This is a genomic window from Mesorhizobium sp. M6A.T.Cr.TU.016.01.1.1 (assembly GCF_003952585.1).
In the GTDB taxonomy this organism is placed as follows: Bacteria; Pseudomonadota; Alphaproteobacteria; order Rhizobiales; family Rhizobiaceae; genus Mesorhizobium; species Mesorhizobium mediterraneum.
Genome location: NZ_CP034452.1, coordinates 6,637,064 through 6,747,221, shown reverse-complemented (window position 1 = coordinate 6,747,221; position 110,158 = coordinate 6,637,064). Strand labels below are relative to the sequence as shown.

Annotated in this window: 118 protein-coding genes and 2 tRNA genes (2 of these 120 cut by a window edge); 67 read left to right on the top strand and 53 right to left on the bottom strand. The window is 63.0% G+C overall.

The features are described 5' to 3' along the window. From pip to EJ075_RS32780, 4 genes are all read left to right on the top strand, one after another. Window positions 1-450 carry the 3' portion of a prolyl aminopeptidase gene (gene pip, locus EJ075_RS32800; protein WP_126107159.1) on the top strand. The gene continues 507 nt to the left of window position 1, outside the view, so only the last 450 of its 957 coding nucleotides appear in the window; its start codon lies beyond the left edge, outside the window; the stop codon is at window positions 448-450. 211 nt (window positions 451-661) lie between these two features. Next, on the top strand, window positions 662-2,278 hold the full coding sequence (gene cimA / locus EJ075_RS32790) for a citramalate synthase (protein ID WP_126107157.1): 1,617 nt from the start codon (window positions 662-664) through the stop codon (window positions 2,276-2,278). 83 nt (window positions 2,279-2,361) lie between these two features. Next, a complete protein-coding gene (gene rarD / locus EJ075_RS32785; RefSeq protein ID WP_095483165.1) occupies window positions 2,362-3,282 on the top strand; it encodes an EamA family transporter RarD in 921 nt (306 codons plus the stop codon). Between the two features lie 11 nt (window positions 3,283-3,293). After that, complete coding sequence (locus EJ075_RS32780; RefSeq protein ID WP_095483166.1) at window positions 3,294-3,980, top strand: glutathione S-transferase family protein; 687 nt, start codon at window positions 3,294-3,296, stop codon at window positions 3,978-3,980. Window positions 3,981-3,989: 9 nt separating this feature from the next. Here EJ075_RS32780 and EJ075_RS32775 read toward each other — a convergent pair whose 3' ends face one another. Next, window positions 3,990-4,991 carry a transporter gene (locus EJ075_RS32775; protein ID WP_095483167.1) on the bottom strand — a complete coding sequence of 334 codons (1,002 nt, stop codon included), beginning with the start codon at window positions 4,989-4,991 and terminating at the stop codon, window positions 3,990-3,992. A gap of 213 nt (window positions 4,992-5,204) precedes the next feature. Here EJ075_RS32775 and EJ075_RS32770 point away from each other — a divergent pair, with 213 nt between their 5' ends. Beyond that, window positions 5,205-6,524, top strand: coding sequence for a sorbosone dehydrogenase family protein (locus EJ075_RS32770; protein WP_126107156.1), 1,320 nt, complete (start codon window positions 5,205-5,207; stop codon window positions 6,522-6,524). A gap of 151 nt (window positions 6,525-6,675) precedes the next feature. Here the strand turns inward: EJ075_RS32770 and EJ075_RS32760 are convergent, their stop codons facing one another. Beyond that, complete coding sequence (locus EJ075_RS32760) at window positions 6,676-7,287, bottom strand: TIGR00730 family Rossman fold protein (protein WP_095483169.1); 612 nt, start codon at window positions 7,285-7,287, stop codon at window positions 6,676-6,678. A gap of 129 nt (window positions 7,288-7,416) precedes the next feature. On the opposite strand from EJ075_RS32760, the gene EJ075_RS32755 reads away from it, so the two are divergent. The 4 genes from EJ075_RS32755 (at window position 7,417) to EJ075_RS32740 (ending at window position 11,569) form a co-directional block, all read left to right on the top strand. Beyond that, on the top strand, window positions 7,417-8,817 hold the full coding sequence (locus tag EJ075_RS32755; protein WP_126107154.1) for a LysM peptidoglycan-binding domain-containing protein: 1,401 nt from the start codon (window positions 7,417-7,419) through the stop codon (window positions 8,815-8,817). Window positions 8,818-8,880: 63 nt separating this feature from the next. Then, entirely contained in the window at window positions 8,881-9,207 is a 327-nt protein-coding gene (locus tag EJ075_RS32750) for a metalloregulator ArsR/SmtB family transcription factor (protein ID WP_095483171.1), read from the top strand. A 21-nt stretch (window positions 9,208-9,228) separates the two neighbouring features. Then, on the top strand, window positions 9,229-11,115 hold the full coding sequence (locus EJ075_RS32745; RefSeq protein WP_126107153.1) for an ABC transporter ATP-binding protein/permease: 1,887 nt from the start codon (window positions 9,229-9,231) through the stop codon (window positions 11,113-11,115). A 106-nt stretch (window positions 11,116-11,221) separates the two neighbouring features. Then, window positions 11,222-11,569, top strand: coding sequence for an antibiotic biosynthesis monooxygenase (locus EJ075_RS32740; RefSeq protein WP_126107152.1), 348 nt, complete (start codon window positions 11,222-11,224; stop codon window positions 11,567-11,569). A gap of 3 nt (window positions 11,570-11,572) precedes the next feature. Here the strand turns inward: EJ075_RS32740 and EJ075_RS32735 are convergent, their stop codons facing one another. Further along, window positions 11,573-12,445 carry an SMP-30/gluconolactonase/LRE family protein gene (locus EJ075_RS32735; protein ID WP_126107151.1) on the bottom strand — a complete coding sequence of 291 codons (873 nt, stop codon included), beginning with the start codon at window positions 12,443-12,445 and terminating at the stop codon, window positions 11,573-11,575. A gap of 248 nt (window positions 12,446-12,693) precedes the next feature. Between EJ075_RS32735 and EJ075_RS32730 the strand changes: the two genes are divergently transcribed. The 3 genes from EJ075_RS32730 to EJ075_RS32720 all read left to right on the top strand — a co-directional run bounded on the left by EJ075_RS32730 (window position 12,694) and on the right by EJ075_RS32720 (window position 14,741). Next, window positions 12,694-13,392 carry a phosphatidylserine decarboxylase gene (locus tag EJ075_RS32730; RefSeq protein WP_126107150.1) on the top strand — a complete coding sequence of 233 codons (699 nt, stop codon included), beginning with the start codon at window positions 12,694-12,696 and terminating at the stop codon, window positions 13,390-13,392. A gap of 3 nt (window positions 13,393-13,395) precedes the next feature. Further along, window positions 13,396-14,211, top strand: coding sequence for a CDP-diacylglycerol--serine O-phosphatidyltransferase (pssA, locus tag EJ075_RS32725; protein ID WP_095483176.1), 816 nt, complete (start codon window positions 13,396-13,398; stop codon window positions 14,209-14,211). Between the two features lie 266 nt (window positions 14,212-14,477). Further along, on the top strand, window positions 14,478-14,741 hold the full coding sequence (locus EJ075_RS32720) for a hypothetical protein (RefSeq protein ID WP_126107149.1): 264 nt from the start codon (window positions 14,478-14,480) through the stop codon (window positions 14,739-14,741). A gap of 4 nt (window positions 14,742-14,745) precedes the next feature. Here the strand turns inward: EJ075_RS32720 and EJ075_RS32715 are convergent, their stop codons facing one another. Beyond that, complete coding sequence (locus EJ075_RS32715; RefSeq protein WP_126107148.1) at window positions 14,746-16,968, bottom strand: AMP-binding protein; 2,223 nt, start codon at window positions 16,966-16,968, stop codon at window positions 14,746-14,748. Between the two features lie 373 nt (window positions 16,969-17,341). Here EJ075_RS32715 and EJ075_RS32710 point away from each other — a divergent pair, with 373 nt between their 5' ends. Further along, the gene (locus EJ075_RS32710) at window positions 17,342-19,015 is read left to right on the top strand and encodes a tetratricopeptide repeat protein (RefSeq protein WP_126107147.1); all 1,674 of its coding nucleotides are present in this window, start codon (window positions 17,342-17,344) and stop codon (window positions 19,013-19,015) included. Between the two features lie 86 nt (window positions 19,016-19,101). On the opposite strand, the gene EJ075_RS32705 is transcribed toward EJ075_RS32710, so the two are convergent. Then, window positions 19,102-19,509: a 4-oxalocrotonate tautomerase family protein gene (locus EJ075_RS32705; protein ID WP_126107146.1), complete on the bottom strand. Its 408-nt coding sequence runs from the start codon at window positions 19,507-19,509 to the stop codon at window positions 19,102-19,104. A 105-nt stretch (window positions 19,510-19,614) separates the two neighbouring features. Here EJ075_RS32705 and EJ075_RS32700 point away from each other — a divergent pair, with 105 nt between their 5' ends. Next, window positions 19,615-20,478, top strand: a complete 864-nt coding sequence (locus EJ075_RS32700) for a LysR substrate-binding domain-containing protein (protein ID WP_126107145.1) — start codon at window positions 19,615-19,617, stop codon at window positions 20,476-20,478. 130 nt (window positions 20,479-20,608) lie between these two features. Here the strand turns inward: EJ075_RS32700 and EJ075_RS32695 are convergent, their stop codons facing one another. After that, window positions 20,609-21,514, bottom strand: coding sequence for a DMT family transporter (locus EJ075_RS32695; protein WP_095483181.1), 906 nt, complete (start codon window positions 21,512-21,514; stop codon window positions 20,609-20,611). 616 nt (window positions 21,515-22,130) lie between these two features. Here EJ075_RS32695 and EJ075_RS32685 point away from each other — a divergent pair. Then, the gene (locus tag EJ075_RS32685) at window positions 22,131-22,637 is read left to right on the top strand and encodes an OsmC family protein (protein ID WP_095483182.1); all 507 of its coding nucleotides are present in this window, start codon (window positions 22,131-22,133) and stop codon (window positions 22,635-22,637) included. Window positions 22,638-22,652: 15 nt separating this feature from the next. On the opposite strand, the gene EJ075_RS32680 is transcribed toward EJ075_RS32685, so the two are convergent. The 14 genes from EJ075_RS32680 to EJ075_RS32605 all read right to left on the bottom strand — a co-directional run bounded on the left by EJ075_RS32680 (window position 22,653) and on the right by EJ075_RS32605 (window position 36,947). Next, the gene (locus EJ075_RS32680; RefSeq protein WP_095483183.1) at window positions 22,653-22,859 is read right to left on the bottom strand and encodes a hypothetical protein; all 207 of its coding nucleotides are present in this window, start codon (window positions 22,857-22,859) and stop codon (window positions 22,653-22,655) included. 126 nt (window positions 22,860-22,985) lie between these two features. Further along, complete coding sequence (locus EJ075_RS32675; protein ID WP_126107144.1) at window positions 22,986-23,615, bottom strand: hypothetical protein; 630 nt, start codon at window positions 23,613-23,615, stop codon at window positions 22,986-22,988. Window positions 23,616-23,697: 82 nt separating this feature from the next. Continuing rightward, window positions 23,698-24,450: an SDR family NAD(P)-dependent oxidoreductase gene (locus tag EJ075_RS32670; protein WP_095483295.1), complete on the bottom strand. Its 753-nt coding sequence runs from the start codon at window positions 24,448-24,450 to the stop codon at window positions 23,698-23,700. 220 nt (window positions 24,451-24,670) lie between these two features. Next, window positions 24,671-26,140, bottom strand: a complete 1,470-nt coding sequence (gene purF / locus EJ075_RS32660) for an amidophosphoribosyltransferase (RefSeq protein ID WP_126107143.1) — start codon at window positions 26,138-26,140, stop codon at window positions 24,671-24,673. A gap of 79 nt (window positions 26,141-26,219) precedes the next feature. Continuing rightward, window positions 26,220-26,888 (bottom strand): CvpA family protein, encoded by a 669-nt coding sequence (locus EJ075_RS32655; protein WP_095483186.1) that lies wholly within the window; start codon window positions 26,886-26,888, stop codon window positions 26,220-26,222. Between the two features lie 27 nt (window positions 26,889-26,915). After that, window positions 26,916-28,319: a DNA repair protein RadA gene (gene radA, locus EJ075_RS32650; protein WP_126107142.1), complete on the bottom strand. Its 1,404-nt coding sequence runs from the start codon at window positions 28,317-28,319 to the stop codon at window positions 26,916-26,918. A 250-nt stretch (window positions 28,320-28,569) separates the two neighbouring features. Next, entirely contained in the window at window positions 28,570-30,060 is a 1,491-nt protein-coding gene (locus EJ075_RS32640) for a replicative DNA helicase (RefSeq protein ID WP_095483188.1), read from the bottom strand. 264 nt (window positions 30,061-30,324) lie between these two features. Further along, window positions 30,325-31,296 (bottom strand): small ribosomal subunit Rsm22 family protein, encoded by a 972-nt coding sequence (locus EJ075_RS32635; protein ID WP_126107141.1) that lies wholly within the window; start codon window positions 31,294-31,296, stop codon window positions 30,325-30,327. A 3-nt stretch (window positions 31,297-31,299) separates the two neighbouring features. Then, the gene (locus EJ075_RS32630; RefSeq protein ID WP_095483296.1) at window positions 31,300-31,623 is read right to left on the bottom strand and encodes a YnfA family protein; all 324 of its coding nucleotides are present in this window, start codon (window positions 31,621-31,623) and stop codon (window positions 31,300-31,302) included. Window positions 31,624-31,708: 85 nt separating this feature from the next. Beyond that, window positions 31,709-32,998 (bottom strand): cyclopropane-fatty-acyl-phospholipid synthase family protein, encoded by a 1,290-nt coding sequence (locus EJ075_RS32625; protein WP_126107140.1) that lies wholly within the window; start codon window positions 32,996-32,998, stop codon window positions 31,709-31,711. A gap of 177 nt (window positions 32,999-33,175) precedes the next feature. Further along, the gene (gene rplI, locus EJ075_RS32620; protein WP_095483191.1) at window positions 33,176-33,760 is read right to left on the bottom strand and encodes a 50S ribosomal protein L9; all 585 of its coding nucleotides are present in this window, start codon (window positions 33,758-33,760) and stop codon (window positions 33,176-33,178) included. A 213-nt stretch (window positions 33,761-33,973) separates the two neighbouring features. Next, window positions 33,974-34,222: a 30S ribosomal protein S18 gene (gene rpsR, locus EJ075_RS32615; RefSeq protein WP_006203718.1), complete on the bottom strand. Its 249-nt coding sequence runs from the start codon at window positions 34,220-34,222 to the stop codon at window positions 33,974-33,976. After that, window positions 34,222-34,716 carry a 30S ribosomal protein S6 gene (gene rpsF, locus EJ075_RS32610; RefSeq protein ID WP_029354402.1) on the bottom strand — a complete coding sequence of 165 codons (495 nt, stop codon included), beginning with the start codon at window positions 34,714-34,716 and terminating at the stop codon, window positions 34,222-34,224. Before rpsF ends, rpsR begins: the two co-directional genes overlap by 1 nt. 305 nt (window positions 34,717-35,021) lie before the next feature. Further along, complete coding sequence (locus EJ075_RS32605; protein ID WP_126107139.1) at window positions 35,022-36,947, bottom strand: LTA synthase family protein; 1,926 nt, start codon at window positions 36,945-36,947, stop codon at window positions 35,022-35,024. A 267-nt stretch (window positions 36,948-37,214) separates the two neighbouring features. Here EJ075_RS32605 and fabD point away from each other — a divergent pair, with 267 nt between their 5' ends. The 7 genes from fabD to gmk all read left to right on the top strand — a co-directional run bounded on the left by fabD (window position 37,215) and on the right by gmk (window position 43,753). Next, complete coding sequence (fabD, locus tag EJ075_RS32600) at window positions 37,215-38,156, top strand: ACP S-malonyltransferase (RefSeq protein ID WP_126107138.1); 942 nt, start codon at window positions 37,215-37,217, stop codon at window positions 38,154-38,156. Window positions 38,157-38,215: 59 nt separating this feature from the next. Next, the gene (gene fabG, locus EJ075_RS32595; RefSeq protein ID WP_095483194.1) at window positions 38,216-38,953 is read left to right on the top strand and encodes a 3-oxoacyl-[acyl-carrier-protein] reductase; all 738 of its coding nucleotides are present in this window, start codon (window positions 38,216-38,218) and stop codon (window positions 38,951-38,953) included. 189 nt (window positions 38,954-39,142) lie between these two features. After that, window positions 39,143-39,379: an acyl carrier protein gene (locus tag EJ075_RS32590; RefSeq protein ID WP_006203723.1), complete on the top strand. Its 237-nt coding sequence runs from the start codon at window positions 39,143-39,145 to the stop codon at window positions 39,377-39,379. Between the two features lie 34 nt (window positions 39,380-39,413). Further along, window positions 39,414-40,676 carry a beta-ketoacyl-ACP synthase II gene (gene fabF / locus EJ075_RS32585; RefSeq protein ID WP_126107137.1) on the top strand — a complete coding sequence of 421 codons (1,263 nt, stop codon included), beginning with the start codon at window positions 39,414-39,416 and terminating at the stop codon, window positions 40,674-40,676. A 102-nt stretch (window positions 40,677-40,778) separates the two neighbouring features. Further along, on the top strand, window positions 40,779-42,005 hold the full coding sequence (gene mltG / locus EJ075_RS32580) for an endolytic transglycosylase MltG (protein ID WP_126107136.1): 1,227 nt from the start codon (window positions 40,779-40,781) through the stop codon (window positions 42,003-42,005). Window positions 42,006-42,182: 177 nt separating this feature from the next. Continuing rightward, on the top strand, window positions 42,183-43,073 hold the full coding sequence (locus EJ075_RS32575; protein ID WP_126107135.1) for a YicC/YloC family endoribonuclease: 891 nt from the start codon (window positions 42,183-42,185) through the stop codon (window positions 43,071-43,073). 5 nt (window positions 43,074-43,078) lie between these two features. Beyond that, window positions 43,079-43,753, top strand: coding sequence for a guanylate kinase (gene gmk, locus EJ075_RS32570; RefSeq protein ID WP_164547246.1), 675 nt, complete (start codon window positions 43,079-43,081; stop codon window positions 43,751-43,753). A gap of 34 nt (window positions 43,754-43,787) precedes the next feature. Here gmk and rsmA read toward each other — a convergent pair whose 3' ends face one another. The 7 genes from rsmA to EJ075_RS32535 form a co-directional block, all read right to left on the bottom strand. Beyond that, a complete protein-coding gene (rsmA, locus tag EJ075_RS32565) occupies window positions 43,788-44,627 on the bottom strand; it encodes a 16S rRNA (adenine(1518)-N(6)/adenine(1519)-N(6))-dimethyltransferase RsmA (RefSeq protein ID WP_126107134.1) in 840 nt (279 codons plus the stop codon). A gap of 22 nt (window positions 44,628-44,649) precedes the next feature. Further along, window positions 44,650-45,678 carry a 4-hydroxythreonine-4-phosphate dehydrogenase PdxA gene (gene pdxA / locus EJ075_RS32560; protein WP_126107133.1) on the bottom strand — a complete coding sequence of 343 codons (1,029 nt, stop codon included), beginning with the start codon at window positions 45,676-45,678 and terminating at the stop codon, window positions 44,650-44,652. Between the two features lie 12 nt (window positions 45,679-45,690). Next, window positions 45,691-46,626: a peptidylprolyl isomerase gene (locus tag EJ075_RS32555; RefSeq protein ID WP_164547245.1), complete on the bottom strand. Its 936-nt coding sequence runs from the start codon at window positions 46,624-46,626 to the stop codon at window positions 45,691-45,693. Between the two features lie 250 nt (window positions 46,627-46,876). Next, window positions 46,877-49,300, bottom strand: coding sequence for an LPS-assembly protein LptD (locus tag EJ075_RS32550; RefSeq protein ID WP_164547244.1), 2,424 nt, complete (start codon window positions 49,298-49,300; stop codon window positions 46,877-46,879). After that, window positions 49,300-50,382, bottom strand: coding sequence for an LPS export ABC transporter permease LptG (gene lptG, locus EJ075_RS32545; protein ID WP_126107130.1), 1,083 nt, complete (start codon window positions 50,380-50,382; stop codon window positions 49,300-49,302). The genes EJ075_RS32550 and lptG overlap by 1 nt, the downstream gene beginning before the upstream one ends. Window positions 50,383-50,398: 16 nt before the next feature. Continuing rightward, window positions 50,399-51,601, bottom strand: a complete 1,203-nt coding sequence (lptF, locus tag EJ075_RS32540; protein ID WP_126107129.1) for an LPS export ABC transporter permease LptF — start codon at window positions 51,599-51,601, stop codon at window positions 50,399-50,401. Then, the gene (locus EJ075_RS32535) at window positions 51,598-51,915 is read right to left on the bottom strand and encodes a hypothetical protein (RefSeq protein WP_126107128.1); all 318 of its coding nucleotides are present in this window, start codon (window positions 51,913-51,915) and stop codon (window positions 51,598-51,600) included. The genes lptF and EJ075_RS32535 overlap by 4 nt, the downstream gene beginning before the upstream one ends. A gap of 28 nt (window positions 51,916-51,943) precedes the next feature. Between EJ075_RS32535 and EJ075_RS32530 the strand changes: the two genes are divergently transcribed. The 3 genes from EJ075_RS32530 to EJ075_RS32520 all read left to right on the top strand — a co-directional run bounded on the left by EJ075_RS32530 (window position 51,944) and on the right by EJ075_RS32520 (window position 55,201). After that, entirely contained in the window at window positions 51,944-53,119 is a 1,176-nt protein-coding gene (locus tag EJ075_RS32530) for an NAD(P)/FAD-dependent oxidoreductase (protein ID WP_126107127.1), read from the top strand. 101 nt (window positions 53,120-53,220) lie between these two features. Further along, entirely contained in the window at window positions 53,221-54,732 is a 1,512-nt protein-coding gene (locus EJ075_RS32525; RefSeq protein ID WP_126107542.1) for a leucyl aminopeptidase, read from the top strand. 19 nt (window positions 54,733-54,751) lie between these two features. Next, entirely contained in the window at window positions 54,752-55,201 is a 450-nt protein-coding gene (locus tag EJ075_RS32520) for a DNA polymerase III subunit chi (RefSeq protein WP_126107126.1), read from the top strand. A 129-nt stretch (window positions 55,202-55,330) separates the two neighbouring features. Here the strand turns inward: EJ075_RS32520 and EJ075_RS32515 are convergent, their stop codons facing one another. After that, the gene (locus EJ075_RS32515) at window positions 55,331-56,053 is read right to left on the bottom strand and encodes a haloacid dehalogenase type II (protein ID WP_126107125.1); all 723 of its coding nucleotides are present in this window, start codon (window positions 56,051-56,053) and stop codon (window positions 55,331-55,333) included. Window positions 56,054-56,322: 269 nt separating this feature from the next. Between EJ075_RS32515 and EJ075_RS32510 the strand changes: the two genes are divergently transcribed. The 11 genes from EJ075_RS32510 to EJ075_RS32460 all read left to right on the top strand — a co-directional run bounded on the left by EJ075_RS32510 (window position 56,323) and on the right by EJ075_RS32460 (window position 67,877). Continuing rightward, the gene (locus tag EJ075_RS32510; RefSeq protein ID WP_164547243.1) at window positions 56,323-57,819 is read left to right on the top strand and encodes an SLC13 family permease; all 1,497 of its coding nucleotides are present in this window, start codon (window positions 56,323-56,325) and stop codon (window positions 57,817-57,819) included. A gap of 32 nt (window positions 57,820-57,851) precedes the next feature. Next, complete coding sequence (locus EJ075_RS32505) at window positions 57,852-59,096, top strand: glycerate kinase (protein ID WP_126107123.1); 1,245 nt, start codon at window positions 57,852-57,854, stop codon at window positions 59,094-59,096. A 277-nt stretch (window positions 59,097-59,373) separates the two neighbouring features. Then, complete coding sequence (locus EJ075_RS32500) at window positions 59,374-60,105, top strand: FadR/GntR family transcriptional regulator (RefSeq protein WP_126107122.1); 732 nt, start codon at window positions 59,374-59,376, stop codon at window positions 60,103-60,105. Beyond that, entirely contained in the window at window positions 60,102-61,277 is a 1,176-nt protein-coding gene (locus tag EJ075_RS32495) for a PLP-dependent transferase (protein ID WP_126107121.1), read from the top strand. Before EJ075_RS32500 ends, EJ075_RS32495 begins: the two co-directional genes overlap by 4 nt. A 27-nt stretch (window positions 61,278-61,304) precedes the next feature. Further along, window positions 61,305-62,564: a sugar ABC transporter substrate-binding protein gene (locus tag EJ075_RS32490; protein WP_126107120.1), complete on the top strand. Its 1,260-nt coding sequence runs from the start codon at window positions 61,305-61,307 to the stop codon at window positions 62,562-62,564. A gap of 104 nt (window positions 62,565-62,668) precedes the next feature. Next, window positions 62,669-63,604: a sugar ABC transporter permease gene (locus tag EJ075_RS32485; protein WP_126107119.1), complete on the top strand. Its 936-nt coding sequence runs from the start codon at window positions 62,669-62,671 to the stop codon at window positions 63,602-63,604. A gap of 19 nt (window positions 63,605-63,623) precedes the next feature. Further along, a complete protein-coding gene (locus tag EJ075_RS32480; protein ID WP_126107118.1) occupies window positions 63,624-64,457 on the top strand; it encodes a carbohydrate ABC transporter permease in 834 nt (277 codons plus the stop codon). A 10-nt stretch (window positions 64,458-64,467) separates the two neighbouring features. After that, entirely contained in the window at window positions 64,468-65,568 is a 1,101-nt protein-coding gene (gene ugpC / locus EJ075_RS32475) for a sn-glycerol-3-phosphate ABC transporter ATP-binding protein UgpC (protein WP_126107117.1), read from the top strand. A 260-nt stretch (window positions 65,569-65,828) separates the two neighbouring features. Then, window positions 65,829-66,443, top strand: a complete 615-nt coding sequence (locus EJ075_RS32470) for a hypothetical protein (protein WP_126107116.1) — start codon at window positions 65,829-65,831, stop codon at window positions 66,441-66,443. Between the two features lie 3 nt (window positions 66,444-66,446). Next, window positions 66,447-67,292 (top strand): 23S rRNA (adenine(2030)-N(6))-methyltransferase RlmJ, encoded by an 846-nt coding sequence (locus tag EJ075_RS32465; protein WP_126107115.1) that lies wholly within the window; start codon window positions 66,447-66,449, stop codon window positions 67,290-67,292. 132 nt (window positions 67,293-67,424) lie between these two features. Then, complete coding sequence (locus EJ075_RS32460; protein WP_126107114.1) at window positions 67,425-67,877, top strand: hypothetical protein; 453 nt, start codon at window positions 67,425-67,427, stop codon at window positions 67,875-67,877. Here the strand turns inward: EJ075_RS32460 and EJ075_RS32455 are convergent. After that, window positions 67,847-68,188 (bottom strand): transcriptional regulator, encoded by a 342-nt coding sequence (locus EJ075_RS32455; protein ID WP_164547242.1) that lies wholly within the window; start codon window positions 68,186-68,188, stop codon window positions 67,847-67,849. The genes EJ075_RS32460 and EJ075_RS32455 overlap by 31 nt on opposite strands. A 261-nt stretch (window positions 68,189-68,449) precedes the next feature. Between EJ075_RS32455 and EJ075_RS32450 the strand changes: the two genes are divergently transcribed. The 4 genes from EJ075_RS32450 (at window position 68,450) to EJ075_RS32435 (ending at window position 70,800) form a co-directional block, all read left to right on the top strand. Further along, complete coding sequence (locus EJ075_RS32450) at window positions 68,450-68,635, top strand: hypothetical protein (protein ID WP_126107113.1); 186 nt, start codon at window positions 68,450-68,452, stop codon at window positions 68,633-68,635. Window positions 68,636-68,751: 116 nt separating this feature from the next. After that, window positions 68,752-69,231 (top strand): histone, encoded by a 480-nt coding sequence (locus EJ075_RS32445; RefSeq protein ID WP_126107112.1) that lies wholly within the window; start codon window positions 68,752-68,754, stop codon window positions 69,229-69,231. A 335-nt stretch (window positions 69,232-69,566) separates the two neighbouring features. Then, window positions 69,567-70,163, top strand: a complete 597-nt coding sequence (locus EJ075_RS32440) for a glutathione S-transferase (RefSeq protein ID WP_095483306.1) — start codon at window positions 69,567-69,569, stop codon at window positions 70,161-70,163. 25 nt (window positions 70,164-70,188) lie between these two features. Then, window positions 70,189-70,800 (top strand): Pr6Pr family membrane protein, encoded by a 612-nt coding sequence (locus EJ075_RS32435; RefSeq protein ID WP_206437523.1) that lies wholly within the window; start codon window positions 70,189-70,191, stop codon window positions 70,798-70,800. Window positions 70,801-70,896: 96 nt separating this feature from the next. Here the strand turns inward: EJ075_RS32435 and EJ075_RS32430 are convergent, their stop codons facing one another. Then, the gene (locus EJ075_RS32430) at window positions 70,897-71,547 is read right to left on the bottom strand and encodes an outer membrane protein (RefSeq protein WP_126107111.1); all 651 of its coding nucleotides are present in this window, start codon (window positions 71,545-71,547) and stop codon (window positions 70,897-70,899) included. 406 nt (window positions 71,548-71,953) lie between these two features. Between EJ075_RS32430 and EJ075_RS32425 the strand changes: the two genes are divergently transcribed. The 5 genes from EJ075_RS32425 to EJ075_RS32405 all read left to right on the top strand — a co-directional run bounded on the left by EJ075_RS32425 (window position 71,954) and on the right by EJ075_RS32405 (window position 76,260). After that, the gene (locus tag EJ075_RS32425) at window positions 71,954-72,730 is read left to right on the top strand and encodes an SDR family oxidoreductase (protein WP_126107110.1); all 777 of its coding nucleotides are present in this window, start codon (window positions 71,954-71,956) and stop codon (window positions 72,728-72,730) included. Then, complete coding sequence (uvrC, locus tag EJ075_RS32420; RefSeq protein WP_126107109.1) at window positions 72,727-74,817, top strand: excinuclease ABC subunit UvrC; 2,091 nt, start codon at window positions 72,727-72,729, stop codon at window positions 74,815-74,817. The genes EJ075_RS32425 and uvrC overlap by 4 nt, the downstream gene beginning before the upstream one ends. A 97-nt stretch (window positions 74,818-74,914) precedes the next feature. Beyond that, window positions 74,915-75,511: a CDP-diacylglycerol--glycerol-3-phosphate 3-phosphatidyltransferase gene (gene pgsA, locus EJ075_RS32415; RefSeq protein WP_126107108.1), complete on the top strand. Its 597-nt coding sequence runs from the start codon at window positions 74,915-74,917 to the stop codon at window positions 75,509-75,511. Between the two features lies 1 nt (window position 75,512). After that, window positions 75,513-75,770, top strand: coding sequence for a molybdopterin converting factor subunit 1 (gene moaD, locus EJ075_RS32410; RefSeq protein ID WP_126107107.1), 258 nt, complete (start codon window positions 75,513-75,515; stop codon window positions 75,768-75,770). Between the two features lies 1 nt (window position 75,771). Beyond that, window positions 75,772-76,260, top strand: a complete 489-nt coding sequence (locus EJ075_RS32405) for a molybdenum cofactor biosynthesis protein MoaE (RefSeq protein WP_095483223.1) — start codon at window positions 75,772-75,774, stop codon at window positions 76,258-76,260. Window positions 76,261-76,294: 34 nt separating this feature from the next. Here EJ075_RS32405 and EJ075_RS32400 read toward each other — a convergent pair whose 3' ends face one another. From EJ075_RS32400 to EJ075_RS32385, 4 genes are read right to left on the bottom strand one after another with little or no spacing between them, the layout of a single operon-like run. Further along, window positions 76,295-76,792 (bottom strand): DoxX family protein, encoded by a 498-nt coding sequence (locus tag EJ075_RS32400; RefSeq protein WP_095483224.1) that lies wholly within the window; start codon window positions 76,790-76,792, stop codon window positions 76,295-76,297. 2 nt (window positions 76,793-76,794) lie between these two features. Then, the gene (locus tag EJ075_RS32395; protein WP_126107106.1) at window positions 76,795-77,595 is read right to left on the bottom strand and encodes a DNA-binding domain-containing protein; all 801 of its coding nucleotides are present in this window, start codon (window positions 77,593-77,595) and stop codon (window positions 76,795-76,797) included. Beyond that, the gene (locus EJ075_RS32390; RefSeq protein ID WP_126107105.1) at window positions 77,582-78,505 is read right to left on the bottom strand and encodes a DUF692 domain-containing protein; all 924 of its coding nucleotides are present in this window, start codon (window positions 78,503-78,505) and stop codon (window positions 77,582-77,584) included. The genes EJ075_RS32395 and EJ075_RS32390 overlap by 14 nt, the downstream gene beginning before the upstream one ends. A 33-nt stretch (window positions 78,506-78,538) precedes the next feature. Next, complete coding sequence (locus EJ075_RS32385) at window positions 78,539-78,862, bottom strand: DUF2282 domain-containing protein (RefSeq protein ID WP_095483227.1); 324 nt, start codon at window positions 78,860-78,862, stop codon at window positions 78,539-78,541. Window positions 78,863-79,145: 283 nt separating this feature from the next. On the opposite strand from EJ075_RS32385, the gene EJ075_RS32380 reads away from it, so the two are divergent. Next, window positions 79,146-79,907, top strand: coding sequence for a YbaY family lipoprotein (locus tag EJ075_RS32380; protein WP_126107104.1), 762 nt, complete (start codon window positions 79,146-79,148; stop codon window positions 79,905-79,907). Between the two features lie 146 nt (window positions 79,908-80,053). On the opposite strand, the gene ndk is transcribed toward EJ075_RS32380, so the two are convergent. The 3 genes from ndk to EJ075_RS32365 form a co-directional block, all read right to left on the bottom strand. After that, window positions 80,054-80,476, bottom strand: coding sequence for a nucleoside-diphosphate kinase (gene ndk, locus EJ075_RS32375; RefSeq protein ID WP_126107103.1), 423 nt, complete (start codon window positions 80,474-80,476; stop codon window positions 80,054-80,056). Window positions 80,477-80,578: 102 nt separating this feature from the next. Next, window positions 80,579-81,214, bottom strand: a complete 636-nt coding sequence (gene bluB / locus EJ075_RS32370; protein ID WP_095483229.1) for a 5,6-dimethylbenzimidazole synthase — start codon at window positions 81,212-81,214, stop codon at window positions 80,579-80,581. Window positions 81,215-81,346: 132 nt separating this feature from the next. Next, entirely contained in the window at window positions 81,347-82,039 is a 693-nt protein-coding gene (locus tag EJ075_RS32365; RefSeq protein WP_126107102.1) for a glutathione S-transferase family protein, read from the bottom strand. Between the two features lie 171 nt (window positions 82,040-82,210). Here EJ075_RS32365 and EJ075_RS32360 point away from each other — a divergent pair, with 171 nt between their 5' ends. Continuing rightward, entirely contained in the window at window positions 82,211-82,723 is a 513-nt protein-coding gene (locus tag EJ075_RS32360) for a DinB family protein (RefSeq protein WP_126107101.1), read from the top strand. A 101-nt stretch (window positions 82,724-82,824) separates the two neighbouring features. Here the strand turns inward: EJ075_RS32360 and EJ075_RS32355 are convergent, their stop codons facing one another. The 3 genes from EJ075_RS32355 to EJ075_RS33330 all read right to left on the bottom strand — a co-directional run bounded on the left by EJ075_RS32355 (window position 82,825) and on the right by EJ075_RS33330 (window position 85,636). Then, on the bottom strand, window positions 82,825-83,127 hold the full coding sequence (locus tag EJ075_RS32355) for a DUF982 domain-containing protein (RefSeq protein ID WP_095483233.1): 303 nt from the start codon (window positions 83,125-83,127) through the stop codon (window positions 82,825-82,827). A 157-nt stretch (window positions 83,128-83,284) separates the two neighbouring features. Next, a complete protein-coding gene (locus EJ075_RS32350; RefSeq protein WP_126107100.1) occupies window positions 83,285-85,366 on the bottom strand; it encodes an ATP-dependent helicase in 2,082 nt (693 codons plus the stop codon). 99 nt (window positions 85,367-85,465) lie between these two features. Next, window positions 85,466-85,636: a hypothetical protein gene (locus EJ075_RS33330; RefSeq protein WP_164547241.1), complete on the bottom strand. Its 171-nt coding sequence runs from the start codon at window positions 85,634-85,636 to the stop codon at window positions 85,466-85,468. A 130-nt stretch (window positions 85,637-85,766) separates the two neighbouring features. Here EJ075_RS33330 and EJ075_RS33325 point away from each other — a divergent pair, with 130 nt between their 5' ends. The 5 genes from EJ075_RS33325 (at window position 85,767) to EJ075_RS32330 (ending at window position 91,767) form a co-directional block, all read left to right on the top strand. Next, window positions 85,767-85,940, top strand: coding sequence for a hypothetical protein (locus EJ075_RS33325; protein WP_164547240.1), 174 nt, complete (start codon window positions 85,767-85,769; stop codon window positions 85,938-85,940). Window positions 85,941-86,333: 393 nt separating this feature from the next. Beyond that, entirely contained in the window at window positions 86,334-88,211 is a 1,878-nt protein-coding gene (locus EJ075_RS32345; RefSeq protein WP_126107099.1) for an ABC-F family ATP-binding cassette domain-containing protein, read from the top strand. Between the two features lie 48 nt (window positions 88,212-88,259). Further along, complete coding sequence (locus EJ075_RS32340; protein ID WP_126107098.1) at window positions 88,260-90,368, top strand: molybdopterin oxidoreductase family protein; 2,109 nt, start codon at window positions 88,260-88,262, stop codon at window positions 90,366-90,368. Window positions 90,369-90,420: 52 nt separating this feature from the next. Beyond that, window positions 90,421-91,125, top strand: coding sequence for a DUF2270 domain-containing protein (locus EJ075_RS32335; RefSeq protein ID WP_348627352.1), 705 nt, complete (start codon window positions 90,421-90,423; stop codon window positions 91,123-91,125). A gap of 369 nt (window positions 91,126-91,494) precedes the next feature. Continuing rightward, on the top strand, window positions 91,495-91,767 hold the full coding sequence (locus EJ075_RS32330) for a DUF680 domain-containing protein (RefSeq protein WP_126107096.1): 273 nt from the start codon (window positions 91,495-91,497) through the stop codon (window positions 91,765-91,767). 186 nt (window positions 91,768-91,953) lie between these two features. Here EJ075_RS32330 and EJ075_RS32325 read toward each other — a convergent pair whose 3' ends face one another. From EJ075_RS32325 to purM, 5 genes are all read right to left on the bottom strand, one after another. Then, window positions 91,954-92,469 carry a histidine phosphatase family protein gene (locus EJ075_RS32325; protein WP_126107539.1) on the bottom strand — a complete coding sequence of 172 codons (516 nt, stop codon included), beginning with the start codon at window positions 92,467-92,469 and terminating at the stop codon, window positions 91,954-91,956. 71 nt (window positions 92,470-92,540) lie between these two features. Then, a complete protein-coding gene (locus tag EJ075_RS32320) occupies window positions 92,541-92,834 on the bottom strand; it encodes a type II toxin-antitoxin system RelE/ParE family toxin (RefSeq protein ID WP_126107095.1) in 294 nt (97 codons plus the stop codon). Then, window positions 92,827-93,117 carry a type II toxin-antitoxin system ParD family antitoxin gene (locus EJ075_RS32315; RefSeq protein ID WP_126107094.1) on the bottom strand — a complete coding sequence of 97 codons (291 nt, stop codon included), beginning with the start codon at window positions 93,115-93,117 and terminating at the stop codon, window positions 92,827-92,829. Before EJ075_RS32315 ends, EJ075_RS32320 begins: the two co-directional genes overlap by 8 nt. A gap of 58 nt (window positions 93,118-93,175) precedes the next feature. Further along, on the bottom strand, window positions 93,176-93,886 hold the full coding sequence (gene purN / locus EJ075_RS32310) for a phosphoribosylglycinamide formyltransferase (RefSeq protein ID WP_095483243.1): 711 nt from the start codon (window positions 93,884-93,886) through the stop codon (window positions 93,176-93,178). Further along, a complete protein-coding gene (gene purM / locus EJ075_RS32305; protein ID WP_095483244.1) occupies window positions 93,883-94,947 on the bottom strand; it encodes a phosphoribosylformylglycinamidine cyclo-ligase in 1,065 nt (354 codons plus the stop codon). Before purM ends, purN begins: the two co-directional genes overlap by 4 nt. Window positions 94,948-95,569: 622 nt before the next feature. On the opposite strand from purM, the gene EJ075_RS32300 reads away from it, so the two are divergent. From EJ075_RS32300 to hdaA, 3 genes are read left to right on the top strand one after another with little or no spacing between them, the layout of a single operon-like run. Further along, window positions 95,570-96,127 (top strand): CDP-alcohol phosphatidyltransferase family protein, encoded by a 558-nt coding sequence (locus EJ075_RS32300; RefSeq protein WP_095483311.1) that lies wholly within the window; start codon window positions 95,570-95,572, stop codon window positions 96,125-96,127. Continuing rightward, window positions 96,099-97,298, top strand: a complete 1,200-nt coding sequence (locus tag EJ075_RS32295; RefSeq protein WP_095483246.1) for an AI-2E family transporter — start codon at window positions 96,099-96,101, stop codon at window positions 97,296-97,298. Before EJ075_RS32300 ends, EJ075_RS32295 begins: the two co-directional genes overlap by 29 nt. 5 nt (window positions 97,299-97,303) lie before the next feature. Further along, window positions 97,304-98,008, top strand: a complete 705-nt coding sequence (gene hdaA / locus EJ075_RS32290; protein ID WP_095483247.1) for a DnaA regulatory inactivator HdaA — start codon at window positions 97,304-97,306, stop codon at window positions 98,006-98,008. Here hdaA and EJ075_RS32285 read toward each other — a convergent pair. Beyond that, the gene (locus EJ075_RS32285) at window positions 98,005-98,469 is read right to left on the bottom strand and encodes a hypothetical protein (RefSeq protein ID WP_095483248.1); all 465 of its coding nucleotides are present in this window, start codon (window positions 98,467-98,469) and stop codon (window positions 98,005-98,007) included. The genes hdaA and EJ075_RS32285 overlap by 4 nt on opposite strands. Window positions 98,470-98,882: 413 nt before the next feature. Between EJ075_RS32285 and EJ075_RS32280 the strand changes: the two genes are divergently transcribed. Both EJ075_RS32280 and EJ075_RS32275 read left to right on the top strand, forming a co-directional pair. Continuing rightward, the gene (locus tag EJ075_RS32280) at window positions 98,883-99,140 is read left to right on the top strand and encodes a type II toxin-antitoxin system prevent-host-death family antitoxin (RefSeq protein WP_126107093.1); all 258 of its coding nucleotides are present in this window, start codon (window positions 98,883-98,885) and stop codon (window positions 99,138-99,140) included. Continuing rightward, a complete protein-coding gene (locus tag EJ075_RS32275) occupies window positions 99,137-99,520 on the top strand; it encodes a type II toxin-antitoxin system VapC family toxin (protein WP_126107092.1) in 384 nt (127 codons plus the stop codon). Before EJ075_RS32280 ends, EJ075_RS32275 begins: the two co-directional genes overlap by 4 nt. A gap of 268 nt (window positions 99,521-99,788) precedes the next feature. Here the strand turns inward: EJ075_RS32275 and EJ075_RS34095 are convergent, their stop codons facing one another. Both EJ075_RS34095 and EJ075_RS32265 read right to left on the bottom strand, forming a co-directional pair. Further along, window positions 99,789-99,917: a hypothetical protein gene (locus EJ075_RS34095; RefSeq protein ID WP_280953346.1), complete on the bottom strand. Its 129-nt coding sequence runs from the start codon at window positions 99,915-99,917 to the stop codon at window positions 99,789-99,791. A 51-nt stretch (window positions 99,918-99,968) separates the two neighbouring features. Continuing rightward, window positions 99,969-100,970, bottom strand: a complete 1,002-nt coding sequence (locus EJ075_RS32265) for a GlxA family transcriptional regulator (protein ID WP_126107090.1) — start codon at window positions 100,968-100,970, stop codon at window positions 99,969-99,971. A gap of 129 nt (window positions 100,971-101,099) precedes the next feature. Here EJ075_RS32265 and EJ075_RS32260 point away from each other — a divergent pair, with 129 nt between their 5' ends. Then, window positions 101,100-101,927: an alpha/beta hydrolase gene (locus EJ075_RS32260; RefSeq protein ID WP_126107089.1), complete on the top strand. Its 828-nt coding sequence runs from the start codon at window positions 101,100-101,102 to the stop codon at window positions 101,925-101,927. Window positions 101,928-102,058: 131 nt separating this feature from the next. Here the strand turns inward: EJ075_RS32260 and EJ075_RS32255 are convergent. From EJ075_RS32255 to EJ075_RS32245, 3 genes are all read right to left on the bottom strand, one after another. Continuing rightward, window positions 102,059-102,135 (bottom strand) — tRNA-Pro (locus tag EJ075_RS32255). 166 nt (window positions 102,136-102,301) lie between these two features. Next, complete coding sequence (locus EJ075_RS32250) at window positions 102,302-103,489, bottom strand: metal transporter (RefSeq protein WP_095489322.1); 1,188 nt, start codon at window positions 103,487-103,489, stop codon at window positions 102,302-102,304. Beyond that, on the bottom strand, window positions 103,486-104,619 hold the full coding sequence (locus tag EJ075_RS32245) for a multicopper oxidase domain-containing protein (RefSeq protein WP_095489321.1): 1,134 nt from the start codon (window positions 104,617-104,619) through the stop codon (window positions 103,486-103,488). The genes EJ075_RS32250 and EJ075_RS32245 overlap by 4 nt, the downstream gene beginning before the upstream one ends. 299 nt (window positions 104,620-104,918) lie before the next feature. Here EJ075_RS32245 and EJ075_RS32240 point away from each other — a divergent pair, with 299 nt between their 5' ends. The 7 genes from EJ075_RS32240 to EJ075_RS32210 all read left to right on the top strand — a co-directional run bounded on the left by EJ075_RS32240 (window position 104,919) and on the right by EJ075_RS32210 (window position 108,318). Then, a complete protein-coding gene (locus EJ075_RS32240) occupies window positions 104,919-105,224 on the top strand; it encodes an ETC complex I subunit (RefSeq protein WP_015318428.1) in 306 nt (101 codons plus the stop codon). 49 nt (window positions 105,225-105,273) lie between these two features. Then, window positions 105,274-105,350: transfer RNA gene (locus tag EJ075_RS32235), tRNA-Arg, on the top strand. Window positions 105,351-105,719: 369 nt separating this feature from the next. Then, entirely contained in the window at window positions 105,720-106,259 is a 540-nt protein-coding gene (locus EJ075_RS32230) for an SgcJ/EcaC family oxidoreductase (protein ID WP_095489320.1), read from the top strand. A gap of 371 nt (window positions 106,260-106,630) precedes the next feature. After that, window positions 106,631-106,915: a DUF982 domain-containing protein gene (locus EJ075_RS32225; protein ID WP_095489319.1), complete on the top strand. Its 285-nt coding sequence runs from the start codon at window positions 106,631-106,633 to the stop codon at window positions 106,913-106,915. A gap of 130 nt (window positions 106,916-107,045) precedes the next feature. Continuing rightward, a complete protein-coding gene (locus EJ075_RS32220; protein ID WP_095489318.1) occupies window positions 107,046-107,255 on the top strand; it encodes a hypothetical protein in 210 nt (69 codons plus the stop codon). Between the two features lie 487 nt (window positions 107,256-107,742). After that, window positions 107,743-108,042, top strand: coding sequence for a DUF1236 domain-containing protein (locus EJ075_RS32215; protein WP_126107088.1), 300 nt, complete (start codon window positions 107,743-107,745; stop codon window positions 108,040-108,042). 75 nt (window positions 108,043-108,117) lie between these two features. After that, complete coding sequence (locus tag EJ075_RS32210; RefSeq protein WP_095489328.1) at window positions 108,118-108,318, top strand: hypothetical protein; 201 nt, start codon at window positions 108,118-108,120, stop codon at window positions 108,316-108,318. A gap of 58 nt (window positions 108,319-108,376) precedes the next feature. Here the strand turns inward: EJ075_RS32210 and EJ075_RS33320 are convergent, their stop codons facing one another. After that, a complete protein-coding gene (locus EJ075_RS33320) occupies window positions 108,377-108,541 on the bottom strand; it encodes a hypothetical protein (RefSeq protein WP_164547239.1) in 165 nt (54 codons plus the stop codon). A 463-nt stretch (window positions 108,542-109,004) separates the two neighbouring features. Between EJ075_RS33320 and EJ075_RS32200 the strand changes: the two genes are divergently transcribed. Then, window positions 109,005-109,214, top strand: a complete 210-nt coding sequence (locus EJ075_RS32200) for a hypothetical protein (protein ID WP_126107086.1) — start codon at window positions 109,005-109,007, stop codon at window positions 109,212-109,214. 292 nt (window positions 109,215-109,506) lie between these two features. Here EJ075_RS32200 and EJ075_RS32195 read toward each other — a convergent pair whose 3' ends face one another. Continuing rightward, window positions 109,507-109,743 carry a hypothetical protein gene (locus EJ075_RS32195; protein WP_126107085.1) on the bottom strand — a complete coding sequence of 79 codons (237 nt, stop codon included), beginning with the start codon at window positions 109,741-109,743 and terminating at the stop codon, window positions 109,507-109,509. A gap of 266 nt (window positions 109,744-110,009) precedes the next feature. Between EJ075_RS32195 and EJ075_RS32190 the strand changes: the two genes are divergently transcribed. Continuing rightward, window positions 110,010-110,158 carry the 5' portion of a hypothetical protein gene (locus EJ075_RS32190; protein WP_126107084.1) on the top strand. 142 nt of this gene lie beyond the right edge of the window, so only the first 149 of its 291 coding nucleotides appear in the window; it begins with the start codon at window positions 110,010-110,012; the stop codon falls past the right edge of the window.

Below are 110,158 nucleotides of genomic sequence, written 5' to 3'. Positions count from 1 at the left end.
ATCCCCGAGGCCGAGCGCGGCGACATGATGGCCGCCTATCGCAAGCGGCTGGTCGGCAGCGACCGCAAGGCACAGGTCGAGGCGGCCCGCGCCTGGAGCCTGTGGGAAGGCGAGACGATCACGCTATTGCCCGAGCCTGAAACCAGCGCCCCGTTTGGCGAAGACGACTACGCAGTCGCCTTTGCCCGCATCGAGAACCACTATTTCGTCAATGCCGGCTGGCTGGAGGAAGGGCAGCTGCTGCGCGATGCGTTCAAGCTGAAGGACATCCCCGGCACCATCATCCACGGCCGCTATGACATGCCGTGCCCGGCGCGCTATGCGTGGGCGCTGCACAAGGCGTGGCCGAAGGCGGATTTCCACCTGATCGAGGGCGCCGGCCATGCATATTCGGAGCCGGGCATCCTCGACCGGCTGATCCGGGCGACGGACCGGTTTGCGGGGAAATGATGATGGCTATTCGTGCTCTACGGCGCCCCCCTCTGCCCTGCCGGGCATCTCCCCCACTTGGGGGGAGATCGGCAGCTTCGGCCTTGCCGCTTGTCCTGCAACCTCGAAGGTTTGCGAAAGCAGACGGGACAGCCAATCTCCCCACCCGTGGGGGAGATGTCCGGCAGGACAGAGGGGGGCGCGACGGATCGCGGCCTTTCGGGCTATTGCCATGAAAAAACAACGCCTCTATCTCTTCGACACCACTCTGCGCGACGGCCAGCAGACGCCCGGCATCGACTTTTCCGTCGAGGACAAGATCGCCATCGCCAAGCTGCTCGACGAGTTCGGCATCGACTATGTCGAGGGCGGCTATCCTGGCGCCAACCCGACCGACACCGCCTTCTTTGCCGAGCACCGCACGACTAGCGCCAAATTCGTCGCCTTCGGCATGACCAAGCGGGCAGGGGTGTCGGCTTCGAACGATCCCGGGCTTGCCGCACTGGTTCAGTCGAAATCGGACGCCATCTGCTTTGTCGCCAAGAGCTGGGACTACCATGTCCGCGTCGCGCTGGGGTGCACCAACGAAGAAAACCTCGAGGCGATCAAGGCCTCGGTCGAGGCGGCGGTTGCTGCCGGGAAGGAAGCGCTGGTCGACTGCGAGCATTTCTTCGACGGCTTCAAGGCCAATCCCGATTATGCGCTGGCCTGCGCCAGGACCGCTTACGACGCCGGCGCGCGCTGGGTGGTGCTGTGTGACACCAACGGCGGCACGCAGCCCTCGGAAGTGCGCGCCATCGTCGAGGAGGTCATCGCCTCAGGCATTCCCGGAGACCATCTCGGCATCCATGCCCATGACGACACTGGCCAGGCGGTGGCGAATTCGCTGGCTGCCGTCGAGGCCGGCGTGCGCCAGATCCAGGGCACGCTGAACGGCATCGGCGAGCGCTGCGGCAACGCCAATCTGATCTCGATTGTGCCGACCCTGGCGCTGAAGCCAGCCTTTTCCAGCCGCTTCGAGACAGGCATTTCGGCCGAAGCATTGGCTGGGATATCGCGCCTATCCCGCGCCTTTGACGAATTGCTGAACCGTGCGCCGGAAGCGCAGGCGCCCTATGTCGGCGCTTCCGCCTTCGCCACCAAGGCCGGCATCCATGCCTCGGCGCTGGCCAAGGAGCCGGCCACCTACGAGCATGTGCCTCCGGAAGCGGTCGGCAACCGCCGCCGCGTCATGGTCTCGGACCAGGGCGGCAGGGCCAATTTCCTCGCCGAGCTGAAGCGGCGCGGCATCGACATGCCCCGGGACGACCACCGGCTCGATGCGCTGATATCAGTGGTCAAGGAGCGTGAGGCCGAGGGCTATGCCTATGAAGGCGCCGATGCCAGCTTCGAGCTTCTGGCGCGCAAGATGCTGCACGGCCTGCCGGAATTCTTCAGCGTCACCTCGTTCCGCTGCATGGTCGAGCGCCGGTTCGACGCCAACGGCCAGCTGAAGACGGTCTCCGAGGCGATCGTCAAGGTGATGGTCGACGGCGAGGAAAAAATGTCGGTGGCGGAAGGGCACGGCCCGGTCAACGCGCTCGATATCGCGCTGCGCAAGGATCTCGGAAAATTCCAGGACGAGATCGCCGACCTCGAGCTTGCGGACTTCAAGGTGCGTATCCTCAATGGCGGCACCGAGGCGATCACCCGCGTGCTGGTTGAATCGCATGACGGCACCGGCGCCCGCTGGTGGACGGTCGGCGTCTCAGAAAACATTATCGACGCCTCGTTCCAGGCGCTGATGGATTCGATCGTCTACAAGCTGATGAAGAACCGCGAGATGGCCGGGCTGGTCGCGGCGGAGTAAGATTGAACCATCAGCGAAAGTCCATTGATCCATCAGAACTTTGCGATGGTCTTGGCACGGCGGCTGGCGCATAGCGTTGGGCCATGGCCACGCAAGCAATTCAGCTCGAAGCAGACTCAAAGGCCCGGCGTGGCTTTCTGCTGGCGCTGGGCGCCTATCTCCTGTGGGGGTTGCTGCCTTTCTACATGAAGGCGGTCGCGCATCTACCGCTGGCCGAAGTCATCGCGCACCGCATCGTCTGGTCTGTGCCGATCGCTGCGGCCGTTTTGATCTGGGCCGGCCGCACGGCGGACTTCAAGGCCGCAATCCGTTCGCCGCGCATCATTTCGATGGCGGCGCTGACGGCCGCGTTGATTTCAGTCAACTGGGGTATCTACGTCTGGGCGATCGCGGTCGACCGCACCATCGAGACCGCGCTAGGCTACTACATCAACCCGCTTGTCAGCGTCGTCGTCGGTGCGCTGCTGCTCGGCGAACGGCTTGATCGGCTGCAAATCGCGGCGGTGGTGCTGGCGGCGATCGCGGTCGCAGTGCTGACGATCGACGCCGGCAAGCTACCCTGGGTATCACTGGTGCTGGCGTTTTCCTTTGCCGCCTATGCCTTCTTCCGCAAGACGCTGCCAATCGGTCCGAGCCAGGGCTTTCTGCTCGAAGTGCTGTTGCTGTCGGTGCCGGCGCTCAGCTACATCATCTTCCTCATCGTCACCGGGCAGGACCATTTCGTCTCCAGTTCCCTGGACGATACGGCGCTGCTGATCGGCTGCGGCCCGGTCACCGCCATACCGTTGCTGCTGTTTGCCTTCGGGGCCAAGCTGCTGCGTCTCTCCACCATCGGCATCATGCAGTATATCGCGCCGACCATTGTGTTCCTGATCGCCGTGCTGATTTTCGGCGAACCCTTCGGCAGCACCCAGGCCATCGCCTTCGGCCTGATCTGGACGGCGCTGGCGATCTATTCCTGGTCGATGTTCCGCGGTCGCGAGATCCGGCCGGCAGTGCGTTAGGGGGATTTTCGATGTACTTGCTGCACATAGCAAACAAGAATTATTCCTCGTGGTCGCTGCGTCCCTGGGTGCTGATGCGGACATTGGACGTCTCCTTCGAGGAGCGGCTGACACCGTTTCCGACCGGATCGAGCTGGAGCCTCTACCGGCCGTTCTCGCCCAGCGGCCGCGTACCTTGCCTGATCGACGACGGCTGGGCGGTTTGGGATTCGCTCGCCATCGCCGAATATCTGGCCGAGCGCCACGCCGGCGTCTGGCCTGCCGACGCGAAGGCGCGAGCCTGGGCGCGGTCGGCTGCGGCCGAAATGCATTCGAGCTTCACCGCCTTGCGCGGCTCCTGTCCGATGAACTGCGGTGTCCGCATCGCGCCGGTGCCGATCTCCGATGAGCTGAAGCACGACCTCTTCCGTCTCGGCGATCTCTGGGACGAAGGGCTGCGCCGCTTCGGCGGACCGTTCCTGGCTGGCGATCGCTTCACCGCCGTTGACGCCTTCTTTGCCCCGGTGGCGTTTAGGGTTCAGTCCTACGGACTGTCTTTCGAGGGCGCAGCTGCCGCCTATCCGGCGCGATTGCTTGCTCAACCGGCGATGCGCGAATGGTACGCGGCAGCCCTTGCCGAGACGTGGCGCGAGCCGAACCACGAAGCGGAGGTGCGCGCCGCCGGCACTGTCATCGAGGACTTTCGCGCAACCTTGTAACGGTTGCCGCTACATCCCGCGCCCCAGCCGCCTGACGAACAGGTAGACGACCGCCGCGACTGCCAGCGATATCGCCGACACCACCCAAAAACCCATCGGCGTGTCGACCAGCGGCAGGCCGCCGACATTCATGCCGAACAGGCTTGAGATGATTGTCATCGGCAACAGCACCGCCGTCATCACCGACAGCATGTAGAGCAACTGGTTCGACTGCGTCGTCAGCTTGGCCATCAGCTCGTCCTGCAAGAGCCGGGCGCGGGCCTGCAATTGCTCGCCGTCATGATGCAATGTGTGGGCGCGGTGCGAAAGCCGCGCCGCCATGTCGTTGATTGTGTCGGGCAAATCGTTGCGATGCGAATGGTCGAGATGACGGAACAGGCTGGTCAGCGCCGCCATCTGCCGGTGGATCACCACCAATTGCCGGCGTGCATCGACCAGAGCCTGCCGCTCACTGTGCCATGCATCGCAGACGATGCGGTCCTCGATGCCGTCGAGCGCATCGCCAAGGCTACCGAGCTCCGTCGCCATGCCGTCGAGCGACTGGCCCATGACAGCCTCGATGAGTTCGGCAGGAGAGCGGAACTTGCGCGAGCCGTTGTCAATCGCCTTGCGGACATTGTCGACCGACCGGAGCGGCTGCTTGCGGCCGCCGATCAGCATCGTGTCGTTGAAAGCGAAGCGGAAATGGCCGAGCCCACGTGCCTCGGCTGAATAGTCGTGGCGCAGGTCCGGCAGATCGCCGTAGAGCCAGTCGCCCTCAAGGTCGATATGGCAGCCATGGCCGGCCGACAGGAAGGCATCGCGCACCGGCGGCGGCAAAGCCGGCTCGGCGGCGATCTCGTGGCGGGCGCGCATGTCGGAAAGCTGATAGCTGCGCCATGTCCAGTGTGCGGCGGCCGGGTCTTTGGTTCGCACGCCTTCGGCGGTGAAGCGATAGATGAAGAACAGCCCATGCTCGTCGGGCAGGTACGGCGACAGGTCGGTGCCTTCCGGGTTGAGGGCGATGTTCATGGTCGCTTGGCCAGCTTTTTGAAAACGCCGCGCGGCAGCGGCCGGTGATTCCTAGCACGGGTGCTCCCGGTTTCGTGTGACGGTTTCTTGGCACTTTGACCGTCATCCGAGGCGCGCCTACGAACGCCGCTGTTTGGAGGCAATTTGGAATAATACGCCGTTGACTGGCGTTTACACAAAGAGCACGACGCAAATCCATGCGGAGGACGTCCGATGCATGCCGGCTTCCTACGAAGCGTAGTCATAGCGGTATTGGGAGCCGTGATGGCGAGCTGCGCCGGCTTTCCAGTGCAGAAAACGGGGGCAGTAACCGGCTATGGCCCCAACCCCACTTTACCGAAGCCAAGACCGACGCTGATCCCGACCGTCAACATCGCCGAGGCGAAAGGCTGGCAGGAGGATGGTATGCCGACCCCGGCGAAGGGGCTGACGGTGAGCGCCTTCGCCACCGGCCTTGACCATCCGCGCTGGCTGCATGTGCTTCCGAACGGCGACGTGCTGGTTGCCGAAACCAACGCCCCTGCCAAGCATGACGAAGGCTTCAGCCTTAGAAAGGTCTTCATGGATCTGGCTATGAAGCGGGCCGGCGCCGCGACCAAAAGCGCCAACCGCATCACCCTCCTGCGCGACACCAATGGCGACGGCGTTGCGGATGTGCGCAGGACGTTCGCGGAAGGCCTCAATTCACCCTTCGGTATGACGCTGTCCAAAGGCAAGCTCTACATCGCGAATACCGATGCGCTCGTCGCTTTCCCCTACTTCAATGGCCAGACCCGAGTCACCACGCCGCCGGAAAAGATCATCGACTTGCCGGCCGGAGACCTCAACCATCATTGGACCAAGGACGTGATCGCAAGTCCGGATGGACGCAAGCTCTATGCCACCGTCGGGTCCAACAGTAACGTTGGAGAAAACGGCATGGCCGCGGAGAAGAACCGCGCCGCCGTCCTTGAAGTGGATTTGTCCACCCGCCGCACCCGGGTCTTCGCCTCGGGCCTGCGCAACCCGAACGGGCTCTCCTGGAATCCTGAAACTGGCGAGCTTTGGGTCGCCGTGAACGAGCGTGACGAGATCGGCGACGATCTCGTGCCGGATTACATGACCTCGGTTCGTGACGGCGCGTTCTACGGCTGGCCTTACAGCTACTACGGACAGAACGTCGACGAACGCGTCAAGCCGCAGCGCCCCGATCTCGTGGCGAGGGCGGTCAAGCCCGACTATGCCCTGGGTTCGCATACCGCCTCGCTGGGACTGACTTTTTCCAAAGGCGCGTCGCTCGGTCCGGCCTACGGCAACGGCGCCTTCGTCGGCCAGCACGGCTCGTGGAACAGAAGCGTGCACAGCGGCTACAAGGTGATCTTCGTGCCGTTCCGCGGTGGTAAACCGAGCGGTCCCCCGAAGGATGTGCTCACTGGCTTCATTGGGCATGATGGCAAGGCGATGGGCCGTCCGGTCGGCGTTGCTATTGATCAGACCGGCGCACTGCTCGTCGCCGACGATGTCGGCAATGTCATCTGGCGGGTAGGGCAGTAGGGCAGTAGGACAGTAGGACAGTAGGACAGTAGGGCAGTAGGGCAGTAGGGCAGTAGGGCAGTAGGGCAGTAGGGCAGTAGGGCAGTAGGGCAGCGCCTCATGAGCGCGGCATGCACTACATACTGCCCTACTCCCTTACTGCCTTACTCCCCTAAAGCTTGTCGATTACCGACTGCACACCCTCGGTCGGCGCATCGACCGACGATCCAGCGACCATGATGGCGGCGACGATTGCTTCGGGGTCGTCAACCACCAGCGGCTTGACCCGCTGCGCGGTGTGGATGAAGCCTTCGGCCATCATATGGTCGAGCAGCGCCAGCATCGGGTCCCAGAATCCCCCAACATTGCCGAAGACGATCGGCTTGCGATGATGGCCGAGCTGCGCCCAGGTCATGATCTCGATAATTTCCTCGACCGTGCCGATGCCGCCCGGCAGCGCCACAAAGGCGTCGGATTTCTCGAACATGGCGTGTTTGCGCTCGTGCATATTATCGGTGATCACGAGCTCGTCGAGCCGGTCAAGCGCGGTTTCGGTGGCCTCCCTGTTGATCAGGAAGCGCGGAATGATGCCCGTCACCTTGCCGCCGGCTCGCAATGCGCCTTCGGCAACGGCTCCCATGATGCCCCTGGTGCCGCCGCCATAGATCAGACGCAGGCCGGACTTGGCAATCGAGCGCCCGAGCAGGTGCCCGGCCTTGGCATAGGTCTGATCGCGGCCCGGCGATGAGCCGCAATAGACGCAGACGGATCGAATCGTGTTCATGAGATGATTGGTGATTGGGTCTTTATTCGTGGTCAAGCCCGGGGCGGGCTTTTTCTTGTCTGCCCGTTTTTCTTGTCGGTATGGGCAAAACAGGCTAGACCGGCATTAGGTGGCTAAGGGCAGGGAAATATGGCAATTAATCCATTGAAGGCGTTTTTGTTCGCCGCCGGCGGCTCCGTCGCCGCGGCGGGAACCGCCTATGTGTCGGGCGCGCTCGATCCGTATCTCAATCGCACGCCACCGGCGGAAGTGGTATCGCTGACGCCGCCGGTCCAGAAGCCGGCCGAGCCAGGGACCGATGGGCCGCCTCCGCCCGCGCCGGCCACAGATGCGATGGCACCGGCAGCGCCGGCCACGGCCGATGCGATCGCGCCGACCTTCGATATCGTTCGGGTTGAAATCAAAGGCTCTATCGTCGTCGCCGGCAATGCCGCACCCAACGCCAAGGTCGAGATCCTCAACGGTTCGACGGTTCTCGGCTCGACCGTCGCCGGCGCCGATGGCGCTTTCGCCATCGTTCTCGACGATCCGCTGAAACCCGGCGATTACACGATCGCGCTGCGGTCAATGACCGGCAATGTCGTGACCCCCTCTGTGCAGACAGCCGTCGTCTCGATCCCCCAGAGTCCTGCTGGCCAGGTGCTGGCGATGATCGAAGAACCCGGCAAGCCCTCCGAATTGCTCACCGTTCCTGCACCCGAGAAGAAGCCTGAATCGCCTGCCGGCGACAAGGCGGCCGCTCCGGCTGCCGAGGACCCCGCTGCCGCGGCACCGGCCCCAGCCGCACCGGCCACTGTCGATGCCGCCCCCGCCGCTCCGGAAGTGCCGGTCGCACCCGCAACGCCAGCCGCAGGGCCCAAGATCGTCGTCGAAGCGATCGAGATCGACGGCAGCAAGATCTTCGTCGCCGGACTCGCCGATCCCGGCCGCAAGGTACGCGCCTATGCCAACGATATCTTGCTCGGCGACGCGAAGACATCACCCGACGGCCATTTCCTGGTCGAGGCGACGCGCAACATTCCGGTCGGCACCTACACCATCCGTGTCGACGCGCTCGATGCCGATGGGATCAAGGTGGTGGCCCGTGCCGCCGTGCCGTTCGAGCGCGAGCCGGGCGAGTCGGTCGCCGCCGTTGCGAAGCCGGCCGCGCCTGCAACCGACCCCGCCACGCCGCCTGCGGCCGCTGACGCGACGACGCCTGCGGCTCCTGCTGCCGAGGCTCCGGCCGATGCAGCGGCTGCGACGCCCCCGGCTGAAGTGCCCGAGACCGCGGCGCCGAAACTCGAACACGCCGACAGCGCCGTCATCATCCGCCGCCACGATACGCTGTGGCGGATTTCGCGGCGGGTCTACGGCCAAGGTGTTCGCTACTCGACCATCTACCTCGCCAATCAGGATCAGATCAGGAATCCCGACCGCATCTGGCCGGGGCAGGTCTTCAAGGTCCCGGAAACGTCGAAGGAAGGCGAGGCCGCCGACTTCAAGGCAATGGGCGACCAGATGACGACGGCCCCGAAAAAGGCCGATTAGAAAACCTTTTCTTCTTTCCGACCTCTTGCGGAAAGTTCGTTCATCGCCTATCGCCGATAGACGGTGAATACTCCCCTGATCGAGAAGACCTGCGGCGTCGCCGATAGTCGCGCCGTGGCCGCGAAGCTCGCCGCGCTTTCGCACCCGGCGCGGATCGAGATCCTTAGACATCTTTCGGCCAGCCGCTCCTGCTGCTGCCGGGAGGTCGTCGACCATCTCGACCTGGCACAGTCCACTGTCTCCCAGCACTTGAAGATATTGGTCGACGCTGGGCTCGTCCGCTACGAACCGGACCGGCAACGCTCGCGCTATCAGGTCGACGGCGATGCGCTAGCTGATGTTTCTGCATCGCTGGCCGCGCTCGTCAATTCCTGCTGCTCTGGTCGCTAAGAAATACGAAAAGGCATAGAAATGGCCGAAAAAACCGTCTCCGCCGATTCCGGCTCGACCTTCAGGACATTGCGCAATCTGTGGCCCTACATGTGGCCGGCCGACCGTGCCGACCTTAGGGCGCGGGTGGCATGGGCGACAGTGCTTCTGGTCGTCGCTAAGCTGACACTGGTTGCCGGTCCCTATTTCTTCAAATGGGCCACTGATGCGCTGGCCGGCGACGCCAAGTCGGTGCCGCCATTGCCGACCTTCCTGCTGGCGCCGGTCATGCTGGTCGTCGCCTATAATGTCGTGCGGCTGGTGCAGCTCGGTTTCAACCAATTGCGCGACGCGCTGTTTGCCCGAGTCGGACAATATGCGGTGCGCCAACTCGCCTTCCGCACCTTCATCCATATGCATCAACTGTCGCTGCGCTTCCATCTCGAGCGGCGCACCGGCGGCCTGTCGCGCATCATCGAGCGTGGCACCAAGGGCATCGAGACGATCGTCCGCTTCACCGTGCTCAACACCTTGCCGACCATTCTCGAATTCGCGCTGACAGCCGGCATCTTCGCCGTCACCTATGGCTGGAAATACGTGGCTGTGGTGGCGGTGACGGTCTGGCTCTACATCTGGTTCACCATCAGGGCGAGCGATTGGCGCATCGTCATTCGCCGCGACATGAACGACAGCGACACCGACGCCAGCACCAAGGCGATCGACTCGCTGCTCAATTTCGAGACGGTCAAATATTTCAACAACGAGAGCATGGAGGCCGAGCGCTTCGACCGGTCGATGGCGCGCTACGAGATATCAGCCACCAGGATCTGGACCTCGCTCGGCTGGCTGAACTTCGGCCAGGGCGTCATCTTCGGTCTCGGCACGGTCGTCGTGATGTGCCTTTCGGCGCTGGAGGTGCAGGCCGGCACGCAGACGGTTGGCGACTTCGTCTTCATCAACGCCATGCTGGTGCAGCTTTCGGTGCCGCTCAATTTCATCGGCTTCATCTATCGCGAAATCCGCCAGGGGCTGACCGACATCGAGCAGATGTTCGATCTGCTCGATGTGCCGCAGGAGATCGTCGACAGACCGGGTGCCAAGCCGCTGGCCGTCGGCGCCGGCAAGGTCGAGTTCCGCGACGTGCACTTTTCCTACGATCCCAACCGTAAAATCCTGAAAGGTATCAGCTTCGAGGTGCCCGCAGGAAAAACGGTTGCCATTGTCGGGCCGTCGGGCGCCGGCAAATCGACCATTTCGCGGCTCCTGTTCCGCTTCTACGACATCCAGGGCGGCAAGATACTGATCGACGGCCAGGACACTCGCGATGTGACGCAGGAGAGCCTGCGCGCGGCGATCGGCATGGTGCCGCAGGACACCGTGCTGTTCAACGACACCATCGCCTACAACATCCGCTACGGTCGCGTCGATGCCAGCGAAGAGGACGTCCGCAAGGCGGCTGAACTCGCTCAGATCGGGCCGTTCATCGAGCGGCTGCCCGACGGCTACCGTTCGATGGTCGGCGAGCGTGGGCTGAAACTGTCCGGCGGCGAGAAGCAGCGTGTGGCGATTGCCCGCACCATCCTGAAGGCGCCGCCGATCCTGATGCTCGACGAAGCGACCTCGGCGCTCGACAGCCATACCGAACAGGAGATACAGGCAGCGCTCGATCTCGTCAGCCAAGGCCGCACCACCATCGTCATCGCCCATCGGCTATCGACGGTGATTTCGGCCGACGAGATCATCGTGCTGCAGGACGGCCAGATCGCTGAGCGCGGCACGCATGCCGCCTTGATGCGCAAGGCCGGTCTGTACGCGTCGATGTGGGACCGCCAGCGCGAAGCGACCGAGGCCGAGGAGCGGCTGCGCATAGCGCGCGAAAGCGATGAGTTCGGCGTCGTCGTCCGCCGCCGCCCCTCGGAGGTGAATTGAGGTGTCGAGAATGAGTTGAATTTTCCGCTTGACCTCAACCTAAGTTGAGATCGTAGACCGCCGATCGGAGGGGCACGGTGCGCCTGTTTGCGGTCGGAGAGCGGAAATGGAACAGCTAAATCAACAACATGGCAGTGGTAGCGTGTTCAGGGTCGACAAGTTCGTCGTCCCTAGCGAAGCCCGCGAAGAAATCATCGCCAAGGTCAGGATGACGCACGAATTGTTGCGCCAGCAAAAAGGCTTCGTTCAGGATTTCTTGCTCGAGCAATTCTCCGGGCCGGGGGAGTTCAACCTCGTGACCATTGTCGAATGGGAAAGCCAGGCAGCCATCGACAATGTGGTGCCGATCGTCAAGGCCGCGCATGAGCACATTGCCTTCAACCCGCAGGAGACGATAGCCCGGCTCGGCGTCAGGGCCGACATCGCCAACTATCATCGGATTCCTGGCGTGTAGGCTCTACGGCCAGCCGGCACCCGGTGCCGGAGCCTCGATGCTGAGCAATTGGCCGGTGCGGGCATCGCTGATCATGTATTCGAAGCCGCGCCATTCGGCGGCGACGATGAACAGCGTCTTGCCTTCAGCGCCGCCGAGCATGCAGGCAAAGCAGCCGCGATCGGCGTCGACGCTCTCGAGCATTGCGCCGCCTTCTCTCACGCGCACGCAGTGCCGGTTGGGCACGTCGGCATACCAGATGGCGCCCTCGGCATCGAGGCAGATGCCGTCGGGAAAGCCGTTGCCGAGGTCGACCCATCGCCGCCGGTTGGCAAGGCTGCCATCGGCGGCGATGTCGAAGGCGGTCAGCCTGTTGGCGTGGGATTCGGCGACGATCAACGTCTTGTTGTCAGGCGTCACCGCCATGCCATTGGCGAAGGCGATCTTGTCCGCCACCTGCCGCACCGACCCGTCCGGCGCAATCAGCACGACAGTGCCGGGGCCGAAATGCTGGCCGGGAGCCGGCGCCGGCCCGCCACCATTGACGTAGATGTTGCCTCGCCCGTCGACGACGATCTCGTTCCAAGGGTTCTCTGAGAGGTGTCGCAGATCGGCGTGCGTGACCAGCCTCCCGTCTGCTTCTTGCCGCAGCACCAGCCCTTCACGCCCGCAGACGACGAGCAGGCGCCCGTCCGGCAGCCAGTCGATCGAATAGGGCAGGGTGGCAGGCACGGTGAGCATGATCTCGCTGCTGCCGTCGGCATCGACGGCGATGATTTCTCCGGTTCCCCAATTGCAAAACCACAGGCGGCCGTCATGCCAGCGCGGCGACTCGCCGAAGGCCAGGCCGTTCATGACGATGTGCGCCTGTTTGGCTGCTGATTTCTGTGATGGCATTCGTTAGCTCCAGCTGTCGTTCGGCGGCCGCTTCGATAAAGGCACCGTATCTCCAAGGACGAGTGAGGCCGGGTTGCCCCGACAACAGTCACGGTTTTTTCGGACTGGCTCATTGGGTCCCTCCAACGCCTGCGATCGACAAACGCTGACGGGACCCAGCCAAGCCGGCCAGCCCTCATTGCCGCGTTGCGGCCACGGGGGCTTTCCGCTATTGAGGCCGGACCTGAAACTAGGGCTGTTTCCAACCCATGGACCTCGTCGACACGATCAAGAAAACGTTCGTTCCGATCCATCGCGAAGGCTATCCGTTCATCGCGGCGTTCGCCGCGGTGACGCTTTTCCTCGGCTATTTCTCTTCGATCCTGTTCTGGGTCTGCCTCATGCTGACCGCATGGTGCGTCTATTTCTTCCGCGATCCCGAGCGTGTCACGCCTGTCGACGACCGGCTGGTGGTGAGCCCGGCCGACGGCATCATCACTGCGGTCGGCCCGGCCGTGCCGCCGCGCGAACTTGGCCTCGGCGGTGGTGAAATGACCCGTATCTCGGTGTTCATGGATGTTTTCTCCTGCCATGTGAACCGCGCCCCTGTGCGCGGCCGCATCACAAGGATCGAGCATCGGCCGGGCCAATTCCTCAACGCCGCGCTCGACAAGGCGAGTGCCGACAACGAGCGCAACGGGCTGGTCATAGATAGCCCCAACGGCACGGTGGCCGCGGTGCAGATCGCCGGCCTGGTGGCGCGGCGCATCGTCTGCTGGGCCGAGACCGGCGGCACGATCGGCATCGGCGAGCGCTTCGGGCTGATCCGCTTCGGCTCGCGGGTCGACGTGTTCCTGCCGTCGACCGCGACGCCGCGTGTCGCCGTCGGCCAGACCGCGGTTGGCGGTGAAACCATACTGGCCGAATTCGGCGGCATTGCCGCAACGCCGCTCGTGCGGGTGTCCTGAGCCGTGGGCGCGCCGTTCAAGAAGTTCGAGGCACATGGCAGCGGCGGTCCGCGCATCCATGAAATCCCGATGCGCATGGTGCTGCCCAACCTTGTCACCGTGCTCGCCATCTGCGCCGGCCTGTCCGGCATCCGCTTCGGCTTCGAAGGCCGTTTCGAGCCGGCAGTGGTGATGGTGCTGCTCGCCGCCTTCCTCGACGGCATCGATGGCCGCCTGGCTCGGATGCTGAAGGCGACGTCCAAATTCGGCGCGCAGATGGATTCGCTAGCCGATATCGTCAATTTCGGCGTTGCACCCGCGCTGGTGCTCTATGCCTTCCTGCTCGACCAAGCCGGCTCGCCGGGCTGGATCGCCGCGCTCCTGTTCGCCATCGCCTGCGGACTCCGGCTTGCCCGCTTCAATGTGCTTGACGAGGACACGGACCGGCCGGTCTGGCAGACCGAATATTTCGTCGGCGTGCCGGCGCCGGCGGGCGCCGTGCTGGTGATGCTGCCGCTCTATCTGTCCTTCCTGCGGCTAGGCCTGGAGCCATCCCGCACTGCCGCCTTCATTGCCACCGGTTTCACCATTCTGGTTGCCTTCCTGTTGGTCAGCCGGCTGCCGGTGTATTCCGGCAAGAGCCTGAAAGTCCCGGGCGACAGGGTGCTGCCGATCATCCTCGGCGTCGTCCTCTATATACTGCTGTTGATGACCTACCCCTGGTACACGCTGACGGCGTCGGTCGCCGGCTATCTGATCTTTCTGCCGTTCAGCATCCGCGCCTATTCGAGGCGCGCCAAGCGCGAAGGCGAGAAGGTGCCGCCTTCAGACATCGGCTGACAGACGTATCGCCAATTCGCTCCGAAGGTTATCTGGAGCATTTTGCAGCCAAGCGGATCACTTGGCGTCGCAGAAATGCGGCTAAACAAATAGATGGAGCGGGATGCCCAGTTCAATTTGAACGCATCCCGCTCTAGCGGGAACCTGCCGGCATCTTGACCGTTCTGTCTCAGCGGGCGAGGTGCGCGACCTCGCGAAACGCCTTGCCGTCGACCTCTCAAGCTGCTGCGCCAGGCGCAGCACCTGAAGAAGTGCGAGGAGAAGAAATGGTTGTCGTCCTCATCGGTGCGTTGCTCATTGTCGCTGGCGTTGTGTACATGGCTGGCGCAGCCCTAGGGCGCGGGCGGCTCAGTGATCCGGCGCCTGTTCGCGCGGCGCCGGATCGCTCGACGCCAAATCTCGCAACGCCAGGTCCGACCCTTGAGCCGCGGCGGCGCGGCCTCGGCTTCCTCGGCCTTTCGCAGAACTGGCCGGGCCTGCTGATGATGGCGGTCGGCGTCATCCTGCTGTTGTCGGTTGTGGTCCTCTAAGGCGTTAAGCTGCCGCGCTGAGCCCTAGCCGGTCGATCGCCAGTTTGCGGGTCGAGACATAGTCGGTCTTGCCCGAACCCAGCACCGGGATTTCCTCGACCTTGACGATGTCGTTCGGCACCATCAGATCGGCGGCACCTGCTTGTTTGCCGAATTTGCGCAATTCGTCGGGGTTGGCGTCATGGGCGGTGGTGACCAGCACGATGCGTTCGCCGCGGCGCCTGTCCGGCACCGCCACCACGGCATGATGCTCTTCCGGCCATAGCGACTGCACCAGCATCTCGACGGCACCCAGCGACACCATCTCGCCGGCGATCTTTGCAAAACGCTTGGCCCGCCCGCGAATGGTGAGGAAGCCTTCGCGGTCGACCGAAACGATGTCGCCGGTATCGTGCCAGCCGTCGAGCGGCTGCAATTCGCCGGGCCGATCTGATGTCATGTAGCCCATCATCAGGTTTGGCCCATCGAGCCACAACCGTCCGGCGCCGCTAATGCCCTCGATCGGTTCGAGTTTCATGCGCATGGCCGGCAACAGCCGCCCGACCGTGCCGTCACGGCCGTGGATGGCTGTGTTGACGGCAACGACGGGCGCTGCCTCGGTCAAGCCGAAACCCTCGATGATCTCGGCCTGGAAGCGCTCCCGGTAAACGCGGCGTGTCTCCGGTTTCACCGCCTCGGCGCCGGCGACAATGAAGCGCAGGCTGGAGAAATCGCCGTCCTTGGCGGTGCGCGCATAATTGGCGAGGAACGTGTCGGTGCCGAACATGACGGTCGGCCTTGCATTGCGTGCGACCTCAGGGATCAGTTTGTAGTGGAGCGGCGAGGGATAGAGGAACAGTTTTACTCCGGTGACCAGAGGCAGGATGGTGCCGCCCGTCAATCCGAACGAGTGGAACACCGGCAGCACGTTGAGCAGGATATCGGCCGGCGAGATGGTGATGCGGGCTTCGGCCTGCATGGCGTTGGCGAGAAGGTTCCGGTGCGACAGCACCACGGCCTTGGGCGTGCCTTCCGAGCCGGAGGTGAACAGGATCACCGCCGGCTTGGCTGCATTCTGCGGCTGCAGCGGCCAGCGCCACAGCAAGGCGGCGGCGAGCTTGTCCAGCACGGTCACGCTGGTGCGCACATCCTCCAGCCACAGCAGCTTGGCGCCGCCTCCTTCCACCGCCGCGACGATGTCTGCGAGGCTGGCCTTGTCGACAAAGGCGCGCGACGAGACCACGGTGCGGATCTCCGCCGTGCGCACAGCGGCGGTGACGCTGGCCGGGCCTGCGGTATAGTTGATCATCGCCGCCACCCGGCTCGCCGACAGCAGGCCAATGAGCGACAGCACGACGCCATTGGTGTTGGGCAGCAGCAGTCCAACCGCTTCGCCCGGCGCCGTCACAGCCTCGAAGCGGCGGCCGAGCACCCGCGCGCCGATGAACAGCTTTCTGTAGCTCAGTGCGCCGCTGATCACGTCTTCGACGATAGGATGCGAGGCGCCGACACGGTCGGCGGCGTCGCGCATGGCGAGGAACAGGCCGCGATTAAGATCGCTGCCGAAAAGCCGGGCTTCAGCGAAACGGTCGAACAGCGCATTGGTGTTCGAGGACTGATCAGCGTTTCGCGCCACCAGCTCGGTGATGGTCATTGGCTCCAGCACGCTGATCGACAGGCGGGGAAACCAGCGCCGCGGCGCCTTGTCCGCCGGCGTCAGCGATACCGGCAGAGTTCGCGCGCCGGCGACGAAGATCGGCACGATGCGGGCGTCGGCCTGCATGGCGATGCGGGTAACGGCGCGAAACAAGCGAAATGTCTTGATATCAGGCTCGACCGCGTCCGGCAGATAGACGGCTAGGCGGCCTTTGCCCTTCAGCACCCGCACCAGCCGACGGCTGACGAAGACATGCTCGGCATTGAAGGCGATGGTGCGGCCAAGCTCGCGCCATGGTTCGAGCCAGGGCGACCTGGCAGAGGCCTGGTCGAGGATATGCAGCGTGTCTTCCGGCAGCAGCGACAGCATCAGCGCCGGTTCGAGGCGCGACTGGTGCGAAATGACGTAGATGACCGGAACAGCTGCTTTGCGGGCGATCCTGATGCGATCATCGGCGACCCGGTAGGCGAGCTTGAACGGCACATAGAGCAGCGCCTGGGTGAAGCGTAGGCCGAGGCGGAATTTTTCCACCACACCGATCAGCAGCCAGGCCGCGACGAGGCCCGCAAGCAGCGCCAGTGTCAGGGTCATGCCGCGTCTCTCCCAACAGATTCTCACGTCGCGGTTCTTTCCCGACCGCTTCAATGAGAACCTAGACGAAGTGGGCTCAACGTCAATGCGGAGGTCCTTTCTTCTCGCCGCCCGCCGTGCCCGACACTCCTCGATCGGCGTCGCACAATCTTCGTCAGTTTCGGCGTCTTGCCGTATTCGGCGCAAATGCAGATGCTGCTCGAACAGCCCACCGCATTATGTTGGATGGGTGCAGATCTTGTCTTCAAAGAAGGCCCTGTTCGGTCGACCGGAACCTCTGCAGGGAGGAAGCGTTCCTCGCCTAAAGCTACAACCGCAGGCTATCGCCCGGAGTCGGGCATACCCTGCCGCTATTTGTCAGTTGGGGGGTGCGATGCACGACTATTATAACCTCGGTCGATACAGCCGGCCGGTGACGACAAGCTCGTCCGAGGCTCAGGTCTGGTTCGACCGCGGCCTGATCTGGCGTTATGGATTCAACCACGAAGAGGCGGTCAAGTGTTTCCGCAAAGCGGCCGAATGTGATCCCGGCTGCGCCATGGCCCGTTGGGGCGTCGCCTACGCCCTCGGCCCCTATTACAACAAGCCGTGGGCCGACTTCAACGAGCAGGACCTCAAGCAGACGCTGGTCGAGGCGCGTCGCGCGACGGAGGAAGCGCTGGCGCTCGCCGACGGTGCGGCGCCGGTGGAGAAGGCGCTGATCCGGGGGCTGGAGCGCCGCTACCAGTCGGATCATGTGGTGGATAACGAAGACCTGCGCGCCTGGAGCGACGCCTATGCGGCGGCGATGCGGAAAGTCTACGCAGCGTTTCCGGACGATCCCGACGTCGCCGCGCTCTTCGCTGAGGCATTGATGGACCGCACACCCTGGCAGTTGTGGGACCTCGAGAGCGGCGAACCCGCTAAGGGCGCCGATACAGTCGAAGTCGTGGCGGTACTGGAACAGAGCTTGCGCCTATCGGATGAGCGCGAGGTCGCGCACCCCGGCCTCATCCATCTCTACATCCACGCCATGGAGATGTCGCCGCATCCCGAACAGGCGCTGCGCCCTGCCGACACTCTTCGCGATCTCGTGCCGGACGCCGGCCATTTGCGGCACATGCCCTCGCACATCGACATTCTCCGCGGCGACTATCACGCAGCGCTGGTCGCCAACGAGCGGGCGATCGAAGCCGACCGCAAGTATCTGGAGCGGGAGGGTCCCTTCAACTTCTATACCCTCTCGCGATGTCACGACTATCATTTCAAGCTCTATGCGGCGATGTTCCTCGGCCGGTACCGTCCCGCCCTGGACGCAGCCAATGAAATGCTTGCCACCGTCCCGGAAGCGCTGCTGCGACAGGCAACGCCGCCGATGGCCGACTGGCTGGAAGGCTATATGCCCATGAAAGCGCACGTGCTGGTGCGGTTCGGCAAATGGCAGGAGATCCTGGACGAACCGCTTCCCGACGATCCATACCTCTACCGGGCGACCACGGCGGTCTGGCACTATGCAAAGGGCATTGCCCATGCCGCGCTCGGACAAACAGCCGTGGCCGAAGCGGAGCAGCGCCGCTTCGAGGAGGCGTTCGCCCGCGTTCCGGAAACGCGCATGTTCTTCAATTACCGCTACGTCGACATTCTGGCGGTCGCCGCGGAGATGCTTCGAGGCGAGATTGCGTATCGGAAGGACGATCACGAAGCGGCCTTCGCGCATCTCCGCGCCGCAGTGGCGCGGGACGACGGCCTTCCCTATGACGAGCCTTGGGGCTGGATGCAGCCGACGCGGCACGCACTTGGGGCCTTACTGCTCGAGCAGGGCCACATGCGAGAAGCGGCGCAGGTCTATGAGGCGGATCTGGGAATGCATCGTGGCTACAGACGGATCTCGCGGCACCCCGACAACGTCTGGGGCCTGCACGGCTATGTCGAAGCCCTGCATCGGCTTGGCCGGCACGAAGAGGCCGATGACATTCAGCCTCGCCTCGATCTGGCGATGTCGCGGGCCGACGTCGAGATTCGTGCGTCGTGCTTTTGCCGTCTCGGCGACAACTGCTGCGCGTTATGATCAACGCACCGTTGCGGGTGTTGCCCGTTTCAGCCGTGACGCCAACGTCTGCGCCTATCCCTCGCCGCAAGGAGGGATAGGCGCCCTCACACCGCTTTCAACCTCCCGCTGATGAAGCGGAATTCCTGTGTCTTGCCGCCGTAGCCATAGGCGGCGGCCGGCACTTCGTGCACCAAGGCGTAGCTTTCTTCGTGCATCTCACCCAGCAAGCGGCCAAAGGCGGCGAAGATCGCCTTGAAATAGGCTTCCAGTTCGAGCTTGGTGTTGGTGCCGTCGACCACCTTGATGTCGAGCCAGAACGTGTTGGCGCCATGCTCGGCCAGCGACTTGCCGCCGGCGAACCAGTGCTGCGGGTCGAGATAAGATATGGCGACCGCGGTGATGGTGGGGTCCTTGCGCAGATGCGTGGCGGTCAGCTCGGTCACCTCCCTGGCGATGGCGGCGGACAGAGCGGCATCGGGCCTGCCGGTGACGGTGACATTGATGATCGGCATTTCTTTTCTCCTGAGGGCGTCTCGCGCCGCTGGGAAAACCATGTCACGGCTGCAGCGTCAAAAAAATCGAATTGTTTTGGATTAAGAGTTCGATATAACTGAATTATGCAGGCGCTCGACCCCGATCTCCTCAAAACTTTTCTCGCCTTCGTCGACGGCGGCTCGCTTGCTAAGGCGGCATCGATCGTTGGTCGCTCGCCTTCGGCGGTGACGGCGCAAATGCAGCGGCTCGACGATATTGTCGGCGAACCGCTTCTGGTGCCGCAGGGAAGAGGGCGCGGCCTGACGGCGGCGGGCGAAGATCTGGTCGGCCATGCGCGGCGCATCCTTGCTGTGCATCGCGAGGCGTGGCTGGCCCTCAAGGGCGTGCGAGCCGATGGGCGCGTGGCCATAGGCACGACACAGGATTTCGCCGACAGCGGCCTGCCGGAACTGCTCAGGACCTTTGCCGCGAGCCACCCGCGCGTCAGGATCGAACTGCGCGTCGGCCGCTCCGCCGAATTGGCGCACGCGCTGCAAACCGGCATCCTCGATCTGATGATCGCCATGCGGCAGGCTCCGGCGCCGGACGAAGTCGGCGTGCTCCGCGAGCCGATGATGTGGCTGTGTTCGCAAAGAGGCTTGGCCACACGCCAGGACCAGCTGCCGCTGGCGCTGCTCGATCCGCAGTGCGGCTTTCGTGACGCGGCGATCGCGGCACTCGACACGACAGGCCGCCGCTACCGGATCGCCGCCGGCAGCGCCAGCCTGGCCGGGCTGCGCACGGCGGTGAACGCCGGCATTGCTCTGACGCTGCGGACGGCGCGCTTTGCCCATTCCGGCATCGTCGAGGCGCCGCGCGAATTTGGCCTGCCGTCGGTTCCCATCGCCGAGTTCGCGATCCGGCTGCGCGAGGACGCCGACCCGCCAGCGCAGGATTTGGCTGCGCTACTCAGCGACAGCCTTGCCTTGGCGGGCCCACCAAGCTGATCTGCAAAGAAAAAGCCGACCTTGCGGTCGGCTGGAGGTGAGACGGGCCGAGGGGTTTGGGGGGACTTGGGGGTGGCCCGTCAAACCCAACAATGCTTGAACCCGATGATGGTTCCACGATTTTGCAAATTTATTTCAGAGGCAGACTTTCCCGGGCAGAGCGCTGCCTCGCCGCTTGCCAGTCGCGCCCGGCATGGGCGAACACCGCGCAGAGCACGATGGCGCCGCCGATCATGCTGGCGGCCGGCGGGATCTCGGCCAGGAAAAGGAAGGCGAACAGGATCGCGAACGGCACTTCAGCCGAACCCAGCAGGCCGGATTCGGCCGCTGGAATGAGCCGCGCGCCCTCCGTCCACAGGATCGAGGCCAGCGCGAAAGACGCGCCGAAGGCGACGAGCAGCACTGCGTCTCTGGTCGAGACGGCTAGCGGGTCGGTGACGAACCAGCCGAGCACGAACAGGAGGAATGCCGATACCGCACCGGCCCACACCACAGGCGTGTCACGGAAGGCGCGCACCATGATCATGTAGAGCGCGGCGCCGACCGTCATCAGTAGCGCCAGCCCGTCACCGAACAGATTGCCGGTGCCGAAGCCGGACCACACCATGATCGCCACACCGCCGAGCGATACGGTGGCGGCGGCAAGCGTTTGCAGGCGGAAGCGCTCACGAACCAGCACGAAGGCAAGCAGCGCGGTGACGAAGGGTGCGGTGGCGTAGATGATCGCGACATTGGCGACGAAGGTGAATTTGAACGCTGAGATGAAGGCGATGCTGGCCAGCGCACCCTCGATCGCCAGCAGCCAGCCGCGCCAGCCGAGGCGCAGGCTTTCACGCCTGCCGGAGCGGCGGCGGCGCCACAGCACATAGAGGGTGATCAGGATCGAGCCGACGAAGCCGCGCCAGCACGTGATGGTCAGCGGGTCGGCATGGATCGACTTGGTCAACACTCCAGTGAGGCCAAAGACGGCCGCCGACGCCGAAACCAGGATGATGCCAAGGGTGCGCTCGGCGGCGGTTTCGGTGGTGGCTGGCATGCTTAGGGATCCCGTCATGTCACCAGACTATGCTGCCTTGTCCTGACACCGTACTGTCAGCAGGGGGTGCCGCATCCTACAGTCGCTTGCGGAAATGTTCGTTGCCGATGATCAGCAGGCCGGCCGCGACGATCAGGGTTTCAGCGTACGCTACACGGGTGGAACCCTGCGCGGCGCTGCGCCAGCGGCGAGCTAGCGTTGGGGCAGGGCTGGCGGCTCGGGTATCCCGTCCGGCCGATGCGGTTGAAGGGCGCTCCCGGGGCATGGAGCCGGGCCTTGGCCGCGCACCAGACAATACTGGAAGGCCGGCTGCGCCAGCTTTCCGGCGTGATAGAGAAGATCGGCAGACTACGGACGACCTCGCTCGAGGCGAGGCGCCAACCGCCGGGGAACTGGTGCGCTCAATGGCGCCGGACGCCAGACTCAGCGGGCTCGGACGGATGGCGTCATCGCGTGGCGGCCCCAGGTCGCATGAAAAGGCACCCGATCTAATGACGCACCAATATCCGGACAGCTTGTCACTCTGATCCAAATGTCGTGAAATCGAGGTTTAGGCCGTAGAGTCTATTCGAGTATCGTGACGAGCGATGAAGATGACTGTCGAAAAGGGTTGGACATGGATGCCACCGGACTGAAGGCCATGCAGGCGCCGCTCAAGGACGCCTATCGCGACGACGCGTCGAGCGCGCTGGTCACGCTCAGGGCCAGGGGCTCGATCGACGACCAGTCGATCGCCTGCAAAGTTGAGACGGGCCGGGCGCTGGCCGTTGCCGGTCTCCATCCGGCTACCGGCGGTTCGGGGCTCGAACTGTGCTCGGGCGACATGCTGCTGGAGGCGCTGGTCGCTTGCGCCGGCGTGACGCTTAAGGCGGTGGCGACGGCGCTGGAGTTCAAACTCGGAGCCGCCACGGTGGAGGCCGAAGGCGATCTCGATTTTCGCGGCACCTTAGGTGTGGCAAGAGATGCGCCGGTCGGCTTCCGCGCCATCCGGCTGAATTTCATCCTCGACACCGACGAGCCACAAGAGCGCATCGACACTCTGCTCAAATTGACCGAACGCTACTGCGTGGTGTTCCAGACCATCAATGCCAAGCCGGAGCTGACGGTAAGCGCGCGCCGCTGAAACGCGCGCCGCCGGCTATTCACTTTCGCCCTCGTCGGCGAAGGGCGAGGCGCTCGGCACGCACTGCACCGACCAGCCGGCCGGCGTCGGCTGCTTCTGATATTCGGTGACGGCGGAGGTGCATTGTTCGCGGGTGTCGAACGTGCTGGGCAGCACCACCATGCCGCCTTGCGGGCCGGCAATCACCAGATACCAGACCAACGCTACGCTCGAAGCCGCCATGGGAAATTCCTCGTTTGTTGTGGGATTCGGGCGATCCTATCAACTCCGCGCGGTCGACGAAAGCGCGGCTGGCGCGGTGGTTCGCCACGGCATCACGGCGTGAGGTTCGACGTTTGTTTGAACAGCTCAGTTCGCGGCAAAGCAGTAGAACAGGCCGTCGCCGCCGGTGCTCTTCAGCGCCTCCTGACTGCAGCCGCCGCGTGAAGCGTGCGAGGAATTCCACGATTTGGCGGCGGCCGAATCGTCGAGACCGGCGCGATCGTGATGGCCCGTCATTGCCGCACCTTCTGCTCCGCTGAGCGTCCAGTCGCCGCAGGTCTGGTCGGCGATTTTCGTGCCGTCGGGCTTGGAGCCGGTCAGCACGTCGTGCCGGTTGGGCTTGTCGCCGCGGCCGTTGACCACGTTGCCCTTTTCGTCGAGCGCCGTCTGCTTGGTGATCGCGTTGGCATCGCTGTGCAGCGAAGCCACATCGTCGGCGATCTTGTCGCCCTTGGCGTTGAACCACGGTCCCTTGCCGATGCGATCGCGCGCATCGGTGTCGCTGGTCGAGAGATAGGCGCGCCATGTCTTGCCGGTCACGCCGGCGGCTTCAGCCAGCGACCCGCAATGCGCATCGGCGCCCGCCCGGCCGCCGAGATCGGCGCCCTTGCCCGAGCCGACGCTGGTGACGAAGAAGCTCATTGTCGTATCCTGTGAGGATGCGACGCCGACGGCTGCAAGCGATGCGGCGGCGGTGACGAGAAGCAGTCTGCGCATGGTGGTCCTCCGTTTTGCGAAAACTAAGCATTCCAACAACGTCGGTGGCGGCGCAATTCTTCCGCCAAAATACGCGGTGCGTCTACTCCGGCTGCCGGTAGGCGACAAAACGGTTGTGCTTGGCCTGGAAGATCAGCCCGGTTTCCCTAAGCGCAGGGCTGGCCAGCGGCACGATGCGTTTGGCGATCTCTGAGGGATGCGGCAGCGTTCCCGGATCCTCGCCAGGCACCGCCTGCGCCCGCATGGCGGTGCGGGTGGCGCCGGGGTCGGCGGCGTTGACCCTGAGGGCCAAGTTTTCCGTCTCGTGCGCCCAGGAACGCATCATGGTCTCGACCGCCGCCTTCGACGCAGCATAGGGCGCCCAGAAGGCCCGCGCCGAATGGGCGGCGTTGGAGGAAAGCACGATGGCGCGACCGGCATCGGAGAGTCTGAGCAGCGGGTCGACCGAGCGGATCAGCCGCCATGTCGAGGTGACGTTGATGGTCATCACCTTCTCGAAGGTCTTGGCCTCGACATGGCCGATCGGCGAGATCACGCCGAGCACCCCGGCATTGGCGACGAGAACGTCGAGCTTGCCCCAGCGTTCGTGGATGGCACCGCCCAGCCGGTCGATGCCGGCCATGTCGGCGAGGTCGAGCGGCACAAGCGTGGCTTGTCCGCCCGCCGCCTTGATCTGATCGTCGAGTTCCTCCAGTCCGCCGACGGTGCGGGCAACCGCGATGACATGCGCTCCGGCAGCGGCAAGTTCCAGGGCGATGAAGTAGCCGATGCCGCGCGAGGCGCCGGTGACGACCGCGACACGGCCGGAAAGATCGAGGGCAGGGGCGGGGATCATGCGACAGCCTCCGTGAGTAGGCGTGAAAACACCCCCCTCTGTCCTGCCGGACATCTCCCCCTCAAGGGGGGAGATTGGCCCTCATCCGGCTCAGCGCCCGTTTTGCGACCGTCGCGATTGGCGAAAGTCGATAGTTCAGCCGATCTCCCCCCTTGAGGGGGAGATGTCCGGCAGGACAGAGGGGGGTAAACTGGGGAAGGCAAATGGTGGTCCGGCAACCCTACGACCCGCCCGCAGCCAAGAGCGACAGCGTGCGCACATTGTCGGAACCTTCGAAGTCGGCAAGCCGAGTCGGGTATTGCCCGGTGAAGCAGGCGTCGCAGAATTGCGGCTGCTCGTTGTCGCGGCCGGCCTCGCCGACGGCGCGGTAGAGCCCGTCGATCGACAGGAATCCGAGCGAATCGACGCGGATGAACTCGGCCATCTCTTCCACCGACATGCGCGATGCCAAGAGCTTCGACTTCTCCGGCGTGTCGACGCCGTAGAAGCAGGATGCGCGTGTCGGCGGCGAGGCGATGCGCATGTGCACTTCCTTGGCGCCGGCATCGCGCACCATCTGCACGATCTTCTGGCTGGTAGTGCCACGCACGATCGAATCGTCGACCAGCACCACGCGCTTGCCCTCGATCATGCGGCGGTTGGCGTTGTGCTTGAGCTTGACACCCATGTGGCGGATCGAATCGCCAGGCTGGATGAAGGTGCGGCCGACATAGTGATTGCGAATGATGCCGAGCTCGAACGGGATGCCCGCGGCTTGCGAAAAGCCGATCGCCGCCGGAGTGCCGCTGTCCGGCACCGGCACGACGATATCGGCCTCGACAGGGCTTTCGAGCGCCAGCTCGGCCCCGATGCGCTTGCGCACCTCGTAGACGTTGCGGCCTTCGACCGACGAATCTGGACGCGCGAAATAGACATATTCGAAGATACAGAAGCGGGTCTTCTGCGGCTCGAAGGGAAACAGGCTCTCGATGCCCTTGGTGGTGACGACAACCATCTCGCCGGGCTTCAGGTCGCGCACGAAACGCGCACCGATAATGTCGAGCGCGCAGGTTTCGGAAGCCAGGATCCAGGCGCCGTCGAGATCGCCGAGCACCAGCGGGCGGATGCCGAGCGGATCGCGGCAGCCGATCATCTTCTTTGCCGTCATCGCCACCAGTGAGAAGGCGCCCTCGACCTGGCGCACTGCATCGATGAAGCGCGAGTTGAGATCGCGTTCCCTGCTGGTGGCGACCAGATGCAGCAGCGTCTCGGTGTCGGAAGTCGACGAGAAGATCGCGCCCTGTTTCTGCAGCGCGCGCTGCACGGTCATGGCGTTGGTGAGGTTGCCGTTGTGGGCGACAGCGAAGCCGCCATCGGCGAGTTCGGCGAAAAACGGCTGGATGTTGCGCTGGCCAGCACCGCCCGTGGTGGCGTAGCGCGTGTGGCCGATAGCGCGGTTGCCCTGCAGGCTGTCGATGACGCGCTGCTTGGTGAAGGTGTCGCCGATCAGGCCGACATGATGTTCGACGTGGAACTGGGTGCCATCATAGGAAACAATACCGGCCGCTTCCTGGCCGCGATGCTGCAACGCATGCAGGCCAAGTGTGACGATAGCTGCGGCGTCCTGCCGGCCAAAAATACCGAACACACCGCATTCGTCGTGGAAATGATCGTCAGCTTCGGCGGAAAGCACGTCGTCTGCGTCTGCCATCTTCAGCTCCGCTAAAGTCGCTATATAGTGTGATGACTGCTCGAGAGCAACGTAGAGTTTGCGGCTTTTCACATGATCGTCAGTTTGCCGGCGCCGGATTGGCCGGTGCATTGTCGGCCGGTGGCGCGTCGGTCTCGCTGCCATCGAGCGCCGGAGCATCGTCGCCGGTTGCCGGCGCGTCCGCTGCCGGTGCATCCGCCGCCGGTGGCGTCTCGGCGCCGGTCTCGGGTGCCGGCTGGCTAGGATTGAGCCTGTTGAGGATCGCGTTTTCCGGGTCCTCGGGCAGCAGGCTTTCGAGCTTGGCGCCGAGCGATTCGAGCAGCGGCCGCGACTTGGCGTTGGCGACCCAGCCCGGAGCCTTGGGACCGGCCAGCCAGTTGAAGAACAGCAGGGCCACCGCAACGACCAGAATGCCGCGCGCCGCGCCGTAGAGGAAACCGAGCGTGCGGTCGAGCGCGCCGATCCTGGAATCGATGATCCAGTCGGCGAGTTTCATGGTGATGACGGAAACGACGATCAGCGCGATGATGAAGACGATGCCGGCGGCGGCCACCATGGCAATCTTCTCATTGTCGACATAGGGCTGAACGTAAGGCAGAACCGGTTTGTAGAAGAAGAACGCCGCCGCTGCCGCCACTATCCAGGAGATGACGGAGAGGATTTCGCGCGAAAAGCCGCGAACCATGGCGAGCATGGCCGAGACCAAGGTGAAGCCGACGAGAATTCCGTCAAGCAGCGTAATCGGCATGTCTTTTGCCCCACTTCATGAGCCGCGTCATTCTTGCTCGTCGGCGCGGCTGCGCCGTGAGCCGGCTATGCGCGCCACGAGATCGGCAAGCTCGGTGGGCTGGAAAGCGCCGGCCCCTATCCCCCCGGCAAGTTCCTCGCTGCCCAAAGGCAGAACCGCGCTTCCAAAACCCAGCTTTTCGGCTTCCTTCAGGCGCTGCTGCGCATGCGCAACCGGCCTTACGGCGCCCGAAAGGCTGATTTCGCCGAAATAGACGCAATCGGCCGGAAGGGCAAGACCGGTGAGCGAGGAAACCAGTGCGGCCGCCACCGCCAGATCGGCGGCCGGCTCCGAGATACGGTAGCCGCCGGCAACATTGAGATAGACGTCGTGGGTCCCGAAGCGGACCCCGCAATGGGCTTCGAGAACCGCAAGGATCATCGACAGCCGGGCGCCGTCCCAGCCGACGACGGCGCGGCGGGGCGTGCCCAGCGACGACGGCGCCACCAGCGCCTGGATCTCGACCAGCACCGGGCGGGTTCCCTCCATGCCGGCGAAAACCGCGGCGCCCGGCGATTTCGCATGGCGTTCGCCGAGAAAAAGCTCGGACGGATTGGCGACCTCGCGCAGGCCCATATCAGACATTTCGAAGACGCCGATCTCGTCGGTCGGTCCGAAGCGGTTCTTGACCGTGCGCAGGATGCGGTAGTGGTGGCCGCCTTCGCCCTCGAAATAGAGCACGGCGTCGACCATGTGCTCGACGACGCGAGGGCCCGCGATCTGGCCTTCCTTGGTGACATGGCCGACGAGCACGATCGCCGCCCCTGTGGATTTCGCATAGCGGATCATCGCCTGGGCGGCGGCGCGCACCTGGGTGACGGTGCCGGGCGCCGAATCGGCCATGTCGGTCCACAAGGTCTGGATCGAATCCAGAATCACCAGATCCGGCCGCTTGCCGTCGGCGATGGTGGCGAGGATGTCCTCGACATTGGTTTCGGCCGCGAGTTCCACCGGAGTGTCGGCGACGCCTAGCCGCTGCGCGCGCAGCCTGATCTGGGCGACGGCCTCTTCGCCTGAGACATAGACGATGCGGTGGCCCTTTGCCGCGAGTGCCGCGGCCGCCTGGGTGAGTAGCGTCGACTTGCCGATGCCGGGATCGCCGCCGACCAGAAGGGCCGAGCCGCGCACGAAACCGCCGCCGGTGGCGCGGTCGAGTTCGCCGATGCCGGAGACGATGCGCGGCGCATCCTCGATGTCGCCTGACAAAGTCGTGAGCACCACGGCGCGGCCCTTGCGCGCATTGCGGGTGTTGGCCGGACCCGAGCCGATGCCCCCGGACGTGCCTTCCTCGACCAGCGTGTTCCACTCGCCGCAGGCATCGCATTTGCCGGCCCAGCGCTGATGCACCGAACCACAATTCTGGCAGATGAACTGGATGCGCGATTTGGCCAAACTGCTACCTTCCCGCCAATTGGCGAGCGCCGTGATCCTTCGCGCCCCCCTCTGTCCTGCCGGACATCTCCCCCACGAGGGGGGAGATCGGATTGCGCTTCGGATTTCGCCAATTTTCGGCGTTGCAGAAAAGAAGGCTGGCGTAGATGACAGCCAATCTCCCCCCTCGTGGGGGAGATGTCCGGCAGGACAGAGGGGGGCGCCGTAGAGCGCTGCTGTCCCGCATCTTTGGTGCGGCGTCGGTCAAAAGCTACTCAAACCTCTCCGCAATATGATGCTCCTCGGCGAGGTCGGAGAAGCGGGTGAACTCGCCCTGGAAGGCGAGGCTGACCGAGCCGGTCGGTCCATGGCGCTGCTTGGCGACGATGACCTCGGCCTTGCCGCGCATCTCGTTCATCTCGTTTTCCCATTTGATGTATTCGTCTGTGCCGGGCTTCGGCTCGCGGTTCTTCAGATAGTATTCCTCGCGGTAAACGAACATCACCACGTCGGCGTCCTGCTCGATCGAGCCCGATTCGCGCAGATCCGAGAGCTGCGGGCGCTTGTCGTCGCGGCTTTCGACCTGACGCGACAGCTGCGACAGCGCGATGATCGGCACGGCAAGCTCCTTGGCCAGCGCCTTCAGGCCGGTGGTGATTTCGGTGATTTCCTGCACGCGGTTCTGTGAGGATTTGGCGCTCGACCCTTGCATCAGCTGGATATAGTCGATGACGATGACGTCGAGGCCGCGCTGGCGCTTCAGCCGGCGCGCGCGCGCCGACAGCTGCGCGATCGAGATGCCGCCGGTCTGGTCGATGAACAGCGGGATCTTCTGCATGGTCTGCGAGCAGGCGACCAGCTTTTCGAAGTCCATCTCGCTGATCTCGCCGCGGCGGATTTTTGACGACGGGATTTCGGTCTGCTCGGAAATGATGCGGGTGGCGAGCTGTTCCGACGACATTTCGAGCGAGAAGAAGCCGACGACACCGCCATTGGCCGCCTTGAACGAGCCGTCGGCCTGTTGCGCCGGCACATAGGCCTCAGCGATGTTGAAGGCCATGTTGGTGGCGAGCGACGTCTTGCCCATGCCGGGGCGGCCGGCGATGATGATCAGATCGGACGGCTGCAGGCCGCCCATGCGGCGGTCGAGATCGCGCAGGCCCGTGGCGACACCTGACAGATGTCCGTCGCGCATATAGGCGGCGTTGGCCATGTCGACGGCGGTTTTAACCGCGTCGGTGAAGCTCTCGAAGCCGCCATCATAGCGGCCGGTCTCGGCCAGTTCGAACAGGCGCCGTTCGGCATCCTCGATCTGCTCGGACGGCGACATGTCGACCGGGGCATCGTAGGCGATGTTGACCATGTCTTCGCCGACGGTGATCAGCGCGCGCCGCGTGGCGAGATCGTAGATGGCGCGGCCGTAGTCGGCCGCGTTGACGACGGTGACCGCCTCGACAGCCAGCCGCACGACATATTGCGCAACCGTCATGTCGCCGACCTTCTCGTCGGCCGGCAGGAAGGTCTTCAGCGTGATCGGCGTCGCTACCTTGCCCATGCGAATGAGTTCGGCGGCGACCTCGAAGATTTTTCTATGCAGCGGCTCGTAGAAATGGCCGGATTTCAGGAAGTCCGAGACGCGGTAGAAGGCATCGTTGTTGACCAGGATGGCGCCGAGTAGCGCCTGCTCGGCCTCAATGTTGTTCGGCGCCTCCCGATAGAGCGGTGTTTCCGCCACGCCGAATTTTCGCGCTGCTTCTGCCATGATGTCCCCGGTTTCGATCCCGGTCTCTCGATATCAGAATGGGACAAATCCATGCTGACTTATCTGCAACAGTGCCTGTCCAACCGGCTTTGATGCCCACTGTTCACAGGAACGACAAACCGTCCACAGGACAGTATTCCCGCACCCTGATTCCGGTTGACTCGACAAGGTGGCGATTCTACGCGACGCCTTGAACAAATCAAGAACGAAATGCGTCAGAGAAATGCACAGAAGATGCGCCGGAAGTGAAATGAGGCTGCATCTTCATTCGCCTGCCGAATCGCCCCAGTCCAACCGCCGGGCCAGCCTGAAAACATCGCCGTCGCGCTTGGTGAAAAGTCTCTCGCCGGCGTTTCCGTCCTTTTCGCAAAGTTTCAGCAGGACCTTGCCGGAGCCGGGTTTCGGCGGTGCGATCACCCGCGCCTGCGGGGGGTGGACGGCCGGATGGCGGGAGGCGGCGACGTAGATGAATTTCTCGTCCTCCCACGGCACGTCGGCGTCCTTGGCCAGCCGGTGCAGGCGCGAGCGCGCGACACGGCACGAAAAATGGCACCAGTCGGGCGCCGCGAGCGGGCAGGGCGCCTCATGCGGGCAAGGCGCAAGCACATGCGCGCCCGCCTCGATCAGGTGCCGGCGCACGGCAAGGATGCGCTGCCATCCGGCCGGCGTGCCCGGCTCGACGACCAGCAGCGTGTCGTCGGTCAGGTGCCAGAGCCGGTCGATGAGTTTTGGCAGCGATGCCGGCGCGATCTCGTCCAGCACATAGGCGCAGGTGACCAACTCGGCCGGCTTGAGGTCGGCAAGGTCGATGGTGACATCGCCGGCCAGCCAGGCGATCCTGGCCGTCATCGCCTCAGTGGCAAGCGCCTCGCCGATCCGGCGCACCGCGGCGCTCGCCTCGATCAGCACCGCCTGCTCGAGGTCGGGCCAGAGATCGAGCGCGGCCCAAAGCACCGTGCCAGGGCCAGCGCCGACATCGAGCAGGGTTTTCGGCGCATAGTCGGGCCGTGCCTCGCTGACCGCATCAAGGCTGGCACGGACGGCGGCGTAGGTCGCCGGCAGCCGCGTCGCCAGATAGGCCTTGACCGCCATCTCCTCGGCCATGTGCAGGCGGCCGTCGCGCAACTCGGCGCGGTAGCGGTCCGATAGCGTCTTTGCCGCCTGCTTCAATGTCGGCAGCGGCACTTTTTCGAGGAGGCGCTCGACGCCCTGCCGAAGCGGGATAGGCAGTTCCATAGCTCACGCCCCCCGAGGCGCGAGCAGGATGACCGAGGCGCCGACGATGCAGAGCGCGGACCCGGCAATATCCCAACGGTCGGGACGCACGCCTTCCACCAGCCACAACCATCCGAGCGAGGCGGCAATGTAAATGCCGCCATAGGCGGCATAGGCGCGGCCCGCCGCACTGATGTCTACCAGCGCCAGCAGGAATGCGAACAAAGCGAGTGAGGCCAGGCCTGGAGCCAGCCACAGCGGCGACTTTTCAAGCCGCCACCACGCCCACGCCGAAAAGCAGCCGGCGATCTCGGCAAGGGCAGCAACGATATAGATGAGATAGGTCATGAAAAAAGGTCTCGCGGCGATGGCGAGACCTTTTTCAGCGTGCGGGCCGGCAATGGCAAGCGGCAATGGCGAGATCGCCGGAAGTCTATTCCGTATCCGCCACCTTGCGGCGGCGCGCGGGCTTGGCGGCAGGGGCTTTTGGGCGATGCCCCATGTCGCGCATGTCCAGCGCCTTCTCGCATTTGGCCATGTAGTCGCGCGTCATCGGCAAGGTATCGTTCTTCTTGGCAATCTGGATCTGGAAGATCACCAGGTCCTGCCAGCGGAAGGCGGCTTCAGAGGCCGCCAGATAGAACTCCCACATGCGGCAGAAGCGCTCGTCGTAAATCGCCTTGGCCTTGTCGCGATTGGCAGCGAAGCGCTGGCCCCAGTGCTTCAGCGTATCGGCATAATGCAGCCGCAGGATTTCGATGTCGGTGACGACGAGGCCCGACTTCTCGATCGCCGGCATCACCTCCGATAGCGCAGGGATGTAGCCGCCCGGGAAAATATACTTGCGGATGAAGGCGCTGGTTGCCCACGGCACGCCGGAGCGGCCGATCGTGTGCAGTAGCATGACGCCGTCCGGCTTCAAGAGCGTCGCCGATTTGTCGAAGAAGGTGCGGTAGTGGTTGACGCCGACATGCTCGAACATGCCGACCGATACGATGCGGTCGAAGCGCTCGTTGAGCTCGCGATAATCCCTCAATTCGAAATGCACGCGGTTTTCCAGACCTTGCGCATGGGCCCGGTCGGTGGCGACGCCATGCTGTTCGGTCGATAACGTCACACCTTGCACGTCCACGTCGAAGGACTTGGCGAGATAAAGACCGAGCCCGCCCCAGCCGGAACCGATGTCGAGCACGGTTTGGCCGGCCTTCAGCCTGAGCTTGGCGGCAATGTGGCGCTTCTTGGCAGCCTGCGCCTCATCGAGCGTCATATCCGGCTGCTCGAAATAGGCGCAGGAATACTGCATGTCCTCGTCGAGGAAGAGCCTGTACAGCTCGCCCGACAGATCATAGTGGCGCTGCACGTTGCGGCGCGCGCGCGCCGCCGTGTTGATTTGCTGCAGGCGGCGGAAGGCGTGGCGCAGGCCCTCGATCGCTTTCGACCAGGTGGCATCGATGCCGCCGCTACCCATGTTCTGGAAGGCGATGCGCATGACCCCCAGCACGCCGCCCTCGAGTATGTCGAGTTCGCCGTCCATATAGGCTTCCGGTACCGCCAGCATCGGATCGAAGGTAATGGCGCGCTCGGCATGCGTGGTCTTGATGTGCATGTGCACCGGCTCGCCGCTGCCATCGCCGAAAATCACCGACAAGCCCTTCGGTCCGGTGACTTTGAGATTGCCGGTGCGCACCAGGCGGTCGAGAACGCGTTTCAGCAGAATATTCATGACCAAATGTCCCCTCTCGGTCAGACAGCCTGTCCTACTCTGCATCAACATATAGGGTTTCGAAAAGTTCCTGTTGGCACAAAAATGCCCGGGCGAGGCGCCCGGGCATTGGTCCAGAAATAACTGGAAGCCGACGAAATTGTTTAGAGCGCCGCGCTGACGCCCTGTGACGTGCAATCAGCCGTTGTCTTCACCGCCTTCGAACTCGGCATTGGGGTCGAAGAAGTTGTCAGGGCGCGCATTGTCATTGATGTCTTCGCCATAGATGGCTTCGGCGGTGGTCAGCATCTCGCCCTTGGCCTGGCGCTCGGCTTCGTCGGCCGTGCGGGCGATGTTGAGCGTGATGGTGACCTCGACTTCCGGATGCAGCGCGATCGCCACATTGGTAAGACCGATGGTCTTGATCGGCTGGTTGAGCAGGATCTGGTTGCGGTTGACCGAAAAGCCTTCCGCCGTCAGCAACTCGGCGATGTCGCGGGTCGACACCGAGCCGTAGAGCTGGCCGGTTTCGCCGGCCGAACGCACGGCGATGAAGCTCTTGCCGTCGAGCTTTTCCGAAACCTGCGTGGCCTCGGACTTGCGCTCGAGGTTACGGGCTTCGAGCTGAGCGCGCTGGCCTTCGAACTTCTTTTTGTTGGCTTCGTTGGCGCGCAGCGCCTTGCCCTGCGGCAGCAGGAAGTTACGGGCGAATCCGTCCTTGACCTTGACGGTATCGCCCATCTGGCCGAGGCGGGAAACGCGTTCGAGAAGAATGACGTCCATGGTTTTGTTCCTTCGTTTGGGCGCCAAAATCACTGGCATCGACGCCGAATTGTCTGGAACAGGTCAGGAAGCAGAGGGCGTCGCCGCCAATGTCGCTGTCCTGCCTGTCGCGGCAGTTAGAGGTCTTCACCTCAACCCGGGATTTGATGGTAGACCCCTCGGCGCCCGTCGCCGTGGGAAAAAGCGGGCGGCGAACCGCCCGCTGAAAGAGTGTTAGCGAACCACGTAGGGCAGCAGGCCAAGGAAGCGGGCGCGCTTGATCGCCTTGGCGAGTTCGCGCTGCTTCTTCTGGCTGACGGCGGTGATGCGCGACGGCACGATCTTGCCGCGCTCGGAGATGTAGCGCTGCAGAAGACGTACGTCCTTGTAGTCGATCTTGGGCGCGTTGGCGCCGGAGAACGGGCAGGTCTTGCGGCGGCGATGGAACGGGCGCCGGGTCGGGATCTGGTTGATGTCGACCATTATTCTGCACCCCCTTCAACACCTTCGCGCGGACGGCGCGGACCACGGTCTGCACCGGCGTCGCCACCGAAGCTGCGCGGCGGACGATCGCCACGGTCGCCGCGATCGCGGTCGCCGAACGAGCGCGGGCCGCGGTCACGGTCGCCGAAGCCACCGCGTTCCGAGCGCTCTTCGCGCTTCTGCATCATCGCCGACGGGCCTTCCTCATGCGCATCGACCTTGATGGTGAGGAAACGCAGCACATCTTCGGACAGGCCCATCTGGCGCTCCATCTCGTTGAGCGCGGCCGGCGGGCAGGTGATGTCCATCAGCGTATAGTATGCCTTCCGGTTCTTGTTGACCCGGTAGGTGAGGGACTTCAGTCCCCAGTTCTCGACCCGGCCGACGGACCCGCCATTAGCTGAGATGACGCCCTTGTACTGTTCGACAAGCGCATCGACCTGCTGCTGCGAGAGGTCCTGCCGGGCAAGAAACACATGTTCGTAAAGAGCCATATTGTTCTTTTGCCTTTCTTCGTTTCTCTCCCGGTTCCCGGCGGCAAAAGCCTCTGCAACTTCTCTGACCCGCCGATCCCTAAAGGAGGCGGGGAAGAAAGGAGCATGACGAGACGGTCGAGAGCGGAGACACGGGAGGCGGAAGCGCTTCTGGCCCCACACGAAGGTTTTCGAAAAACCTCCGGCCCTCCGTTCAGCCCCCAGCAAGGACCGGCAGATTGCGGGCGTCTATACAGGAATCCGGCTGGATGGCAAGGGCGAGCCGAAAATCCGCCGCTGCAAGGACGACATGTCGCGCGGCAGCTTTAGCTTGTATGCGGGACCAGCTTCTTCACCGTTTCCGGGAAGAAATCGGGCGCTGCGTGGCGCTTGCCGAACATCATGTCGTATTGCAGCAGGCGGAAATCGCGAATGGCCGGGTCGATTTTCTTCTTGCGCGCCCACTCCGGCGTGGCCTCGCCGGCCGGCGTCAACAGCAGATTGCGGTCAACGACACGGTAATGCTCGCGCATCTGGCCGAGGAAGCCGGTGTAATAGGGGTGGCTGATCCCGGCCGTGGTCAGGATATGGTAGGGCAGGAAGGCGGGGCTTACCGCGCCCATTTCCGCGGCCGGCCCGGTGCGGTTCGACCATACGATCAGCGGCGTCTGGTGATGCCGCAGCATCTGGTCAGGCGACTCCTTGCGCGGCGCGACATTGTCCTTGAGGAAGCCGGTTTCGACATAGACCGGACCGAGCGGCGGCAGATGGTCGCCGAAGAAGGCGATGACCGTCGGCCGCTGGCGGTTCTTCGCCCATTCGACAAGGCGCTCGAGGCCCTTGTCGGCGTCGGATGCTCCCTCTGTGAAGCTCAGCAGCGAATCCTTCGCCCATTGGCTGGTCGGCGCCTGCACCTTGTGGGTCGGATTGTAGTAGCGATTCGGCTCATAGGGACCGTGGTTCTGCAGGCTGACGGCGAAGAAGAAGAACGGATCGTCGGTGGCGTCGGCCTCGCGGATGATCTCGTCGGTCATCGCCGCGTCCGAGGCCAGCGGCCCGCGCTTTTCGAGATATGGCAGGTTTTCCTCCGACTTGAAGTCGTCGAAACCGAAATCCGCATAGACCGGCGTGCGGTTCCAGAACCAGCTCGTGCCCGGATGGATGGCGCGCGTCTCATAGCCTTGGCTCTTCAGGAACGTGGCCATCGACGGCACCGGCGCGCGGACATATTGCTGGTAAGGGATGCTGCCGGCCGGCAGGAAGGCATTGGAAAAGCCGGTCAGCGCCTCGAACTCGACATTGGCGGTCATGCCGCCGAATTCGGGCGAGAACATCGAGCCCGAGCGCAGCGTCCGCACATTGGGAATCGGATCGGGCGTGATGGTGACGCCGGGCAACTCGGTCGGATCCCAGAAGGATTCGCTCATGACGATGATGATGTCGGGCTTCTCGGCCGGTACGGAGACCGTCACGTCAGGCCTGTCGATTGCCGCGATCGACTTGTCGGAATAGCCCGCAGGCGCCGAGACGTGGGCCATCGGCACGTTGAGCGCGAAGGCGAGCGCGAAGCCGTTGGAGGCGTAGTTTTCCTTCTGGTCCCACATGATCGGGATGATCTGCAACCGGTCACGCGTCCACGAGAAGGTCGCGTAATCCATGATTGAGACGAAGAAGGCGAGCAGCGGCACTGTCAATGTCAGCCGGGCAAGGCGGCCCTTACGGCTGAGCGCCGGTACCCGGCGGCGCCATAGTCGCCAGCCATAGACGAGCAGCGATAGGCCGCCAACGATGCCGACCGCCATAGCGATGGCGGTCCCCGGGCGTTCGCGCACCAGAAGCGGCATCAGCGCCACGATCTGGCGTGAATACAAGAAATCGGTCGGATAGAGCGGATCGCCGAGATAGAGCGATTTCTGATGGCCGACAAAGGCCAGCGCCAGCGTCAGCGGCGCGACGATCATCAGGCTCTGGTGGCTGCGGCCGAGCACGGCATCGAGACCGATGAGGATCAACGCGAAAATGATGATGGTGGTCCAGCCCGGCTTGAACGGCTGCAGGAAGAAGGCGACGGTGCCGGCAAAGTCGCCGCGCACGATCAGTTCGACCGCAAACACCAGAATGGCGGCAGCGAGCAGGCTGACGAGGCCATAGCGGATAACGGGCCATTTCCGGCCCGGCAGATAGCCGGTGGCCGGATCGCCTTCCAGAAACTGTGGCGCGGCCTTGCCGGCGCCTTTCCTAGTCCTTGCCAACTTACAATTCCCCCGACCATACACAAAAGCGTCATTGAGCTGTCATCGATATGTCACAAAAAGCTAGCGCCTGTGGCTGAAATAAGAAGAGCCAGCAAACGAATCGTGAGCGATTTTCATCATGAGTGATCGACAAAAAGCCTTTTGGAACAGGCACTCGGCCAGCGATGCCGAGCCGGAGCGGCTCGGATTGGGCTGATGGCGGACTTGACTTGCCCGCCTGCCTTGCGTCACAGGCAGGAAAAATCAGCCGCTTGGGAGCCACAGATGGCCGTCGCATTCACCTTTCCGGGACAGGGCAGCCAGGCTGTCGGCATGGGCAAGGACCTCGCCGACGCCTTTCCGGAATCGCGGAAGATCTTCGAAGAGGTCGACGACGCGCTCGGCGAAAACCTGTCGAAGCTGATCTGGAAAGGGCCGGAAGAGACGCTGACGCTGACCGCCAATGCCCAGCCGGCGCTGATGGCTGTGTCGCTTGCCGCAATCCGGGCTATGGAATCGCGCGGCTTCTCGCTGAAGGACAAGGTCGCCTATGTCGCCGGCCATTCGCTCGGCGAGTATTCGGCACTTGCTGCCGCCGGTTTCGTCTCGATCGCCGATGCCGCCCGGCTCTTGCGTATCCGCGGCAATGCCATGCAAGCGGCAGTGCCGGCCGGCGAGGGCGCCATGGCGGCGATCATCGGGCTGGAACAGGCCGATGTCGAAGCCGCCTGCGCTGAAGCGGCCAAAGATTCAGTTTGCCAGATCGCCAACGACAATGGCGGTGGCCAGTTGGTGATCTCCGGCGCCAGGGCGGCGGTTGAACTGGCGGCGAAGCTGTGCACGGAAAAGGGCGCCAAGCGGGCGCTGATGCTGCAAGTTTCTGCGCCTTTCCATTCGGCACTGATGACACCGGCGGCCGAGATCATGCGCGAGGCGCTGGCCGGGGTGACGAAGAACGCGCCGTTCGTGCCTGTAGTCTCCAACGTGTCGGTCACCCCGTCCAGCGATCCCGACGCCATCGCCCGCCGCCTGGTCGAACAGGTGACCGGCCGCGTGCGCTGGCGCGAGACGGTGGAGTGGTTCGGCGCGAATGGCGTTGCGACGCTTTACGAGGTGGGCGCAGGCAAGGTGCTGTCGGGACTGGCTCGGCGCATCAACCGCGATATCGCCACAGGCGCTGTCGGCACGGCGGCGGATGTCGAGGCGGCATTGGCGGCGCTCGCATAACCGGCCACGATTTGACCCCACCCGTGTGAAGGGTGTTCTCTTAGATCAGGAGACAAGACATGTTCGAATTGACTGGCCGCAAGGCGCTCGTCACAGGCGCATCAGGAGGGATAGGCGAGGCGATCGCCCGGGTGCTGCATGCGCAGGGCGCCATCGTTGGCCTGCACGGCACCCGCGTCGAAAAGCTGGAGACGCTGGCCGCCGAGCTCGGCGACCGGGTCAAGCTGTTCCCGGCCAACCTTTCCAACCGCGACGAGGTCAAGGCGCTCGGCCAGAAGGCCGAGGCCGATCTCGAAGGTGTCGACATTCTCGTCAACAACGCCGGCATCACCAAGGACGGGCTGTTCGTGCGCATGGCGGACGCCGACTGGGATAGCGTGATCGAGGTCAATCTGACCGCCGTGTTCCGGCTGACCCGCGAGCTCACCCATCCGATGATGCGGCGCCGGCACGGCCGCATCATCAACATCACCTCGGTGGTCGGCGTCACCGGCAATCCCGGCCAAACCAATTACTGCGCTTCCAAGGCCGGCATGATCGGCTTTTCCAAGTCGCTGGCGCAGGAGATCGCCACCCGCAACATCACCGTCAACTGCGTCGCCCCGGGCTTCATCGAATCGGCGATGACCGACAAGCTCAACGACAAGCAGAAAGAGGCGATCATGGCGGCGATCCCGACACGGCGCATGGGCACCAGCGCCGAAGTCGCTTCCGCCGTCGCCTACCTTGCTTCCAACGAAGCTGCCTATGTCACCGGCCAGACCATCCACGTGAATGGCGGCATGGCGATGATTTGACAGTTGCGGGAAAACCCGCCTTTTCGCCTTGGACCCAGGCCGATTTTCGTGTAATGCGGCCCGCAACCCGGCGGTTCGGGCAAAAACCGGTCCGGTGCCGTTGCGTTTCCGGCAGGACCATCTTTCAGCTTGATTAGCGGCATTCTGCCCGCTAACGAAGACAGACAACCAAAAGACGAGGATGCCCAAATGAGTGACACCGCAGAGCGCGTCAAGAAGATCGTTATCGAGCACCTTGGCGTCGATGCCGATAAGGTGACGGAGCAGGCGAGCTTCATCGATGATCTGGGCGCGGACAGCCTCGACACGGTCGAACTTGTCATGGCGTTCGAAGAAGAGTTCGGCGTCGAAATTCCCGACGATGCGGCCGAAACCATTCTGACTGTTGGCGATGCAGTGAAGTACATCGACAAGGCTTCGGCCTGACGCTATTTGCAGTCATCACCGAGGAGGACCTGCGATGAGGCGTGTCGTCGTCACGGGCCTTGGGCTGCTTTCGCCGTTCGGCATGGGCTTCGAGCATAGCTGGAAGGAGCTTCTGACCGGCCGCAGCGCAGCCAAGCGCATCACCGAGTTCGAGGTGGAGGATCTTGCCTGCAAGGTCGCCCACGTCATTCCGCGCGGCAACGGTGATAACGCCACCTTCAATCCCGAGGCCGTTCTCGAGCCGAAGGAACTGCGCAAGATCGGCGACTTCATCCTTTACGGGATCGCGGCCGCCGACGAGGCGTTGAAGGATTCGGGGTGGACGCCGAAAACGCATGAGGAGCAGTGCGCCACCGGCGTGCTGATCGGCTCCGGCATCGGTGGCATCGAAGGCATCGCCGAGAACGCGATGATCCTGAAGGAGCGCGGACCACGCCGCATCAGCCCGTTCTTCATCCCCGGCCAAATCATCAATCTCGTCTCCGGCCAGGTTTCGATCCGGCATGGGCTGAAAGGCCCCAACCACGCCGTCGTCACCGCTTGCTCCACCGGCGCGCACGCCATCGGCGATGCCGCCCGGCTGATCATGTGGGGCGATGCCGACGTAATGGTCGCAGGCGGTGCCGAAGCGCCGGTGACGCGGCTGTCGATCGCCGGTTTCGCTGCTTGCCGTGCACTGTCCACCGACCGCAACGACGCTCCGGAGACGGCTTCGCGTCCCTATGATCGCGACCGCGACGGCTTCGTCATGGGCGAAGGCGCCGGCGTCGTCATTCTGGAAGAGCTGGAGCACGCCAAGGCGCGCGGCGCCAAGATCTATGCCGAGGTAACCGGTTACGGTCTGACCGGCGATGCCTATCACATCACTGCGCCGGCCGAAGATGGCGACGGCGCCTTTCGCTGCATGGTTGCGGCGCTGAACCGGGCCAAGCTGACGCCCGCAGACGTCGACTACATCAACGCGCACGGCACCTCGACCATGGCCGACACGATCGAGCTCGGCGCCGTCGAACGGCTGGTCGGCAACGCCGCGTCGAAAATATCGATGTCGTCGACCAAGTCGTCGATAGGCCATCTTCTGGGTGCGGCGGGCGCCGCCGAGGCGATCTTTTCGATCCTCGCCATTCGCGACAACATCGCGCCGGCCACCATCAATCTCGACAACCCGGAGCGCGAAACGGCGATCGACCTGGTGCCGCACAAGCCGCGGGCCCGCCAGATCGACGTGGCGCTGTCCAATTCCTTCGGCTTCGGCGGCACCAACGCCTCGCTGGTCTTCCAGCGCTACAATGGCTGACCGGTCTGTCGACCGGCGCGGTCAGCGCGTGTCGTCAATTTTGCCATATTCGCCCCTACTCTGCCCAAGGGGATTCGTTGCAAGATCAAACGGTAGGGCGCCATGAACACAAATCCGGCGGACAACGGGGAATTCGGGCAACGGTCCGCACCGTCGGGTCCGATCGTGCCGAAGACGGCCAGCGAGGCATTACGGCCTGAAGCCGGCACACCGCCGCCCAAGCGCTCGCGCGCTTCGCGCAGCCAGTTCGTCGTGTTCATGAACTTCGTCATCTCCTTGGTGATGCTGTTGGTTCTGGCGGCCGGCTTTGCATTGTATTTCGGCAAGCAGGAATTCAACGAGCCCGGCCCGTCGGCCAATGCCGACACCTTCCTGGTCAAACCGAGCACCGGCGTCCAGGAAATTGCCGAGCAGCTCGAGCGGCGCGGACTGATCAGCGACGCGCGCATCTTCCGCCTTGGCGTGCGTGCCTTTGGCAATGACGCCGCGCTGAAGGCCGGCGAATACGAGATCAAGCCGCAGGCCTCCATGCGCGACATCATGGAGCTGCTGAAGAGCGGCAAGTCGGTGATGTATTCGCTGACCGTCCCCGAGGGGCTAACCGTCGAGCAGGCGCTGCAGCGCATCGCCGATCAGGCAGCGCTCGACGGCGATATGCCTGCGACCATTCCACCCGAGGGCAGCCTTGCTACCGACACGCTGCGTTTCACCCGCGGCGCGACACGCCAGCAGATGGTCGACAAGCTTTTGGCGGATCAGAAGAAGCTGGTCGACGACGTCTGGCAGCGGCGCGCTCCCGATCTGCCTCTGGCCAGTGTCGATGACTTCGTCATCCTGGCTTCGATCGTCGAGAAGGAGACGGGCAAGGGCGACGAACGTTCACGGGTCGCCGCCGTCTTCCTCAATCGGTTAGCCAAGGGCATGCGGCTGCAGTCCGATCCGACCATCATCTACGGCCTGTTCGGCGGCAAGGGCAAACCCGCCGACCGCCCGATCTACCAGTCGGACATCAAGAAGCCGACGCCCTACAACACTTATCTGATCAACGGCCTGCCGCCGACGCCGATCGCCAATCCCGGCCGTGCGGCGCTGGAAGCGGTGGCCAACCCGTCGAAGACCGACGACCTTTATTTCGTCGCCGACGGCACCGGCGGTCACGTCTTTGCTGCAACGCTCGCCGAGCACAACGAGAACGTCGCCCGCTACCGGGCTCTCCAGAAGAAGCTTGCCGATGAAGCCGCCAAGGCCGGCGCTGCCAAGGCCGACGCCGCCAAAGTGGAAGGTCAGACCGATGCGCCGGTGGACGGCGATACGGGAGCGGCGCAGTAGCGCCGGACGGTTCTGGGATCGTCCCTCCGATTCGTTTGACGGCAGGGACGTGCCGATTTTTTAATCCGGAGCGCCTTGCGTCCGATTTGGCGCGAAAAGGCGCTCCAGCATTTTGAAACCGCATGATCTGGCCGGAATCGCTTCCGGGGTCATGCGCCAGGGGGTCGCAAGGGCAACATGAATTTGCAGAGCATGACCGGTTTTGCACGGGCTGTCGCCGAACATGACGGCACGTCGATCGCCTGGGAGGTCAAGTCGGTCAACGGCAAGAGCGTCGAGGTCAGGCTGCGGCTGCCGCAGGGCCTTGAGCGACTGGAGCCGGCCGTCAGACAGACGGTGCAAAAGCGCTTCTCGCGCGGCAATTTCCAAGCAACGCTGACCGTCGGCCGCGCCGCCGGCCAGCAGGCGCAGCCCGTGGTCAACGAGGCCTTCCTGAGGGATCTGGCGGAGTTGGCCAAGCGGCTGCAGGAGCAGTTCGGCGCAGCGCCGGCGACAGCCGACGGGCTGCTTTCGCTACGCGGTGTGCTCGACATCCCCGAAACCACCGAAACCGAAGAGGCGCGGGCGGCACTCGACAGCGCGATTCTCTCGGCGCTCGAAGTGTCGCTGGGCGGGCTGGAGCAGGCACGCCAGGGCGAGGGCGCCGCACTGCGCTCGTTGCTGTCCGGCCATATCGACGCCATCGAGGCGCTGACGCTGCGCGCCGAGGCCGATCCGTCGCGTGAGCCGGCGGTGATCCGCGAACGGATTGCCGAGCAGGTTCGGCTGTTGATGGATGCCTCCGCCAATCTCGACGCCAGCCGGTTGCATATGGAAGCGGCGTTCCTGGCGACCAAGGCCGACATCCGTGAGGAGATCGACCGGCTGAAGACGCATGTGGCGTCCGGCCGGGTTCTGCTGGCAGGCGGCGGCGCCATCGGCCGCAAGCTCGATTTTCTGGCGCAGGAATTCAACCGCGAATCGAATACGCTGTGTTCGAAATCGAATGCCGCTGCGGTCACCGCCATCGGGCTGGAGCTGAAGGCGGTCGTCGACCAGTTTCGCGAACAGGTCCAGAATCTGGAGTAACCCTGATGGTCGCCAAAGAGCCTGTGGTTGCTAAGGATTTGGGTTCCCGCATTCGTCGCCGGGGTCTGATGCTCGTGCTGTCGTCGCCGTCCGGTGCCGGCAAGTCGACGATTGCGCGCAACCTTCTGGAAAGCGATTCCAGCCTCGAACTGTCGGTCTCCGTCACCACGCGGCCGCGCCGCGGCAGCGAGATCGAGGGCGTCCATTATCATTTCCGCACCATGCGTGAGTTCGAGCGGCTGCGCGATTCAGACGAGCTGCTCGAATGGGCCGAAGTGCATGGCAATTGCTATGCGACGCCGCGTGAGCCGGCCGAACTGGCGCTGGCACAGGGCCGCGACATGCTGTTCGACATCGACTGGCAGGGTGCCCAGCAGCTCAAGGAGAAGATGCGCGCCGATATCGTTTCCATCTTCATCCTGCCGCCCTCGATGAAGGAATTGAAGGCGCGACTGAAGCGCCGTGCCGAGGACCAGGAATCGGTGATCGAGACGCGTCTGAAGAACGCCCGCAACGAGATCGAGCACTGGAAGGAATATGATTTCGTCATCATCAACGACGATCTCGATCGTGCCTTCGCCGAAGTGCGCGGCATCGTCATCGCCGAGCGGCTCAGGCGCGACCGCCGGCCCGGCCTGTTCGATTTCGTCTCGGGCCTGCTCGACGAGAAGACGGATTAGGCGCCTTCCTTCTCCCCGTAAACGAGGAGAAGAGCTACACTGCGTTGGTCAACCGCACGAATTCTTCGATATCAAGCGTTTCGGCGCGCCGCGTCGGATCGATGCCGGCGCGCGTGAGCAGGGCTTCGCCGCCGAGGCCCTTGACGCTCTGGCGCAGCATTTTGCGGCGTTGGCCGAAGGCCGCTTCGGTGACGCGGCTGAGCTTCTTGACCTCGGCGGGCAGGGGACTTGCCCGCGGCACCAGATGCACCACCGACGACACCACCTTGGGCGGCGGCGTGAACGCTTGCGGCGGCACGTCGAAAGCGATCTTTGCTTCCGTCCGCCAGCCTGCCAGCACACCCAACCGGCCATAGGCATCGCTGCCGGGGCGGGCGACGATGCGCTCGGCCACCTCGCGCTGGAACATCAGCGTCATCGATGCGTAGAAAGGCGGCCAATCGGCAACGGTCAGCCAGCGCACCAAAAGCTCGGTACCGATGTTGTAGGGCAGGTTGGCGACGATCCTCACAGATCCGTTGCCCCCAAGCGCCCCTTGGGCAAGCGCTGCAAAATCCGTCTTCAGCGCATCGCCGGCAATGATCTCCAAACGGCCCGGATAGTGATCCGACACCTCCGCGAGCGCCGCCAGGCAGCGCTCGTCGCGCTCGATGGCGATGACCCGACCAGCGCCGTGGGAAAGCAGCGCCCGGGTTAGGCCGCCGGGACCCGGACCGACCTCGATCACCGTGGCGTCCGTCAGGTCGCCGGCGGTGCGCGCGATCTTGCCGGTCAGATTGAGGTCGAGCAGGAAATTCTGGCCAAGCGCCTTTTTCGCCTGCAGCCCATGGCGTTCGATCACCGCGCGCAACGGCGGCAGCCTGTCGATGCTCATGCGACCGCTCTCATGCAAAGCCTCATGCGATGGCAGCCTTCGTCCCGGTGTCGGCAAGCCTGCGGGCGAGCCTTAGCGCCGCGATCAGGCTGTCGGCCCGGGCTATGCCCTTGCCGGCGATATCGAAGGCGGTGCCGTGATCCGGGGAGGTGCGGATGAAGGGCAGGCCGAGCGTGACGTTGACCGCCTCGTCGAAAGCCAGCGCCTTGGCCGGGATCAGCGCCTGGTCGTGGTACATGCACAGCGCCACATCGTAGCCGGTTCGGGCGCGGGCATGGAACAGCGTGTCGGCCGGCAGCGGCCCGAAAGCATCGATGCCTTCCGCCCTCAGCCTGTCGATCGCCGGGCGGATGATGTGCTCGTCCTCCGCGCCCATCGCGCCGCCTTCGCCGGCATGCGGATTGAGGCCGGCAATGGCAAGCCGAGGCTTGGCGATGCCGAAACGATGTTCGAGGTCGGCGGCGGTGATGCGGGCGGTCGCAACGATCAAGTCCGTCGTCAGCGCTTTCGGCACCTCGCTCAACGCAATATGGATGGTGACCGGGACCGTGCGCAATTCGGGACCGGCAAGCATCATCACCGGCATTGCTTCGGCGCCGGTGTGGAGCGTCGCCAGATGCGCCAGATACTCGGTATGGCCGGGGAAACGGAAGCCGGCATCGTAGAGCGGCTTCTTGGCGATTGGGCACGTGACGACCGCCGCTGCGCGGCCGCCGAGGCAGTCGTCAACAGCGCGGTCGATTGCCTCGATGATGCCGGCGGCGTTGGCTGTGTCTGGCCGGCCGGGGTCGTCGACGAAGCGGGCGACTAGCGGCACGACGGGCAGGGCGCGTGTAAAGACGCGCGCCGCTTCGGCTGGCATTGTCTCCGTGATTGGCATATTGGCGACGAGCCGGCGCGCCCGTGCGGAAACCAGCGCCGGATCGGCGAGAAGATAGAAGGGCGGCACACCGGCGGTGTCGCGCGCCTGCCAGGCGGCAATGGCGATCTCCGGCCCGATGCCGGACGGATCGCCGACGCTCAACGCCAGCGGAAGCTTTATCTCTGGCACGCCCAGGGTGTCTTAGCGCTCGACGATGCGGGCTTTCTTCCGCAACTCCTCGACGTACTTCTTGGAGAGCTCGTCGGCGTCCTTGCCGGTGGCGCCTTCGCTCTGGAACACCATCTGGGCGGCCTTGTCGTCGGACACTTCGCGTGACGAGCAGATGCCGATGAACTCGACCCCGCGATCCGTCTCGCGCGTGCTGGTGGCACCCCCGACCTTGGTGGCTTTGATCTGGTCGGCCCATTCCGGCGGCAATTGCGGTGCCAGCACCCGGCCGAGATCGCGAACGGTGACGTCGATCAGGCCCTTGGCAAATTCGCGCGAGGTGTTGCAGCCGTTGAAGCGGGCGCGCATGGCGTCAGCCTCGCGCTTGCGCTTGGACAGCGTAGCGCTGCGCTCGGCCGCCGGCACGACGAAGATGACTTGCTGCAGCATGTATTCCATGGCGGTCGGCTTGGCGCCGCCCTTGTCGAGCATGCGCCTGACTGCGTCCTGCTCGCTCATGGCGCCGCCGCCGCTCTCGGAGCGATGGCGCGCGGTCAGCGCCTGATTCCAGGCCATCTGGGAGCGGATGAACTCCTTGAAATGCTCCTTGCCGACGCCGGACTGCGCCATGACGCCATCGAGTTGCTTGAGCTGCATCTTGTTGGTCGTGGCAAAGCGCTGATAGGCGGCGTCGACCTGGGCGTCGCTGATGCGGATGCCGAGACGCTTGGCTTCGGCGACGCGCAGCGTCTGCTCGATCATCTCGTCGGCGGCGTCGCCTTTCTTGCGCTGCAGGCGCAGGAAGGCAGCCCGATGCTGGATGTCGCCGGTGGTGATCGGTACGTTGTTGACGACGTATTTGATCTGGCTGGCGAAAGCCGGCGGCGGCATCATGGTGATCAAGGCCGAGGTCGCCGCCACCAGCAGCGCGAACCCTGCCGAAAAGAGGTATTTCCTCATCGAAAGCATCCCAATTCTATCTCGGTTCCGGCCCAATTCTATCTCATTATGAGGGAGCTGAAACCCGTGCCTGCCCTATGCGGCGAAACGATGTCGTTAGCGCGACGTGCGTCCACTTGGGCGCACAAGGTGCTCTCTAAACACTTTGAATCTACGCATCGTGCTTTCCGAAAATCAATTCCGACTTTCGGGCCGATACGTTGGCCGCCTGTTCCGGCCGTCTGCTGCTGGCCAGCCGTCTGCTACTGGCTAGTGTCTGCTACTGAATGGTGTCGATGGAGCTTTGTGACGAGCCGAAATCGCCGAGCGTGCGGAACGACAAGTTGAAACCGATGTTCTGCGACACTTCCTTGGTTTCCAGGTCGCGGGATTCTGAGAACGTCATCAAATAGGTGAAGCATGAATCACTATAGGCAAAGCCGACCCCGTCCTTGACCAGGACACTTTGCTCCAGATCGTAGGTGCCGGTGCCGAAGACACGCCAGTTCTCGGCAAGTTGCGTCGAGGCGCCGAGCGTGACCTCATGGCGATCGGTCGTGAAGCCATAGAGCGGCTGCGCCTGGATGAAGGCATATTTGGCGCTGAGCGAAATCGGCAGGCCGGAATAGGCTGCTTTCACCTCGGCGCGGCGAACCTCAAGGCTCTGCTCGTCGAAACGGCCGCTGACCGAGCCGGAAACTCCGCTGGGGCTATTAAAGCCGACGAGGCCGACATAGTCGGAGGTCTCGGTCTCAAGACCGGAATCGGCTCCAACATTGACCAGGTCCGGCGAATCGAAGGAGTTGCGACCGCCCAGCTGGTAGGATTGGCCGAACAGCGCGTTGGTGCTCCAGCCATTGTCGTAGGCGCCGGAATAGCGCAGCCCGACATTGGCGCGCGTGCCGCCTTCCATGCGATCGTAGCCGGAGAACTTGTCACGCTCGAACAATGTCGTGGCGTCGAAGACGAAGCTCTGGGCGTCCTCGTTGGGGACAGCGAGGCCACCGACATATTGCTCGTTCGGACGCACGAACACCTGCGCCATCGGCTCGAAGATGTGGCTGGAGCTGGTCGACGAGAACAGCACCGGCCAGCGCATTTCCAGCCCGGCGGTCGCCATGTAGCGGGCGAGTGATGTCCGCATGTCATCGCTGGCATTTATCTCCGGGTTCATCGCCATCTGGTTGATGGCGGTGAGCGAGGCCGAGGACGCATTCACATAACCGACGTCGCCGCGCAGCGCCAGCAGCGGCGTCAGCAGCAGCCCGCCATCGGTGGTGAAGGTGCGCTTCCATTCCGCTTCGGTGGTGAGGCGGCCCGACTGGCCCTCGATGCCGCGGACATTATTGACGGACGCAGCGTTGTTCGGATCGGAAAGGATCCTATCCAGCCTTTCACGGCTGATGGCCTGTGCGTTGACATTGAACGACAATTGCCCGCCGCCCACAGCCATGTCGGGGATGTAGGCGTAGTCGAGCGAGGGCAGCACCCAGGGCTGCTTGCCGGCGCGCGCGGTCGGATCGTCAGGGAGCGTCTTTTCCTGGACCTCGAAGCGCATGGCGCGCACGTCGAAATAGTTGCGGCCGTTGAGGCCTGTCAGGTAGATCGAGGAGTGGTGCACGCTCTCGTTGAAGTCTTCGATGGCGTAGGTGCGCGAGAAGTTCTTGTCGGTCTGCAACAGGACATCCCAGCCGAAGTCCCAGCGCGGATTGATGGCGAACTGACCCTTGGTGCCCATCATGCCGCGGAACTTGTTCGGGTCGCCGGCCGAACCTGAATCGACATTGTTGCCGTGGCTGTCGATGAATTCGTCGGGGTCCTCTTGCCGGATGCCGGCGACCTTCAGGCTGTACTGGCCGTTGTTGAAGCGCTGGCGCCACTCGGCCTCGCCGAGGAAGCCTTGCTTGGTGTAGCCGCTGCCGGTGACGGTGAGGTCGTAGGTTGGTGAGAGCGCGAAATAATACGGGACTTTGACGCCGACGCCGAGCTCGCTCTTGTAGGCAATGCCGGGAATCAGGAAGCCGCTCTTGCGCTTAACGGTAGGGTCGGCAATCTCGAAGGCCGGCAGATAGGCAAGCGGAAAGCCGAAGAACTCGAAATTCGAATTCTCGAAGCGAACCGTCTTCTTCTCGCCGTTCCAAATGATCTTTCTGGCTTTGATGCGCCAGGTCGGCGCTTTGTCTGGTTGGTCCTCGCATGGCTCGCAGGCCGTGTACACGCCGTTGTGGAACGTCGTCAGCACGCCGCCCATGCGTTCCGCGCTTTCGGCGGCGAAATATGCCTTGTCGACGGTTTCGACACGCAGCGCGTTGACGAAGCCGTCAGCGAAATCGTCGGTGATGTCGACATGCTGCGAATAGATCTTGGTGCCGTCGCTGTTGATGACCTCGACATTGCCGCTGGCGACGAGGCGCTTGGTGTTGCGATTGTACTCGACCCGCTGGGCGACAAGGCGGTTGCCGCCATAGTCGATCTGGACGCCGCCGACGGCCGTTACTGTCTGGTTGTCGTTGTCATAGACCAGCGTATCCGCTGCCAGCAGCATTTGCGAGCCGGCGGGGACGTCGGCTGCCATGTCGCTGATATCCTGGGCAGAAGCCGGAATATTCGGGACGACGCAAGCGAGCAGGCATGCCAAGGCGCTCGCTCCATAGAGGCGCGCCAAACCGGCCTGCCTATGGATGCGCAAAACCGCCCCCCTCACTAGCCGTCTTCCTTGTACAGCAAGAAAGTCACCCCGAAGAACATAGCCACGACAACCGGAACCCATGCAGCCACGACTGTGGGTACGAATCCCGCCACGCCGAATGCCTTGACCAGCACCGTCACGACATAAAGCAGAAACCCAGCCAGGACGCCACCCAGAATCATCGTCGCGGATTGTCCCATCCTCGCAAATCGCATCGACACCGTTGCGGCAATCAGCGTCATGGCGACGAGAAGGAACGGCAGCGCCACCAGCGAATCAAACTGCATGGCAAAGGCATTTGCCTTGAGGCCGAAGGAGCGGGCAACCTCGATCTTGCTGGGCAGATCGTAGAAAGGGATGGTTTCCGGGCGCGCCAGCCGCTCTTGCACGAATTCGGGCTTGAGATTGGTCGACACCCGGTCGCTTGCCACCGATTGGATGTTGCCGTCCCGGAAAACCTTGACGTCCTGCAGTTCCCAGTAGCCATCGCGCAAAAAGGCGTGCGCCGCGTCCTTGCGTTCGACGATGTCGCCTTGCGGGCTGAGGACGAAGAAGACGGCATCGGCCATCTCGAGGCCCTGATTGAGAATGGCGCGCGCGCCGATGATGGTATCGCCGGTACTGGTTTTCTGCCGGATCCAGGGCTCGGCGTCGGCCGACACGGCGTTCGACTTGCCGGAGCGGAGCTGGGTTTCGATCTTTTCGGACCAGGAAAACGCATGCGCGGCGATCGGATTGATGACGCCGACCGACAACACGCCGAACAGCAGCGCCCCGATGCAGCACGGCAGCAGGAATTGCCATGCGGATACGCCGGCGGAACGCGCGATGACCAGTTCATATCTGCGATTGAGCGAGACCAGCGTCGCCATCGCCGAGAATAGCCCGACGAACGGCACCGTCTGCAGCATGATCATCGGCATCCTCAGCGCTGAAATGGCGAACGCCGTCCCGTAGGTGAAGCCCGGCAAGCCGGTCGTGCGACCGGAAAGCTCGGTGAAGTCGATCAGGAACACGAGCGCCAACAGGCCGATGAAGAACCAGATGGTGATCGTCACGTAGCGGAAGAAGAAGTATCTACCCAGGGTCCAGCCCATTAGCGTGTCCAGCCCATTAGCCGGCCCCTTGGCCAGAAGCGCCACGCCTGGCGAAGCGAAGCTTGATGGCGCTCCAGCCGTCACTGAAGCGACCGGCGAAATTCGTCATCCAGTCGGCCCAGGCGACCGGCAGCTCCATGGTCCGGTTGGAGACTATGAACCATGTCGCGACCGCGGACGCCACGATAGGAACGCCGTAGACCATATAGGCATATTGCGGAACGTTGTCGGCTTTACCGGCGGCAAAGAAACCAAGCCAACGTACGAAAAGCGCAATCGCGATGGCCGTGATCAGCGGATGGATGCGCGCCTCGCGATGGGATCGCGCATCTCCCGCGACCGCAAGCGCGATCAGCGCGAAGACAAGTGAATAGGACCATTCGGAAAAACGCTGGTTGAGCTCGGCCAGATACCTGTTCGGCTTTTTTTGGAACGCCTTGTCGTTCGGACTGGGATTGAGCAGGTATTGGGTCGTCCGGTCCTTCGGCAAAAGCAACACGTCCGATGAGGCCGACATGAAGGCGGACAGGTCGAAGGCATAGGAGGTGAATCGGATGACCGAAAGATCGCCGGTCAGCGTTTCGCGATGGATGACGCCGTCGTTCATCATCAGCACCTTCTCGTCGCCGCTTTCGATGATGGCTCCGGTCTTGGCGTAGTAGATAAGGTTAACGCCTTCTTCGCGCGAATCGGCGACGAAGATGCCGCCGAGGCGGTTGTCCGGAAGCCGCTCGCCAATCTGCAGGAACAGGCCGTCGTCGATCTTGCGAAAGGTGCCTTCCTGGATGATCAGCGACAACAGATCGGCACGCGACGACGCCACCAGCTGGCGGTTTTTCTGGCGTGCATAAGGGTCGACGCCGTTGTCGACGGCGAACGACAAGACGCTGGCCGCCAGCGCCAGCAGCATGATCGGCCTGACGATGGTCCAGCGCGAGGCGCCCGCGGCGTTCAAGACGGCAAGCTCAGAATCGGAATTCATCGCGCTCAGCGTCTGAGCGACGGCGACCACCAGGGCGAAAGGCACGACAATCGGGATGATCGACGGAATGATCAGCGCAGCGACCTCGAAGAAGGTCAGCGCCGACTGGCCGCTGTCGGTGACGAGATCGATGCGGGCGAGCACCTGCGTCGTCCACACGATCGCCAGCGTCCAAATAAGCGCTGCCAGGAACACCGCCAGCGCGCGACGCATGATGTAGCGTTCAACGACCTTCATAGAGGCTTTTCTCGATTTTGCCGAACGGCATCATGCCTCCAGACAAAGTAGTCGTCCGGCGACGCCTGCACAACCGGTCCCGTTTGGCGGTTCGATCTGGTTTCCCGTCCCACATCGTTATTCCCGGTGGCCGGAGTGTCGGCGGCAATGGATAAGAAAGGGCGAACATCGATGGTTAACAAGAGGTTGCGGCAGGAAAGCGGGGCCGTGCCGCGACGAATCGCCGTCGATTCCATCCGCCATATGGGATCTGATTCCGGCAAAGTCTTGCCAAATGCCGGAAAACGACCAAATGTCGCGCCGATCACGGTCATGGCCGCCGTGGCCGCGACGGGTACAGACATGGAAGCAGAAGTAACAGAATTGCGCGGTCAAACCGGCCAGGAATCGATTTTTCACGGTGCGATCGTGATCGGCGCCGGCGCGGCGGGGCTGGCCGCCGCCCATGCGCTGAAAAAGGCCGGCGTGCCGACGCTTGTCCTGGAAAAGGAAAGGCGGCTTGCCGAGCCCTGGTACCGGCGGCACGAACGGTTGCATCTCAATTCGCATCGCGATCTCTCGACGCTGCCTGGCGTCGACTATCCCGCAGGCACCCCCGCCTTTCCCCACAAAACAGCAGTCATCCGCCACCTGAACGATTTCAGCCAGGCGCACAATCTTCCGATCCGGCTTGGCGTCGCCGTCGAGGAGATCGCGTTCAACGGCGATCAATGGACCATTGAGACCAGTGCCGGGCCCCTGCCGGCGCATCATGTCGTCGTTGCCACCGGGCGCGACCGGCAGCCGTTCATTCCGCAGTGGAAGGGCGCCGACGACTTTGCCGGCCGCATCATGCATTCGGCGGATTTTGGCAAAGCCGAGGATTATGCGGGAAAAAAGGTGCTGGTTGTCGGCGCTGGCAATTCGGGCTTCGACGTGCTCAATCATCTGGCGGGGGCGAACGCCGCCTCTATCTGGCTGTCGGCGCGCAACGGCCCCTCGCTGCTGCCCAAACGCATCGGCAAGATCGCCGTCCACAGGCTTTCGCCGTTCTTGGCGCGATTGCCGGTTTGGCTCGCCGATGCGGTGATGGCGGCAACGCAGCGCCTGGTTTTCGGCGACCTGACGAAGTTTGGCTTGCCGCCCGCGTCCTCGGGGGGCGCAAGCCGCCTGACCGACGACTACACTGCGATCGCCACCGACGACGGCGCCGTTCGCGCCATCAAGGCCGGCCAGGTCGTGGTACTGCCGCAGGTAAGGGAATTTACCCGCGACGGCGTCATCCTCGACAACGGCAACCTGATCGCTCCCAATATCGTCATCGCGGCGACCGGCTACCGCACCGGGCTCGAACGCATGGTTGGCAAGCTCGGCGTCCTCGACGGCAGGGGCGTTCCCCTTTTCAACGGCGGCGAGACCGACCCGAAATTGCCCGGCCTGTGGTTTACCGGCATGCGGCCAAGCATTCGCGGTTGCTTCGCCAATGCCCGAATTCAGGCCAAGGCAATCGCGCAGCAGATCGTCAGGCAGAGGCGATGAACTGAAAAATAGGGTGGTGCTTCCGGTCGGAAACGGCCAAGTATCGGGTTTCGTCAAGGCACTCTCCCAAAAACCAACGCCGTTCCCGAAAGCAGGACATGATGACTTCGAGACCTTCGATCGCCTTCGCCAAATTCGCAGCACCCAAAAAGGGCAGTGTCTTCGTGCTGGCGGCCAACGATGGCGGTCTCGGCGATGCGGCGAAGACTTGCGATCCGGCAAAGACCCTGGAGCGGGCGTTCCCGGTGGCCGACTTTTCCGGCAAGTTCGCCAGCCTGGTCGAAGTGCTGGCGCCGGAGGGCACATCGCTCGACCGGCTGGTGGCGGTCGGCGCCGGCAAGGTCTCGGGGCTCGACGACCATGCCTGGCTGAAACTCGGCGGCTCGATCGCTGCATCCTTGCGCAAGGCCACCGAGGTGACCGTCGTGCTCGATCTGCCGGATGCTGACGTCGGCGGCAGGCAAGCGGCACAGCTTGCCGCGGGCATCCTTCTGCGCAGCTATACCTTCGACAAGTACAAGACGAAAAAGGACAATAATGACGGCCAGCGCGATGGCAAGAAGGCCGAGCCCAAAAAGCCGGTCAAGGTGACCATCCACACCACCGATCCGGCGGCGGCGAAAAGAGCCTTCGCCGACGAGGTGGCGGTGATCGACGGGGTGCTCCTGGCGCGCGACCTGGTCAACGAACCGGCCAATATACTCGGGCCGGTGGAATTCGCCGCCCGCGTCAGCGAACTGGAAGCGCTCGGCGTCACGGTCGAGATCCTGGTCGAGAAGGATATGAAGAAGCTCGGCATGGGCGCGCTGCTCGGCGTTGCGCAAGGCTCGCCGCGTGGCGCCCGCATAGCCGTCATGCGATGGAACGGCGGCAAGGCCAAGGACAGCCTGGTTGCCTTCGTCGGCAAGGGTGTCACTTTCGACACCGGCGGCAATTCGATAAAGACGGCCTCCGGCATGGAGGACATGAAGGGCGACATGGGCGGCGCGGCCGCCGTGACAGGGCTGATGCACGCGCTGGCCGCGCGCAAGGCCAAGGCCAACGTCGTCGGCATCATCGGGCTAGTGGAAAATGCCGTCGACGGCCACGCGCAGCGTCCCGGTGACATCGTCACCTCGATGTCGGGTCAGACCATCGAGGTGCTCAACACCGACGCCGAAGGCCGCCTCGTTCTGGCCGATGCGCTGTGGTATTGCAACGATCGCTTCCAGCCGAAATTCATGGTCAATCTGGCGACGCTGACCGGCGCCACCATGGTCGCGCTCGGCCAGCACTATGCCGGGCTGTTCTCCAACGATGACGAATTGGCGAACAGGCTGACGAGCGCCGGGCAGGCGACGCAGGAACGAGTGTGGCGGATGCCGCTCGGCGCCGAATACGACAAGCTGATCGATTCGAAAAATGCCGACATGAAGAACATCGGCGGCCGCTACGGCGGCGCCATCATCGCGGCGCAGTTCTTGCAGCGCTTCGTCAAGGATACGCCCTGGGCGCATCTCGACATCGCCGGCACCGCGATGGGCGCGCCGTCCAGCGAGATCAACCAGTCATGGGCCTCCGGCTTCGGCGTCAGGCTGCTCGACCGACTGATGCGCGACAATTACGAGGGGTGAGGCCTTTCAAGGCGCAATCATGGCTGACGTCCTATTCTATCACCTGACCGAATCGACGCTGGAGGATGCGCTCCCCGGCCTGCTCGAGCGCAGCGTCGATCGCGGTTGGCGCGCCGTGGTGCAGACCGGCACCGAGGAGCGGCGCGACGCGCTGGACCAGCATCTGTGGATATTCAGAGACGATTCGTTCCTGGCGCACGCGACGGACAGCGAATCCCATCTGGCCGAGCAGCCGATCCTTTTGACCACCGGCCAGGACAATCCGAACGAGGCGCAGATACGCTTCCTGGTCGACGGCGCGGCGCCGCCGGAGCTTGGCAGTTATGAGCGCGCCGTGTTCCTATTCGACGGCCACGATGCGGCCCAGGTCGAGGCGGCGCGCATGCACTGGAAGACGATGAAGGAAGCCGGCCACGCGGTCACCTACTGGCAGCAGACTTCAGATCGGCGCTGGGAACGCAAGGCGTGAAGCTGCCGCCTTGGCTATCGTCAACCTGGGATCAGATCGCCGAGCAATCGGGTCGCGATGCCGAATAAAGAGCATCGGACCAAAAGTGGAAGAACCCTGAAAGGGTGGTTTGCTGATCGTTGAGACGCGCTACAACTGAAGCCGTTCAGCCAATTCAATGAAGTCGCTGATCACCAGGTCCCAGGCCTGATCAGGGTGCAAGTCCGTGGTCTGCGCTAATCCGTGCTCGGTCGGACGCGGGACAAAGGCTGTTCGCAATCCGCATGCCCGAGCCGCTGCAAGGTCGCCATTGTGAGCGGCCACAAGACAGATCTCATTTGGCTTCATTGCCAGGACGTCAGCGGTGCGAAGATAGGCTTCCGGCATCGGCTTGTACGCTCGCACGACTTCGGCGCCGAGGATCGCATCCCAGGGGATGCGGCTACGCTTCGCCATGTTGAGCATGAGGACGATGTTCCCGTTCGAGAGCGGCGCGATGATATAGCGGGCCTTCAGCCGTGTGAGGCCTGCCACCGCGTCCGGCCATGGCTCCAATCGGTGCCATGCCAGGTTCAGTTCGTCCAGCTCGGACGCCGGCACCGACGCCGGGTCGATCCCGAATTCTGGCAAAACAGCTTCCAGATTCTCCCGATGCAGCACGTCGAGCCGTGTAAAGGGCCGCCGGCCGCTGCGCACCTCCTCCATCGCTGGGGAGTAACGGCGGCGCCACGCATCTGCGAAAGCGGTAGGAATGGCCGTTCCGGCTCCATGCCGCTTCAGGAACGGTTCAGCTTCGCGCGCCACGCCGCTGCGCCAATCGACGACAGTGCCGAATACGTCGAATACCAAGGCACGTACACCATCCAATGGCATCACATTCGGCTCCTCGATCCGCACACCGCGTCTTTGGCACGGATTGGCCTGAGAAGTCGACTGCATGGTCCCCGTCGGAAACGCGGCTGGTTCGCCAACTCAGCTTGCCCTTCATGGATTAACCGGCCGTCGATCTTCTGGCAGCACCGGTTCCGTGTTCTCAACCTCATCGCCGTCATCTGCCTGTCAAAAAAGTGTCAGGTGAGCTGGAATAGGCCTCGGCTTGGCCCGTTAACCCGCCATCTCAACCGGAGATGGAAGGTGCTTCCATGCTGCATAGCGTTCCCACGACGAGAGCGACAGTCGGTGTATTCGCCGATGCCGAAGGACGGCAGGCATGGTTGTTCCGGCCGCTATCACCCAGATTGGTCATCGGCTTGCTTTCCCTGCAAGCTTGCACCTTTGTCATTCTTTACGGATTGGACGGACTGCCGATCGAAGGCCGGCTGTCGCTCTCGGTCTTCGCCGGGGTCCTGATCGCCTGGGTAGTGCTCGGCCTGCCCGACATGCCTGTGGCGCTCGCCGGCGCGCTTACCCTTGTTGTTTCGGGTGCGGTCGACGAAGAGGCCCTCTTTGCCACGCTCGGCAGCGAAATCATCTGGCTCCTGATTGCCGCTTTCGTCATGGCGTCGGTCATGCGCAGCAGCGGTACCGCCGAGCGCCTGGCAGCCGTCGTGCTGACGCGCTGCAGGACGGTTTCCCGAATGTTCTGGGGCGCGACGCTGGTCATTGCGCTGACCGCCTTCGTGATTCCTTCTACCTCAGCCCGCGCGGCGATCCTCATGCCCGTGTTCTTCGGTCTTTCGAGTGCGATCGGCAGACCATCCGTGACCAGAGGGCTCGCGCTTCTGTTTCCCTCCGTCATCTTGCTCTCAGCCTGTGCTTCGCTGACCGGAGCTGGCGCACATCTGATTGCCGCCGATTTCATGAGGCGTGTCAGCGACACAGACATCGGCTTCGCCCACTGGGCGCTTCTCGGCGGGCCGTTCGGGTTCGTCACGAGTCTGCTTGCCTGCGGCCTGATCCAACTTCTGTTTCTGTCCGCCGAAGACCGCAGCGCCGCGATCGGCACGCTGCCGGTCAGGCACCGTTCAAATTCATGCAGCGATGCTACCGTGCTGACAATCATGGGCGCGACCGTCCTGCTTTGGGCGACGAACGCGCTGCATGGACAGAATATTGCCGTCATCGCGCTCGTCGGTGCCTTGCTTGCCGCTTCCAAGCCGGTGTCGGGGATTTCGCTTAAAGAGGCGCTTAAGGGTGTCGAGTGGAACCTGCTTCTGTTCCTCGCGGCCACGCTTTTGATCGGCGAGGCGCTGCTCACCTCCGGCACCGCACGCTACCTCGTCGACCAGACGCTTGCGGCGCTCGGCGGCCACCTGTCATTGGCCCCATGGATGGTCATCGCCATCGCTGCCGTGATCTCAAGCCTGGCACATATCGTGATTATGTCTCGCACTGCGCGCGCGAGCGTCCTCATCCCAGCGGTTGCCTTGCCGTTTTCGGCGTTCGGCGTCGATCCGTCGGTCCTGATCTTCGTGACGACGATCGGCAGTGGCTTCTGTCAGACGCTGATGGTCTCGGCAAAGCCGGTTCTCCTGTTCGGTTCTGCGGAGGCCCTGACCTTCACACAGGCAGACCTCCTCCGGCTGGCTCTGTTCCTCTTGCCGCTCTTCGTCGCTCTCCTCGTCGCCTTCTCCTTGTTCGTCTGGCCGCTCCTTGGCCTGCCGATCGAAACACTTTCCGCAATGCCCGCCAAGGCATGACTTTCGCCTGTTATTTTAGAAAGGAAACCAAAATGTCGATGACGATCCTGATTGCGCCTTCCGGTTTCAAGGAGAGCCTGACTGCTGATGAAGCGACGGCGTGCATCGCTGCCGGAATTCTACGGGCGATGCCGGACGCGACCATTCTCAAGGCGCCGATGGTCGATGGCGGGGAGGGCTTCACCAACACACTGGTCAATCTGACCGGTGGCACGCTGCACCGGTTATCCGTCACTGGCCCGGTGGGGGACCCGGTAGACTCCTTCATCGGATTCATGGGTGGTCAGCCAGTCCGCACCGCCGTGATAGAAATGGCCGCAGCGGCGGGCCTGCGTCTCGTTCCACGGGATCGCCGCGATCCGTGCCTGACGACAAGCTTCGGCGTCGGCGAGCTCATCGGCGCCGCCCTCGATGCCGGTGCCGACCGTATCCTGCTTGGCTGCGGCGACAGCGGCGTCAATGATGGTGGTGCCGGCATGGCCGAGGCGCTCGGCGTGCGGTTTCTCGACGATAGCGGCCGCCCGCTCGCGAGAGGCGGGGCCGCGCTCCGGCATCTCGCTTCTATCGACATGACGGGCATCGATCCCCGCCTCGCGAAGGTGCGGATCGATGCGGCCGTCAACTGGCACAATGTGCTGCTCGGGCCCAAAGGTGTTGCCCGCGTGTTCGGTCCCCAGAAAGGAGCAACGCCGGCGCAAGTCGAGGAGCTTGCTGCCGCGATGGAAGTCCATGCCAAGGCGATCGAGCGTGCGACCGGCATTCAGGTTGGCACCGCCCCGGGTGCCGGCGCATCGGGCGGACTAGGAGCAGCCGTGCTCGGCCTTCTTCTGGGCCGGCTCCATCCGCGCTACGAAATCGTGATGCAGTATCTCGACCTCGACGCGTTGATCGATCGCGCGAACCTGGTGATCACCGCCGAGGGAAGCCTGGATGGCCAAACGCCCTATGGCAAGGTGCCATCCGAGGTGGCGCGCCGCGCCAAGCTGCGCGGCCTGCCCGTCATTGCACTCGCCGGAACGATTGGCAAAGGTGTGACGCTCAACTTCGAGCACGGCATTGATGCCTTCGCCAGCATTCTCAAACGGCCGTGCTCACTGGAGGAAGCGATCGAAAATGCCGGCAAGCTGCTGACGCGAGCCGCCGAGGATGCCGTGCGCCTGATGAGCGTTGGTATAAGGCTCGCTCGACCTCCAGCCCGCATTGTGCGGCGCATGGCAGAAAACGGCCTGGTATGCCACAGCGGCGACACCGGACTATTGCGGCCTCATAGCGATTAAAGGCGAAAAGGGGCTTTAGAGATCCGTCCTACCCGGCGATTTGCCTTAGCGAATGCGAACTCCGACCCACGAGCGCCAGTTGCCTCTAACGTCGGCTTTCGAGATGCCATCTCGGCAGGGGGGAATGACCGACTAGGGTCACGGCTTCAGCTTCAACTTCTGGCGGAGAAGGGTCGTGAGCCGCAATTCAAACTGAGACGCTGCCCAGCCACTTGACGAAAGGATGACCGCGCGCAAAACTGCTAAGATGTCAGACCAATTTTGGATGTAGGTGGCCATGGCGCGCGGCGAACTGCCCGGGGCCACGCGTGTGGCAATCGCCACGCTCCCACCGCTGGATCGCGGCAAGCAGGTCATGGAAGCGCTGGCTGACTATGTCGAGCGCGCCGCGCTGAAGAGCGGTGACCGGCTTCCGACCGAGCGCGAATTGATGGCCGCGCTTTCCGTCGGACGTTCGACGATACGCGAGGCGATGGGGCGTTTCGAAGCGCTCGGCGTCACCGAGACCCGCAAAGGCAGCGGCACCTATCTGCTCAAGCCGATATCCGCCGGCACGATCCATTTGCCGCTGTCGCTCAATACGGCAGAGCTGCGCGACGGCCTCTTGCACACCCTTGAGGTGCGCCGCGGCATCGAGGCCGAGGCGAGCATGATCGCGGCGCGGCGGCGCACAACCGACGATCTGCGGACGATCGAGGAAAAGCTCATCGAGATGGAGCGCGTCCATCTTGCCACCGGCACGTCGGGTCCGGAAGATTTGGCCTTTCACCTGGCCGTCTACGACGCCACGCACAACCCGCTTTTCCGGCAGCTCCTGGGGCAGATGCGCGAAGCGTTCGAGCGCTTCTGGGACCACCCTTTCGATCGCCAGGATTTCGCGCGGCGATCGTTCCCGCATCACCGCGAGCTGTTCGATGCCATCGTCGCCAAGGACGCGGAGCTGGCGCGCGGAAAAACGCTGAAGATCCTCGAGATCGTGGAAGAGGATATCGAGGAAATGTCGAAATGAACGGTCCCGATTTTTTCGACGAGGCATCGCTGATCGCCGCGCATGACGAGGGCAACGCCTTCGATGCCGTCGTGCCGCCGATCGTGCAGACCTCGCTCTTCACCTTCCCGAACTATGACGAGATGCTCGAGACATACCGCGGCGAAAAAGTGCGACCGACCTACACGCGCGGGCTGAACCCGACCGTGCGCATGTTCGAGGAAATGCTCGCAAAACTGGAAGGCGCCGAGGACGCTATCGGTTTTGCAAGCGGAATGTCCGCCATCTCGTCGGCAGTCCTGAGCTTCGTCGAGCCGGGCGACCGCATCGTCGCGGTCAGGCACATCTACCCGGACGCGTTCCGGCTGTTCGGGACGCTGCTCGCGCGCATGCGCATCGAGGTGACCTATGTCGACGGGCGCGACGAAGCTGCCGTCGCAAGCGTCCTGCCTGGCGCCAAGCTGTTCTATATGGAAAGCCCGACCAGCTGGGTCATGGAAACGCATGACATCGCTGCGCTCGCTGCGCTGGCGAAGTCCCGTGGCATCCCGACCATCATCGACAACAGCTGGGCCAGCCCGGTCTTCCAGCGGCCGCTGTCGCTCGGCGTCGACGTCGTGGTCCACTCCGCGTCCAAATATCTGGGCGGCCACAGCGATGTCGTGGCCGGCGTGGTCGCGGGCTCGAAGGACTTGATTGGCCGCATCCGCGGCGAAGCCTACCCATATCTCGGCGGCAAGCTGTCGCCATTCGACGCCTGGCTCTTGATCCGCGGCTTGCGCACACTGCCGATCCGGATGCGCGCGCATCAGGCCTCCGGCCTCGAAATCGCACGGCGCCTGCAGGATCATCCGATCGTCGAGAAGGTCTGCCATCCGGGGTTGGCCAACCTGCTTCCCGCCGGGCTCACCGGCACGTCGGGCCTGTTCTCATTTGTCTTCCGCGACGGCATCGACATCCGGACGTTTGCCGACCGCCTCAAGCTGTTCAAACTGGGCGTGTCCTGGGGCGGCCACGAAAGCCTCATCGTGCCCGGCGAGGTCGTGCTGCAGCAGAAGGCCCAACCCAATTCCGCGATGGCGTTCGGCGTCCATCCGCGGTCCGTGCGTCTCCATGTCGGCCTCGAGGGAACCGAGGCGCTGTGGAGTGACCTGGAAACGGCGATCACAGCCGCTTCCGAAGAAAAGACCTGAAGCAACCAGACAAGAAGGGAACGGAAAATGAAGAAGCTTCTTATCGCGGCATTCGCCACCGTGCTGATGTCGGGTGCTGCACTCGCCGACACGACGCTGAAGCTCGTGGAGGTGATCACCAGCCCCGAGCGCACCGAAACCCTGAAATCGATCGTCTCCAAATTCGAGGCTGCCAACCCGGGCACAAAGGTCGAGGTCATCTCGCTACCCTGGGGCGAGGCGTTCCAGAAATTCGCGACCATGGTGTCCGCCGGTGAAATTCCCGACGTCATGGAGATGCCGGACACGTGGCTCTCGCTCTATGCCAACAACGGCCTTCTCGAAAGCCTAGAACCCTATCTTGCCAAATGGGAGCACACCTCAGACCTCACCGATCGCGCGCTAGAGCTCGGCCGCGACGTGAACAACACCGCCTACATGCTGCCCTATGGTTTCTATCTCCGGGCGATGTTCTACAACAAGAAGCTGTTCCAGGAGGCTGGTGTCGCCGAGCCGCCCAAGACGATGGACGAGTTCGTGGCGGCGTCGGAGAAAGTCTCCAAGCTTCCGGGCAAATATGGCTACTGCCTGCGCGGCGGGCCGGGTGGTCTCAACGGCTGGATGATGTTCGGCGCAACCATGGCCGGCTCCAACAAATTCTTCAATGAAGACGGCACCTCGACGATGAACAGCGAAGGCTGGGTCAAGGGGCTGACCTGGGTCGTCGACCTCTACAAGAAGGGATTGGCACCGAAGGACAGCGTCAACTGGGGCTTCAACGAAATCGTCGCCGGTTTCTACACCGGCACCTGTGCCATGCTCGATCAGGATCCAGACGCGCTGATCGCAATCGCCGAGCGGATGAAGCCGGAAGACTACGGCGTCATGACCATGCCGAAGGGGCCGTCCGGCAAGACGTTTCCGACCATCGGCTACGCCGGTTGGTCGATGATGGCGGCCAGCCAGAACAAGGACCTCTCCTGGAAGCTGATCGAAACGCTCGAAGGGCCCGAGGGCAATGTCGAGTGGAACAAGCGCACCGGAGCGCTGCCGGTCCACAAGTCGGCCGAAAAGGATCCGTTCTACGCGAGCGAGCAGTTCAAGGGCTGGTTCGCCGAACTCGAGGACAAAGATGCGGTGCCGACGGTCATGCCCACCTACCTCGAGGAGTTCGCCTTCTTCAAGGACTCGATGGTCATCAAGACCAGTCAACAGGCCCTGCTCGGCGACATCACGCCCGAGGAAATGGCCAATCAGTGGGCCGACTATCTGACCAAGGCGCAGCAGAAGTTCCTGGCCAAGAAATAAACGGCGGACCGCGAGCTTCGGAGCCGCTTATCGCGGGCGGCTCCGAATAGGTCTCGTCCATGGTCGATTGGAAGGATGGCGAATTGGAACGAAAGCGTTAGCTGATGGTTTTTGACGCCACTGCCGGGCTTCCGGAATCGCGCCGCCGGTCGCTGGTCGACCGGATCACGCGCCACGCCGAGCCATATCTTTACACCTCCCCGGCGCTGATTCTGATCGTCACCATCATGCTGGCACCGCTGGTGCTTGGCCTGTCCTACGCCTTCCGCGACGTGCACTTGCTCAATCCCTTCTCTGGCGGCTATGTCGGGCTCGATCATTTTCGCACCCTTTATGACGACGACAATTTCTACCGGGCGCTGCGCAACACGCTGTGGTGGACCGGCGCATCCGTCTTGCTGCAATTCGTGTTCGGCCTGATCCTGGCGCTGTTGCTCGACCGGCCGTTTGCCGGCCGCGCCATCGCGCAGGCGCTGGTGTTCCTGCCCTGGGCGGTGCCGACCTTCCTGACCGGGCTCAATTGGGCGTGGCTGTTCAATCCCGTCATCGGACCGCTGCCGCATTGGCTTTATGCCCTCGGCCTCATGAGTGAGCCAGCCAACATCCTTTCAAATCCGCAGCTTGCCATGTGGGGACCAATCATTGCCAACGTCTGGTGGGGCATTCCCTTCTTCGCCATCACGCTGCTGGCCGCGCTCCAGGCCATCCCGCGCGACCTCTACGAAGCGGCGGCGATCGACGGCGCCGGCGCCGTCAGGCGGTTCACGTCGATCACCTTGCCGTTCCTTGCGCCGACCATTGCGATCACCGTGCTGTTGCGCACCGTCTGGATCTCGAACTTCGCCGACCTGATCATCGTGATGACCAGCGGCGGGCCGGCCGACCGCACGCAGATCGTCGCGAGCTACATCTTCACGCAGGCTTTCAGGGCGCTTGATTTCGGCTACGCCTCGGCCATCGCGCTGGTGCTGCTCGTCCTGCTGCTCGCCTATTCGATGCTGATCGTCATGCTGCGGCAGATCCTGATGGATCGGGGCTGATGGATCGGGGGATGACCAGATGAACAGGTATTCGATCTTCGGCACCGCGCTGCACCGCCTGGCGATCCTCTGCTACGTGGTCTTTGCGCTGTTCCCGCTGTTCTGGCTGTTGAAAGTATCGGTCACGCCGAACGACCTGCTCTATTCGGAGGGCGTGCGGATGTGGCCGTCGCGGATGAGCTTTGAACATTTCCGCTTCGTGCTGGCCCACAGCGCATTCCCGATCTTCTTCAGGAACAGCATGATCGTTGCCGGCTCGACGGCCGTGATCGTGACGCTGCTCGCGTCCCTCTCTGGCTATGCGCTGTCGCGCTTCACCTTTCGCGGCAAATACTGGCTGGTAGCACTGATGCTGCTCACCCAGATGTTTCCATTGGTGATGCTGGTCGCGCCGATCTTCAAGATGCTCTCGCCGCTCGGGCTGACCAACAGCCTGACCGGACTGGTCGTCGTCTATACCGCCTTCAACATTCCCTTCGCGACATTCCTGATGCAGTCGTTCTTCGACGGCATTCCCAAGGAGTTGGAGGAGGCGGCCAAGATCGATGGCGCCACGCAGTTCATGGCATTTCGCCAGATCGTCCTGCCGCTGACGCTGCCGGGCATTGCCGCGACGCTGGGCTTTGTGTTCACCGCCGCGTGGAGCGAGCTGCTGTTCGCGCTGATGCTGATTTCGGGCAACAGCGCCGCCACGTTTCCGGTCGGTCTGCTCACCTTCGTGTCGAAGTTTTCGGTCGATTTCGGGCAGATGATGGCGGCCGGCGTGCTGGCGCTGATCCCGGCCTGCCTCTTCTTCCTGTTCATCCAGCGCTATCTGGTCCAGGGCCTGACGGCCGGCGCGGTCAAGGGCTGAGTGAGGTTTCATGGCATCGATCGACATCCGCAACGTTCGCAAGAATTTCGGCATCGTCTCCGTGCTGCACGGCGTCGATCTGGCGATAAAGAACGGCGAGTTCGTGGTGCTCGTGGGTCCGTCTGGCTGCGGCAAGAGCACGCTGCTGCGGATGATCGCCGGGCTCGAGGAGGTGACCGAAGGCGAGATCCGGATCGACGGCGTGCGCGTCAATGAGCGGGCACCTAAGGACCGCGACATCGCTATGGTGTTTCAGTCCTACGCGCTCTACCCGCACATGAACGTTGCCGAGAACATGAGCTACGGCCTGCGGATCCGGAAGGCCGCCCGCGAGAAGATCACAGCTGCTGTCAGCAATGCGGCCAGGAAGCTTGAGCTGCAGCCGCTGCTTGCGCGGCGGCCGAAGGCACTGTCGGGCGGTCAGCGCCAGCGCGTGGCGATGGGACGCGCGATCGTGCGACAGCCCAAGGCATTCCTGTTCGACGAGCCGCTGTCCAATCTCGACGCGCGCTTGCGTGAGCAGATGCGGGCAGAGATCAAGAAGCTGCACCGCGATCTCGGCGCGACCTCGATCTATGTCACCCACGACCAGATCGAGGCGATGACACTGGCCGACCGGATCGTCGCCATGCATGAGGGCGTGGTGCAGCAGGTTGGCAGCCCGCTGGAGCTTTACGACCGCCCGGCCAACCTTTTCGTCGCCGGCTTCATCGGATCGCCGGCCATGAATTTTCTGTCGGCACGCTACGAGGTCACTGGGAGCACGGCCGGCGCACGACTGCCTGATGGAACGCTGATTGCGCTGTCGTCAGCCTATCAACTCGAGGAAGGCGCGGCGGTGACGCTCGGCATCCGGCCGGAGCATGTCGAGATGTCGCCGGCCTCGGAGAGCAGCCTGAGGGCGACGGTCGACCTGATCGAGCCGACCGGCTTCGGCATCATTCTGCACCTTGGCCTGCATAGCCTGCCGTTCAATGTCTTCACGCTCGATCGGGCTGCGCTTACAGCCGGTCCGACGGTGACGGTCGCTTTCCCGCCGCAACATTTGCATTTGTTCGATGGGACTGGAAAGCGCGCATTGGAATCGGACCTCCAGAAGAGGAAGAGCTGATCCTCCGTTCGGTTTCCAGATCATTCGAATTTTCCCAAACCGGTTCCCACCCTTGAGGCCGATGCTATTGTCTATCTTGGCACCGCCGAATTCGATACGACATTCGATCTCGGCCTCGACATGGGTCCTGGACGAGATGGAACGCGCCCGCGACGGCGCTAGACCATGATCCCGAACCGAATGTCAGCGAAGCAAAAAGTGGGAACCGGTTTTCGGATAAGATCATGGTCAAACAACAAGAGGGCTAGGTAGTTGAGCGCATGCGCTTTCTGTTTCTTCTGATCCTGCTCGCCGGCACCGGCATCGGCGTCGTCTATCCCTGGGCGATGACCAATTTCTCCGGCCATGAGATCGGCACCTGGCGGGTCTACGAACAGGGCCGGTTCAAGCCGGTGACGGTGCCGCTGGCCGCTCGCGACGCGCCGGTGCGGGTGCTGGTCGATCTCACCGCCAGGACCGAACGCATCGTCGTCTCGCAACAGCGCACGGTGCTGACGCTGACCGCCGCCACCGGCGGCAGAACGGTGCTCGCCTCGACGCTGCAGTTCACCCATTCGGAGAATCCGCGCCAGGTCAGCCCGCAACTGCCGGACAAGGTCTTCCGCGATGAGGCAGGCCTGATCGCGACGGTCAGCCCCGGCCCCTACATCTTCACCGTTGGCCCCGGCGATGCCGAGGGCATCGAGATGCGGGCGGTGGACCTCTTGCTGCGCTCCGGCGTCGGCGAGATCGACAGCCGGGCGCGGCCGGTCGGGTTTTCGCTGATGGCGGCCGGCCTGATCGGATTGCTGTTGGCGCTGCGTTTCGGCGGCGGCCGGCCGCAAAATCCGAATTCGCAGCCGCCACCGCCGCGCTGGGGCAGGGGCTCGAATTAGCTCGTGAATTATCGCCACGCCTATCACGCCGGAAACTTCGCCGATGTCGTCAAGCATGTCGTGCTGAGCCGGCTCGTCGAATATCTGAAACAGAAGGACAAGGCGTTTCGCGTCATCGACACCCATGCCGGCATCGGCCGCTACGACCTGTCGTCGACCGAAGCGCAAAAGACCGGCGAATGGCAAGGCGGCATCGGCCGGCTGGTCGATGCCGCATTGGATGCGCCGGCGGCAGCACTCCTGGCGCCTTATCTGGAAGCCGTCCGTTCGCTCAATCCCGAAGGCGGCGTGAAAAAATATCCGGGCTCGCCGATGATCGCGCGGCATCTCATGCGCAAGCAGGACCGGCTGTCGGCGATCGAATTGCATCGCCAGGATGCCGCGAAGCTGAGAGCGCTGTTCCAAGGCGATTTCCAGACCCGGGTGATCGAGCTCGACGGCTGGCTGGCGCTCGGCGCGCATCTGCCGCCGAAGGAAAAGCGCGGCCTCGTGTTGGTCGATCCGCCGTTCGAGGAGGAGGGCGAATTCGCCCGTCTGGTCGACGGGCTGCAGAAAGCGCACAAGCGCTGGCCGGGCGCGATCTATGCGCTGTGGTACCCGGTTAAGGATCGCAAGGCGGTCGCCGCCTTCCGGAAGGCGCTGGTGCAGTCGGGCATTCCGAAGCTGCTCGACATCGGCTTCGAGATCAGGCCGCCATCGGCCGAGCCCAGCCTCGACGGCAGCGGCATGGTGGTGGTCAACCCGCCGTTCACGCTGGAAGGTGAATTGCGCACGCTGCTGCCGGCGCTACATAGGCTTCTCGTGGTCGAACAGCCGGCGCACTGGACGCTGGAATGGCTGGCGGCATAGGGCGGCAGAGGTGTTCGCGCGCCTGCCTCGGTTGAAGGCAATTTCAAACTAAGAAACCATCGTCTCTACAACCGCTTGACCGCGCGCAAGCGAATCCGCACAGTGCGCGCAAACCGACCATAAGAGGCTGCCATGACTCGCTTCGCCCAATCCGCCCTTGCCGCACTGATCGCCCTTTGCACGCCGCTCGGCACATCCCTCGCTGTCACTCAGGCAGCAAAAGCGGCCGACCTTGCCGTCTATACTGACGAAGACGGCGGCGTTTGCGGCGAGGCCTGGGTGCTGAACAAGATCACCAGCCGCTTCTCCTACCAGGTGCACCACGTGCCGAATCTGCCCGATGTGGAGATCACCGATTTCCAGCGCATCCACCAGCACCGCTATTTCCCGGCCAATGACACCTGGCCGATCGGCCGCCGTTATTGCGGCGCCACCGTCAGCCTCTCCGACGGCCACGCCCGCACCATCTGGTATCTGATCGAGGAAGGGCAGGGCTTTGCCTCGATCGGCGACAACGTCGAATTCTGCGTCTCGGGCTTCGACCGCTGGATGGTCTACAACGGTCGCTGCCGCGTCCTGCGCTGAACGCGTTTAACTGGCTGCTCCGCCTCATCGAGAATTTTGCGAAGGAAGGCGACGTGACCGCGAAAGGCGCGTCGTCCGATTGACGTCGCCCTGACGCGCGTTTGCGGCCGGCGTCCGACGAACAGCTTTTCGACATCGATATATCCCGCCTTGGCAAGCGTTTCGATATGCGCGCCGAGATTGCCGTCAGTCGCATCGACGATGGCCTTCAATCGGGTGAATTCCAGCGCTTCGCGCCTTTCCAGAGAATTCAGCGTCGCCATGATCCTGAGCCGCACGCTCTGGTGGATGATTTCGTCGGCAGCCATCATCGGGCCTGCTGTGGTGTCCGGCGTTCAGTCTCACTGATCTCGGCCAGCGCTACTCGATCTTGCGCGAATGACATTGCGCTGCTCCCGCGTACTGCAGAATACTCTGTGAGATGGAGTAATCTGTCAATCCTAGCAAAAAGGAACGATGCAAGCGAAGGCCGTTGCCCACATAGAGATCAGGCAAGCTCATGGCGCAGAACGGATCGCGCTTTGCTTTTGTCGCTTGTGTAGACCGTCCGTTTGCACAAGACGACGAGATCAATGAAGCAGCGCATCATGGTTTTGCCGGTCGATGATCAACGAGCAAAAACGCTTGCTAACCTTCAGCGTTTCGTAGCGGGATTGGTTCCGGTAAAGCGGGCAGAATGTCTGTCGCAAACCCTCGGCAAAGGTCGAAGAGCAGCAGCGGCATTTTGTGAAATCAGCACGAGCTTGTGTCGCCTGTAACCAAAACTTAAACTGCAAAATTCATGCTGATGCTTCGCTGGCTAGCAAGCCGCGAGTCAGATATGCATTGCACGCCGGGTCACTAATGGCCGTCGGCACAACGGAAGGGGCATGACATGGCTAAACAGTCATCCAAAGCGCCGGCATCCAAGTCACCGGCAAAGAAGTCACCAGCAAAGAAAGCACCGGCAAAAGCAGCGGCGGCGAAAGTCGCAACCGCTGTGAAGAAAGCGGCACCTGCTGCCAAGCCGAAGGCCGCCGCGGCCAAGGCAAAAGCAGCGCCGGCCAAGAAGCCGGCCGCGAAAGCCGCGGCAAAACCGGCAGTGAAGAAAGCAGCGCCTGCCAAGGCCAAAGCGGCACCTGCCAAGGCCAAGGCTGCGCCGGCCAAGGCAAAAGCAGCTCCGGCCAAGAAGCCAGCTGCAAAGGCCGCGGCAAAGCCGGCAGTGAAAAAAGCTGCACCTGCCAAGACTGCACCGGCCAAGAAGGCTGCGCCCGCAAAGAAAGCGGCGGCAGCGAAGTCTTCCGCAGCCGTGAAGAAAGCAGCGCCTGCGGCCAAGCCGAAGGCGGCGCCTGCGAAGGCGAAGGCCAAGAAGTAAATCGCCTTTCTTCGCACGCGGAGGGCAGTACTGAGGACAGTTGAGGGCGGGTGCCGGACAGGCGCCCCGCTCGCTGGTTCGGTGCTCGGGCGAGCAGACAGAGGCGGAGGGAAGACAGCTTTTCGCAGCTCCCAGGACTTCGCCCTACGGCGAAGTCCGGTGGGGCATTTCCTTGCGCCCGGAAGGACAGATCTGCTCACGTCTGCTCTGCTTATCGCGTCTAGATCGATGTTGAGACAACTGCTGCTTGCTGGCGGCTGGTTTTCCCGCTTTTGGCCGTTGATCGGCGGAAGCTGATCGGTCAACAGTGCCCGCTGGCAAACAGGAACCCGATCATGCCCAGACTGCTCTACGCTGCCACGTCCCCCTACAGTTCAAAGGTGCGCATGGCCGCGCTTTATGCCGGCATTGCCGTCGATCTCGTGCCGGTAAAAACCGAAGACAAGCCGGCTGAGCTGATCGGCGCCAACCCGCTCGGCAAGATTCCAACGCTGGTGCTCGACGACGGTCGTTCGATTCACGACAGCCGCGCCATTACCCAGCATCTCAATCGCGTGTCGAAGAACGCGCTGTTTCCGCGCAATCCCGACAAGCGCCTTGAGGCGGAAGTGCTTGAGGCGCTGGCCGATGGCATCTGCGACTGCGCGCTGTCAATGGTCTATGAGCGGCGCACGCGCCCCGAAGACATGGTGTACCAACCCTGGCTCGACCGCCAGTGGGCGAAAATAACCGGTGCGCTCGATCTGCTCAACGCCAATCCGCCAAAGCTGCCCAAGAAGATCACCGCCGGCCAGATGGCGCTGCGCGCCTGCCTTGGCTATCTCTCACTGCGCTTTGCCGGAAAATGGGAAAAGGGCCGCAGCCGGCTGGTCCGCTGGGCAGCGCGTTTCGACGAGAAGTTCCCGGAGCTGAAACCCTGCGTTCCGGGGTGAGTGCCTGAAGCGGGGCTGCCGACCGATGGGTGGCGATTTGATCTGTCGTTTACTTGCCCTGATCATTTGTCTGTCCGCTTGTACTGGCATTGGCCTTGAACTCAGCACCTTGATGAATGGTGGCGCCTCGATATTCGGCTCGCTATGGGTGTTGATTGGATATTTCACGATCCTGACCAACGGTCTGGTCGCCGTCGTATTCGGAGCCGCCGCATTCCTCGGGGAGCGTTTCGATCACCCACGGTTGGTGGCGGGGGTTGCCGCCGTCATGGCCTTGGTCGGCGTGATTTTCGCGTTGCTGCTCCAAGGGCTGCGCACCTTGGCTGGCGCCACCGCTGAAGCAAACTTTCTGCTCCATCAGCTCAACCCTGTTCTTGTCGTATTGTTCTGGCTGCTGTTCACGCGAAAGGGGACGCTCTCGTGGCGCGATCCGCTTCTCTGGGCGCTCTATCCCCTGGTGTATCTAGCCTATGCCCTGGCTCGTGGCGCCGCTGAAGGGAAATACGCTTACCCGTTCATAGATGTGTCCGCGAATGGCTGGGTCGGGGCGATGTCAAATGCCGTCGTGATCGCTCTCGGTTTTGTCGCAGCAGCCGAAGCCCTGGTTCTGGTCGACAGGGTGCTGGCTCGACGCTGAACTTGAGATCACGCATGGCTGTGCCGACAGGCAGGCGCCGGGCACAAAAAAAGCCGGGCACGAGGCCCGGCTTTTTCGTGTCGTGGCTTGGACGACTTAGAACTTCATACCGACGCCGAAGGTGACGCGGTTGTCGCTGGACTTGACCTTGCCAACACCGTCAAAGTCCTTGTCGCCGAAGTCGGTGTAGCGATACTCGACACGGCCGAACACATTGTCGGTGATCTTGATGTCGGTGCCGACGCCGGCCGTCCAGCCGAGCATGGTGTTTTCGTCGCTGACGCCACCGGCTTCGATCTCCTGGTTCTTCAGCGCGCCGCCGGCGGTGCCGTAGAGCAGGATCTCCGGGGTGACGGCGTAGCCGAGGCGGGCGCGCAGCGAGCCTTCGAAGCCGCCTTTAGCCTCGATGCCAGCATCGTCGCCCTCGATGCCGCTATAGCCGATATCGGCTTCAGCACCGTACACGAAGTTCTCCTGCTGCCACTGATAGCCGCCGAAGACGCCGCCGACGAATCCATCGGTGCCGACGTCGACGCCGACATCCGTGGCATCGGCATGGCCGCTGAAGCCGTAGCCGACGCTCACACCGGCATAGGGACCAGCCCAGGACGCGACGGGAAGTTCGGCGATCGGGGCGGGTGCCGGCGGCTCTTCCGAGATCACGTCAGCAGCATAGGCGGTTCCGCCGAGGGCGAAAAGCCCGAACGCCACCGCCAGCGGTCGCGCAAATTTAAGATTGGCTTGCATTGTTCTTTACTCCTTAAGCCACAGGCACAGGCTTGCTTTTCACGAGCGCCCTCAACCCGCCGGGGGGATAAACGGATCTGGCGCTCAACGGTTCCGAATGTCGTGTCGAAATACGGCTGAAGCGAACCTGAACTTGGGTCATTACCGGGCACGAATGAGGCCGAACTTTGACGTTGCATCTGCGCAACAGATGGTGTCAGGAGGCTTTGCAATGCTGCGCTGAACACGGCTTGGAGCAAGGAGTCCAGCACCCTATATTGCGGTCTGGCGGCCAAGTCCCGGCCAGTTGCGAAAGACCGATCCGGCCGCTTTGCCACAATGCTGCCCAAGGTACGAACGGCATTTAACGCTTGGCCGGCCATATTTCGCCGTCGGGCTGAAATCGAGGCCATTGAGGATTGACAGGATGAGCAAGGCCGCTGGAACGGCACTGGTGACGGGCGGGGGCAAGCGGATCGGCAAGGCTATCGTCGAGGATCTTGCCGCGAACGGTTTTGCCGTCGCCATCCATTGCAACCGCTCGCGGGCCGAGGCGGAAGCGCTGGCCGCGCGGATCAATGGCGGCCATTTTGGCCAGGATGGCCGCGCCGCTGTGGTCGCCGCCGACCTGACCGATATGGCCGCGGTCGGCGACCTGGTCGGCCGCGCCGAAGCCGCGCTCGGACCTGTTACACTGCTGGTCAACAATGCCTCGCTGTTCGTGGACGATACGGTTCAGGACTTCGACTGGCTTGCCTGGGACCGTCACTTCGCCATCCATGTGAAGGCGCCGGCACTTTTGGCGCAAAAGTTCGCCCGCGCGCTGCCGGAAGGCCAGGAAGGGCTGATCGTCAATATGATCGACCAGCGCGTCTGGCGCCCGACGCCACGCTATTTCTCCTATGCGCTGTCGAAATCGACATTGTGGACGCAGACGCAGATGATGGCGCAGGCGCTGGGACCTCGTATTCGCGTCAACGCCATCGGCCCCGGCCCGACGCTGAAGAGCGCACGCCAGGACGACAGCGATTTTGCCGCTCAGGTCGACGGCCTGATTCTGAAGCGCGGCCCGGAATTGCCTGAATTCGGCGCCACCATCCGCTATCTCTGGGGCGCGCGCTCGGTCACCGGCCAGATGATAGCGCTCGACGGCGGCCAGCACCTTGCATGGCAGACGCCGGATGTGACAGGCATTGTCGAATGAGTCCCATGGACCAGAAACACAAACGAGGCAGCGCCGCCGACGAACTGCCCCCCGATATCGACATCGAGGACGAGGCGGCGGAGGAGATCGTCGAGTCTTCAGCTCCCGGTCCCAGTGGCCCCGAGGTCGCCTTCACCGCCATCGATTGGACGCCGCATGCCGGCGATGCCGACGGCATGGTCGGCGCTGAAGTCATCCAGACGCTGGTCAAACGGCTGCCCAACGCGCCCGGCGTCTACCGCATGATGAATGCCGCAGGCGACGTGCTCTATGTCGGCAAGGCGCGCAGCCTGAAGAAGCGGGTGACCAATTACGCGCAGGGCCGTTTCCACACCAGCCGCATCGGCCGGATGGTGCGCGAGACGTCGACGATGGAATTCGTCGTAACCCGCACCGAGATCGAAGCGCTGCTGCTCGAAGCCAACCTTATCAAGCGCTTGCGGCCGCGATTCAATGTTCTGATGCGGGACGACAAGTCGTTCCCCTATATCCTGCTGACCGGCGATCATGTCTCGCCCGGCATCTACAAGCATCGCGGCGCGCGTTCGCGCAAGGGCGACTATTTCGGCCCCTTCGCCTCGGCCGGCGCGGTCGGCCGCACCATCAATTCGCTGCAGCGCGCCTTCCTGCTCAGGAGCTGCACCAACTCCTTCTACGAGAACCGCACCCGGCCTTGCCTGCTGTTCCAGATCAAGCGCTGCGCCGGCCCGTGCACCGGCGAGATCTCGCATGGCGACTATGCCAGGCTGGTCGCCGAGGCGAAGGACTTCCTCTCCGGCCGCAGCCAGAAGGTGAAGACCGATATCTCCGCCGCCATGCAGCAGGCCTCGGAAAATCTCGATTTCGAGAGGGCCGCCATCTATCGCGACCGGCTGGCGGCGCTGTCGCATGTGCAGAGCCACCAGGGCATCAACCCGCAGACCGTCGACGAGGCCGATGTCTTCGCCATCCACCAGGAAGGCGGCCAGGTCTGCATCCAGGTGTTCTTCTTCCGCACCGGCCAGAACTGGGGCAACCGCGCCTATTTCCCCAAGGCCGATCCGGCGCTGGAGGGATCGGAAGTGCTGGGCTCGTTCCTGGCGCAATTTTATGACGACAAGCCGACGCCGCGCGCCATCCTGTTGTCGCATGGTGTCGAGGACCAGGAATTGCTGGCGGAGGCTCTCTCCACCCGCGCGGGTCGCAAGGTGGCGATCTCGGTGCCGCAGCGCGGCGAGAAGAAGGATTTGACTGACAACGCACTGCAGAATGCCCGCGAGGCGCTCGGCCGCCGACTGGCCGAAACCTCGACGCAAGGGCGGCTGCTCACTGGCTTCGCCGAGACCTTCGGCCTGAAAAAGCCGCCGGCGCGCATCGAGGTCTACGACAACTCGCACATCATGGGCACCAACGCCGTCGGCGCCATGGTCGTCGCCGGGCCGGAAGGCTTCGTCAAGAACCAGTACCGGAAATTCAACATCCGCTCGACCGAGATCACGCCGGGAGACGATTTCGGCATGATGCGCGAGGTGATGGAGCGGCGCTTTTCGCGGCTGCTGAAGGAACATGGCGATGTGCCGCAGAGCGAACTGCCGGCGGACGACGCCGCCCCGAGTGAACAGGAGGACGACATCGAGGACACCGGCGGTTTCCCGGCCTGGCCCGACGTCATCCTCATCGACGGCGGCCAGGGCCAGATGACGGCGGTGCGAAAAGTGCTCGCCGATCTCGGCATCGAGGACCGTGTCGTGGCAATCGGCATCGCCAAGGGACAGGACCGTGACGCCGGCCGCGAACGCTTCTTCGTCAGGGGCAGGGATTCGTTTTCGCTCCCTGTGCGCGATCCGGTGCTCTACTTCGTCCAGCGGCTGCGCGACGAGGTCCACCGCTTCGCCATCGGCTCGCACCGCGCCCGCCGCAAGAAGGAGATGGTCAAGAGCCCGCTCGATGAGATCAGCGGCATCGGTCCCGGCCGCAAGCGTGCGCTGCTCATGCATTTCGGCACTGCTAAGGCGGTTAGCCGCGCCGCGATCGAGGATTTGGTCAAGGTCGATGGTATATCCGAGCAGGTGGCGAAGCTGGTCTACAACCATTTTCACGAGAGTTGATGGATTGCTATTTTCGGTTGGTCCATCGACTATCGCCTGTTGACCCCCCACATTCGCTTCTGATTTGAGTACGCAGGCAGAAAGAGTTCCCAAAAATATGGCCCAGCGCGCATTCAACCTGCCCAACATGCTCACCTACGCCCGCATCCTTGCGGTGCCGCTGGTTGTGCTGTGTTTTTTTCTCGAAGGGCATCTGAAGTCGAGCGACTTCGCCCGCTGGTCGGCGCTGATCATTTTCCTGCTGGCCTCGATCACCGACTATCTAGACGGCTATCTGGCGCGCGCCTGGCAGCAGACCTCGAATATCGGCAAGATGCTCGATCCGATCGCCGACAAATTGCTGGTCGCCACTTGCCTGCTGCTGCTGGCGGCCGACACCGATAGCCATGCCGGCATCGCCGGCTGGTCGCTGTGGGCGGCGATTATTATCCTATGCCGCGAGATCCTGGTCTCGGGCCTGCGCGAATATCTGGCGGCGCTGAAGGTCTCGGTGCCGGTGACGCAGCTGGCAAAGTGGAAGACCGCCATCCAGATGGTCGCCATCGCCTTCCTGCTGGCGGGACCTGCCGGCGACAAGATCTTCCCGCTGACCACGCAGACCGGGCTGGTGCTGTTGTGGATCGCCGCCTTGGTCACGCTTTATACCGGCTACGACTATTTCCGCGCCGGCCTCAAGCACATCATGGACGAGTAGGATGTCGACGAAGCTCATTTATTTCGCCTGGGTGCGCGAGCGGATCGGCAAGCCGGAAGAGGATGTCGAATTGCCCGCCGGCATCGAGACCGTGGCCGACCTGCTGCGCTGGCTGAAATCGCGCGGCGAGGAGTACGAGAACGCGCTGCAATATCCTGATGTGATCCGCGTCGCCATCAACCAGGAACATGTCGAGCACCGCGAGAAGATATCAGGCGCGCGCGAGATCGCGCTGTTCCCGCCGATGACGGGTGGCTGAAATGCCTGGCGCGGTCGTGCCGACGGTGCGTATCCAGGCGGAGGATTTCGATGTCGCCGCCGAGATCATCAAGATGACGCAAGGCCGCGCCGACATCGGCGCCGTGGTGACTTTCTCGGGTCTCTGCCGCGATGAGGCGGGCAGGCTCGCGGCACTCGAGCTCGAGCACTATCCCGGCATGGCCGAGGCCGAGATCGGCCGCATCGCCGCCGAGGCGGTCGCCCGGTGGCCGCTGCAGGGCCTCACCGCCATCCATCGCCATGGCAGGATCGCGCCGGGCGAAAACATCGTGCTGGTGGTCGCAGCCTCCGCGCACCGGCAGGCGGCGTTCGAGGCGGCGAATTTCCTGATGGATTACCTGAAATCGCGCGCGCCGTTCTGGAAGAAGGAACACCACACCGACGGCTCGCAAGGCGGCTGGGTCGAAGCCAAGGAGGCCGACGACGAGGCCGCAAGCCGCTGGAAGCAGGCCGTGCCGAAACGAAATTGATGCTTCGCGTCACCGCGAGAGGCGTGGAAGCCCATCAGCCCTTGTCGGCGCCGATCCAGTGATCGAGCGCAATCCGGCCGGGTCCCCACGCCATGATGCCAAGCGCCATCGCCGCCCAGGTGATGTGCAGCGGCCAGCCGTCCGGCACGGTGAGCTGTATGACCAGCGTCATCAGCAGCAGGCCGAATGCCGCCAGTCGTGTCGCCAGGCCGAGGACAAGAAGAATTGGCAGCAGGATTTCCGCCGATCCTGAGACGAACGCCACCAGCCCAGGTGCGGGGAAATCGTAAGGGCCGCCGGGCAGATGCAGCTTGAGTTCCGAGCTGAAAAGCAGCACTGCGACGTCATTCAGCTGCAAAACACCGTCCCATTTGTTGATGCCCGACCGCCAGAACGGGACGGCGAGTGCGCAGCGCAGGACGAGCTGCGTCAGCGACGGTGTGGCACTCGTGCGAAGGGCTCTATTCACCCTCTCGACGAGGGCGGCGATCCCTCGCGGCTCGGTGCTGGCGTTCTGCCCATGGTTCGTCATGGTCACCCTCCCTGGTGTGCCGCTGTGAAGGCGCCCGCTTGCAGCAGTCCGGCAATGTTGGCGGAAAGATCGAATTCGGCACGCTCCGCAAATGCCGCCGCGGCCGCCGCGCCGAGCGGCTCGCCCGTCATGAGACGATCCAAGAAAACTGCGCCGCCGGGCGGCAGGTGGCGAACATAGACTTCGAGGCCGGGCCGCGTGACCAGGGCATCTTCAGGGCCGCCCGCCTCGATCCGCCCGACAGGACCGTCGCTCCGGTTTGTCGCAAAGATCGTCACGACCGGATAGCGCGAGCATATGGCGCGCGTTGCCGGGTGCGGCACGAACACGGTATCGGCCAGTCGCTCGGGCGGGATCGACGCCAGTGCTCCGGAAGCCAACGGATCCGCGTCAGCGGCATGATAGGCATCGAGCCAAGCCCGCTCCAGGCGCGCCACATCGGCCAGCCACGGCATCGACTGCGCGTATTCATAACGCGCGATGAAATCGGGAAAGTCGCGGCCGTATTCGAACAGAAGCGGCGAGGTGGGTGGCGTTTCGCGGACATGAAAGCGCGCCATCGCGCGAAAGAAGTCCGGGCCGGTGATGCGCATCGTCGCCGGAAAGCTGGCGGCCAGCGCATCGATCAGACTGACCGTGACGTTGTTGCGGTAGACCGCATATCGCTTGACCGCAGCTTTGCCGTTCGGCCCCGAGACAGCGCCAGGCGGGGCACGGTCAGGATCGAGCAAACCGGCGGTGAATGCCGCGGCATAGTCGAACCGGCGGCCGAGATCGCCCGATTGGAGCTCATCCTGCGGCATGAGCTTTTCCGAACAAGCTGTCGGCATGACGGTCGAGGATCGCTTGGGCGGCGACGGCTTCCGCCTTGAGCACCGGCCACTCGGGAATGTCGCTGTCCCATTCGATCAGCGTCGGCAGCGGCCCGCATCGGCCGATAACGATATCGAAAAGCGTCCAGACCGCGTCGGCGACCGGGCCGTCATGGCTGTCGATGAGCAGCAGATCGCCCTCGTCATCCTCCCGCTCGGCGTGCCCGGCCAGATGGATTTCGCCGACATGATCGAGCGGGAAATCCGCGAGGTAGGAAAGCGCTGAGTAGCCGTGATTGGTGGCCGAAACGAAGACGTTGTTGATGTCGAGCAGCAAGCCGCAACCGGTACGCCGCACCAGCTCGCGGATGAAATCCGTCTCGCTCATCGTCGCTTCCGGAAAAAGGACGTAGGTCGAGGGGTTCTCGAGCAGGATCGGGCGGCCGATCGCCTCCTGCACTTCGTCGATGTGATCCGCCACGCGCAAAACCGTTGCCGGCGTATAGGGCAGGGGAAGCAGGTCGTTGTAATAGGTGGTGTCGTGGGTCGACCAGGCGAGATGCTCGGAAACGAGCGCCGGCTCATAGCGGTCGACGAGCGCCTTGAAACGACCGAGATGGGCTTTGTCGAGCGGCCGCGGTCCGCCAATCGACATGCACACCCCGTGCAGTGAAACGGGATAGTCGCGGCGGATCTTGGTCAGCGCATCGTGCGGCGGGCCGCCGGCGCCCATGTAGTTTTCGGCGTGGACCTCGAAGAAACCGTCTTTTGGGTCGTCGCCGAGGATCGCGGGTAGATGTTCATGCTTGAAACTGGTGCCGGCAAGGCCGGCGACCCGGTGCGCCGGAAAGCGCGAGGTTTTCGACATGCGCGACGTTGGGTGAATGGCCAGACCGTACATCTTCGTCTCCGCTTTCCGGGCAGGTTGCATTGCTTAGGACGGGATGTCGCGGGTCAGCTCCGTGGGCGAGCCCTTGCGGTCGCCGGGCAGGTCCATCGTCGTGCAGGTGCCGCCATCGACAAACTTCCAGGCGTTGCCCTGGTAATCGACAGTCGAGGTGCCTTGGCAGGTCGTGCCAGGTCCTGCTGCGCAGTCGTTCTGCCCCTTCAGGGCGACGCCAAAGCACTTCTCTTTGCCGGCATCCATCGCTGCCTTGACCTCTGCCTCGGACAGCGGCGCGGCTGTCGCAAAAGAAGCAAGAGCCGTGGCAACGGCGCCGGCCAGAAATGCCGCGCTCACGGTTGATCTTGTTGACATGATTTCACCTCCGGTTGGGTTGTTGAGCGCGCCGTTCCTCAAGCGCGCATTGGTCAGTTCGGTCCCGAGGCTCGCTGTGTTACATCTATTGGGGAACACGACTTCGTGATCGCGAGGGGGCTGGCTTGAGCAAAATTTTGCCTGTCACGCCAAAAGAGGCCGACGACAAGGACGCAAGCCGCCGGAACGCACCGTCGTGCGAATAGTCCGTGTGGGCGCCACGGAACCACCGCAATCCTGCGAGACCTTCCGACCAGTTTGGTGCGCTATGGGGAGCAGGATCATGCTGGGCAGGATCGCCGAGTTCTTCATCTTCGGTGTCATGCCGTTGGTCGTTTGTATACTGGTGGTGCCTGAGTTGTCCGTTGCTGCCGAGAAGACCCTGAAGGGCGAGGTGATGTATCGCGAGCGCATCGCGTTGCCGCCCAATGCCGTGCTTTCCGTGCAGCTTGCCGATGTCTCGCTGGCCGATGCGCCAGCCACTGTCATCGGCGAGCATAAGGTCGCGCCGGCCGGCCAGGTGCCGATCAAGTTCGAGATCAGCTTTGATCCCCAGGTGATCCGGCCTGGCATGACCTATGCGCTGCAGGCGCGCATCACCGTCGACGACAGGCTGTTGTTCATCTCCGATACGCGTCACCAGGTCGATCCGCTGAGCAACGCGCCGCAGACCATCATGCTGAAGATGGTGAGCGAAAAACCGGCATCGGCCCCGGTATTCGGGCAGAGCTGGCTGATCGAATATATCGACGGCATTGGTGTGATCGCCGAGCCGCAGGCGACGTTCAGGATCGACGAGGCCGGCAAGGCCGGCGGCAGCGGCCCTTGCAACGTCTACTTCGCCACCGCAAAAGTCGATGGTTCGACCATCGCCATCAGTGACATCGGTTCGACCTTTAAGGCCTGCGCGTCCGACGTCATGGCCGAGGAAAAGGCGCTGTTCGAGGCGCTGGCCAAGGCGGCATCATATCACGTCGACGCCGGTAAGCTCATCATCGTCGACAAGGACGATCGCGTCATCCTGCGCTTCAATGCCGCGACCTGATCGCTCAAAAAACCGGTTTCGGTTTTTGAGCATCATGCGCAGTTGGAGGTGTCGGCCCCTGCCTCCGGTGCTGGATCGCCGCAACGAAAAAAGGCCAGCATTGCGCTGGCCTTTTTTCATATGACATGTTGATCTGGACTATCAGCTCAGCCGACGATCTCGGTGTCCGAGAACCAGTATTTGATTTCCTGCGCGGCGGTTTCCGGCGCGTCGGAGCCGTGTACCGAATTCTCGCCGATCGACAGCGCGTGCACCTTGCGGATGGTGCCTTCGGCGGCGTTGGCCGGGTTGGTGGCGCCCATCACGTCGCGGTTTTTGGCAATGGCGTTCTCGCCTTCCAGCACCTGCACGACGGTCGGGCCCGACGACATGGACTCGACCAGCTCGCCGAAGAACGGCCGCTCCTTGTGGACGGCATAAAAACCTTCCGCCTCGCGGCGGCTCATCCACACCCGGCGCGAGGCGACGACGCTTAGGCCGGCTTCTTCGAGCATCTGGGTGATGGCGCCGGTGAGATTGCGCCGGGTCGCGTCCGGCTTGATCATGGAAAATGTGCGTTCGAGCGCCATGGGGTCGTCCTTGTGATGGAGAATGGAATTGAGGGTGGCGGGCTCTATACAAGCCGCCCGGCTTGTTGCCAAGGGGAGGTGCTCGACAGGGGAGGTGCTCAGTCAGCGCGTTATGATGGTCGAAGCGCGCCGGACCTCCCAGCCCTCCCGTTCCAGCTCCGGCACGCTGTGGTTCTCGCAGGGGTAGCCGACGCAGAAGTAGCCGATCAGCGTCCACTCGGGCGGCGCGTCGAGGATCGTCGCCATCTCGGCCGGATCGAGGATCGAGACCCATCCCATGCCTATTCCTTCGGCGCGCGCCGCCAGCCAAAAGGTATGGATCGCCATCACCGCCGAATACTCGATGGTCGCGGGCATGGTCAGGCGGCCGAGGCCATGCCCCTGTTCTGTCGCGCGATCGGCGAAAACCGCGAATTGACAAGGCGCCTCGTTCAGCCCGGCGAGCTTCAGGCGCGCATAGAGCGCGGCGCGTTCGCCGCCGAACAATGCGAGCGCCTCCGCATTGCAGTGCTCAAAGCAGGCCCTGACGGCGGCACGGCATTCCGCACTCTCGACCATGACGAAACGCCAGGGCTGGCTCAGCCCGACCGAGGGCGCAATGCTGGCAACATCAAGCAGCCGCTCCAGCGCGCCTTCGGGAAGCGGCGTTGGCTTGAATCGCCTGACGTCCCGCCGCCACCGGAAGAGGTCGACCAGCTGGGCGCGAAAATCTTCCGGGAATTGCGGGCCTGACGTCATGGTGTCGTGTTGCCTTTGGGAGGGAGTAGGGGAGTAGGGGAGTAGGGCAATAGGGCAATAGGGCAGTAAGGCAGTAGGGCAGTAAGGTAGTAAGGAAGTCACGGCGACGCGCATACCTACTGCCCTATTGCCCTATACAGCCGCCGCCACCTTGCGGCCGAGGCCGTCATGCAGATCGAGGCAGCGCTCTAACCACTGCGCCACCGCATCGCTGCCGTCGAGCAACCGGTAGGGCGAGGCGATGCGCGCCCATTGCAGCGCGCCGAAGACGATGTAGTCGGCAAACAGCGGTGATTGGCCGCCGATGAACGGCTGATAGCTGAGCGTCGAGCGCAACGGCTCCAGCGAGGCGCGGAAGGCGTCTAGGCCGGTGTCTCGCGCCGCCATCACCTCTTCCAGCCTCTTGCCGAAGCGCTGCTCGCGGCTCTGGCGGAAATAGGCGGCGTTCGCCTCGTCCTGCATGGCGTGGAGGTCCATGATCGCCGCAGTGGTGACATAGGGGTGGATGGTCAGTTGCGACCAGCGTTCGATGAACCGCGCCATCGCCTTGCCGCCGTCGCCGGAAAACAATGTCGGCCGCTCAGGATAGGCCTCGTCGAGATAGAGCGCGATGGCGAAGGAATCGGCGACCACCTTCTGGCCGTCGCGGATCACCGGAACGAGCTTTGAAACGCCGCCTTCGACAGTGGGCACTTCGAGAAAGCGTGTCGGCACGGTTGAGACGTCGAGCCCTTTGTGGGCGAGCGCCATCGCCGCCTTCCAGCAATGCGGGCTGAACGGACGGGCAGCATCGCGTCCGACGAGGTCATAGAGCAGAATGGTCATTGGCGGCGGCTTCCTTGCGGTCTACTAGAACGAGGTGCGTCCACGTGGATGCACAAAGTATGCTCTAGCGTTTTTGAATCTACGCATCGTGTTTTTTCCGAAAAACGGTACCGATTTTTGGGCCGATGCGGTAGGCACCCGGAACGGGGTCTTGCGGGTCGGGAGAAAAAGATGAGACAGCACTTCATGATGTTTGCGGCCTACAATCAGTGGGCCAATAGCCGCATCTACGATGCCGCGGCCGATCTCGACGACGAAGAATTCCACCGCAATGTCGGTGCTTTCTTCGGCTCGATAATGGGCACGCTCAACCATGTTCTGACCGCCGACCGCATCTGGATGAGGCGGTTTACCGGCGAGGGCGACGCGCCGGCCAGGCTCGACACGATCCTGCACCGCGCCTTGCCGGGCTTGCGGCTGGCGCGCGAGGCCGAAGACAAGAGGATCATCGACTGGGTCGGGGCGTTGAGCGACAAGGCTTTGTCCGGCCGCTTCTCCTACATGACCGTCTCTGACATGCGCACCGTGTCGCAGAGATTGGCGCCGGCGCTCGATCATTTCTTCAACCACCAGACCCATCACCGCGGCCAGGCGCACACGATCCTAACCGTTCTGGGCCGGCGTTCGGTGTCACTCGACCTGACGCTGTTCCAGCGTAGCGACGAGGGGCGCGCCTACGCCTGATTGGGATCATCCGGATCGATCATGATCGATTGAAAGTAAAACCCGTCGAAGATGTGCAACATCTCGACGGGTCGCGCTCGCAAAGGAGGCCTAGCCAGGCGTCAGGCGGCGTATCCGCCCTGGCCTCGGGCGACCGGCTTGACTGAGACCGCCGGCTGCGCCGAAGGCCAGAGAATGCCTGCCGTCACCGCGAAGGTGATCAAGGCATCGCGTGCCGCTTCCGGCGAGATCTCGCCGGCGCGTGCTGCCTCGCAGGCCTTCACCGCCGCGCCATAGCTCAGGCGTCGTCGCGATGGCGGGAACTCGGTCAGGAACTCATGCATGTCGAAGAGCGAAGCGATCATGCGCTTATGGCCGGCGCCGACGGTAACGGCGACCGGGGTGAAGGGCATCGTGTCGTGCATTCTGGCCTCTCGTATTGGGCGGAGGTGACGGCGGACGCCGCTCTCCGATCTGGGTCGGACGCCCAGAAACGCGGATTGCGGCATCAGGTTCCATGTTGCCGAGATTTGATTTTCGCCACCAAGCTCAGTGGCATGAGCGCCGTGCCGAAGAGGCGGCCTACTTCCACATGTCACGCATGCGGGCGCCGAGGTCGACGCGCACTTGCGGCTGGCGACGCGGATCGTCCTTGGCCTGGACGCTCGCCCATGATGTCTGTTCGAAGGCACCGAGGATCGAGGCTGGGATGAAGCGGGTGCGCGAGGCGTAAACGTGGCGATCGCCACGCGCCGCCTGGCCGTGGACGAAGAAGCGCTGCGGCATGACCAGATGCAGGCCGTCCTTGGCCCGCGTCATCGCCACGTAGAGCAGGCGGCGCTCCTCGTCGATATCCTCCTTCGAGCCGACGGCGAGGTCGATCGGGATGCAGCCGTCGACAGTGTTGAGCACGAAGACGTTCTTCCATTCCTGGCCCTTGGCCGAATGGATGGTCGACAGGATCAAATAGTCCTCGTCGCGATGCGGCGGCCCGGCCTCGTCGCTGGTTGCATCCGGCGGATCGAGCGTCAGCTCAGTGAGGAAACGTTCGCGCGAGGCATAGCCCGAGGCGATCTGTTCGAGCTGCAGAATATCGGCCCGGCGCGTCGTTGCGTCCTCGTGGATGCGGTCGAGATGCGGCTCATACCAGAGCCTGACCTGTTCGAGGTCGGCCGGCCATTTTCCCGACCCGGTGCGAAGCTGCGAGAACAGCGTGACGAAACCCTGCCAGTCGTCGGCGGCGCGTTGCGGCGGCCGGTAGCGCGCCAGACCCATCGCTTCGTCGAGCGACGTGGCCATGGTGTCGACGATCTGCGAAGCTGCCGAAGGGCCGATGCCGGGCAAGAGCTGCAGCACGCGAAAACCGGCGACGCGGTCGCGCGGGTTTTCGGCGAAGCGCAGCACCGCCAGCACGTCCTTGACATGGGCGGCGTCGAGGAATTTCAGCCCGCCGAATTTTACGAACGGGATGTTGCGGCGCGTCAACTCGATCTCCAGCGGCCCGCTGTGGTGCGAGGCGCGAAACAGCACGGCCTGCGCCTTCAGCGCCGTGCCGGCCTCGCGCTCGGTCAGGGCCGCCTGGCAGACGTAACTCGCCTGCTCGGCCTCGTCGCGAACGCTGACCAGCTTCGGCTTTTCGGCCGATTTACGCTCCGTCCATAGGTTCTTGGTAAAGCGCTCCGAGGCCTCGCCGATCACCGCATTGGCGGCGGCCAGGACGGTCTCGGTCGAGCGGTAGTTGCGCTCAAGCATGACGATCTCGGCCGGCCGCGCGAACTGTTTTGGAAAGTCGAGGATGTTGCGCACTTCCGCCGCGCGAAACGAATAGATCGACTGCGCATCGTCGCCGACCACCGTCAGCCCGGATCCGTCCGGCTTGAGTGCCGTGAGGATCGAGGCCTGCAGCCGGTTGGTGTCCTGGTATTCGTCGACCAGAACATGGTCGAAGCGCCCACCCAGATGCGCCGATATCTCCGGCTCGCCGGCCATCTGCGCCCAGTAGAGCAGCAGGTCGTCGTAATCGAGCACGTTCTGCGCCTGCTTGGCCTCGACATAGCGGGCGAACAGCGCCTTGAGCTGTTCTGCCCACCCCGCGCACCAGGGAAACACCGAACCCAGAACCTCGCCGAGCGGCGCCTGCGCGTTGACGGCACGCGAATAGATCGCCAGGCACGTGCCCTTGGTCGGAAAACGGCCTTCCGTCTTCGAGAAGCCGAGCTCGTGCCTGATAAGGTTCATCAGGTCGGCGGAATCCTCGCGGTCATGGATGGTGAAGGCCGGATCGAGGCCGATCTCCAGCGCGTAGTCGCGCAGCAGCCTGGCGCCGATGCCGTGGAATGTGCCGGCCCAGGTGAGAGCATCGGTGATGACGGATGCATCGCCACCGAGCACCTCGCCGGCGATGCGCTCGACCCGCTTGGCCATTTCCGATGCGGCGCGACGCGAAAACGTCATCAAAAGGATGCGCCTGGGATCGGCGCCCCTGACGATCAGATGCGCGACGCGATGCGCCAGCGTGCTGGTCTTGCCGGAGCCGGCCCCGGCGATTACCAGCAACGGGCCAGCGACCTTGCCGTCGCCATGCTCGACGGCAAGGCACTGCTCGGCATTCAGCTTCGCGAGATAGGCAGGCCGGAAGGTCGAATCACGGGCAGCGAGGTTCATTGCCCATCAAGCATCGTTTCTGCTTTGTTCGCAACGGTTTCGACGTGAGAGTTGCGATCGACGCGCCGACCCTTTGACGCACCAGCCGATGAACTCGATCTAGCGCTCTGGCTCTACGCCCATCGCCGCCGACTGCCGCCGCAGCGACTTGTCGTCTTCGGGAGGTGGCAGCAACAGCGGATCGAAGTCGTCGGGCACTTCGTCGATGATTTCCCTGACTATGCGGTAGGCCACGTAGACGGCGGCCCCGGCTATGAGCAGACGGATCATGATTTTCTCCATTGGTGTGGACCAACCGAAGAGGCGGCTTTTTGTTCCCCCGTTCTCCAAACGCCCCGAGCTCTGCTGAGCGTGCAACCAAATCGGCACCGTCTCGTTTGCCCGGTGACAGGAGGTTGCGATGAATAAGCTCTCAATCTTGCTGGCTTTAGCCGCAGCCCTGGCTGTGGCGGCTTGCGACAACAATATCCCGCCGACGAAGGCCCCTGGCACCGTCGATCAAAACCCGCAGGTCGACCCTGCACCCAAATCGATGTCAGGCGGTGATCAACCCGGCACACCGCCGGCACAGTGAACGCTGTGGGAAAAAATGGCCGGCGCCGCTTGGGAGGAGATGGCGCCGGCCAGGCGGGTATCAGGTCCGCCGCACACCTAGACATAGCTGAGTCTTGCCCTTGCGTCATGGTGCGATCGCTGAAGACGACCGCGTTGCACGGGCAATTAACTGACAAATGCACAATTTTCGGATGCGAGTAGTCGATGCTCGCCAGGCGACGCGCCGTCGCTGCAGGTTCCCGGCCCAATTCAGAGTCGGCCCTCTGATCCGGCGAGGCCGGCGGTTGGATCGATCGTCTTCCCCTCCCGCGGCATCAGGCAACCTGCCGCCGCCGGCCATTTTCATGCCTTATGCGACCAACCGGCGCTCAAGGTCTTGCGAAGCGCCGACGTCCCGTGCAAAAGCGCGGCCATGCTGATCATTAACGACCTTTCGCTCCGTATGGCCGGACGCCTGCTTCTCGACCATGCCTCGCTGACCTTGCCGGCCGGCAGCAAGGCAGGGCTTGTCGGCCGTAACGGCACCGGCAAGACCACCTTGTTCAAGGCGATCACCGGCGATCTCGCCTCCGAGACCGGCTCGATCAGCCTGCCGAAGAACACGCGCATCGGCCAGGTGGCGCAGGAAGCGCCCGGCACCGAGGAGCCGCTGATCGAGATCGTGCTCAAGGCCGACATTGAACGCTCCGCATTGCTCGAAGAAGAAAAGACGGCGACCGATCCGCACCGCATCGCCGACATCCACATGCGGCTGGCCGACATCGACGCGCATTCGGCCGAGTCGCGCGCCGCCACCATCCTCGCCGGCCTCGGCTTCGATGACGACGCCCAGCGGCGGCCGGCCTCGTCCTTCTCCGGCGGCTGGCGCATGCGGGTGGCGCTGGCGGCAGTGCTGTTTGCCGAGCCCGATCTGCTGCTGCTCGACGAGCCGACCAACTATCTCGACCTCGAAGGCACGCTGTGGCTGGAAAACTACGTGTCGAAATATCCGCACACCGTGCTTCTGATCTCGCACGACCGCGACCTGCTTAACCGCGCCGTCAACTCGATCGTCCATCTCGACCAGAAGAAGCTGACCTTCTGGCGTGGCGGCTACGACCAGTTCGAGCGCCAATACACCGAGCAGCGCGAGCTCCAGGAGAAGGGCAGGGTCAAGCAGGAAGCCGCGCGCAAGCACATGGAGTCCTTCGTCGAGCGCTTCCGGGCCAAGGCCTCTAAGGCGAGACAAGCGCAGTCGCGTATCAAGGCGCTGGAAAAGATGAAGCCGATCGCCGCGATTGTGAACGACAACGTGCGGCCGTTCTCCTTCCCCGAGCCGGTGAAGACCGTGGCCTCGCCGATCATTGCGCTGAACAATGTGAATGTCAGCTATGTCGAGGGTGAGCCGATCCTGAAGAAGATGACGCTGCGCATCGATGCCGACGACCGCATCGCGCTGCTCGGCGCCAACGGCAACGGCAAGTCGACCTTTGCCAAATTGCTGTCGGGTCGGCTGAAGCAGGAGAGCGGCACCATGACGGTGGCGCCCGGCCTGAAAGTGGCGATCTTTGCCCAGCATCAGCTCGACGACCTCCGACCGAACGAAAACGCCTATGAGCATGTCCGCCGGCTGATGCCGGAAGCACCGGAATCGAAAGTGCGCGGCCGTGTCGCCCAGTTCGGCCTGACCACCGAGAAGATGAACACCGCCGCCAAGGACCTGTCCGGCGGCGAGAAGGCGCGGCTCTTGATGGGCTTGTCGGCCTTCGAAGGACCAAACCTATTCATCCTCGACGAACCGACCAACCATCTTGATATCGACAGCCGTGAATCGCTGATCCATGCGCTGAACGAATTTCCCGGCGCCGTCATCCTGATTTCGCACGACCGCCATCTGCTCGAGGCGACGGCCGACCGGCTGTGGCTGGTCAAGGACGGCGCGGTCAACCCCTTTGACGGCGATCTCGAGGACTACAAGACGCTAGTCACCGGCGTGTCCGGCGACCGCCGCGGCAAGCGCGAGGCCGAAAAAGCCTCGAAGGCCGACCGTCGCCGCGACGCGGCCGCACGCCGCGCGGCCTTCGAGCCGCTGGCCAAGGAGATCCGCGCCACAGAAGCGCTGATGGACCGCATCCGCAAGCGCATCGACTTGATCGAGGACGAGCTCGCCAATCCGGCGGTCTATGAAAAAGACCCGTCGACGGCGACACAGCTGGCCAAGGAGCGCTCGCAGCTTGCCCAGACGTTGGCCGCCCACGAAGAAAAATGGCTGTCGATGTCGGCGGAATACGAGGAAGGCACGGCGGAGTAGCGCCATCTGGCCCTACACGCCGCTGCCATATACGGCTAGTTTGGCCCTATGAATCAACACGCCAAGCTCAGAATCGGCCATTCGGCCTGTCCGCATGATTGCCCGTCGACCTGCGCGCTCGAGGTCGAGCTGCTCGACAGCAGGCGCATTGGTCGCGTCCATGGCGCCAAGGCCAACAGCTACACATCAGGCGTCATCTGCGCCAAGGTCGCCCGCTATGCCGACCGCGTCCATCACCCCGACCGCCTGCTGAAGCCGCTGATCCGCGCCGGCGCCAAGGGTGAGGGCCTTTGGAAGGAAGCGAGCTGGGAGGCGGCACTCGACCTCGTCGCCGAAAAGTTCATCGCGGCCGAGGCAAAATACGGCTCGGAGACGGTCTGGCCCTATTACTATGCCGGCACGATGGGGTTGGTGCAGCGCGACGGCATCGAGCGGCTCAGGCACGCCAAGAAGTACTCCGGCTTCTTCGGTTCGATCTGCACCAATCTGGCCTGGACCGGCTGGATGATGGGCGCCGGCGCGTTGCGCGGTCCCGACCCGCGCGAGATGGCCAAGTCCGACTGCGTGGTGATCTGGGGCACCAATGCAGTGGTCACCCAGGTCAACGTCATGACCCACGCGATCAAGGCGCGCAAGGAACGCGGCGCGAAAATCGTCGTCATCGACGTCTATGAGAACGCGACGATGAAGCAGGCCGATCTCGGCCTGGTGCTGAAGCCCGGCACCGACGGCGCGCTGGCCTGCGCGGTGATGCATGTGCTGTTTCGTGACGGCCTGGCCGACCGCGCCTATCTCCAGAAATACACCGACGACCCGCACGGTCTGGAAGCGCATCTTCAGACGAGAACGCCGCAATGGGCGGCTGATATAACAGGGCTTTCTGTCGACGAGATCGAGGCATTCGCCCACATCGTCGGCATGACGAAGAAAACCTATTTCCGCCTCGGCTACGGTTTTTCGCGCCAGCGCAACGGCTCGGTCAACATGCATGCTGCCGCCTCGATCGCCGCGGTCACCGGCTGCTGGCAGTATGAGGGCGGCGGCGCCTTCCATTCCAATTCAGGCATCTTCAAGCTCAACCAGGAACTGCTGGAAGGCACGCGGATGCGCGACCCCGCGATCCGCCATCTCGACCATTCGCGCATCGGCCCCGTGCTGACCGGCGCTGAGGATGCGCTCTATGGCGGCCCGCCGGTGACGGCGCTGCTGATCCAGAACACCAATCCGGTCAATGTCGCGCCGGAGCAGCGGCTGGTGAAGCAGGGTTTTCTGCGCGACGACCTATTTTCCTGCGTGCACGAGCAATTCGTGACCGACACCGCAAAACTTGCCGATGTCGTGCTGCCGGCGACGATGTTCCTCGAGCATGACGACGTCTACAAGGGCGGCGGTAACCAGCATATCACGCTCGGTCCGAAGCTGATCGACCCGCCGGAAGGGCCGCGCACCAACCATTTCGTCATCGAGGAGCTCGGTAAAAGGCTGGGCGTTGGCGAAAAGCCTGGCTTCGGCATGACCGAGCAACAGCATATCGACATCATCCTGGGCAAGCGGGGCCTGGGCAGTTTTTCGAGCCTCAGGGACGAAAAATGGGTCGATTTGCAGCCGGATTTCGAGGCGGCGCATTTCATCAACGGCTTCGGCCACGCGGACGGAAAATTCCGCTTCCGCGCCGACTGGACGGGTCAGGCGGCGCCCAACCGGCCGCCGAAAAGCATGGGCCTGTTCGGGCCGGTGGCAAGCCTGCCGGAATTTCCCGACCATATCGACCTGATCGAGGTGGCGGATGCGGCGCATCCGTTCCGGCTGACCACCTCGCCGGCGCGCAATTTCCTCAACTCGACCTTTTCGGAGACGCCGGTGTCGAAGGCCAAGGAGGGCCGGCCGGAACTGCTTTTGCATCCGGACGATGCGGCAGCTTATGGGCTGGCCAACGGCGACCGCGTCGAGATCGGCAATGCGCGCGGCGAAGTCGTGCTGCACGCAAGATTGTTCGATGGCCTCAAGCGCGGCGTCGTAGTGGCCGAGGGCATATGGCCGAACAGCGCCCATGAGCGGGGCGAGGGCATCAATGTGCTAACCGGCGCCGACGCGCCAGCGCCGTATGGCGGTGCGGCTTTTCACGACAACAAGGTCTGGCTGCGCTCGGCCAATTGAAGCGTCGGAACGATATATCCCTCCAGCCGTTTTTTGCGTGGCGGGTGGAGGCATGGTGATGGCAGATGTGTCGGCAGCGCCGAACCCCATTGGAAGAACGCTTTCGCCCGGCGAACTCGTAACCACAATGTCACACTTTCATCGCGCCGAGATTCTACGCATGACGGGGTGGCGCGACCGCCTGGACCGGACGAGCAATTGGGCGATAACGGTCGTCGCGGCGATGCTGTCCGTCTCGCTTTCGACGGCTAGCGCGCATCACGGCGTGCTGCTTTTTGCCATGCTGCTTGTCCTGTTGCTGCTGTGGATAGAAGCGCGGCGATATCGCTTCTTCGACGTTTACCGGGCCCGCGTGCGCCAGTTCGAACGGCACTATTTCGCGCAGATATTCTCGCCGCAGCCGGACTTTGCGTCCGATTGGCTATTGATCGTCGGCGAAAGCCTGCGCGCTCCAAAATTCCTCATTTCGCAACGAGCGGCGTTGGCGCGTCGTCTGCGTCGAAACTACATCCACATGCTGCTGATCCTGCTGATGGCCTGGATCCTCAAACTGTCGACACCCAGTCTTCTAACCGAGGGTGTCCGCATCGGCTTCGTCGGTTCGGTGCGCGAGGCCGTCACCGGCGCTGCCCTGGGGCCCATTCCCGGCGTGGTCATCGTCGTGCTGGTCGCCGCCCTCTATGCCGGCCTGCTAGTCACTGCCTTCCTGGCTGCTGGCGACGATGGCGAACTCTCCTTTGGTGACGTGCACGTCTAAGGCGGCAACGCAAAGCCGGTAGCTCTGCGAAATTTCATTTGCGCATCAGTGGAGGGATCGAACCGATCGGTTCGTTTCTGTTGACGCATCGTGCAGGACCGGGTGAACGCCGGCTCGGCGAATGCCTGCACCTCGCGGCGGACAAATTCGCATAACAAATTGAAAAGAATGCAAAAGATTGTGGCGAAGGAAGCCTTTTGGCGGATTTCAAGCACCCGATTCAGGCGTAGCTGAAAAATCTTTGTGATTGGAAACCGCCGCATGGCCAACCCACTTCGGGATGGTCCGAACGACGCGAAATCCTCCCAAGGCACGCCACTAGACGGACAACAACACTGAAAACATGAAAATACTGGAGTACCTGAAAAAATGACCAAGATTGCTCTTACCGCCGCTGCCGTCCTCATTGCTACAGGCAGCGCCTTTGCCGGCAGCGACCACTATGGTTCGGACGGCGTCAACCAGCCGGCTGCGCCGGTTGGCAATGAGCCTGTTGGAAATGTCGACAACACGCTCACGGGTTCGATCCGCAAGCTGCTCCCGACCGAGCATAATGCCGTCAACACCGATACGACGCGCCAGTCCGGCTCGGATCAGTCCGTCGCGCCTCAATCTGGCCGGGGCAACTGGGGCCGCCGCTAAGTCCTCAAGCTCCGGAACTCAAAGAGCGGCGGGTTTGGCCCGCCGCTCTTGCTTTTGCATATAGAGTCACCGTCAGCAGCGCCGCCCTTTTTGGGACGCACAAATGACGCTTTGATTTTTGCGCATGATCCTTTCCGAACTGAAAGTCAGCGCAGCAAAAATCGATTCCGATTTTCGGGCCATGCGCTAGCGCAGATCCTTCGGCCAAACGCAGTGTGTCAGCCGCGCCTCGTCGAGGGCCAGCCGTGCCCAGTCGCCGTCAAAAACGAAGCGGGCAAGCGCCGCCGTCGGAAATTTTTCTTCAAGCCTTTTGAGTGCCGCGGCATCCGATCCGGCGCCGGCAAGCCGGCGCGCGAATTCCTCCAGACCGGGATTGTGGCCAATCACCAGAAGGGTGCTTGTTACAGCATTTGCCTGCCGTACCTTGGCGAGAACGTCTGCCGCACTGGCCTCGTAGAGCGCCTGAACAAATTTGGCCGGCGTTTTCGCCGGCAATTCCGCCGAGACCAGCCGCCATGTGTCGCGGCTGCGCAGCGCTGGAGATACCAGCGCCACATCGGGCAGCCAGCCCTGCCTGGCCAGTTCGCGCCCGATCAGCGGGGCCGCCTTCAGCCCGCGCCCGGAAAGCGGCCGGTCGAAGTCGATGAGGTCAGGATCGTCCCAACTCGACTTGGCATGACGCAGAAGAAGGAGTTGTTTCATTGTCGCCATGCCAGCCTCTGCTCAGGGCGTGATGTCCGCCAGCTGCTGCCAATTGCAGTTGCCATGATCTTTCAAAATAGCGCCGAGACGTCGCGCGCGCCATGCACGACGCGAACGACCTCGACGCGTTGTTTTGCCAAGCGATAAAGCACGAGATAATTGCCGATCGTCAGCGCTCTCACCTCGGCGCCGATGTCCGGTCTCTTGGGGCCGGATTCAGGGAAGCTGGCCAATTGCAAGATGCGCGCCGCTATGGCGTCCAGAAAGCGATCCGCGGCAAGCGGGCTGTCCGTCGCAATGCCAAACCAGATTTCGATCAGATCGTTTTCGGCGGCCGGGCTGCGGACAATGAGGATGTCAGCCATTCCGCTGTGTTTTTTTGGCAACGTCGCTGAACCGGCTGTGCGCCTTCAGCTTGATGTCCTCGATGTCGAAAGGCGCGAACGGGCCGCTCTCCAGCCCTTCCGTCCAGGCTTTCCGCAGCCGCTCCGCTTCCGCTTCGCGCAAGGGCTGGCGAAGGCGCCATTCGCGGAGCGCTTCGCGGATTACTTCGCTTGCCGAACCGTATTGCCCGCTGGCCACCGCGCCCTTGACCATGTCCAGCAGTTCGGGGGAAAGCGCCACGCTGACTTTTTCGACTGTCGCCATCAAACTGTCTCCTTGTGAAGATGGTAGCAATATTTGCCACCATCTTCAAGGATGGCTCTCATGGTGTGATGCGCGCCAGATGCTCGAGATCGGTCTCCTCGCGCAGCGGATCGGGCGCCATGACCACGGAAGTGCTGTTGTCTGCATCGTCGGCGAAGTGGGCAAGCACGGTACGGCCGCCTTCCATCCGCGCCTTGCCTTCGGCGACCAGCCCGAGCGCCAGCGGATAAAGCCGGTGCTCGGCCTTCAGCACGCGGGCGGCAAGCGTATCCTCATTGTCACCGACCATCACCGGCACGGCAGCCTGGGCGATGATCGGGCCGTCATCCATATCGAGCGTGACGAAATGCACCGTGCAACCATGGATGCGAATGCCCGCGCGGATAGCTCGCGCATGCGTATCCAGCCCCTTGAAAGCAGGCAACAGGGCAGGGTGGATGTTGATCATCCGTCCCAGCCACTTCTCGACGAAGCGCGCGCCGAGGATGCGCATGTAACCGGCCAGCGTCACGATCTCGGCGCCGAACGAGACAAGTGCCGCGTCGATCGCTCCGTCATGCGCTTCCTTGCTGGTATGGTCGGCCCGCGAAATCACCTTGGTAGGGATGCCGCGCGCCGCGGCGATGCCTAGACCGGCGGCATTGGCCCGGTCGGAAATGACGCCGACGATCTCGGCCGGATAGTCCGGGTTGCTGGCCGCGGCGATCAGCGCCGTCATGTTGGAGCCGCGTCCCGAAATCAGCACCACGGTGCGTTTGCGCGTGCTCATAGGCCGATCGAGCCCCGATAGATGACGCCGGCGTTGCGGCGCGGCACGATGCGGCCGATCGGCGCCACAGTCTCGCCGGCCTCCTGCAGCACGGCCGCGACCTGTGCGGCCTGGCCGGAGGCGACGGCGAGGATCATGCCGACGCCGCAATTGAAGGTGCGCATCATCTCTTCGGGCGCCACGCCGCCGGTCTTCGCCAGCCATGAGAATACCGGGGGCACCTCGATGGCGTCGAGGTCGAGTTCGGCCGAAAAATCCTTCGGCAAGACGCGCGGGATGTTTTCAGGAAAGCCGCCGCCGGTGATGTGGGCCAGCGCCTTGATGCCATGCGTGCCGCGGATCGCCTTGAGGATCGACTTGACGTAGATGCGTGTCGGCTCGAGCAGCGCCTCGGCCAGCGTGGCTTCATCATTGAAGGGCGCCGGATCGGACCACGCAAGGCCGCTTGTCGCGACGATGCGGCGGACCAGCGAAAAGCCGTTCGAATGCAGGCCCGACGAGGCCAGTCCCAACAGCACGTCGCCCTCGACGATGTCGTCTGTCGGCAGTAGCTGGCCACGTTCGGCCGCGCCCACGGCAAAGCCGGCAAGGTCGTAGTCCTTGCCGTGATACATGCCGGGCATTTCCGCCGTCTCGCCGCCGATCAGCGCGCATCCGGCCTGTCGGCAGCCCTCGGCGATGCCGCCGACAATCGAAGCACCCTGGTCGGGGTCGAGCTTGCCGGTGGCGAAATAGTCGAGGAAGAACAATGGCTCGGCGCCTTGCACGACGATGTCGTTGACGCACATGGCGACGAGATCGATGCCGATCGTGTCGTGCTTGCCCGCATCGATGGCGATCTTCAGCTTGGTGCCGACGCCGTCATTGGCGGCGACCAGCACCGGGTCCGTGAAGCCGGCGGCCTTGAGGTCGAACAGGCCGCCGAAGCCGCCGATCTCGCCGTCGGCGCCCGGCCGGCGCGTCGCGCGCACCAGCGGCTTGATCTTCTCGACCATGAGATTGCCGGCATCGATGTCGACACCCGCCTCGGCATAAGTGAGCCCGTTCTTGCGCTTGCTCATTTCTGGCGCCTGCTCATCTCTGTTTCCACTTGCTTGAGGGCTCTTCGCATGAACGCTTTTGCCTCGCAAGGCAAGCGAGCGATGGCGATGTTCAATTGGAGATCGGCCGAACCGGGCTCCCTACGCTCCAGCAGTAGAAAGAAATGCCCGCCAGCGCAGCGGCGAGGACGCCGACGGTCGCTAAGGACCTGACCTCGTCGCTCGGGAGGGCCCCGTAGGAGAAACCGGCGGCGATCAAACTTGCCGCCACAGTCCAGACACCCGGGTTTACGGCGACTGACCGCCCGAAAACGAACGCCACGACGGCAGCCACCAGCCAGAGAGGCCAAGACGCCAGAAGGCCGACCACCAAGGCAAGAACGAAACTGATCAAAAGGTCATGCATCGACGCGTCGCGGTGTGGAGTTGTAAAAGATGCGAAACCTAGGAAGCTTTCTGTTACTCCGGCCAAATAGCAAAGTGTGACACGCAGGGCGATTGTAAATCTCTGTGCCATCGTCATTCGCTAGGTTCGTTTTTTCGGTCTGGGGTGGAGCAGGTGAGCGAGGAGAGAGCGTCGCCACTTGCCGTAGCGTCCCATCTCCATCATGTATCATTAAAACAGAAACGACGGGACATGCGTTTGACCATCCCCAACATGATCACGATCATGCGTTTCGTGCTGGTGCCGGGCGTGGTGCTGGCCATGCTGCAGGCGCACTGGGACTGGGCTTTCGCCGGCTTCCTCATCGCCGGCATTTCCGACGGTGTCGACGGCTTCATCGCCCGCCATTTCAACCAGTTTTCGCAACTTGGCGCCTATCTCGATCCGATGGCCGACAAATTGCTGCTGGTTTCGGTGTTCGTGGTGCTGGGCTTCATCGGTGAATTGCCGCTGTGGCTGGTCGTCACCATGGTGTCGCGCGATGCGCTGATCGTCTGCGCCGTGCTTTTGTCCACCGTCATGGCCCACCCGGTCGAGATGAAGCCGCTGTTCGTATCCAAGGCCAACACCGCCATCCAGATCGTGCTGGCGGCGGTGGTGCTGGGCGAACTGGCTCTCGCCCTCGACCTCGATCCGCTCAGGCCGGTGCTCATATTGCTGTCCGGGGTCTTGACCGTGGCTTCGGCCGCGGCCTATCTCGTGGCTTGGCTGAGGCATATGAGCGGCTATGGCGAAGGCTCCACACCGGACACCTGACCAGGACATCGACGCGGCAGCCGAGGCTGCGGCCGCCGATGCCGCCGCGTCTGGCGTGTTTCGCCGCCAAATCCGCTTCTGGCTGATCAGCGCCATCATCCTCGCGGTCTTCCTCTATGTCTTCAGCGGCATCCTTTTGCCGTTCGTCGCCGGCATGGTCCTCGCCTACTTCCTCGACCCGGTCGCCGACCGGCTGCAGCGGCTCGGCCTGTCCAGGCTGATGGCGACGGTTGTCATCCTGTTCGCCTTCATCGTCGTTCTGGTGCTGGCCTTCGTCATCCTCGTTCCGGTGCTGGCCTCGCAGATGGCCGATTTCGCCAGCAAGCTGCCGGAATACTTGACCCGGCTGCAGACCCTGATCACGAGCTTCGATCCGAGGTGGCTGGAAGAGAAATTCGGCGTCGACGCCAATGGCCTGCGCGAAGGCTTGAATTCGCTGCTGACCTCCGGCTTCGGCCTCCTGACCACGGTGTTCACATCGATCTGGAGCTCCGGCGTGGCGCTAGTGTCGGTGGTCAGCCTGTTCGTGGTGACACCAGTCGTTGCCTTCTACATGCTGCTCGACTGGGACCGCATGGTGGCGATCGTCGACAGCTGGGTGCCGCGCGACTATGTCAAGACCGTCAGGGCGATCGCCAACGACATCAACACTGCTACCGCCGGTTTTGTGCGCGGCCAGGGCACGCTGTGCCTGGTGCTGGGCGCCATGTACGCCACCGGCCTCACGTTGACCGGCCTGAATTTCGGCATCCTGATCGGCCTGTTCGCCGGGCTGATCTCCTTCATTCCCTATGTCGGCTCGCTGACCGGGTTGGTCCTGGCCGTCGGCGTTGCCTTCGTTCAGTTCTGGCCCGACTGGACCATGATCGCGGCGGTGGCCGGCGTGTTCTTCGTCGGCCAGTTCATCGAGGGCAACATCCTGCAGCCGAGGCTGGTGGGAAAAAGCGTCGGCCTGCATCCGGTGTGGCTGATGTTTTCGCTGTTTGCCTTCGGCGCGCTGTTCGGCTTCGTCGGCCTGCTGATCGCCGTGCCGGCCTCGGCCGCCGTTGCCGTGCTGGTGCGTTTTGCCATCGCCCGTTATCTGGAATCGCCGCTCTACAAGGGCCACAGCACCGAACCTGTCCCGCCGCTGCCGGCGCGTCGCCGCGGGAGCGGTGGGCCGCGCAGTTGAGCCAGATGCCGGACAACAAGATCGACCCGCCGCGCCAGTTGCCGCTCGATCTCGGCCACGGCACCGGCTACTCGCGCGACGAGCTCGTCGTCTCCGGCACCAACAGCCAAGCGGTGGCGCTGGTCGATCGCTGGCCGGACTGGCCGTCGCCGGTGGTCGTGCTCGCCGGTCCGGCGGGCTCTGGAAAAACCCACCTGGCCTCGATCTGGCGCGCCCGCGCCGGGGCCGTGACAGTCGATGTCAGGCGCATCGGCGACTGCATGGCGGGCCTCGGCGCGCGGCCTGCCCTGATCGACGACGTCGATGCCGGCGCGGTCGATGAAGAGGGGCTGTTCCATCTGATCAATGCGGTGCGCGGGGCCGGCTCGACCTTGCTCTTGACCGCGCGGCGCTTTCCGTCCGCCTGGGGCGTTAGGCTTCCGGACCTCGCTTCGCGGCTGAAAGCGGCGGCGACGGTCGAGATCCACGAGCCCGACGATCTCTTGCTGGCCGGCGTCATCACCAAACTGTTCGCCGACCGCCAGGTCGAGGTCGAGCCACATGTCGTGCAATATCTGGTGCGCCGCATCGAACGCTCGCTGGGCACCGCGATGCGGGTGGTGGAGCGGCTCGATCGCACGGCACTGGAGCGCAAGACGCCGATCACGAGGGCGCTCGCCGCCGAAACCGTCAGCGCCATGGATGAGGGGCAGGGCGAGTTCGAGATTTAGACTGTAGTGGGCTTTGGCGTGCTGCCTCGGAGGGCTGCAGGCTCTTCCACTTTCGCCGCAACTTCATTTAAAGTCGCTATCAGCCTGTTGATTTGCGACAGGGCGGTGGTCATCTCTGGACCGTATCGCGTCACTAAATATTCTCGGTTTCCAGTAAGTTGGGACAGATGGTGTGCCGTGCGTTTCCGCAGGACCAGTCCCGAGGCGATTGCCTTTGCGGTACGTGTCGCAAAATCGTGCTGCAGGCCACGCAACGCCTTATGATCAGAACCAGTCAGGAGGAGATGGGCATTGAGGTAGAGTTCGATTGCGTGAAGGGCGGTGAAACGGCAGGGCACCAGGGAAAGCGCGTTACCCTTGCGTCGATGTTCCAGCAGGCGGATCGCTGCATTTCTGAATTCGCTTGCGAGTCCCAGTACCTGTTCGGCTGTTGCCTCTTCACCAGGGTAGGAAGCATTCATTCTACTTGCCCCGCCTCACATCGGCGTCCCGCCGTTCCCGCAGGATGACACGACGCCGGACGCTACGTCAAAGTCGAAACACCGATTGGTCGAACGCGGAAAACGACCACCCCTGCCGGTGTTCCATTTCGGGAAACGAAGACTGGCATCTGTCTTGCAACGTCAGTCTTGCCGGCTAACCCCGGTCCTGATTGCGTATCAAATCAGGTTGTAGGCTCGCCGGGAGATGAGGCGGTTGGGGTTCTCTTCCCGGCGAGCTTGCCTTCAATGAGGGGTCGGTAGTCGCGTGTACGGCACTGGCAACCGCGCTCACGGATAGTCGCAACCCCGCTCGCCTTAGGCCGTTGTAATGGACCGTTGAATGGTCTATTTTGCAGACATGGACCAGAGGTTGGTCCATAGAGGAGCGGCCGATGGAGGTATCCGTTACAGACGCCAAGGGACAGCTGACAGAATTGGTGCGTCGTGCCGAGGCAGGTGACGAAGTCATTTTGACCCGGCACGGTCATGCGGCCGTGCGCCTGGTTCCCGTCAAGGCAGTGCCGGACAGGAAAAGCCGTCGGGCATTGCTGGAGGCGATGCGCGCATCCGGCGCCGCGAGGGCGAAGGATGGGCCATCTGCTGCGCGAAGCCAGGATTTCCTCTATGGCGATGATGGCCTGCCCGAATGATCGTGGTCGATACCTCGGCGCTGATGGCGATCGTTCTTGACGAGCCGGAGGCTGATGTCTGCATCGCGGCGCTCGAGGCCGAAGACGGCATCCTGATTTCCGCCGGCACCGTGGCCGAAGCGCTGATCGTCGCAGCGCGGCGCAATGTCGGCGAAGAGCTGGCCGGCCTGATCGACGGGCTTGGTTTCGAAATTGCGGCAGTGACGCCGGCCTCTGCGCGTCGCATCGCCGAGGCCTACGCAAAATGGGGTAAGGGCATTCACCCGGCCGCGCTCAATTTCGGTGACTGCTTCGCCTATGAGGTGGCCAAGGAACATGCCTGCCGCCTGCTTTATATCGGCGACGATTTTTCGAGGACCGATATCGAAAGCGCTCTCTAAGCATGGGTTGTCTGCGCCACATGCGCGCGACAAGGCGACAGGGTCGACGCTCCCACCTATGAGCTTTCCCTTGAAATAATGCCGGCGATATATTTTGACCGAGAGCCGTCCCACCCGCAGGCTGTGCATCGGCCGTTTTTGAACTGATGTTCGCAGGCGGGGTATCCATAGAGATGAAACGCGCATTCAGCACAAAGGCTGGCCATTGCACTGCTTTCGACGAAATATATGCTGCCGCATTCGTCGCAACTCGTGATTGATCGGTCAGTCATTGGCTCACCTCGCACTTCCGCTTCAGCCCGATCGCCTGGCGCGGCCACCGCAACAGCCACAGCGGCTTGGGCTTCCTCTGCATCATCGTGCGGTTGGTCGTGGCATCATAGACCTCATCAAACACACGCATCCTCCAGCGGCAGTCGACGCGGGGCAAGCACGGCTGGGCCACCGCTCAGCGCTCGCCGGCCACAAGCGCCGCTCGTTCCACACCAAAGCGCCTGCGGTAATCGCCCGGCACCAGGCCGGTTATCCTGGCGAACACTTTGCGGAAGGAGCCGGGATCGTCATAGCCGACATCCCAGGCGATCTGGTCGATTGATCGGGTCGTCGCTTCCAGCATCTCACGCGCCTTGCCGACGCGCAGGTGCTGGCAATATTCGGTCGGCTTGAGGCCGGTGGCGTTGCGAAAGCGGCGCAAAAAAGTCCGCTCCTCCAAGGCCGCATGCTCCGCCATAGTGGCAAGCGTCACATCGCGCGCGCCTCTCGCCTGGAGCCAGTGCTGCACTTTGAGGATGGCCTCGTCGCCATGGTTCAGCCTGGGAGCAAAGGGGCTGTAGAAGCGCTGCTCTCGTCCCGGCGGATCCACCAGCATGAAACGGGCAGTGTCCATCATGACGGTCGGCCCGAGCACCCGGTCGACGAGTTTTAGGCCGAGATCGGTCCAAGCCATGTAGCCGCCGGCGGTGATGATGTCGCCATCATCGATGACTAGCTTGTCGGCATCCAGTGCGATGTCGGGAAAGCGCATCGCCAGCGCGTCGCGATAGGCCCAATGCGTGGTCGCCGCACGGCCCGACAGCAGGCCAGTCTCGGCAAGCACGAAGGCCCCGGCGCAGACCGAGCCGAGCGTCGCGCCCGCCGAATGGCGGGCCCTGAGCCAGTCGGCGTAGGGCGCGGCCACCCCGCGAGCGATCGGATCACCTAGAGTCGGAGGCAAGATGACCATGGCAGGTCCATTGTCAGTGTCGGGTTCGCTGTCGAAGGTGCGGATGACCGTTTGGCTCGCCTCCTGCCACTGCCAATGGCTGACACGAAGCCTCAGCGCGTCCGGCGACCGTTCGGCAGCCAGCCGGTTGGCCAGCTGGAAGAGATCCGTCAGGCCAAGAACAGCCGCTTCCTGAACGCCGGGATACACAACGAGGCCGATTTCGACCGGATCACGCGCCGCAACCATCTGTCAGTTTTGCCATGTCCAATGTCTGTTTTGCCAATTCTCACCATGACCCCCATTGCAGTAGCTTGTCCACAGGAGGAACGGACCTTCGCCCAACCAATTCAGCCAACCACATCAAGGAGTACGACGATGAGCACATTCACCACCAAGGACGGCACCGAGATTTTCTACAAGGATTGGGGCACGGGTCAGCCCATCGTGTTCCATCACGGCTGGCCGCTCAGCGCCGATGACTGGGACAACCAGATGCTGTTCTTCCTCGACAAGGGCTATCGCGTCATCGCGCATGACCGGCGCGGACATGGCCGCTCGACACAGACGGCGACCGGCAACGAGATGGACACCTATGCCGCCGATGTCGCGGCTCTGGTCGCTCATCTTGATCTCAAGAACGCCGTCCATATCGGCCACTCGACCGGCGGCGGCGAGGTGGCGCGTTACGTTGCCCGTTACGGTGGCGAAGGAGGCGTCGCCAAGGCGGTGCTGATTGGCGCGGTGCCGCCGATCATGCTCAAGACCGACAAGAACCCCGGCGGCCTGCCGATCGAGGTCTTCGACGGCTTCCGTGCCGCTTTAGTCGCTAACCGCGCCCAGTTCTACAGGGATGTGCCGGCCGGCCCATTCTACGGCTTCAATCGCGAGGGCGCCAAGGTCTCGCAAGGAGCTGTCGACAATTGGTGGCGCCAGGGCATGATGGGCGGAGCCAAGGCCCACTACGACTGCATCGAGGCTTTTTCCGAAACCGACTTCACCGAGGACCTGAAGAAGCTCGACGTGCCCGTCCTCATCATGCACGGCGATGACGACCAGATCGTGCCGATTGCCGACTCCGCTCTGCTTGCAGCCAAGCTGGTGAAGCACGGCACGCTCAAGGTCTACAAGGGCCTGCCGCACGGAATGTGCACCACCCACCCGGAGATCATCAATCCGGATCTCCTGGCGTTCATCCAGGGCTGACGCTTCGGAGCTCAGGGCGGGCACGCTCGAAAACCCGGGCTGCCCGTCGGTCGCTTCCGTGCTTCGCCAGTCGCAGATGCTGCCCGGCGCAGGTGCGCCGGCAGCATGGCCGATGATTTGCTGTGAATGAATGGTCGGAGTGGAGAGATTCGAACTCCCGACCCTCTGGTCCCAAACCAGATGCGCTACCAGGCTGCGCTACACTCCGAGTCCTTGCGGGCTATAGGGTTCCGGGCTTGGCTGCGCAACCCCTAAAAGACGAAAACGGAACAAACGGCAGGCCCGTGCGGCGATCGGGGCCGGAATTGCAGCCAGCCAAGTCGCGCGCAACGGCTTTACAGCAGCGCTGCCTCAGGACCCAGGCTCCTGTCCGGTCAGACCTTTATGAAAGCGGCCGTCGCGTACATGAAGGCGACGCCGGCCGCCAGGCCGCCCATGACCGGTGGCGTGAAGAAGGCATCGATGCCCTTCTGGTTGCGGCGCATCAGATAGGCGCCGACCTCGACGATGACCTGCAGGATCGCGCCGGCGCCGATGGCAAGCGCCAGCGCCGACCATTGCGGCGCATAGGCCAGGCTGCCGAGCCACATGCCGATAACCGCAGGCCCACCGGCGAGCAAGGTCAGGCCGGCGAACGTCCACAGCGGCGGCCGCTCCTTCAGCATCGGAGCGGCGATGCCGATGCCTTCGGTAATATTATGCAGGGCGAAGCCGAGCACCAGGAAGGTTCCGAGGCTTGCCGAGCCGGCCACGAAGGCAGCGCCGATGGCAAGGCCTTCGCCGAGATTGTGAAGGCCGATGCCGAGCGCGATATAGGTGGCCAACGCCAGCCCTGTCGGCGTGCCGCGCCGCCGCCCGATCGCCATCAGGACGAGAAAGCTAGCCAGACCCGCCAGCACCACCATGACCGGCCCCTGGAACACAGCGGCTGCGGTTCCGACAAGCTCGAAGGATTCTTCGATCGTGTCGACCAGCAGAAAGGCGAGCAACCCGATGGTCAGCGCCAACAGGAAGTTCATGCCGCTCTGTCCGACACCGCGCAGCGCCGGATAGAACATGAGGCCAATGGCGACAGGCAGCACGCCGACGATGATGCCGACCAGTCCCTGCAGCTTGAGCTGTCCCGCAGTGGCGGTAGGCGTCGGCACGGCAACTTCGATCAAATGTTCGAAGGTGACGCCTGAGTTGGTTACCAGATTGACCGTGTGCGTTTCACCCAGAACCCACGGGAAAGGCAGATTGATCCACGCCGTGGAAGCACGCGCGATGGTGCCCGGCGGGTCCTGGGTGAATTGCCAGTAGGCGCCGTCGACCTGGACCTGGGCGATGGTCATCGGCTCGGAGCCGCCGGCCCTGACCAGAAGATGAAGGCCTGATGTATCGAGGACGACACGCTCGAAAGTCAGTTTCTCGACGGCGGGCGCGCCGTTTGACAATCCTTGCAGCGGATTGACGGCAATGATCCACGCCACCGCAATGGCGAGCGCGGCAAGGGGCAGGCCGATCCACAACCAACGGCTGCGCGGCCTTGCCGGTGAATCGATGGTGACGACCTTGTTCATGCCAGCGCCTCGACGACGTCGAACATGCCCATCCAGCCGAGCTCCGTGAACTCGCTTTGATGCGCGTGGAACATGTAGAGGCCCGGTTCGTGCTCGGCGAAGGTGAATTCCAGGATGCCGCGCTGGGCCTGGCACTGGATGATGAGGTCGACCGTTTTCAAGGTCGGCGTCAGCGTCGTGCCCTGATCGAAATAGTCGAAGAAATTTCCATGCAGATGAAACGAGTTGATGGGATCGAATTCCACCACATTGACCAGATAGATGCGCACCGGCTTGCCTCGCACGATGCGGATCGGCGTCTTCGCATAGGCGTGGGCGATGGTGTTGGCGGCGTAGAATTCGTTCTCCTCGTCGAAATTGGTGTCGAATCCGTTCATGACCATCACCAGCTCTTGCCAGCCGGCATTCTCGGGCGTGTCGAGAAGCCGCGACCGGGCGATCTCGGCATGGTCGGGATGGCGATCCGGGTCCGGGTCGATGACAAAGGCCCCATACATGCCCTTGTGGATGTGCCTCTTCAGCGGCAAGGCGTGGCAATGATACAGATGGCAGCCAAAGGGCTTGGCGTCGAATTCGTAGACGAACTCGCCACCCGGATCGACCAGCCCGGCGCCGGGAATTCCATCCATGCGGGCGGCATGGATGCCGTGGAAATGCATCGAGTGCGGATGCGAGCCGTTGTTCTTGAAGACGATGCGAATGCGCTCGCCTTCCTTGGCGCGCAGCGCCGGACCGGGCACGCGGCCGTTATACGTCCATGCCGGGAAGAACACGCCCGGTGCGATCTCGATCGTCTTGTCCACGGCCGTCACCTCGAACGTCCTGAGCGTGCGCCCATCGGGCAGAACCGAGACCGTCCCTCGCTCCCAGTCCGTCAGCATCGGGATCGGATCAAAACCGTTGGCGGCGTTGTCCACCTCCCCGACGGTGACCATCGCGCCATGAGCATTCATATGATGAGGTGCCGGATCGGTGGCGGCCACCGCCGCTATGTCATGACCGCTATGCTGGGCGGACTGACCGAGCGCGCTGCGGGCAGCAATCGCCGTGCCGCCCACGGCAGCAAGACTTCCTGTAAGGACGGAACGTCGGCTTATCCGATCGCGCAACCACACACCGACATCGACCATGCCAACTTTTTCCTCGAATTCATTCGTTTGACCGATAATAGCGTCAGCTGTCAAATATAGCAATGGCTTAGTTCGGTCGCGGCATGCCCCCGTGCGGCTGAACGCGCCAAGACGGTGCAACGGGCTTGGCAAGCTGCCTTGCAGCCGACGCCGTCACAGCAGATTGCGTAGTCCTCATTCTGCTTGGTTCAGGTCCGCGACAGGAGCGCAAAAACCATCGGCCTTGCCGCCGGCTGCATTGCGAAGTAATGACGGGAATACAGCGGCAGGTGCCGCTTGCACGTAGCAACGAGGTGACCATGTCCGCGCGCATTTTCAGCCCAGCCAAAACCGCGATGCAGTCCGGCAAGGCCAAGACCGGCCACTGGGTGCTGGAATTCGATCCCGAGATGCGCAAGAAAATCGATCCGCTGATGGGCTACACCACGTCGGGCGACATGCGCAGCCAGATCAGGCTCACCTTCGACACCAGGGAAGAGGCGGTGGCCTATGCCGAGAAAGAGGGGCTGGCCTTCCGTGTCGAGGAGCCGAAGGAAACCAAGCGCCGCCAGATTTCCTATGCGGAGAATTTCCGCTATGACCGCAGGACGCCCTGGACGCATTGACCGGCAAATGCCCATCGCATAATTCAGCCGGCCTTGGCGTCGGCCCAGCGGTCCCGTAGCTCAGCTGGATAGAGCACCGGCCTTCTAAGCCGATGGTCACAGGTTCGAATCCTGTCGGGATCGCCAGTATTTTCAAAGACATAGCACCATATTCCCGACTTCGGGAGAATGGCATTCCGATCCGTTTACAGATTTTCTTCCTCATGGGTTCCGCTCCATGCGGAAAATGACGGCATCGAACCCACGCTGCTATTGCTGATCTGCGCTCGGCACAGTCACGCGCAGGAGCGAGCGCAACCGTGCACGCGATCAGGAGATCGCCAATCTCGCCGGTCGTATCGATTGAAATCCGGCAAGAGGTCGGCGCTGTCTACGGCACGCGCGACGTGATCCAAGGCATTTGGCTTTGAAAGGTTCCACGGCAGTCGCTTGCTGGCCTGTTGTCGAGAGCGTCTGGCGCTTGCGCCATCATATCAGACAAGTCTAATGTAAGTCATGATCTGGCCATTGCGCGGGCGCGGCGGCGCGCTCGGGATGGGCACTATTCATCCGGTGGATATCACACAAAGGGAGGACGAGATGAGACTGGTTAAGTCATTTGCATTTGCTGCTGTGCTGCTTCTTTCGTCAGCACTGTCTGTGGCCGCCCAGTCGGCTCGCGAGGACATCGAAGCGGCGCTGACGAAATTCACGGACGCCTTCAACAGCGGAAACGCGGCGGCGGTGGGTCAAATGTATACCGAGGATGCTGCCGTGCTGCCGCCCGACGGCAAGCGCGTCGATGGCCGCAAGGGCGTGGAAGAATTCTGGCAGGGCGCGATCAAAGGCGGGATGAAGAATCTCACCCTGAAGGCGCTGGAAGTGGAAGAGAGCGCGAACCTCGCCTACGAAGTTGGCGCATTTACGCTTGATGTGCCGAGCAAAGACGGCGCCCTCTCCACCGTAGCGGGCAAGTACATCGTCGTCTGGAAAAAGGGCGACGACGGGACATGGCGCCTGCATCGGGACATCTGGAATTTAGGTGCGGCCCAATAGGGATTGATATCCAGGCCTTCATCGACCGCCTTGGCGAAAGGCGCGGCGGGCTTTTTTGTCTCCGTATGGAACACTGGCACGGGCAAGACGTTCGCCTCCTGCAGCAATATTTCCTGTGCGCATAGAAATGCTGCGAGATCGGATTGTCCCCTCCGATCAGCCCGCGTCCTTCCCCTCCGGGGGGCGCGGGCTTCTTCGTTCATGGAACCGAAACGACCAAGGCTCTTCGGACGACCAGCCCCTGCGTGTTGGCACCGAGCAAGGCGTGTTCAGCCTCGATGGCATCGGGCATCGGCGCTCTGAATTCACGATGATGCAACCACTGCCATCTCTTCGCGTTTAACCGCCTTCAATCCTGGTGAGCGACAAAAATGACGGCGTTCATTCCGATTACAATCTACCTGAATCGCAGGCCGATGGTGGTCGCGTCGATAGCCGACGCTGCGAAAGCGCTTCGGCAACCATGGCCATCCATGGACAAGCCGTCCCGACTTGAAGCAATCCGAATGATCGAGGAATGCCTGGCCGGACATTGCAGTCACCAAGCTGCGTTCGCCGCCTTCGAGGCGGCTGCAACTGAACAGGGACTTCACAAGCAGAAGCCGCCAAGCGAAGGCCTCAAGAAATTCGACGGGGTTGCTGAAGATCTGATGTGATGTCGCCCTCACCGGTCACAGATCTTCCGCGAGGGCTCATCTCTCGCGTCTGCGATTCTGCAACGGGGCGCGGTTTTTTAGTGTATAATAATGTTGCACGAACAAAATCTCTGGGCGAAGGGGGTTTGTCATGCCGCTTCATGGAAGAGCAGAGGATTCGGGTGTTTTCAACCCGTCCGAGCTGGCGCTACTTGGCCGCGTGTTCAATCGTTTGAAGATTGACGGCCAATCGGAACAACAGCGCGAATCGCTCGCGTCCCGAATTATTGCCAATTACATGGCCGGAGTGGTGGACGAGGAAGAACTTTTGTCGGCTTCGAAACAAGCGCTGGGGCGGTAGGCCCGGGTAAAGCAAGCTAACCGAGTTAACTCTTCCAACCGCCGGTTGGTAGACGCGACGCAGCCGGCGCGCGTAGGATTTCCTACGATCCGGGCACACCCACCCCCGCCCACCCTGTGCCTGGTGAACAACTGATCGCCCGCCGTGCCGAAAGGTGCGGCGGGCTTTTTGACTTCCGTATGGAACACCGGCTCGGGGAGGACGTTCGGCTTCTGCAGCATCTTCTCCTGTGAACCAAGCTGCGAGATCGGTGTCCCCTCCCGATCAGCCCGCGTCCTTCCCCTCCGTAGGGCGCGGCGTGGCTTGGTCATCGCTTTCCCGATGACGCGATGTCCGGCCTATTGCACGAAGCAGGACAGACTTAGGTCCCGTCTCGGATCAGACCGAAGCCCAACCAAGGAACGTTTGCGGCTGCCTCAGGTTTGAGTGGACCGGGCGCAAAGAGGATCCCGTCCATCGCAAGAGATCTCACATAAAGGAGAAAGCTATGAGAATGCGTCTTTCCACTGCAGTCGCAGGGTTTCTGCTGCTGGCAGGTATCGGCGCTGCTGCCGCTCAGGACGTAATCATCGAGCCCGAGCAGGAGACCGTCGTCAGGGAATATGTGAAGAAGCAGCCGCTCGCATCGGTGAAAATCCCAGGGGTAGAGCTCAATATCGGCTCAACCCTGCCCGATACGGTCGAGCTTCATGAAGTTCCCGACACCAAATACAGTTACGTGGTGGTCGACGACCGGACCGTTGTCGTTGATCCAGGCACACGCAAGGTCATCAAAGTCATCGAATAACCTAAGCGACTGGGAGGACAGCTCGCCGTGCCGGAAGGTGCGGCGGGCAGCCAGCAACGGAGGAATGTGATCATCGTGTCGAACCGTGAGATTGGAGCATCCAAGGCACTCCGAATGCGCGTGACCGACCTCAACAAGAGGATGCGCGGCGCGCGGATTACCGAGAAGGAACTGAAGACCTTTCGAAAGGTCGCAGCCGTCATGGAGGACGGCAAGGGTAGAATTGATGCCGACGATTTGATTGCCGCATCCTTCGTCGTCGAGACGCTGGACTAACCAAGCCGCCTTTAAGATATCCAGAATGCGAGGCGCTGCAATGTCCCTCTCTCCCAGCCTATTTTCTGTTGGCCTGACTTTCCAATGCCCGCAGTGCAACTTCACCGTCATCAAGAACGGCAGTTGGTTTCAGGTCGTTTCCCATTACAAGTGCGAGGGATGCGGACGCGAGATCCGGATTACCTATCCCGACAAGATTGGTATCTTCCAGAAGCACGCGCACTTGGCCGCTCCCACGCCAGGAGCGCGGTAGATGCGGGCTGCCCCCGCGGGCGGCCCCGGGTCGGAGAGTTTGGTCAGTGTGCCGCGGCAATACTTCGCGGCCTCGGTCAGGGTTGCCTGATGGCTGCCGCGCTTGTGGATCACCTTCGACACCTGCTCCGGCGTGATGCATAATCATCGTCCGCTGACACTTTGTGGCGATCGCGGAAATCCCTCGAGATAGGAATCCCAGCATAGCCCGCGCTCCTCCTCAGAGCGCGGGCCGCAGCTCCCGATCTTCAGCGGCGGGCTAGATGGGGGATAGGCCCACCGCTCCCCATTCAACTGTTAAGCAACCGCTTATCTTCCAGGCGCGGTTCTGATCTCGCCCCGGATGTTGTTGGGAAAGATGTCCGTTTTTTCTTCCGTGATTTCGTTTTTTCTGATTGTTTGTTGCATATGCCGCTTTTGGGGGAAGCTTGGTTATGCCCGTTCAACGAAAGGCCGAGGCTGTCGGGATTTTCAATTCATCCGAGCTGGCGCTGCTTGGTCGCGTGTTCGATCGCTTGAAGATTGACCACCAATCGGAACAACAACGTGAAGTGCTCGCGTCCCGAATTATTGCCAACTACATGGCCGGAGTGGTGGACGAGGAAGAACTTCTTTCAGCTTCCAAACAGCCGCTGGGACGGTAAGCGGCTGCGCCGCCGAATCAAACACATCCTTCCAACCGCCGGTTGGTAGACGCGACGCAGCCGGCAGCCTACGATTTTTCACGATCCGCGCACCGGGCAAGTCCCGACCCACCCCGCGCTCGGTGACCGCTTGATCGCCCCGTCGCTCTCCTGTGCGGCGGGTTTTTTTGTTTCCTATGGAAATACTGGCATTCGCGCTGAGGGCCGGGCCGGTGACCCGCAAATACGTCGGCGGTGGCATCGTCAGCGTCAATCACGAGGATTTTTGGGACAAGGGCTAAAGCGGGACATCTCAGATCCCATACCTCAGGGCAATGAAGACCACCGGTGCAAAGATCAGGAAGATCGCCATTACTATAATCACGGCAAGGGCCAGGCGCTCTGTTCGCCTGACAATGGCAGCGACCTCGTCGTCGCTCGACGAGATGAGATCAACCACCGAGAAATCTGTTGGGTTAGGAGTTTGATTGTCATTTGCGGGTCGGCTTGCGACCTCATCGACATTCTGTCTGCTCTGGATAAGGGTCACAGTACTTTCCGCTGTTAGAGTGTCATATCGGGTGCCCGCCGATGGTGCACGTACAGCGGGCACCCGGTGAACCACCGATGAAGGGACTTTGCTCGGCGGCCCAATACCAATGCAGTGGTAAGGTCCTGGTTGCCGGCCCTCAGCCCTCTGTCTTTGACCCAAAGACTTCAGTCTTGCCGCATCTCGGACCAAAGCCCAGCGGAGGAACGAAGTGCCCGCCGGTCCCGTTTGCCGACAGTAATAATTCAGAGATAGGAGAGGTAGTCATGGCTGACGGTCCAACCGTTGTTAACTCAGGCGGAAATGGCGCCGGTACTGCTGTCGCCGTCGTTCTCGCAATCATCGCAATCGTGATCCTGCTATTGTTCACTGGCGTTATCAACATCAATGGCGGGGGCACCGGAAAGGACATCGA

Bases quoted from the DNA above. Each gene is read 5' to 3' on its own strand.
- fabG (WP_095483194.1), top strand. From the start codon at position 38,216: ATGTTCGAATTGACTGGCCGCAAGGCGCTCGTCACAGGCGCATCAGGA.
- EJ075_RS32365 (WP_126107102.1), bottom strand. From the start codon at position 82,039: ATGACCATTCTGCTCTATGACCTCGTCGGACGCGATGCTGCCCGTCCG.
- EJ075_RS32730 (WP_126107150.1), top strand. From the start codon at position 12,694: ATGGACCTCGTCGACACGATCAAGAAAACGTTCGTTCCGATCCATCGC.
- EJ075_RS32705 (WP_126107146.1), bottom strand. From the start codon at position 19,509: ATGCCGATCATCAATGTCACCGTCACCGGCAGGCCCGATGCCGCTCTG.
- EJ075_RS32340 (WP_126107098.1), top strand. From the start codon at position 88,260: ATGAATCAACACGCCAAGCTCAGAATCGGCCATTCGGCCTGTCCGCAT.
- EJ075_RS32770 (WP_126107156.1), top strand. From the start codon at position 5,205: ATGCATGCCGGCTTCCTACGAAGCGTAGTCATAGCGGTATTGGGAGCC.
- EJ075_RS32485 (WP_126107119.1), top strand. From the start codon at position 62,669: ATGGTTTTTGACGCCACTGCCGGGCTTCCGGAATCGCGCCGCCGGTCG.
- EJ075_RS32215 (WP_126107088.1), top strand. From the start codon at position 107,743: ATGAGAATGCGTCTTTCCACTGCAGTCGCAGGGTTTCTGCTGCTGGCA.
- EJ075_RS32460 (WP_126107114.1), top strand. From the start codon at position 67,425: ATGACTCGCTTCGCCCAATCCGCCCTTGCCGCACTGATCGCCCTTTGC.
- EJ075_RS32710 (WP_126107147.1), top strand. From the start codon at position 17,342: ATGCACGACTATTATAACCTCGGTCGATACAGCCGGCCGGTGACGACA.
- EJ075_RS32575 (WP_126107135.1), top strand. From the start codon at position 42,183: ATGAATTTGCAGAGCATGACCGGTTTTGCACGGGCTGTCGCCGAACAT.
- EJ075_RS32285 (WP_095483248.1), bottom strand. From the start codon at position 98,469: ATGAATGCTTCCTACCCTGGTGAAGAGGCAACAGCCGAACAGGTACTG.
- rplI (WP_095483191.1), bottom strand. From the start codon at position 33,760: ATGGACGTCATTCTTCTCGAACGCGTTTCCCGCCTCGGCCAGATGGGC.
- EJ075_RS32640 (WP_095483188.1), bottom strand. From the start codon at position 30,060: ATGGCAGAAGCAGCGCGAAAATTCGGCGTGGCGGAAACACCGCTCTAT.
- purM (WP_095483244.1), bottom strand. From the start codon at position 94,947: ATGAGCAAGCGCAAGAACGGGCTCACTTATGCCGAGGCGGGTGTCGAC.
- EJ075_RS32740 (WP_126107152.1), top strand. From the start codon at position 11,222: ATGGAACAGCTAAATCAACAACATGGCAGTGGTAGCGTGTTCAGGGTC.
- EJ075_RS32735 (WP_126107151.1), bottom strand. From the start codon at position 12,445: ATGCCATCACAGAAATCAGCAGCCAAACAGGCGCACATCGTCATGAAC.
- EJ075_RS32320 (WP_126107095.1), bottom strand. From the start codon at position 92,834: ATGGCTGACATCCTCATTGTCCGCAGCCCGGCCGCCGAAAACGATCTG.
- rarD (WP_095483165.1), top strand. From the start codon at position 2,362: ATGGCCACGCAAGCAATTCAGCTCGAAGCAGACTCAAAGGCCCGGCGT.
- EJ075_RS32780 (WP_095483166.1), top strand. From the start codon at position 3,294: ATGTACTTGCTGCACATAGCAAACAAGAATTATTCCTCGTGGTCGCTG.
- EJ075_RS32250 (WP_095489322.1), bottom strand. From the start codon at position 103,489: ATGAACAAGGTCGTCACCATCGATTCACCGGCAAGGCCGCGCAGCCGT.
- EJ075_RS32245 (WP_095489321.1), bottom strand. From the start codon at position 104,619: ATGGTCGATGTCGGTGTGTGGTTGCGCGATCGGATAAGCCGACGTTCC.
- EJ075_RS32355 (WP_095483233.1), bottom strand. From the start codon at position 83,127: ATGCACGACACGATGCCCTTCACCCCGGTCGCCGTTACCGTCGGCGCC.
- EJ075_RS32230 (WP_095489320.1), top strand. From the start codon at position 105,720: ATGATCTGGCCATTGCGCGGGCGCGGCGGCGCGCTCGGGATGGGCACT.
- cimA (WP_126107157.1), top strand. From the start codon at position 662: ATGAAAAAACAACGCCTCTATCTCTTCGACACCACTCTGCGCGACGGC.
- EJ075_RS32515 (WP_126107125.1), bottom strand. From the start codon at position 56,053: ATGCCATTGGATGGTGTACGTGCCTTGGTATTCGACGTATTCGGCACT.
- ugpC (WP_126107117.1), top strand. From the start codon at position 64,468: ATGGCATCGATCGACATCCGCAACGTTCGCAAGAATTTCGGCATCGTC.
- EJ075_RS33325 (WP_164547240.1), top strand. From the start codon at position 85,767: ATGAATAAGCTCTCAATCTTGCTGGCTTTAGCCGCAGCCCTGGCTGTG.
- EJ075_RS32525 (WP_126107542.1), top strand. From the start codon at position 53,221: ATGACTTCGAGACCTTCGATCGCCTTCGCCAAATTCGCAGCACCCAAA.
- EJ075_RS32265 (WP_126107090.1), bottom strand. From the start codon at position 100,970: ATGGTTGCGGCGCGTGATCCGGTCGAAATCGGCCTCGTTGTGTATCCC.
- EJ075_RS32315 (WP_126107094.1), bottom strand. From the start codon at position 93,117: ATGGCGACAGTCGAAAAAGTCAGCGTGGCGCTTTCCCCCGAACTGCTG.
- EJ075_RS32325 (WP_126107539.1), bottom strand. From the start codon at position 92,469: ATGAAACAACTCCTTCTTCTGCGTCATGCCAAGTCGAGTTGGGACGAT.
- EJ075_RS32225 (WP_095489319.1), top strand. From the start codon at position 106,631: ATGACGGCGTTCATTCCGATTACAATCTACCTGAATCGCAGGCCGATG.
- EJ075_RS32520 (WP_126107126.1), top strand. From the start codon at position 54,752: ATGGCTGACGTCCTATTCTATCACCTGACCGAATCGACGCTGGAGGAT.
- EJ075_RS32350 (WP_126107100.1), bottom strand. From the start codon at position 85,366: ATGAACCTCGCTGCCCGTGATTCGACCTTCCGGCCTGCCTATCTCGCG.
- EJ075_RS32500 (WP_126107122.1), top strand. From the start codon at position 59,374: ATGGCGCGCGGCGAACTGCCCGGGGCCACGCGTGTGGCAATCGCCACG.
- EJ075_RS32445 (WP_126107112.1), top strand. From the start codon at position 68,752: ATGGCTAAACAGTCATCCAAAGCGCCGGCATCCAAGTCACCGGCAAAG.
- EJ075_RS32330 (WP_126107096.1), top strand. From the start codon at position 91,495: ATGACCAAGATTGCTCTTACCGCCGCTGCCGTCCTCATTGCTACAGGC.
- EJ075_RS32400 (WP_095483224.1), bottom strand. From the start codon at position 76,792: ATGACGAACCATGGGCAGAACGCCAGCACCGAGCCGCGAGGGATCGCC.
- EJ075_RS32435 (WP_206437523.1), top strand. From the start codon at position 70,189: ATGGGTGGCGATTTGATCTGTCGTTTACTTGCCCTGATCATTTGTCTG.
- EJ075_RS32675 (WP_126107144.1), bottom strand. From the start codon at position 23,615: ATGCGCAGACTGCTTCTCGTCACCGCCGCCGCATCGCTTGCAGCCGTC.
- EJ075_RS32240 (WP_015318428.1), top strand. From the start codon at position 104,919: ATGTCCGCGCGCATTTTCAGCCCAGCCAAAACCGCGATGCAGTCCGGC.
- EJ075_RS32490 (WP_126107120.1), top strand. From the start codon at position 61,305: ATGAAGAAGCTTCTTATCGCGGCATTCGCCACCGTGCTGATGTCGGGT.
- rpsF (WP_029354402.1), bottom strand. From the start codon at position 34,716: ATGGCTCTTTACGAACATGTGTTTCTTGCCCGGCAGGACCTCTCGCAG.
- EJ075_RS32745 (WP_126107153.1), top strand. From the start codon at position 9,229: ATGGCCGAAAAAACCGTCTCCGCCGATTCCGGCTCGACCTTCAGGACA.
- EJ075_RS32700 (WP_126107145.1), top strand. From the start codon at position 19,615: ATGCAGGCGCTCGACCCCGATCTCCTCAAAACTTTTCTCGCCTTCGTC.
- ndk (WP_126107103.1), bottom strand. From the start codon at position 80,476: ATGGCGCTCGAACGCACATTTTCCATGATCAAGCCGGACGCGACCCGG.
- EJ075_RS32360 (WP_126107101.1), top strand. From the start codon at position 82,211: ATGAGACAGCACTTCATGATGTTTGCGGCCTACAATCAGTGGGCCAAT.
- EJ075_RS32505 (WP_126107123.1), top strand. From the start codon at position 57,852: ATGTCGATGACGATCCTGATTGCGCCTTCCGGTTTCAAGGAGAGCCTG.
- EJ075_RS32345 (WP_126107099.1), top strand. From the start codon at position 86,334: ATGCTGATCATTAACGACCTTTCGCTCCGTATGGCCGGACGCCTGCTT.
- EJ075_RS32695 (WP_095483181.1), bottom strand. From the start codon at position 21,514: ATGCCAGCCACCACCGAAACCGCCGCCGAGCGCACCCTTGGCATCATC.
- EJ075_RS33330 (WP_164547241.1), bottom strand. From the start codon at position 85,636: ATGATCCGTCTGCTCATAGCCGGGGCCGCCGTCTACGTGGCCTACCGC.
- EJ075_RS32405 (WP_095483223.1), top strand. From the start codon at position 75,772: ATGCCTGGCGCGGTCGTGCCGACGGTGCGTATCCAGGCGGAGGATTTC.
- fabF (WP_126107137.1), top strand. From the start codon at position 39,414: ATGAGGCGTGTCGTCGTCACGGGCCTTGGGCTGCTTTCGCCGTTCGGC.
- EJ075_RS32555 (WP_164547245.1), bottom strand. From the start codon at position 46,626: ATGCTTTCGATGAGGAAATACCTCTTTTCGGCAGGGTTCGCGCTGCTG.
- EJ075_RS32720 (WP_126107149.1), top strand. From the start codon at position 14,478: ATGGTTGTCGTCCTCATCGGTGCGTTGCTCATTGTCGCTGGCGTTGTG.
- gmk (WP_164547246.1), top strand. From the start codon at position 43,079: ATGGTCGCCAAAGAGCCTGTGGTTGCTAAGGATTTGGGTTCCCGCATT.
- purF (WP_126107143.1), bottom strand. From the start codon at position 26,140: ATGGCAGACGCAGACGACGTGCTTTCCGCCGAAGCTGACGATCATTTC.
- EJ075_RS32775 (WP_095483167.1), bottom strand. From the start codon at position 4,991: ATGAACATCGCCCTCAACCCGGAAGGCACCGACCTGTCGCCGTACCTG.
- EJ075_RS32655 (WP_095483186.1), bottom strand. From the start codon at position 26,888: ATGCCGATTACGCTGCTTGACGGAATTCTCGTCGGCTTCACCTTGGTC.
- EJ075_RS32220 (WP_095489318.1), top strand. From the start codon at position 107,046: ATGCCGCTTCATGGAAGAGCAGAGGATTCGGGTGTTTTCAACCCGTCC.
- EJ075_RS32470 (WP_126107116.1), top strand. From the start codon at position 65,829: ATGCGCTTTCTGTTTCTTCTGATCCTGCTCGCCGGCACCGGCATCGGC.
- EJ075_RS32295 (WP_095483246.1), top strand. From the start codon at position 96,099: ATGGCGAAGGCTCCACACCGGACACCTGACCAGGACATCGACGCGGCA.
- rsmA (WP_126107134.1), bottom strand. From the start codon at position 44,627: ATGAGCATCGACAGGCTGCCGCCGTTGCGCGCGGTGATCGAACGCCAT.
- EJ075_RS32455 (WP_164547242.1), bottom strand. From the start codon at position 68,188: ATGATGGCTGCCGACGAAATCATCCACCAGAGCGTGCGGCTCAGGATC.
- lptF (WP_126107129.1), bottom strand. From the start codon at position 51,601: ATGAAGGTCGTTGAACGCTACATCATGCGTCGCGCGCTGGCGGTGTTC.
- EJ075_RS32535 (WP_126107128.1), bottom strand. From the start codon at position 51,915: ATGACCGTGATCGGCGCGACATTTGGTCGTTTTCCGGCATTTGGCAAG.
- EJ075_RS32495 (WP_126107121.1), top strand. From the start codon at position 60,102: ATGAACGGTCCCGATTTTTTCGACGAGGCATCGCTGATCGCCGCGCAT.
- EJ075_RS32390 (WP_126107105.1), bottom strand. From the start codon at position 78,505: ATGTACGGTCTGGCCATTCACCCAACGTCGCGCATGTCGAAAACCTCG.
- uvrC (WP_126107109.1), top strand. From the start codon at position 72,727: ATGAGTCCCATGGACCAGAAACACAAACGAGGCAGCGCCGCCGACGAA.
- hdaA (WP_095483247.1), top strand. From the start codon at position 97,304: ATGCCGGACAACAAGATCGACCCGCCGCGCCAGTTGCCGCTCGATCTC.
- EJ075_RS32385 (WP_095483227.1), bottom strand. From the start codon at position 78,862: ATGTCAACAAGATCAACCGTGAGCGCGGCATTTCTGGCCGGCGCCGTT.
- EJ075_RS32275 (WP_126107092.1), top strand. From the start codon at position 99,137: ATGATCGTGGTCGATACCTCGGCGCTGATGGCGATCGTTCTTGACGAG.
- moaD (WP_126107107.1), top strand. From the start codon at position 75,513: ATGTCGACGAAGCTCATTTATTTCGCCTGGGTGCGCGAGCGGATCGGC.
- lptG (WP_126107130.1), bottom strand. From the start codon at position 50,382: ATGGGCTGGACCCTGGGTAGATACTTCTTCTTCCGCTACGTGACGATC.
- EJ075_RS32335 (WP_348627352.1), top strand. From the start codon at position 90,421: ATGGTGATGGCAGATGTGTCGGCAGCGCCGAACCCCATTGGAAGAACG.
- purN (WP_095483243.1), bottom strand. From the start codon at position 93,886: ATGAGCACGCGCAAACGCACCGTGGTGCTGATTTCGGGACGCGGCTCC.
- EJ075_RS32635 (WP_126107141.1), bottom strand. From the start codon at position 31,296: ATGGAACTGCCTATCCCGCTTCGGCAGGGCGTCGAGCGCCTCCTCGAA.
- EJ075_RS32670 (WP_095483295.1), bottom strand. From the start codon at position 24,450: ATGATCCCCGCCCCTGCCCTCGATCTTTCCGGCCGTGTCGCGGTCGTC.
- EJ075_RS32625 (WP_126107140.1), bottom strand. From the start codon at position 32,998: ATGAATATTCTGCTGAAACGCGTTCTCGACCGCCTGGTGCGCACCGGC.
- mltG (WP_126107136.1), top strand. From the start codon at position 40,779: ATGAACACAAATCCGGCGGACAACGGGGAATTCGGGCAACGGTCCGCA.
- EJ075_RS32590 (WP_006203723.1), top strand. From the start codon at position 39,143: ATGAGTGACACCGCAGAGCGCGTCAAGAAGATCGTTATCGAGCACCTT.
- EJ075_RS32260 (WP_126107089.1), top strand. From the start codon at position 101,100: ATGAGCACATTCACCACCAAGGACGGCACCGAGATTTTCTACAAGGAT.
- EJ075_RS32755 (WP_126107154.1), top strand. From the start codon at position 7,417: ATGGCAATTAATCCATTGAAGGCGTTTTTGTTCGCCGCCGGCGGCTCC.
- EJ075_RS32480 (WP_126107118.1), top strand. From the start codon at position 63,624: ATGAACAGGTATTCGATCTTCGGCACCGCGCTGCACCGCCTGGCGATC.
- EJ075_RS32450 (WP_126107113.1), top strand. From the start codon at position 68,450: ATGAAGCAGCGCATCATGGTTTTGCCGGTCGATGATCAACGAGCAAAA.
- EJ075_RS32380 (WP_126107104.1), top strand. From the start codon at position 79,146: ATGCTGGGCAGGATCGCCGAGTTCTTCATCTTCGGTGTCATGCCGTTG.
- EJ075_RS32395 (WP_126107106.1), bottom strand. From the start codon at position 77,595: ATGCCGCAGGATGAGCTCCAATCGGGCGATCTCGGCCGCCGGTTCGAC.
- EJ075_RS32440 (WP_095483306.1), top strand. From the start codon at position 69,567: ATGCCCAGACTGCTCTACGCTGCCACGTCCCCCTACAGTTCAAAGGTG.
- EJ075_RS32685 (WP_095483182.1), top strand. From the start codon at position 22,131: ATGGATGCCACCGGACTGAAGGCCATGCAGGCGCCGCTCAAGGACGCC.
- pgsA (WP_126107108.1), top strand. From the start codon at position 74,915: ATGGCCCAGCGCGCATTCAACCTGCCCAACATGCTCACCTACGCCCGC.
- fabD (WP_126107138.1), top strand. From the start codon at position 37,215: ATGGCCGTCGCATTCACCTTTCCGGGACAGGGCAGCCAGGCTGTCGGC.
- EJ075_RS32715 (WP_126107148.1), bottom strand. From the start codon at position 16,968: ATGACCCTGACACTGGCGCTGCTTGCGGGCCTCGTCGCGGCCTGGCTG.
- EJ075_RS32760 (WP_095483169.1), bottom strand. From the start codon at position 7,287: ATGAACACGATTCGATCCGTCTGCGTCTATTGCGGCTCATCGCCGGGC.
- EJ075_RS32630 (WP_095483296.1), bottom strand. From the start codon at position 31,623: ATGACCTATCTCATCTATATCGTTGCTGCCCTTGCCGAGATCGCCGGC.
- rpsR (WP_006203718.1), bottom strand. From the start codon at position 34,222: ATGGTCGACATCAACCAGATCCCGACCCGGCGCCCGTTCCATCGCCGC.
- EJ075_RS32280 (WP_126107093.1), top strand. From the start codon at position 98,883: ATGGAGGTATCCGTTACAGACGCCAAGGGACAGCTGACAGAATTGGTG.
- EJ075_RS32430 (WP_126107111.1), bottom strand. From the start codon at position 71,547: ATGCAAGCCAATCTTAAATTTGCGCGACCGCTGGCGGTGGCGTTCGGG.
- EJ075_RS32425 (WP_126107110.1), top strand. From the start codon at position 71,954: ATGAGCAAGGCCGCTGGAACGGCACTGGTGACGGGCGGGGGCAAGCGG.
- EJ075_RS32200 (WP_126107086.1), top strand. From the start codon at position 109,005: ATGCCCGTTCAACGAAAGGCCGAGGCTGTCGGGATTTTCAATTCATCC.
- EJ075_RS32530 (WP_126107127.1), top strand. From the start codon at position 51,944: ATGGAAGCAGAAGTAACAGAATTGCGCGGTCAAACCGGCCAGGAATCG.
- bluB (WP_095483229.1), bottom strand. From the start codon at position 81,214: ATGACGTCAGGCCCGCAATTCCCGGAAGATTTTCGCGCCCAGCTGGTC.
- EJ075_RS32680 (WP_095483183.1), bottom strand. From the start codon at position 22,859: ATGGCGGCTTCGAGCGTAGCGTTGGTCTGGTATCTGGTGATTGCCGGC.
- EJ075_RS32510 (WP_164547243.1), top strand. From the start codon at position 56,323: ATGCTGCATAGCGTTCCCACGACGAGAGCGACAGTCGGTGTATTCGCC.